Source organism: Paraburkholderia sp. BCC1885 (genome assembly GCF_900996235.1).
In the GTDB taxonomy this organism is placed as follows: Bacteria; Pseudomonadota; Gammaproteobacteria; order Burkholderiales; family Burkholderiaceae; genus Paraburkholderia.
On sequence record NZ_CAAJGM010000230.1, the window covers coordinates 113855 to 227146 of the forward strand.

Consider the following 113292-nt stretch of genomic DNA (forward strand, 5'->3'; position numbering starts at 1 on the left):
GCCGGACGAAGCCGGTAAGGTTGGCGCGGAGGCGGATGAGTTCGTCATGAGCGCAGCTTGTGGCGAATGTAATAAAGATTGACCGAGGCAGCGGCCAGATAACCTGCCGCCAGTCCGACCAGCGCGCCGTAGGCGCCGAGGCGTGGAATCGCCAGCAGATTGACGGCGAAGGCAATGGCGAGCGCCAGCAGCCATTTCGACAGCAACACGAACTTCGCCTGGTATTTCAGCACGACCAGATTGCCGATTGCCTCGATGCCGGCCGGCACGGAAAGCCACACCGCCCAGCGGAAAATTTCGATGGCCCCTTCGTAGGCCGGTCCGAACACACGGCGGATGATGAGCCCCGCCAGCAGATCGAGCACCACCGCGCCGCCGATCATGACCGCCGCGGTCATGGCCGTCAGACGCCACATGTTACGGCGCAGTTGCGCGGCTTCCTGTACGCGGTAAACAAAGGCGGGCGCGATGGTTTGCGCAAGCATCAGTGCGAGCGTGATCCAGTTCTCGTTGAGTTGCTGCGCGGCCGAGTAGCGGCCGAGATCGGCAAACGAAATGGCCCGCTCCAGCATCAGCCGGTCGAGTTTCAGAAACAGGTACATGCAGATCAGGCCGAGCCAGAACACCGTGCCGGCGGTCGCGAAGTGCCTGAAAAGCGAGCGGTCCAGATGCCAGCCGAGCTTGCCGCCATGGCGCCGGATGTAATAGCCAAGCAGCACGGCGCCGATCGCGGCCGACTCGAGCGCCCACAGCCAGCCGAAGCGCGCGGGCGTGCTCGCGGCCCGCACCAGCAGATAGACCAGCGCGGCCTTTACGACCGCGGTGCTCATGCTGGTGAGCAACTGCGGCTTGCTGTAGGTCATGCTTTGCAGCCACGAATTGATCACGCCCACGAACGGTTCGCGAAACAGCATGGTGACGGCGAGCCCGGCGAGCATGGCGCCGACCAGCGGATCGGTGAGCCCGGCGGCAATGCCGACCCATGTGAGCAGCAAGGCGCCGGCCGACACCGACACGCGCAAGGCGAAGGCGCTGCCAAGCACCGTGCCGAGCTGTTCAGCGGGCCGGTGGACGATGGTAGGCACGAGAATCTCGGCGCCGCATACCCAGGTAATGGGAGAGAGCACCAGCAGCAGGGTATTGGCGTACTGCCATTTGCCGAAGATGTCCGGGCCGAAATAGCGTGCCAGCATGCCGCTAATGACGATCGCCACGGCGATCTGCGTGAGCCGTTCGAGCCCGAGCCAGACGATGTTCGCAAATGCGCGCGTGACGTCGGGATTGGCGAAACGGTCGGAAAAGCGCTTGAGCGTCAGCATCCAGCGCCTGCCCGCTTGGCCCGATTCGGCGCGGCTGTCGGTGCGCTTGCCCACCTGGCCGTCTGGAGCGGCAACTTTACGGATGGAGGGCGTCTAAGCATTAGAATAGTCGTCAGTAAGGCGTGTCTGAAAAGCGCAATTATAAGTTGGAACCGGAGTGCTTCCGGCAAGGGCGCAGAGCGATGACCACCCATGACGCGGAATACCCCCAGAAGGTGCCGCTCAACTTTTCCAATGCACGCAAGTGAGCCAACCATGATCTCCAAATCAATTTTCAAGGCGTATGACATTCGTGGCGTCATCGGCAAGACACTGGACGCTGATACCGCCCGTCTGATCGGCCGGGCGTTCGGCAGTGAAGTGCGTGCACAAGGCGGCGATGCCGTCGTGGTGGCCCGTGACGGCCGCCTGTCGGGTCCTGAGCTGATCGCGGCCTTGTCCGATGGCCTGCGCTCGGCGGGCGTCGACGTGGTCAACGTCGGCATGGTGCCGACGCCGGTGGGCTACTTCGCCGCGAGCGTGCCGCTGCAACTGGCCAGCGGCGAGCGTCGCGTCGACTCGTGCATCGTCGTGACGGGCAGCCACAATCCGCCGGACTACAACGGCTTCAAGATGGTGCTGCGCGGCGCCGCCATCTACGGTGAGCAGATCCTCGCGCTGCATCAGCGCATCGTCGACGACAACTTCGCGAGCGGCAGCGGCAGCTATACCGACTACGACATCTCCGAGGCCTACCTCGAGCGCATCGTCAGCGACATCAAGCTCGCGCGGCCGCTGAAGATCGTCGTGGATACCGGCAATGGCGTGGCCGGCGGCCTCGTGCCGAAGCTGTTCAAAAAGCTCGGTTGCGAACTGGTCGAACTGTTCACCGAGATCGACGGTAACTTCCCCAATCACCATCCGGACCCGGCCCACCCGGAAAACCTCCAGGACGTCATCAAGGCGCTGAAGGAAACCGACGCCGAAATCGGCTTCGCGTTCGACGGCGACGGCGACCGCCTGGGTGTGGTCACCAAGGACGGCCAGATCATCTATCCGGACCGGCAACTGATGCTGTTTGCCGAAGAAGTGCTGTCGCGCAACAAGGGCGCGCAGATCATCTACGACGTGAAGTGCACGCGCAATCTGGCGAAGTGGGTGAAGGACAAGGGCGGCGAGCCGCTGATGTGGAAGACCGGCCACTCGCTGGTGAAGGCCAAGCTGCGCGAAACCGGTGCGCCGCTGGCGGGCGAAATGAGCGGCCACGTGTTTTTCAAGGACCGCTGGTACGGCTTCGACGACGGCCTGTACACAGGCGCGCGTCTGCTGGAAATCCTCGCCCGCGTGGCCGATCCGAGCGCGCTGCTCAATTCGCTGCCTAACTCGCATTCCACGCCCGAACTGCAACTGAAGCTCGAAGAAGGCGAGAACTTCGAACTGATCGGCCGTCTGCAGAAGAGCGCGCAGTTCACCGGCGCGGATGACGTCGTGAAGATCGACGGTTTGCGCGTCGAGTACCCGGACGGCTTTGGTCTGGCGCGTTCGTCGAACACGACGCCGGTAGTCGTCATGCGTTTCGAAGCGGATAACGACGCCGCGCTCTCGCGCATTCAGGAAGACTTCCGCCGCGTAATTCTGGCCGAGAAGCCGGACGCGAAACTGCCGTTCTGAGGCGTGTCTTTGTGAGCGGGCGTGCTGCACGGTAGGTCCGCTTCGCAAGCCAGACTGATTGATTGCTTGATGGAAAAAACGCCGGCGCGATGCCGGCGTTTTTTATGGCGACGCCCCCGCGCAAACCGCATCTCGGCACGCAAACAAATAATTACAAAATGCTTTCCGTAACAATTCGAAACGATTTACCCGTCGCGCATCATTTCCTTACGATTGAAATGTTTTGAAACATATGGAATGATAGTAATTCTCATTAACAATTAAAGCCAGCCCACCGTTTCCATCCCGTCTAGTGGAGGAGCGGCCAGCCAGCCGCCGCCGTCCTGTCATGCAGATCGATGCCGCCGTCGTATGCGATTTCTGGCCAGGACCTTCCACCGACGAGATTCCTATGTTTAATAAAACGCCGCTGGCAACAGCGCTGGCGCTAGCTTTGTCCGTTCCCTTTGCTGCGCCGGCTCTCGCGCAGACCGCTTCTTCCACCCCTGCGCAAGCCGCTCCCGCGAGTGGGGCGTCCGGCGCGGCTGCCAGCGGGACCATCAGCGCGGCTCCGGCCGCTTCGGCCGCACCGGCTGGCGCGGCGGCGGGTAACGGCACGCTGCCGACCATCGCCGTGTCGGGCCAGGCCGAGCAGCAGGACTTCCAGGCAGAGCGTTCGACAGTCGGCGCGAAAACGCCCACGGCCTTGCGCGATATCCCGCAGACGGTCACGGTCATCAACCAGGCCGTGCTGCAGTCGCAAGGCGCGACGTCGTTTCAGGACGCGCTGCGCAACGCGCCGGGCGTGACCATCGGCGCGGCCGAAGGCGGCCAGATCGGCAATAACGTCAATTTGCGCGGCTTCACGGCGCAGAACGACATCTATCTCGACGGCTTTCGCGACCGCAACCAGTATTACCGCGACACCTTCGACCTCGAAGAAATCGAAGTGCTCTACGGACCGTCGTCGATGCTGTTCGGGCGCGGCTCGACGGGCGGCGTGATCAACCAGGTCAGCAAGAAGGCCAACCTGCAGGAGTCGGGCGACGTCTCGGCGACCGTTGGCACCAATGACCGCTATCGCACCACCGTCGACCTGAATCATCCGCTTACGGATACATCGGCGATCCGCATCAACGCATTCGGCCAGAGTCTCGGCTCGACGCGCGACGTCGAGAAGAGCAAAGACTACGGCGTCGCGCCCGAAGTGCGTTTCGGCATCGGCACGCCGACCGAAATTACGCTCTCGGCGCTGATCCAGCACAACGACGACATGCCGGACTACGGCGTGCAGGCATTGAACGGCCATCCGTCGCCGGTGCCGAAGAACACCTTTTACGGCCTGACCACGGACCGCACCATCCAGGACGTGCAGACCTTCAACGCGGGCATCAAGCACAAGTTCTCGGACGACCTCACGCTGCGCAACCAGACGCAAATCTCGCATTCGATGACCGACGCGCGCGAAACCGCGCCGCAATCGGTGCTGACGGGACCGCTCGCGACGAGCCCCGCGCTCACGAACGGCAACTACACGACGCTGCCGCCGTCCGACCTGTTCATCAAGCTGCAAAGCCATGACCGGGTGATCCAGAATCACTCGATCTACAACGACACCACGCTCGAATACAAATTCAACACCGGCTTTATCAAGCACGACCTGATCGCCGGTGTCGAAGTGGGCCACGACAGCTATACGAACCAGGCCTACACGCGCAACAACCTGCCGATCGTGTCGATGATCAACCCGGCGTATCTGTCGAACCCGCCGGGCGTCACGACCACGACCGGCAACTACGCGGATTCCGGATCGAACGAAATTGCCGGCTACTTCAACGACACGGCCTCGCTCGGCGAGCACTGGAAGCTGATTGGCGGCCTGCGCTGGGATCGCTTCCAGGCGCAGATCCACAACACGATCAGTGCGCCGTCGTATGCGAGCCAGACCAACTTCTTCACCAGCGTGCGCGCCGGCGTGATCTACCAGCCGACCGACTGGCAGTCGTATTACTTCTCCTACGGCACCTCGTTCGACCCATCGCTCGAAGCACTCACGGTGACCAACCTGACGCAGAATCTGGCGCCGGAATCCACCCGCTCGTATGAAGTGGGCGGCAAGTGGGATCTGCTTGGCGGCAACATTTCGGTGACCTCTGCGTTCTTCCGCGAGGAAATGTCCAACGCGCGTACCCAGGTCTCGCCCACCGAGTACGAACTCGACGGCGACATCCGCGTCGACGGTTTCCAGGCGGGCGTGACCGGTCACATCACCGACAAGTGGCAAGTCTACGGCGGCTACACCTACATGGACGCCACCATCGTGCAGGCGGCCGACGGCACCCAGGGCAACGTGCCGGCCAACACGCCGCGCAACACGCTGACATTCTGGACCACCTACGCGCTGACCCCGCACTGGGAAATCGGCGGCGGCCCGAGCTACATGTCGGCGCGCTACGCCTCGAACACGAACTACGTGGAAGTGGGCGGCTACACCCGCTGGGACGCGACGGCGGCCTATCACGCGAAGAAATACGACGTGCGTCTGAATCTGCTGAACCTGACCAACAAGACGTACTACGATGCGCTGATTCCGTCCGACGGCGGCCGTTCGGTGCCGGGCATCGGCCGCACGCTGCTGGCCACGGTCGACTACCGGTTCTGATGAGCTGGCGCGAGTTGCCGGGGTCGTCGTGTTGAGGCAAGCTGCCCGTACAATGCGGCGACCCCGCGAAAGGATTGACTGATGCTGCTGCAGATTCCAGATGTGCTCAACGAAGAGCAGGTGCGCTTCGTGCGCGAGCGGCTCGATACGGCGGGCGACGCGTGGGTCGACGGCCGGGCCACGGCCGGCTATCAGGGCGCGCCCGTCAAACGCAACCAGCAGATCGAGCAGTTCTCGCCGCTCGCGCGCGAGCTGGGCGACGTGATTCTCGCCGAGCTCGAACGCCATCCGCTCTTTATCAGCGCAGTGCTGCCCAATCAGGTGTATCCGCCGCTCTTCAACCGTTACGAGGGCGGCATGCAGTTCGGCAGCCACGTCGATGGCGCGGTGCGTTTGTTGCCGAACGGCGCCAAGGTCCGCACGGACGTTTCGATGACGCTGTTTCTTTCCGCGCCGGATGAATACGACGGCGGCGAACTGATCATCGAAGACACCTACGGCGTGCAGCAGGTGAAGCTGGCGGCGGGCGACATGATCGTCTATCCGGCGACCAGCCTGCATCAGGTGGCGCCGGTCACGCGTGGCGTGCGCCTCGCGAGCTTCTTCTGGGCGCAGAGCCTCGTGCGCAGCGACACACAACGCGCGCTGCTGTTCGATATGGACACGGCCATTCAGCGCCTGAACTCCACCCAGGCCGACGACGCGGCACGCCGCAGTCTGGTGGGGTGCTATCACAACCTGTTGCGGCTCTGGAGCGAAACCTGAGTGGCGATACCGGCGGCCGGCTGCGGGCGCTGCCGGTATTGACCTGAATGCAATGCCTGATGCAGCGGTGCGGCGGCGCGGCGCGGTATACCCTGAGCGCGCCGCGTTTTTTCATGGTTTTTGCACGCGACGCGCTAAAATTGCCGTCCTTTCAACGCATCTTATCGCCGGATTGCCGGCGTTCCCCACTTGAGCGTGCAAAAGATACTGATCGTGAGGGTGTCGTCGCTGGGCGATGTCGTTCACAACATGCCGGTGATCGCGGACATTCGCCGCCGGCATCCCGATGCGCAGATCGACTGGCTCGTCGAAGAGAGCTTCGTCGGCCTGGTGCAGCTTGTGAGCGGCGTGCGGCGGGCCATTCCGGTATCGCTGCGGCGCTGGCGCAAGCGGCTTTTCTCGTTTGAGAACTGGCACGAGATCGGCGCGTTCCGCCGCGCGCTCGCCGCCGAGAAATACGATCTGGTGATCGACTGCCAGGGGCTCATCAAGACCGCGTGGGTCGCGAGCATGGCGCGCGGGCCGGTGGTGGGCCTCGCCAACCGTACCGACGGCGCCGGCTTCGAATGGCCGGTACGCTTCTTCTACGACAAGCGCGTGCCGATCGAGGCGCGCACCCACGTCGTCGAGCGCACGCGCCAACTGGTTGCGGCCGCGCTCGACGACCCCACGCCCCAACCTACCGACGACATCGATTTCGGCCTCGACACCGGGCGCGCCGCGCTGGCCTTGTCCGAGGCGGATCTGAACCTGCCGGTGCCTTACGTGGTGTTCGTCCACGCCACGTCGCGGGCCGACAAGCAATGGCCCGACGCCGCGTGGATCGAGCTGGGCCAGGCGCTGGTGCTCAAGGGCGCGTCGATCGTGCTGCCGTGGGGCAGCGAGGCCGAGCGCGTCACCAGCGAGCGGCTGGCGCGAGAGTTCGGCGCCGCGGCCATCGTGCCGCCGCGCCTGTCGCTGCCGGCGGTGGTGGGGCTGATCGAGGGCGCGGCCGCCACGGTCGGGGTTGATACAGGTCTAGTTCACATTGCAGCTGCGCTGAAGCGGCCTACGGTCGAGTTGTACAATTTCGCGACCGCGTGGCGTACCGGCGGCTACTGGTCGCCGAATGTCGTCAATCTCGGCACCGCCGGCCAGCCGCCGACGCTGCAACAGGTGAAGGCCGCGCTGACCGCTTTCGGCTTGTTGTAGCGGTCCGCCGCGGGCGCATTGCCCGGCGCCGCGCACGGCGCGCACTCCGGCAGCTGCCGCCGTGCGGCCAGAACCGGATGCTGCGGGACAGCAACCGCCTGCGGCCTCCAGAACTACGCTCCATCCGCTTTTCAAGGGCGACCATGAACGAAACCCAGATCATCGAAGTTGCAAGCGCTGACTGGCACGGACACAACCTGTCCGTGCCGCGCGAAACGCTGCTGGCCGGCGTCGAACGCGGCAAGGTGCTGTATTTCCCGAATCTGCGCTTTGCGATCGAAGGTGGCGAGCAGGCGCTGCTCGACCCGGCGCTGGCCGATCCGAACCGCAAGAACATCAGTCTCGAACCGAACGGCGGCGCGCTGCATGGCGTGGCGGGCGACGCGGTGACGCAATCGGCGGTACGCGCCCTGATTGCGCGTTATCAGGCCAATGCCCGCACGCTGGTAGACGGCCTATTCCCGGAGTACGACGGCAAGCTGCGCGTCGCGCCTACGAGCCTGCGGCTGCATCAGGTGGAGACGCGCCAGACCTCGTGGCGCAAGGACGATAGCCGCCTGCACGTCGACGCCTTTCCGTCGCGCCCGAACTACGGCGAGCGCATTCTGCGCGTCTTCACCAATATCAACCCGAACGGCGCGCCGCGCGTGTGGCGCGTGGGCGAACCGTTCGAAGACATGGCGAGGCGCTTCCTGCCGCAGATCAAGCCGCCGATGCCGGGCTCCGCGTGGCTGATGAATCTGCTGCACGTGACCAAATCGCCGCGTAGCGAATACGACCATCTGATGCTGAATCTGCACGACGGCATGAAGGCCGATCTCGAGTATCAGAAGGCGAGCCCGCAGGAAACCATGCCGTTTCCGCCGGGTTGTGTGTGGGTGTGCTTCTCGGATCAGACCTCGCACGCCGTGATGTCCGGCCAGTTCATGATGGAGCAGACCTTCTTCTTGCCGGTCAAGGCGATGGTGCAGCCCGAGTGCGCGCCGCTCGGCATCCTCGAACGCCTCAAGGGCAGGGCGCTGGTTTGAGCGCCGCCGGCCTGGCGCGCGGCTGCGTCCGTTGGCATTTCATCAATTTTGTGCGGGACGTAAGCGCGGAGCGCGGATGCTAAGGGCAATCTATAACGCGCTCTGGTGGATCGTCGCGCCGCTTGCGGTGCTGCGGCTCCTGATCCGGTCGCGCAAGGAGCGCGGTTACCGCGAGCATATCGGCGAGCGCTTTGGCCGCACGCGGGGTCGGCTGCCTGAGGACGATGCGCCGTTGATCTGGGTGCACGCGGTCTCAGTGGGCGAGACGCGCGCCGCACAGCCGCTCATCGAAGCGCTGATGAAAGCGCGGCCCGACGCGCGCATTTTGCTCACGCATATGACACCGAGCGGGCGCGCCACCAGCGAGCAACTGTTCGGCGACCGCGTGATGCGCAGCTATGTGCCGTATGACATGCCGCATGCGGTACGACGTTTTCTGCGCGCATGGCGCCCGTCGCTTGGACTCGTGATGGAAACCGAGGTGTGGCCGACGCTGATCGACGAGTGCCGTCGCGCCGACGTGCCGCTCGTGCTCACCAATGCGCGGATGTCGGCGCGCTCGTTCAGGCGGGCCGCAAGGTTCGGCAAGGGCACGCGCGAAGTGTTCGGCGGCTTTTCGCGGGTGCTGGCGCAAAGTCCATCGGATGCGGAGCGGTTGACCGCGCTCGGCGCGCGCAACGTGGCGGTGCTCGGCAACCTGAAGTTCGATATGAGCACGCCGCCCGAACTGGCGGCGCGCGGCCATGCGTGGCGTGCGGCGATCGGCTCGCGGCCGGTCTGGGTGGCGGCAAGCACGCGCGAAGGTGAAGAGGAACTGGTGCTGCGGGCGTTCGCGGCGCTGGGCGTCGAAGATGCCTTGCTGATTCTGGTGCCGCGTCATCCGCAGCGCTTTAACGAAGTGGCGTCGCTGGTGGAGAAGTCGGGGCTGCGCTACGAGCGTCGTTCGACGTGGGCGCCGGGCGCGGCAGGAGCGGCTGCTGCGGCCGGTGCGGCCGGTGCTGCGCGGCCGTTGCCGGCGAATGTGACCGTGCTGCTCGGCGATTCGATGGGCGAACTGGGCGCTTACTACGCGGCTGCGGATCTGGCGTTTATCGGTGGCAGTCTGTTGCCGCTCGGTGGCCAGAATCTGATCGAGGCGTGCGCGGTGGGTGTGCCGGTGTTGATCGGGCCGCATGTATTCAATTTCACCCAGGCGACGGCGGATGCGGTCGCGGCCGGCGCTGCGGTGCAGGTGCAGGATCCGGCGGATCTGGCGCGTGTGCTGCGTGAACTGTTCAACGACAAGGCGCGGCGCACGGCGATGAGCGGCGCGGCGTCGGCGTTCGCGGCGCGCCATCGCGGAGCGACGGCACGGACCGTGGATGTGTTGATGGCGTTGTTGCCGGAGTGATGCTGGAGGGTGGTTGGTCGGCCCGACCGCTTTACGTGGCAATAAATCGTATATTCTGCGAATAATGGGTATTGACGCTTACCCTGGGCGGATGCCCGATGTTTTCTTGATGATCCTCTTATGACGCTCTTCACCGACCTTGGCTTCCAGTGGGACCGCGCGGCGATTCCAAAAGCTATGCCGACTCACTCGATCAAACGGGTTTGTTTTCGCTTCCATCGGATGCTGCCGGAGTTCGTGTGGGATGCAAGCGTGCTCGAAGGCAATCCGTTTACGTTTCCCGAGGTAAAGACGCTTCTGGATGGCGTGACCGTCGGCGGCCGAAAGATATCGGATCAGGAGCAGATTCTGAACCTCGCGGACAGTTCGAAGTATCTGCTTTCGCTCGTTCAACAAGAGAGATTCGCGCTAGACAAGGTGACGTTCTGCAATCTCCACCGCATCGTCGCGCGCAACGAGGCGCTTGAATGGGGCGTGTTTCGTGGCGAGGGTGAAGAAACACATTACACGCCGGACGCGGCATTGGGGGAGAAAGGGCGTTACACGCCTTTGTCTACGGTTGCCGGTGCCCCCGAATTGAATCGGGTTTTTGCCGCGGGGACGCGTGCACTTGCCGGGCAGGTCGACAATGCGTTCGAGCGAGGCTGCGCTTTTTTTCTTTTCGGCGCGCTGCAGCAGTTCTTTTTCGACGGCAACAAGCGCACGTCCCGCTTTATGATGAACGGCGTCCTGATGTCGAACGGTATCGATGCCATCAGCGTTCCGGCGCAGCGGGCCGGAGACTTCAACGAAAAGATGGTGCACTTCTATACGTCGAAGGACGCGACCGAGATGATGGCATTCCTTGTGGAGTGCCATCCCGGGGCCCAATAACGCGCACCGCTTCCGATGCGAGCGTGCACATCAAACCTTCAGCAACCCCTTCTTCTCGATAAACGCAATCACCTCATCGAGGCCGTCGAGCGCCTTCAGATTGCACATCACAAACGGCCGCTCGCCGCGCATCTTCTTCGCGTCGGAGGCCATCACGTCGAGATTCGCACCGACCATCGGTGCGAGATCCGTCTTGTTGATCACGAGGATGTCCGACTTTGTGATCCCCGGGCCGCCTTTGCGCGGAATCTTTTCGCCACCGGCTACATCGATCACGTAGATCGTCAGGTCCGACAGTTCCGGGCTGAAGGTCGCCGCCAGGTTGTCGCCGCCCGATTCGATGAAGACGATGTCCGCATCCGGGAAACGCGTCAGCATGCGGTCGACCGCTTCCAGATTGATCGAGGCGTCCTCGCGGATCGCGGTGTGCGGGCAGCCACCCGTTTCCACGCCCATGATCCGTTCGGCTGGCAGCGCGCCTGCCACCGTCAGCAGACGCTGGTCTTCCTTCGTGTAGATATCGTTGGTGATGGCGACGAGGTCGTAGCGGTCGCGCATCGCCTTGCAGAGCATTTCGAGCAGTGTGGTCTTGCCGGAGCCGACCGGTCCGCCGACACCCACCCGTAGCGGCGGCAATTTCTTGGTGCGATGAGCGGTGTGGTGCTGAGGTGCGTTCATGATGGTTCGGTTCTATGAGCGGAAGAGCCGCGAATACTGCGACTCGTGGCGCGCCGACAGGATGCCCAGTTGCGGCGCGAAGGTGTTGATGTCGTCGGGCGCGGTGGCCAGCGCGCGCTGGACGGCGGCGTCGATGGGCGCGCGCAGTGCGACGATGATACGTTGTCCTGCGAGTTGTCCGAGTGGGACAGCTTTGAGTGCCGCCGCCGCCTGGTTTTCGACCCAGCTAAAAGCGTAGGCGGCGAGCGCGGCGTCGATGGCGACATCGTGGGCGAATGCGGCGAAGGCGAATGCGGTGGGTTGCGCCAGCGGCGTCATGGTTGCGAGCGTCGCGCGGCGTTGCGCATCGCCCCATTCGAGCGACACGCATAACTGCCGCAGCGACCATCCCATCTGCTCGGTTTCGCGGCGCAGTTCGGACGATTCGCGGCTTGCGAGGAATTCGCTATTGGCGAGCGCGAGGCCGGCCGTCTCGTGAGCGTGCCAGCGTCCGATCTGATGGGCGAGGAACGGCAGTTCGCCGAGCGCGAGGACATCGGTGAGGCCGCTGGCGATCCAGGCGCGGGCGCTGTCGGCGTCGGTGATCAACTGGGCTTCGATGGCGGCTTCCAGCCCCTGCGAATAGCTGAACGCGCCGATCGGCAGTGCCGGCGACGCGAGGTGCAGCAAGGCCGTGAGCTCACCGATGCGCATGTTTGGAGTGGTCATGCGCATGGTCGTGGCCGCAGGAGGCGTCGCAGTCGCTGTGGTCGTGAGCATGCTCGTGTCCGTGGTCATGGGCGTGGCCATGACCTGCATGTCCGTGATCATGACTGTGGCCGTGATCGTGGGAATGCTCATGCCCATGATGCTCGCCATAAACCTGCTGCGCTAACGCATAGTCTTCGGCGAACGTCTCGTCATGGCCATGCTTATGGCCGCCGCCATAAGCCCCGGTTTCCGGCTGAAACGGCAATGTCACCTGCTCGACCATCGCGCCGATGCGCTTGAGCATGTCGGCCAGCACCGGATCATATTCGAGCTTCAGATAATCCGCAGCGACTTCGACCGGTGTGTGCCGGTTGCCCAGGTGATACGCCGCACGCGTCAGCGTCAGGCGATCGTGTGCAGTGACCATCAACACCCCCTCGGGCGCCGCGACCACCCGCACCAGCGCGCCGTCTTGCGCCACCAGCACGTCGCCGTCGCGCAGCACCGTGCCGCGCGGCAATACCAGCGCCACCTCCTCGCCGTTATCCAGCGTCGCTGCCAGACGGCTCTTGCGGCGCGCGTCGAAATCGAGCGTGAGCGTCGGCGCGCGCTTCACCAGCACCGCAGCGAGCTTGATCTTCGGATCGATCAGTTTGTCGATAGTGCGCATGATCAGAACAGGAAGTAGCGTTGCGCCATCGGCAGCACGGTGGCGGGTTCGCAGGTCAGCAATTGCCCATCCGCGACTACCTGATACGTTTCAGGATCGACGCTGATCGCCGGACGCCACGCGTTGTGAATCATGTCGGCCTTGCTGATGTTGCGGCAGTTCTTCACCGGCACGATTCGCTTGCTCAAACCGTAGCGCTCGGCAATGCCCGCGTCGGCGCTCATCTGCGACACGAACGTCAGCGAGGTGCGCGCCAAAGCACCGCCACGCGTGGCGAACATCTCGCGATAGTGGACCGGTTGCGGCGTCGGAATGGACGCGTTCGGGTCGCCCATCTGCGCCAGCGCGATCATGCCGCCCTTGAGAATCAGCGACGGCTTGATGCCGAAAAACGCCGGCTCCCAGAACACCAGGTCGGCCCACTTGCCCGGTTCGATCGAGCCCACCTCGTGCGAAATACCATGCGTGATGGCCGGATTGATCGTGTACTTGGCGACGTAGCGTTTGGCGCGGAAGTTGTCGGCGCGCGCGTTGTCTTCCGGCAGCGCGCCGCGTTGCACCTTCATCTTGTGCGCGGTCTGCCAGGTGCGGATGATCACTTCGCCCACGCGTCCCATGGCCTGAGAGTCCGAGGACAGCATCGACAGCGCGCCGAGGTCGTGCAGGATGTCTTCGGCGGCGATGGTTTCGCGGCGAATCCGCGACTCGGCAAACGCGATGTCTTCCGCAATCGACGGGTCCAGGTGGTGGCACACCATCAGCATGTCGAGATGTTCCTCAAGCGTGTTGACGGTGTATGGCCGGGTCGGATTGGTGGACGACGGCAGCACGTTCGCCTCGCCGCAGACCTTGATGATGTCGGGAGCGTGGCCGCCGCCCGCGCCTTCGGTGTGATACGTGTGGATCGTGCGGCCCTTGAAGGCAGCCACGGTGGCTTCGACAAAACCCGCTTCGTTCAGCGTGTCCGTGTGGATCGCGACCTGGGTGTCGGTGGCATCGGCGACGGAAAGACAGTTGTCGATGGCAGCGGGTGTCGTGCCCCAGTCTTCGTGCAGCTTCAGGCCAATTGCGCCGGCGGCGATCTGCTCCGTCGCGGGATCGGGCAGGCTCACATTGCCCTTGCCAAGAAAGCCGAGATTCATCGGATAACCGTCGGCGGCCTGCAGCATCCGTTCGAGGTGCCACGGTCCGGGCGTGCAGGTGGTGGCATTGGTGCCGGTCGCCGGCCCCGTGCCGCCGCCGAGCATCGTTGTGACGCCGCTCGCGAGCGCTTCGTCGATCTGCTGCGGGCTGATGAAGTGGATGTGCGTGTCGATGCCGCCCGCCGTCACGATCAACCCTTCGCCAGCGATGACTTCGGTGGCCGCGCCAATCGCAATCGTCACGCCCGGTTGAATGTCGGGATTGCCGGCTTTGCCGATCGCCGCGATGCGGCCGTCCTTGATGCCGATGTCGGCCTTGACGATACCCCAGTGATCGAGAATCACCGCGTTGGTGATCACCGTATCCACGACGTCGGCGTGCACGCGCTGCGACTGACCCATGCCGTCGCGAATCACCTTGCCGCCGCCGAATTTCACTTCTTCGCCGTAGGTCGTGAAGTCGCGTTCGATTTCGATCAGCAACTCGGTGTCGGCGAGTCGCACGCGATCGCCGGTCGTGGGGCCGAACATTTCCGCGTATGCGCGGCGGCCAATGCGTAAGCTCATGGTGTGAAATCCGGAAAGTGGCAGGACGGGGATTCGCAAGCTGCGACGACGTGGCTCACGCCCAGGCGTCAGAGCGGCCCCATGACCTTGCCGTTAAAGCCGTAGATGACGCGGTTGCCCGCCAGTGCGACCAGTTCGACGGTGCGTTCCTGACCGGGCTCGAAACGCACGGCCGTGCCCGCCGCAATGTTCAGACGGAAGCCGCGCGCCGTTTCGCGATCGAACGACAGCGCCGGATTCACTTCATAAAAATGGTAGTGCGAACCAATTTGCACCGGACGGTCGCCGGTATTCGACACGATGACCGTGACCGTCGCGCGGCCCGCATTGAGTTCGTGCTCGCCGTCGTCGGTGAGAATTTCGCCGGGAATCATCAGGGGCTCCGGGGCGGGGTCAAGGAATCGGATGGTGGACGGTCACGAGTTTCGTGCCGTCGGGGAAGGTGGCTTCCACCTGAATGTCGGGAATCATTTCCGGCACGCCTTCCATCACGTCGTCGCGCGTGAGCAGCGTGGTGCCGTAGTGCATCACTTCGGCGACGGTCCTGCCGTCGCGCGCCGCTTCCATCAACGCCGCCGAAATGAACGCGACCGCTTCAGGGTAATTGAGTTTCAGGCCGCGCGCGCGGCGGCGCTCGGCCAGCAACGCAGCGGTGAAGATCAGCAGCTTGTCCTTCTCGCGGGGTGTCAGCTTCATCGGATGTAGGGTTGGGTTGCGCCCGTCCCAGGCGGGACAGGCGACGCAGGCCGTCGGAGGTGCGCCTCGTCGAGCCGCTCACGGCGTATGCGGCGAAGCGCGACCAGCTTACCGTCAGATCAGCTTGCAAAGATACGCATAAAAAATAACGATGTGCTTACAGGGTGGCGGGCAAGGGCGCGCCAAACCACTTCTTTGACATCGTGTTGAGCGTGCCATCGGATTTCGCCTGGGCGATGGCGGCGTTGACCTTGGCGAGCAACCGGCCTTCATTCTTGTTCATGCCGACGAAGCAGGGCGAGTCCTTGATAACGAACTTGGGCTCAGGACGACGCGGCGGATTTTTGGCGATGATCGCGGCGGCGACGATGTTGCCTGCGGCGATCAACTGCACCTGGCCCGACAGAAAGGCGGCGATGGTGGCGTTATTGTCTTCGAAGCGTTTGATGGTGGCGTTCGGCGCCATCTGCGTGAGAGCGATTTCTTCGAGCGCGCCGCGCGTCGCGCCGACCGTCTTGCCGGTGAGATCCGCGGGGCCGCTGACCTTGATGTCGGCGGGACCGAATACGCCTTGATAGTAGGGGGCGTAGGCGTTGGAGAAGTCGATGACCTTCTCGCGGTCGGGCGTTTTGCCGAGCGACGAGATCACCAGGTCGACCTTGCCGGTCTGCAGATAGGGGATGCGGTTTGCGCTGTTGACGGGCACGAGCTGCAGCTTGACGTTCATCGACTTGGCGAGCACGGCGGCGGCGTCGATGTCATAGCCTTGCGGTTGCATATCCGGGCCGACCGAGCCGAACGGCGGGTAGTCTTCCGGCACGGCGACTTTCAGGACGCCGGCTTTGGTGATGTTGTCCAGCGCGTCAGCGTGAGCTTGCGACGCGGGCAATGCGAGGATCGGTGTCAGGAGCAGGGCGGCTAACCAGGCGCGGCGCGCGGGGCGGAGAAGCTGTTGTTTCATTTTTCGGGTTTTATGGCGGTGGAGGGTTGCCCCGTGGGGCTGCAGCGATGTGCCCGGTAGGAGCAAGGTGTGTGCCATGACGGTGCGGGGCGGTGGTTTGAGGTGTTTGGGGTGGGGGTTGCACCGGTTTGGGGATTTTGCGTGCGCTGGAATGGTGCTGGTTTTTGGTTTTTTTTTGCCTGTGCGGCGCTTTGGTGGTTGTTCTGGCTGGTTTGGCCTTTCCTTGCTGTGTTAGTGGTCTATTAGTGATGCCCCTGTGCGGGGCGGCACCTACTTTCTTTGCCGCCGCAAAGAAAGTAGGCAAAGAAAGCGGGCTCACACCGCTAGCTTGTAGGTGTCCGCCACTTGTGTGAACACGGAGTGGTCCGAGACGAGAGCGTCTCTCGCACCACTCACCGTAGTGACACAGGACTCATTCATCCCGCCAGCGCACTGCGTGCGCGGCGGATGGGTCAGCTTATAGAGGGGTGTGTGATGGGAGTAGGTGGACGTGAAAATATTCGGATGCCTAATCAATACGCGACGCGCGCAGCCCACCAAAGAAGTTATGCCCAACGGCGGGGCGCGCAGCGCGACGCTGGAACGGATGAGCCCTGTGTCATTAGGAGGTGGTGATGCGAGAGAACATCTCGTCTTGGGCCGTTCCCGGTTGCAGACCGGGATGGCTCACTACGGGCTGGCGGTTGCAGCCCGCTTTCTTTGCTTACTTTCTTTGCGGCGGCAAAGAAAGTAAGTGCCGCCCCGCACAGGGGCATCACTAATAGACCACTAACACAGCAAGGAAAGGCCAAACCAGCAAAAACAACCACCAAAGCGCCGCAAGGCACAGCAAGAACCACCCCCCTCAGGTATTCCAAATCCTCAACGGCACCGCCTCCACCCCATGCACAACTGGCCGCAACAGCAGCCAGCAATCAGTCAGCGCGCGCTGCAACGCCTCCATCGAGCGCCCAACCGCGCGAATCAGCATCACGCCTGGCGTGACGCACGATGCCGCGGCTCGCAAGGTGTCATCGAAAGGCAGTCCGGCGGTGATCTTTTCAGCGAGCGCGTCGTCGCAGGCTGGACCCACGGCCCATAGCGTGCCGTAAGCGGGAAATCCGGCGAGACCTTGGGCCGCATCGCGTAGCGGATCGACTGCAGTGAGATTGGCGCGTTCGAGCCAAAGCAATTGGCCGTCCGCGCCGACGATACGCGAACTCGCGCGCAGCGATCCCGCGGACCAGCGTTCGCCCGCTGCCTGGCGGCCGAGTTGGGTGGCGTCCCAGCCGAGCGCCGTTGCGCCTTCGGCGAGCGTCAGCGTGAACTCGAGTGTGGCGTTGGCGTAATCGAACACGATGTTGTTCTGCGGCAGCCAGTCGAGTCGCGCGTGTGCGCCGACCCGCACGTCGATCTGTTGCCGCGCCGCGCGATCATTCGACTTGTACCATTTGGTGGCGCCCGGTGTGGTGAGCACCGCATGGGTGCCGGCTTCGAGAGAGACGTCGATACGCAACTGATCGCCGCCCGCGATGCCGCCAGGCGGGTGCACGATCACCGCATGGCAGATGGCATGGCCTTCGGGATAGAGGGGGCGCTGCACGCGTAGCGGCCCGTCGTGCAGACGATGCGCAAGCGTCGTGCGATCCGCGTGCTTCGCGAAGCCGAGTTCGAGCCGGGCGTGCCACTCGCCGTGCGCGGCGCAATGCGCTGAGGCGAGCGTGGCGTGATTTTCATGAAGCGACATGCAGGTAGGCGTAGTAGAGCACGTAGTAGGGCAATGCGTGACGGCAGTCTAAAGGGCGTTCGAGGGCCGGCGTTCATGATGACCTCGGCGTGATACGCAGCGTCGAGCGCGCCCACGGAATGCGGCGAGGATATCACGCGTTCATGCCGGCGTTATCACACGGCAATCAGGGCGCGCACGCCATCGTTATCCATGTTGACGCCGTCACCGCCGGCGACGATTTCCCCGCGGCTCATGACCCAGTAGCGATCGGCGATGGCTTTGGCGAAGTCGTAGTATTGCTCGACGAGGAGCACGGTGAGGCCCATTTCTTCGACGAGTTGTCGCAGCGTGCGGCCGATGTCCTGAATGATGGAGGGCTGAATGCCCTCGGTGGGTTCATCGAGAATGAGCAATTGCGGCTCGCTCATGAGGGCGCGCCCGATGGCGAGTTGCTGCTGCTGTCCGCCGGACAGATCGCCGCCGCGACGGCTGCGCATATCCTTTAGGACTGGAAAGAGTTCGTAAATGCGGTCGGGGATTCTGGATGGCGATTTTTTGCTGGCGGCGCCGACCATGAGGTTTTCTTCGACTGTCAGGCGCGGGAAGATGTCGCGGCCCTGGGGGACGTAAGCGAGGCCGTTTGCTACCCGGGCATACGTAGGGAGCCTGGTGAGCGGTGTGCCACGCCAGGAGATTGCGCCGCTTTTGGTGGGGACGACGCCCATCAGGCAACGCAGGAGGGTGGTTTTGCCTACGCCATTGCGGCCCAGCAGGACGGTTAGTTTGCCGTCCGGCACTGTTAATTTCACGTCTCGGAGGATGTGGCTGCCGCCGTAGTACTGGTTCAGGTGGTCTACTTCTAGCATTGCTCGTGTCCTGTTTTTGGTGCTGGTTTTTTTGCCTGCGGCGCTTTGGTGGTTGGTGTTGCTGTTTTGGCCTTTCCTTGCCTTGCTATAGGTTTGCTAGCGATGCCCCTGTGCGGGGCGGCACCTACTTTCTTTGCCGCCGCAAAGAAAGTAGGCAAAGAAAGCGGGCTGCAACCGCCAGCCCTTAGTGAGCCATCCCGGTCTGCAACCGGGAACGGCCCAAAACGAGACGTTCTCTCGCATCACCACCTCCTAATGACACAGGGCTCATCCGTTCCAGCGTCGCGCTGCGCGCCCCGCCGGGCGGCATAACTTCTTTTTGTATAGGTCATTGCCTGTAAATGATTAGGCATCCGAATGTATTCGGTACTTCGCAAACTTCGAGAATTTCAAGCACTCCACGCGCTTACCCCCCAAGCAAACCCATCCGCCGCGCACGCAGTGCGCTGGCGGGATGAATGAGTCCTGTGTCACTACGGTGAGTGGTGCGAGAGACGCTCTCGTCTCGGACCACTTCGTATTCACACGAGAGGTGGACACCTACAAGCTGGCGGTTTGAAGCCCGCTTTCTTTGCTTACTTTCTTTGCGGCGGCAAAGAAAGTAAGTGCCGCCCCGCACAGGGGCAACACTAATAGACCAGTAACAAAGCAAGGAAAGGCCAAAACAGCAAAAAGCAACCACCAAACAAGCGCCGCAGGCAAAAACCCCCACCCATCACCTCCCCAGATAAGACTCAATAACCGTCTCATCCCTCTTAACCTCGTCAAGCGTGCCATGAGCCAGAACCCGCCCCTCAGCCATCACGGTGACCTTCCCTGCGTCACCCGACAGCGCGGCCACAAACTCCATATCATGCTCAACAACCATCATCGAACAGGTGCCACGCAGATGATTAAGAAGCTCGGCCAACTGCATGGTTTCATCGTCGGTCATGCCGGCCGCTGGCTCGTCGAGCAAAAGAAGCGCCGGCTGCTGCATCAGCAACATTCCAATCTCGAGCCGCTGCTTTTGCCCGTGTGACAACTCTCCAGCCAGACGCCGCGCCTCGCTCTCGAGTCGGATCAACGAGAGCGTCTCTTCGATCCGTGCTTGCGCCTCGCGATCGAGCCGCGCCCGCAGCGACGGCCACCAGCCTTTGTCCGCCTTCATGGCCAGTTCGAGGTTTTCCCACACCGGATGCTGTTCGAATACCGTCGGTTTCTGGAATTTGCGGCCAATCCCCGCACGCGCAATCGACGGTTCGTTCATGCGTGTGAGGTCGATCGTCTGGCCAAGGAACACCTTGCCGGAATCCGGCTCCGTCTTGCCGGTGATCACGTCCATCATCGTCGTCTTGCCAGCGCCGTTGGGTCCGATGATGCAGCGCAGTTCGCCCACGTCGATCGATAACGTCAACTTGTTCAACGCGCGGAATCCGTCGAAGCTGACCGTCACATCTTCCAGATACAGAATCGTGCCGTGCGAGACGTCGATCTCGCCCGGCGTCACTACACGCCCGAAATCCGCTACGCCGCTCAGCGAGTGTTCCGCCGGGTCTTCCGGTAAAGCCAGGTCAGGCACCATCGGGTTCTCGTTCATGAGCGGTTCCTCTTGCGCCAGACCATCTCGATCAGCCCCATGATGCCCTGCGGCAGCAGCAGCGGCACCAGCACGAAGATCAAGCCGAGGAAGAACAGCCAGTATTCAGGGAAATTCGCCGTGAAGAAACTCTTCGCGCCGTTCACCGCAAACGCGCCGATGATCGGGCCAATCAGCGTGCCGCGTCCGCCTACGGCCACCCAGATCGCCATTTCGATCGAATTGCCCGGTGACATCTCGCCCGGATTGATGATGCCCACCTGCGGCACGTAAAGCGCTCCGGCAATGCCGCACAGAATCGCCGACACGGTCCAGATAAACAGCTTGTAGCCAAGCGGGCTGTAGCCAAGGAACATCAGTCGCGTTTCGCCGTCGCGTACCGCGGTGACGACGCGGCCGAGCTTCGAGGTCACAATGGCCCTCGCTCCGAGAAATGCCAGCACCAGTACCGCGAACGTGATCAGAAAAAGCGCCGTGCGCGTGCCCGGATGTGTGATCGGAAAGCCGCCTATCCGCTTGAAATCCGTAAAGCCGTTGTTGCCGCCAAAGCCGGTTTCGTTGCGGTAGAACAGCAGCATCGCGGCGAACGTCATGGCCTGCGTGATGATCGACAGATATACGCCTTTCACACGCGAGCGGAACGTAAAGAAGCCGAACACCCACGCAATCACGGCCGGCACCAGAACCACCAGCAGCAGCGCGTACCACAGATGCTGCGTGCCTTGCCAATACCACGGCAACGCGTGCCAGTTGAGGAACACCATGAAGTCGGGTAGGTCGCTCTGATAGACGCCTTCGTGACCAATCGAACGCATCAGGTACATGCCGATCGCGTAGCCGCCCAGTGCGAAGAACAGCGCGTGTCCTAAACTTAGGATGCCGCAATAACCCCACACGAGATCCAGAGCAAGCGCGCCGATCGCGTAGCACATGAACTTGCCCATCAACGTCATCATGTACGCGGACAGGTGGAATGCGCTGGTCTCCGGCAGCACCAGCGCGGAGAGCGGCACGCCGAGGCCAATTGCGATGATCAGCGCAATCAGTGCGATCCACGCCGGCCGCGACAGCAGCGCGGGACGCGGCGGCAGGCCCAGCGCGAAGCCGGACTGCGCGGCGCGCCCGCTGCCGGGCGGCGTGCTGGAGCCGGAGCTGGTGACCGAAGCAGAAGTGGCGGATGTCATCTCATGCCTCCGCGCTGCGGCCCTTCAGGGCGAACATGCCTTGCGGCCGCTTCTGGATGAACAGCACGATCAGCACGAGCACCGCGATTTTCGCGAGCACCGCGCCCCAGAACGGTTCGATCGCCTTGCTGATCAGCCCGAGTCCGAAGCCGCCGATCACCGTTCCCGCCAGTTGACCGACGCCGCCCAGCACCACGGCCATGAACGAATCGATGATGTAGCTCTGTCCCAGGTCCGGCCCCACGTTGCCGATCTGCGACAGCGCGCAGCCGCCGAGCCCCGCGATGCCCGCGCCAAACGCAAAGGCGTATGAATCGACGCGTGCGGTCCGCACGCCGACGCAGGCAGCCATGCGGCGGTTTTGCGTCACGGCGCGCACGAACAGGCCAAGGCGCGTTTTTGTCAGCACGGCCCAGGCGATGCCGACCACGATCAATGAAAACGCGAGGATCGCGAGGCGGTTGTACGGCAGGATCAGGCTCGGCAGCACCGTGACGCCGCCGCTCATCCACGCCGGATTGCTGACCTGTACGTTCTGCGCGCCGAAGATCATCCGCGTCGCCTGAATCAGGATCAGGCTGACGCCGAAGGTGGTCAGCAGCGTTTCGAGCGGCCGTCCGTACAGATGCTTCAAAACGAGCCGCTCCAGCACCATGCCCACCAGCGCGGCCGCCACGAACGAGGCCGGCACCGCGAGCAGCGGATACCAGTCGAACGCACCGGGCGCGTAGCGCTGAAACAGGTTCTGCACCACGTAGGTTGCGTATGCGCCGATCATCAGGAATTCACCGTGCGCCATATTGATGACGCCGATCAGCCCGTATGTGATCGCGAGTCCCAAAGCGGCGAGCAATAAGACGCTGCCGAGCGACAGGCCCGCGAACAGCGTGCCCGCAATCGCGCTGCGGCGCTGGATGGCGTCGAGTTCGTCGATGCCCGCCTGCGCTGCGGCACGCACGCGATCGTCGCTTTCAGCGAAAGTGCCGTCCGGCTTCTTCGCGACCAGCGGCCGCAGCAGTTCGTTCATGTCGAGGTCGTGGCGCGCGGCGACGAGTTGCACCGCCTGCAGGCGCGTCGCCGGGTCGCTGTTGTGCAGCGCCGTCATGGCCCAGAGCGTGTCGAGTTTCTTCTTCAACTCAGGATCGGTTTCCTTCGCGCGCTGCGCGTCGATCAGCGGTTTCATCGAAGGATCGGGGTTTTGCAGCAGGGCGTTGATGGCCGTGCGGCGGGTTTCCAGATCGGCTGAGTCGAGTTGCGAGCCCGAGAGTGCGCCCGACACTTTCGAGCGCAGCAGATTGTTCAGCGTGACCGGTTGCGCGTCGGGCGCGCTGACGGTCTTGCCGGTGATGACGTCCTTCGTGGTGTCGCCTTGCTGGATCAGCACTTCGCCGGAGTCGGTGGCGAGTGCATTGTCTTCGGACAAGGCCTTGAGGAGTGCCTGGGATGGCGCGTCGTGAGTGGCGATCAGTTTGTCGATGGTCGCGGATTTCGCGTCGAAGTCGTCGCCGGCGAGCGGGGCGACATCAGCCGGAGTCAGCGCGAACGCCGCGAGCGGCGCGATGGCGATGAGCGCGATACCGAAGGCACCGATACCGCGCCGTGCGAGCCTCAGAATGGAAAACGTCATGATGCCCTTTGCAGATGAACCGGCTGGGCGGTGCGGCATCGAAACCGGCTGGGATGCCGCACCGCGCAGCCGCTAGAGAGGCGGGTGCGTGGTCCAGTTGGCCGGCGCTATCTGAGGCCGGCGCAACTGGATATAAGCGGGGCGCGCGACACGCCCCGCGTGACTTCAGGCAACCCGCGAACGGCGCAGGAACGCCGGAATCGAACTGACCACATCCGGCTTGCCCTGATTGCCGGCAATGTACGGGCTCCACGGTTGCGCGCGAATCGCCGTCTTGGTGCGCCACACCACGTTGAACTGGCCGTCGGCACGCACTTCGCCGATCATCACCGGCTTGTGCAGATGGTGATTGCCGTCCATCGTCAGCACGAAACCCGACGGTGCATTGAAGGTCTGGCCGATCATCGCCACGCGCACCTTGTCCACATCCGTGCTCTTGGCTTTTTCGACCGCCTGCTTCCACATATGGATGCCCACGAAGGTGGCTTCCATCGGATCGTTGGTCACGCGCTTGTCGCCACCGGGCAGGTTGTTGTCCTTCACCCACTTGGCGAACATGGCCTTGAACTTGGTGTTCTCCGGGTTACGCAGCGACATGAAGTAATTCCACGCGGCGAGGTTGCCCACCAGCGGCTTGGTGTCGATGCCGCGCAGTTCTTCTTCGCCCACCGAGAACGCCACCACCGGCACGTCGGTCGCTTTGAGGCCCTGGTTGCCCAGTTCCTTGTAGAACGGCACGTTCGAGTCGCCGTTGACGGTCGAGATCACCGCAGTCTTGCCGCCCTGCGAGAAGGTCTTGATATTGGCGACGATGGTCTGATAATCGCTGTGGCCGAACGGTGTGTAGACCTCCTGAATATCCGCGTCCTGGACGCCCTTCGACTGCAGGAAGGCGCGCAGGATCTTGTTGGTCGTGCGCGGGTACACATAGTCGGTGCCGAGCAGGAAGAAGCGTTTGGCGCCGCCACCTTCCGCGCTCATCAGGTATTCGGTTGCGGGAATGGCTTGCTGGTTCGGCGCGGCGCCCGTGTAGAACACGTTGCGCGACATTTCTTCGCCTTCGTACTGCACCGGATAGAACAGCAGGCCGTTCAGTTCCTCGAACACCGGCAGTACCGACTTGCGGGAAACCGAGGTCCAGCAGCCGAATACCACGGCACACTTGTCCTGGGTGATGAGCTGGCGGGCTTTTTCGGCGAACAGCGGCCAATTCGAAGCCGGGTCCACGACCACCGCCTCGATCTGCCTGCCGTTGACGCCGCCGCTCTTGTTGATTTCCGCAATGGTCATCAACGCGGTGTCTTTTAGTGAGGTCTCCGAAATGGCCATCGTGCCGGACAGCGAATGCAGGATGCCGACCTTGATCGGGCCGCTATCCGCTTGCGCATTGGCAAACGGACTTTGACCGGCGAGCGCCAGTGCGCCAGACATGGACCCGAGCTTCAACAGACTGCGACGTTTCATTTGCTACCCCTTGCCATTAGATGATGAGTGTTTTATGGGCGTCGATTCCAGCCATTCACGGCTGTCCTGCATGGCTTGCCGGTCCACTACTGCAAGGCACATGCCAAGCGGTAAATCTGACGGCAATGAGGTGTCATCCGCGCTGCGATGCGGGCGTGCTGTCCTGGGTCACTCTGTGGCGATATGCGCGATGGGCGCGAAAGTGGTGCATTTAAGCCCGCGGCGCTTCGTTGCGGTGCGCGTCGCGCTGCAACGAAGCGCCCTTGGCCGCCAGGGAGCGGCCAAGGTGCATCCGCGCCGCGCCGTTGTGCATGGGCGTGCGGGCGCTTATCGGGAAGCGGCTGGCGTGCGGGGAGGGGACGAAGGCGCTATGACCGATGCCCGGCCATCAGGGCATCGGAGACGTGGGCGTGTGCAGGAAGGGGAGTACAGCGAGACGGTTCGATACGCCGAGGGCATACCGATACCCCATCAGTAGGTCGGGACAGCCGGATCGACCTGGCGCGACCACGCGTCGATTCCGCCTTGCAGGTTGAACACGTTCTTATGTCCGCGCGATTCGAGGAACATCGCTACCTGGGCGCTGCGGGCGCCGTGATGGCATACGCAGACGATCTGCGCGTCGTCGTCGAGTTCCTCGCTGCGCGCTGGGATCTCGCGCATCGGAATCAGTACGGCGCCGGCCAGCGATGCCGTCTGGATTTCCCACGGCTCGCGCACGTCGAGCAGCACGGGCGCGGGACGCGATTGATCGGCGAGCCATTCGGCCAAAGCGGGAGCGGTCAGGTTTTGCATCGGCGAAGAGGTCCTTAGAACTTGAAGCGCGGCGGCTGGACGGCGTTGGTCAGCGGCTCGACATACGTTTCGAACACATCGGCGATGCGATATTGCTTCTCGTCGATCCGCGTGATGATCTGCGCTTTCATGACCGGCGCGGTGCCGACGAACGCCGCCAGACGGCCGCCGATCTTCAGATGCTCGAGGATCTCCTGCGGCAGAACCGGCAGGCCGCCCGACACGCAGATGACGTCGTAAGGCGCCGCCGCGGGCCAGCCGCGCGCCGCGTCGCCGGTCACGACTTCCACATTCAGCACGTTATTGTTGGTCAGATTGGTCCTGGCCAGTTCGGCCAGTTCCGGTTCGATATCCACCGTCAGCACGTGCTGCGCACGATGCGCGAGGAGCGCCGCCATATAACCCGAGCCCGCGCCGATTTCCAGCACGGTTTCGTGCTTCTTCACCGCCAGTTCCTGCAGCACGCGCGCTTCGACGCGCGGCGCCAGCATGTGCTGGCCGGCCGGCAGCGGCACTTCGAAGTCGACGAAAGCCAGTTCGCGGTAGACCGTTGGGACGAAATTTTCACGCTTGACGATCGACAGCAGATTCAGCACGTCCTGGTCGAGCACTTCCCAGGGACGGATCTGCTGTTCGATCATGTTGAAACGCGCTTGTTCGATATTCATGGTGGATTCGGCGGTTCGGATTAGGTGCGACTCGTGGGGGTTCGGGACAACTGTGGAATTGTACCAAACTGGGGGCGAAACCCGTCTCCAGAAGGGCAGACAGGCGCCCGCCTGATACTAACCTGGTGCCAACCCGGCCCGTGTTAATCCCTACGAGACCGAGCTTGCGATTCGCCGTCTCATCGCTCAAAAATGTAATCGATTACATTTCTGCGACAAAAACCGTGTCCCGACTGCCGCGCGCTGAGACCGATGCACCCCGAACGGGCCCGCCACCGTCGGAGGGCATTTCCATTGCGGGCGTCGCCGAGCAGGCCGGGGTGTCGGTCGCGACCGTTTCGCGGGTGCTGAACGGCCATTCCAACGTCCGCCCGGCCACGCGCGACAAGGTGCTGGCCGCCGTGGACGCGAGCGGCTACCGCGTCAACGAACTGGCGCGCAACCTGCGCACCGCCGAAAGCCGGCTGCTCCTGACCATGGTGCCGGACGTCGGCAACCCGTTTTACGCGGAGCTGGTGCGGGGCATCGACAGCGTCGCGCGTCAGCACGGCTATTTCATGCTGCTGTGCGACACCGGCGCCGACCCGGGCCGCGAGCGTAGCTACTTCGACCTGCTGCGGCGGCGTCGCGCGGACGGCGCCATCTGCCTCGACCCGGCCACCGTGCAGCAGGCGCTCGCCGAGGAAGCCGGCGCGCTGCCGTGGGTGGCGTGCTGCGAGTTCGATCCGCGGGTCGGCGTGCCGTATGTCGGCATCGACAACTACCGGGCTGCCGGCGACGCCGTGCGCCACCTGCTGACGCGGGGGCATCGACGCATCGGCCTGATCAACTCGGACGTCGCCTACCTTTATGCGCGGCAGCGCCAGCAGGGCTACCTCGACGCCTTGAGCGAGGCCGGCATCACGCCCGACGAGCGCTGGCGCATGAACCTGAACAGCCTCGACTATGAAGCAGGCGCGTCGGCCGCCGCATTGTTGATGTCCCAGCGCGACGCCCCGAGCGCGATCTTCGCGGTCTCGGACACCTTGGCGATCGGTGTGATCCACGGCCTGCGCAGCCTCGGCAAGCGCGTGCCGGACGACGTCGCCGTGGTCGGCTTCGACGATATCTCGCTTGCCGCGCAGATCGATCCGCCGCTCACGACCATCGCCCAGCCGATGCGCGAACTCGGCGAAACCGCCGCGCGCCTCTTGCTGAAGCGGCTGGCCAATCCGCTGGCGAGCGTGCCCGGCGTGCTGCTGCCGCACCGCCTCGTGATTCGCGGGAGTGCATGAGCCATGAGCCTCGCCGTTCGTTTCGACGACATCCGCAAAGACTTCGGCCCGGTGCGCGTGCTGCATGGCGTGAGCTTCGAACTGACGCCTGGGCGCATCTACGGGCTGCTCGGCGAGAACGGCGCGGGCAAATCCACGCTGATGAAAATTCTGTCCGGCTACGAAGCGGCCACCGCCGGCACGCTGCTGATCGACGGCGCGGCGCAGCAGTTCGCCAGTTCGCGCGAGGCGGAGGCGGCCGGCATCGTGCTGATCCACCAGGAATTCAACCTGGCGGAGCATCTGACCATCGCGCAGAACATGTACCTGGGACACGAAAAGCGCCGCGGCTGGCTGCTCGACGACACGGCGATGCGTGCCGAGGCCGCCCGCTATCTCGCGCAAGTGGGCCTGAAGAAGCCGCCGGAGACCCAGGTGCGCGAGCTGATCGTCGCCGAAAAGCAGATGGTGGAGATTGCCAAGGCGCTGTCGCGCAACGCGCGCCTGCTGATCATGGACGAGCCCACCGCCACGCTCACGCCGTCCGAAACCGAGCGCCTGTTTGCGCTGATGACGAAGCTGAAGGCCGACGGCGTCACCATCATCTACATCTCGCACAAGCTCGATGAAGTGGAGCACATCACCGACGAGGTGATCGTGATGCGCGACGGCCGCTTCGTGGCGCGCGGCGCCACCGCGGATCTTGCGCGTCAGCAGATGGCCAACCTGATGGTCGGGCGCGACGTCTCCGACATGTTTCCGGACAAGGTGACGGTGGCCGCCGGCGCCGCCATTGCCCTGAAGGTCGACAGCCTCGCCGTGCCGGATTGGGTCGAAGACCTGAGCTTCGAGGTGCGCGCGGGCGAAGTGCTCGGTTTCGCGGGGCTGGTGGGCGCGGGCCGCACGGAGGCCTTCGAAGCGATCCTCGGCCTGCGTCGTCGCACGGCCGGGCGCATCGAAATCGGCGGCCGCGCGGTGCAGATCAAACGGCCGCGCGACGCCATGCGCCACGGCCTCACCTATCTCAGCGAGGACCGCAAAGGCAAGGCGCTGCACGTCGATCTCAACCTGCAGGACAACCTCACGCTGATGACGCTCGAACACTACGCGCATCCCTTGCTCGATCTGAAAGCGGGACGCGCGGCGCTCAAGGAGGCGGTGGCCGACTTCGGCATCCGCACCGGCGACCTGTCGAGCCGCGCGCGCATGCTGTCCGGCGGCAACCAGCAGAAGCTCGCGCTCGCCAAGTTCCTGCAACCGGAGCCGAACGTGATCGTGCTCGACGAGCCCACGCGCGGTGTCGATGTCGGTTCGAAACGCGACATCTATTTTCTGATTCACCGGCTTGCTGCCCAGGGACGGGCGGTGATCGTCATTTCATCCGAACTGATCGAGCTGATCGGTCTGTGCCATCGCGTCGCCGTGATGCGCGCGGGCCGCCTGCAGGCCACGCTCGACCTCGACCACCTGACCGAAGAGGAGTTGATCGCTCATGCGACCGGCACCCACTGAAGCGGCGCAATCCGGCCGTGCCATGCGTCTCGCGCATCATCTGTACGGGCTGGGGCCGCTCGTCGGCCTCGTGGTGCTGTGCGTTGTCGGCACCTTGCTCAATCACGATTTCGCCACCGTCGACAACCTGATGAACGTGCTCACGCGCACCTCGTTCATTGGCATCATCGCGGTGGGCGAGACCTTCGTGATCATTTCCGGCGGCATCGATCTGTCGGTCGGCTCGATGGCCGCGTTGATCGCCGGCAGCATGATCTGGCTGATGAACGGTTTGTCGGCGGGCGTCGGCGGACATAGCTTCGCGCCGCTCGCGATCATCGCCATCGGCATCGTGCTGGCGTTCGTGCTCGGCGGCCTGTTCGGCTGGGCGCACGGCCTGTTGATCACCAAAGGGCGGATCGAGCCGTTCATCGTCACGCTGGGCACGCTCGGCATCTTTCGCGCGGTGCTGACGTGGCTCGCCGACGGCGGCGCGCTCACGCTCAACAACTCGCTGACCGATCTTTATAGCCCTGTCTATTACGCGAGCCTGCTCGGCGTGCCGGTGCCGATCTGGGTGTTTCTCGTGGTGGCCGCGGGCGGCACGCTGATCCTGAATCGCACCGCGTTCGGCCGGCACGTGCAGGCGATCGGCTCGAACGAACAGGTGGCGCGTTATGCCGCGATCCGCGTCGATACGGTCAAGATCATTACTTACGTACTCCTTGGTATTTGCGTCGGCGTCGCCACGGTGCTGTACGTGCCGCGGCTTGGTTCGGCCACGCCGACCACCGGCATCCTGTGGGAGCTGGAGGCGATCGCGGCGGTGGTGGTCGGCGGCACTGCGCTCAAGGGCGGCGAGGGGCGTGTGATCGGCACGGTGATCGGCGCGATCCTGCTGTCGGTAATCGCGAACATTCTGAATCTCACCAGCATCATCAGCGTGTATCTGAACGCGGCGGTGCAAGGTGCGGTGATTATCGTCGTGGCGTTTTTGCAGCGCGGGCGGCGGTAAGGCGTGGTGGCAGGGGCATGGCAGAGGTATGGCAACGCGGCAGGCAATCCAAGAAACCGGGGCGTGCGAGAACGCCTCATATATCGGAGACAAAACCATGAAGCAGGTCATTCGAGCGATCAGCGCCGGCGTGCTGGCGTTGGGGATACTGGGGGCCGCGGGCGCAGCGCGGGCCGACGACAAGGTCATTCTGGGCGTGGCGATACCGACGGCCGACCACGGCTTCACCGGCGGCATCGACTGGTGGGCGAACAAGGCCAAGGAGGACATGGAGAAGGCGCATCCCGATCTGAAGGTGATCCTCAAAACCTCGGCGAGCGCGCCGGAACAGGCCAACCAGTTGCAGGACATGGTGACCGTCAACAAGATCACTGCACTGGTGATCTTCCCGCATGAATCGGCTTCGCTGACCCAGCCGGTGGCGCAGGTGAAGAAGAAGGGCATCTACGTGACGGTGGTGGATCGCGGTCTGACCGACACCAGCGCGCAGGATGCCTACGTGGCCGGCGACAACACGGCCTTCGGCAGGCTCGCCGGCGAATACTTCTGCAAATCGCTGAACGGCAAGGGCGATATCGTCGCGCTGCGCGGCATCCCGACCACGCTCGATAACGAACGCTATAGCGCCTTCACCGAAGCGCTGAAGGCATGCCCCGGCGTGAAGGTGCTCGATGCCAAATACGCCAACTGGAATCGCGACGACGCCTTCAAGGTGATGCAGGACTATCTGACGCGCTTCAAGCACATCGACGGCGTCTGGTCCGCGGATGACGACATGTCGGTGGGCGTGCTCAAGGCCATCGACCAGGCGAAGCGCACCGACATCAAGGAAGTGCTGGGCGGCGCCGGGTCGAAGGAGATGATCAAGCGCGTGCTGGACGGCGACAAGATCATCAACGCCGACGTCACGTATTCGCCGAAGTTCATCTACGACGCCATCAAGCTGACCGCCGAAGCTCGCCTGAAGGGCCAGACGCTGCCGCCGAAGACGATCATTCCGTCGGTGCTGGTCACCAAAGACAACGCGAAGGACTACTACTTTCCCGATTCACCGTTCTGACGCGCCGGCCGCGTGTCACGGCGGCGCGCGGCCCAACCTCCAAACGAGGAGCGACACCATGAAGACCATCAAGGGACCGGCAATCTATCTGGCCCAGTTCCTGGGCGACAAGGCACCCTTCGACTCGCTGGAAAACCTCGCCGGCTGGGCGGCCAGTCTTGGCTACGAGGGCATCCAGGTGCCGGTCGATGCGCGCCTGATCGACCTCGAACAGGCCGCGTCGAGCCAGACCTATTGCGACGAACTGCTCGGGGTGGCGGCGGACGCCGGCGTGCAGATCACCGAACTGGCGACCCATCTGCAAGGTCAACTGGTGGCCGTGCATCCCGCTTACGACCCGCTATTCGACGGTTTTGCCGCGCCGCACGTGCGCGGCAATCCGCAGGCGCGCACCGAATGGGCGATCCAGCAGGTGAAGCTGGCGGCGCAGGCGTCGCGGCGGCTCGGGCTCGATACGCATGTGTCGTTTTCCGGCGCGCTCGCATGGCCGTATATGTACCCGTGGCCGCAGCGGCCTGCCGGGCTGGTCGACGCCGCTTTCGACGAACTGGCGCGCCGCTGGACGCCGATTCTCGAAGCCTTCGACGACGTCGGCGTCGACGTGGCGTATGAACTGCATCCGGGCGAAGACCTGCACGACGGCGTCACGTTCGAGCGCTTTCTGGAGCGCCTGAACGGCACCCGCGCACAGCGCCGCGCCAATATCCTGTTCGATCCGAGCCACTATGTGTTGCAGCAACTCGATTACCTCGCGTTCATCGATATCTATCACGAGCGCATCAAGGTCTTCCATGTGAAGGACGCTGAGTTTCGTCCGTCGGGCAAGGCGGGGGTCTACGGCAGCTATAGCGACTGGGTGGAGCGGCCGGGGCGTTTTCGCTCGCTGGGCGATGGCCAGATCGATTTCGGCGCGATCTTCTCGAAGATGGCGCAATACGATTACCCCGGCTGGGCCGTGCTCGAGTGGGAATGCGCGCTGAAGCATCCGGAAGACGGCGCGCGCGAGGGCGCGGACTTCATCCGCCGGCACATCATTCGGGTTGCTGAACATTCTTTCGACGACTTCGCCGGCAGCGGCATCGATACGGCGCAACTGAAGCGCGTGCTGGGCATCTGAGCGGCGCGGGCCGCGGCGTCTCATCAAAGGAGCATTTCCCATGACACGAAAGTTACGGCTGGGCATGGTCGGCGGCGGGCAGGGCGCGTTTATCGGCGCGGTGCATCGGATTGCCGCGCGCCTCGACGACCGTTTCGAACTGGTGGCGGGCGCGCTGTCGTCCGATCCGCAACGCGCTCAGGCGAGCGCGGCCGAAGCCGGCATTGCCCGCAGTTACGCGGACTGGCGCGCCATGGCGCAGGCCGAGGCCGCGCGGCAGGGCGACGGTATCGACGCGGTGGCGATCGTCACGCCGAACCATCTGCATGCGCCGGTGGCGACGGCGTTTCTCGAAGCCGGCATTCACGTGATCTGCGACAAGCCGCTGGCGGTTTCGCTCGCCGAAGGGCAGGCGCTCGCCAAACTGGCGCGCGAGAAGAAGAAGCTGTTCGCGCTGACCCACACCTACTCCGGCTATCCGATGGTGCGTCATGCGCGTGAACTGGTGGAGGCGGGCGAGATTGGCGAGATGCGCGTCGTGCAGGTCGAATACGCCCAGGACTGGCTGTCCGAACCGCTCGAGCAATCCGGCGCCAACAAACAGGCCGGCTGGCGCACCGATCCACAGCAGGCAGGCCCCGCCGGATGCCTCGGCGATATCGGCACGCATGCCTATCATCTGGCGTCGTTCGTCACGGGGCTGAAGCCGAGCGCGCTCGCGGCCGAACTGCACACCTTCGTGCCGGGGCGCCGCGTCGACGATCACGTGCAGGCCATGCTGCGCTACGCGAACGGCGCGCGCGGCATGCTGTGGGCGAGCCAGGTGGCAAGCGGGGAAGAAAACGGCCTGCGGCTGCGCGTTTATGGCACCAAAGCGGGCCTCGCCTTCGATCAGGAAAATCCCAACGAACTGTGGTTCACGCCGCTCGGCGGCGCGGCGCAGCGGCTGACGCGCGGCCGCGTGCAAAGCGCCGTCGCGGCGCATGCGACGCGCGTGCCGCCGGGGCATCCCGAGGGCTATCTGGAGGCCTTCGCGCAGCTCTACCAGGACGCCGCGCTGCAGATCGAAGCGCTGGACGCAGGCAAGGAGCCGCCGCCGGAAAGCCGGCTGCTGACAACGGTCGACGACGGCGTCGCCGGCTTGCATTTCATCGAAGCGGTGCTGGCGAGCAGTGCGGCCGATGGGCGGATCCAGGAAGTGCGCGGCGCATGACAGTTTCGTCGACGCGGTAAGATGCGGCGGTGCCCCTTTTCAAGGACTCACGCATGTCGACTTCTTTCGCGCCAGGCCCGGCCCATGTCGTTCGCAAACAGACCGTGTTGCTGCTCGGCGGCACCGGATTGGTCGGAACGGCATGTTTGCGGCTGCTGGCCCGCGACGACCGGGTCGGCGAGGTGCGGCTGCTGGTGCGGCGGGCGTCGGCCGCGACGCTGGCGGGTCTGGATGCGACCAACCGGGTGGTCGAGCATGTGATCGACTACGACTGGCCCGACGCGGAGTCGGACATCTTCAAGGTCGATTCGGTGATCTGCGCGCTGGGCACCACCATCCGCACGGCGGGCTCGCAAAACGCCTTTCGCAAAGTGGACTACGAGTATCCGCTGCGGATTGCCGGCATCGCGCGCCGCCACGGCGCGTCGCACTTTGCGATTGTCAGCGCGATCGGCGCCGATTCGCAGGCGCGCACGTTCTATAGCCGCGTGAAGGGCGATGTCGAAGAGGGGCTCAAAAAGCTCGATTATCCGGTGCTGACCATCGTGCGGCCGTCGTTCCTGATGGGGGAGCGCGAGGAGAGTCGTCCGCTGGAGAGCATCGCGCGGCGTGTGGGGATGTATCTGCCGCCGAAGTGGCGGTCGATTTCAGTCGAACGCGTGGCCCGGGCGCTGGTGACCGAGGTGCTCAGCGACGATACGCGCGGCGTGAACATCATCGAAAATGACGCGCTGCACCGCGCGCCGCCGCTGTGCCGGTAGCCGCGAGGGGCGACTCGCGCGCGGCACGTGGGTGCGCGGTCCTTAGCTCTTGCTGTTCCTGATCTGCTCTTCGAACGCCAGGTCGAGCTTGCTCGCCTTGCGCGGCTTCGGCGGCCCGAAGCCATCGACGAATTTGACGAAATCGTCGAGTGTCAGCGGATCGGAAACTTTCTTATCGGTTCCGCTCGATTTGTCGACCAGATAAAACAGGCCGCCGGACAGGCTGATCGCCGCGAACTGCGGGTTGCCGCTGCGGGCTTTCAGCCGTTCGACGGCGTGGATGGCTCGGGTAGTGCGCATGATGGGAGACGGCTGGCGGGGAGAAAGACGACTACTGTAACAACATCCGCCGGGTTCGCGCCTGATTGCGGCGCGGCCCCGGCCCGGGTGTTGGCGGCTCGGTTACTGGCTGAGATACGTAAACTTCCCGTCCTTGATAATACCCATCACGCTGGCCCGCTGATCCAGCCCAACGTGATCCTTCGCGCTGGTGTTGACTACGCCGTTCGGCACCACCAGCTCATGCGCGTGCTCCAGTTCATCGCGCAGCGCGACACGGAAGGCCGGCGTGCCCGGTTGCGCGGTTTTCAGCGCGCGCGCCACGGCATCCTGCAGGCGCGGATACACGCCGGCCGCATCGCCGGCAAACTGCGTGACCGAACCCGGACCGTACTTCGCTTCATACGCATTGACGAAAGCCAGCGCCGCCTTCTTCGCGGGATGATCGGCCGGCAGCGTGCGCGCCACCACCACCGGCTGGGTCGGAAACAGCGTGCCTTCGACATCCTTGCCGCCCAGCTTGATGAATTCCGGCGTCGCAATGCCGTGCGTCTGATAGATCGGGCCCTTGAAGCCGCGTTCGATCAGCGTCCGCTGCGGCAGCACCGTCGGCGTTCCGGCGCCGGCAATCAGGATCGCGTCGGGGTGCGCGGCCATCAGCTTCAGCACCTGACCCGTCACGCTCGCGTCCGTGCGATTGAAGCGCTCGGTGGCGACCAGCTGGATATGGCGCAGCGCCGCGAACTTCGAAAACTCGTTGAGCCAGCTTTCGCCGTAGCCGTCCGCGAAGCCGATGAAGCCCACTGTCTTCACATTGTGGTTCGACATGTAGCGCGTCATCACATCGGCCATCGCGCTGTCGGTCTGGGCCATCTTGAAGGCCCACACGCGCTTGCCTTCCTGCGGTTCGACGACACTTGCCGAGCCGACCAGCGTGATCATCGGCGTCTGGCTTTCCGCCGCCGGGTCCAGCGCGGCCATCGCGGCCGGCGTGATATTGGGCCCGACGATCACGTCGACGTGGTCTTCATTGATCAGCTTGTGGATGTTGCGCACCGCGGCGCCCGGGTCGGAGCCGTCGTCGAGAATGATGTACTCGGCTTTCTGGCCGGCAATCGTGTCCGGCCACATTAGCATGGCGTTCTTGCTGGTAATGCCGATCACGGCCGCCGGGCCGGTGCTCGACAGATCGACGCCGACTTTCAGGTCGGCATGTGCGGCCGTGGCGGCGAACAGGGCGCCGAGCACGGCGAGGCCGCGCAGGGTCTTGTAATACGACGTCATTCGAAGGTCTCCGTGGCGCAACGCGGCAAGAACAGCGGAAAAGGGAAGAAGGAACGGCGAATCCGGCTCAAAGCTCGTAGCTCTCGTGCTCGCCCTTGAGCGCCTGCTCGATCAGCTTGCGGTTCATGCTCGGCGACAGCAGTTCGACGAGCGTATACACATAGCTGCGCAGGTAGGCGCCGTGCTTGAGCGCCACGCGCGTGACGTTGCTGCCGAATAGATGCCCGACCGGCATGGCCCGCAGATGACGGTCGCGCTCGGCGTTGAAGGCGATATCGGCCATGATGCCGACGCCCAGCCCCAGTTCGACGTAGGTTTTGATCACGTCGGCGTCGATTGCCTCCAGCACGATGTCCGGCACGAGCCCGCGCAGGCGGAACGCCTCGTTGATCTTGGTGCGGCCGGCGAACGCGTTGTCGTAAGTAATCAGCGGATATTGGGTCAGATCGTCCAGCGACAGCAGCTTGCGGTCGAGCAGCGGGTGGTCCGGCTGCATTACCGCGACGTGGTGCCACTGAAAGCACGGCAGCGAGACCAGCTCCTTATAGTTGGAGATGGCCTCGGTGGCGATGGCCAGATCCGCCTGGTCGTGGATCACCATCTCCGCCACCTGCGTGGGGTTGCCTTGCAGGATCGAAAGGTGAACTTTTGGAAAGCGCTTCTTGAATTCGGCGATGGCGGCCGGAAGTGAGTAGCGTGCCTGTGTGTGAGTGGCGGCAATCACGAGGTTGCCTTGGTCCTGCGCCGCGTAATCCTTACCGACCCGCTTCAGACTCTCAACCTCCTGTAGGATCTTTTCGACAGAAGCGAGGATAATGCGGCCCGGTTCGGTCAACGAGCGCACGCGTTTGCCGTGCCGGGTGAAGATTTCGACGCCTAGCTCGTCTTCGAGCTCGATGATCGCCTTCGAGACGCCAGGCTGGCTTGTATACAGTGCCTTGGCGGCTTCGGTGAGGTTGAAGTTCTGCCGCACGGCCTCGCGCACGAAGCGGAACTGGTGCAGGTTCATATATAACCTCTGCGCATATCAAAAGAATTTTTTAGTCGTTTGAAGTATATGGGGAGTTTATTACTATTTCCCCATCTTTTTCAATATGGATATCTGTTTTTGTCATTAGCACCTGAGCGGCGGGTCTAAAGGTTCCGCTCAGCCTTGGTGGCAAAGGCAGAGGTCTCGGCGCGGCGCAACCGGAGCGCGGCGTGTAACGCAAAATTGGGGTCCCCGAATGTACCAATACGATCAGTACGACCAGACCATCGTCGATGAACGGGTCGCGCAATATGCCGATCAGGTTCGCCGCCGCTTGTCGGGCGAATTGAGCGAAGAGGAGTTCCGTCCGCTGCGTCTGCAGAACGGTCTGTACATGCAGCGTCACGCGTACATGCACCGCATCGCGATTCCCTATGGCAATCTGCGCAGCGATCAGATGCGCGTGCTGGCCACCATCGCGCGCGAACACGACCGCGGCTACGGCCATTTTTCGACGCGCACGAATATCCAGTACAACTGGATCAAGCTCGAAGAAACGCCGGAAATCCTCCGCAAGCTGGCGGCCGTGCAGATGCATGGCATCCAGACCTCGGGCAACTGCATCCGCAACATCACGGCCGACCAGTTCGCCGGTGTGGCGCCTGACGAGGTCGTGGATCCGCGTCCGTGGGCTGAAATCCTGCGTCAATGGTCGACGTTCCACCCGGAATTTGCGTGGCTGCCGCGCAAGTTCAAGATCGCCGTCTCCGGCTCGCAGGAAGACCGCGCCGCCGTGCAAATTCACGATCTGGGCGTGTATCTGAAGAAAAATGAGCAGGGCGAACTGGTGGTCGACATTCTGGCCGGCGGCGGCATGGGCCGCACGCCGATTATCGGCGCGATCATCCGCCGCGATCTGCCGTGGCAGCATCTGCTGACTTACGTCGAAGCTGTCCTGCGGGTGTACAACCGCTACGGCCGCCGCGACAACCTCTACAAGGCGCGCATCAAGATTCTGGTGAAGGCACTGAGCCCGGAGAAGTTCTCGGCTCAGGTGGAAGAGGAGTGGCAGCATCTGAAGGATGGCCCGTCCACGCTGACGCAGGCCGAAGTGGACCGCGTCTCGCAGTATTTCGCGCCGCCGCAGTACGAAAAGCTGCCGGACACCGACGCCTCGTTCGAAAAGCATCTGCTGGAAAACCGCGGCTTCGCCCGCTGGGTGGAGCGCAATGTGCGTCCGCACAAGGTGACCGGTTATGCATCGGTGACGCTGTCGCTGAAGCCGACCACCATCGCCCCCGGCGACGCCACCGATGCACAGATGGAAGCCGTGGCCGACTGGGCCGATCAGTATTCGCTCGGCGAGATTCGCGTGTCGCACGAGCAGAACCTGATTCTCGCCAACGTGAAGAAGCGTGACCTGTTCGAGCTGTGGGAAAAGGCCAAGACGCAAGGATTCGCGACGCCGAACATCGGCTTGCTGACCGACATCATCGCCTGCCCCGGCGGCGATTTCTGCTCGTTGGCCAACGCGAAGTCGATTCCGATTGCGCTGGCTATTCAGGAGCGCTTCAACGATCTCGACTACGTATACGACCTTGGCGACGTGTCGCTGAACATTTCGGGCTGTATCAATGCCTGCGGTCACCATCACATCGGCAACATCGGCATTCTGGGCGTCGATAAGGACGGCTCGGAGTGGTATCAGGTGACGCTCGGCGGCGAGCAGGGCACGGGCGCCACCGGCGCGCATGTTGGCCGCGTGATAGGTCCGTCGTTCGCGGCCGAAGAGATGCCGGATGTGATGTCGAAGGTGATCGACACATTCGTGGAGCATCGCATTGAAGGCGAGCGCTTCATCGAAACGTACAACCGCATCGGCATCACCCCGTTCAAGGAACGCGTGTACGCCTCGCGTCAACCGGCTCACGCGTAACCGCGACAAAGGATACTGAACAGATGGCTTCTATCATCAAGAACCGCACGATCGTCAACGATGACTGGACGGTGGTGCGCGCCGCGGAAGACGGCGCCTTGCCCGCCGTGGACGCGTTGCCGGCCGGCAAGATCATCGTGCCGCTGGTTTTGTGGCAGACCGAGCGTGACGCGCTGACGGCTTCGCGCAGTGCCGCCGAGATTGCGGTATGGCTCGCGGCGGACAGCGAACCGGCCGATATCGTGGCCGATTTCGACAAGATTGCGCTGATCGGCGTGGATTTCCCGGTGTTCCGTGACGGCCGCGGCTACAGCATTGGACGCCTGCTGCGCGAGCGCTATGGCTACAAGGGCGAGCTTCGCGCGATCGGCGACGTGCTGCGCGATCAACTGACGTTCATGTTCCGCTGTGGTTTCGACGCCTACGCGGTGCGCGCGGATAAAGACCTGCACGACGCGCTGAAAGCGTTCGACGAATTCACCGTGCAGTATCAGGGCGCGGTGGACAACCCGTCGCCGCTGTTCCGCCGTCGTGAAGCGGCGAGCGCTGCTCTTGCGCAAAAGGTATCGGCATGAGTGCCGCTGCTTCCGTGACGCCCGAACTCACGGCGAAGATCGAGCGGCTGAACATGCTGCTCGATTCGATCGCGGCGCGTCACGAGAATGTGAAGCTCGCCAGCAGCCTCGCTGCGGAAGATATGCTGCTCACGCACGCCATTTTGTCGCGCGGCGTGAAGATCGGCATTTTCTCGCTGAACACCGGCCGTCTGCATGCCGAAACGCTCGGCATGCTCGATCGCGTGAAAGAGCGCTACGGGTACGAGATCGAACAGTTTCACCCGCAGGCTGCGGCGGTAGACGAATACGTCGCCTCGCATGGTCTGAATGCATTTTACGAAAGCGTCGATCTGCGCAAGCGTTGCTGCGAGATCCGCAAGGTCGAGCCGCTGAACCGCGCGTTGTCGGATGTGAGCGCGTGGGTCACGGGTCAACGCCGCGAGCAATCGGTGACGCGTGCCGAACTGCACGAGGAAGAGCACGACGCCGCGCGCAATATCGCCAAGTTCAATCCGCTCACGGACTGGACCGAAGCCGATGTGTGGGCGTACCTGACGGCGTTCGACGTGCCGGTCAATCCGCTGCATGCGCGCGGTTATCCGAGCATCGGCTGCGAACCGTGTACGCGGGCCATCCGCCCCGGCGAGGACAGCCGGGCAGGACGCTGGTGGTGGGAGTCGCGCGATACGAAGGAATGCGGCCTGCACATCACGACGATCCCGATTGCGGTCGTCAGCGAAAACGCCTCGGCCTGAACGCCGGCATGGCTCTCGATAGAATCTTTGCGTGACGCGGGCAGCCGCCTGCGACACGAACTCACGAAGGACCCGAACATGAGCACCACGCTCGATTCCACTGTCAATGCACCGCTCACCCACCCGGCGAACCGGATGGATCACCTCGACTGGCTCGAAGCTGAATCGATTCACATTCTGCGCGAACTGGTCGCCGAATGCAGCAAGCCCGCGCTGCTGTTCTCGGGCGGCAAGGACTCGGTGGTAGTGCTGCATCTGGCCTTGAAGGCGTTCGGTCTCGGCGCGAATCGCAAGACCGTGCTGCCGTTTCCGCTGGTGCACATCGATACGGGCCACAACTATCAGGAAGTGATCGACTTCCGCGATCGCCGCGCTACGGAGATCGGCGCGGAGCTGGTGGTGGGTCACGTGGAAGATTCGATCAGGCGCGGCACTGTGCGTCTGCGCCGCGAGACGGATTCGCGCAATGCCGCGCAGGCCGTGACGCTGCTCGAAACCATCGAACAGTACGGCTATACCGCGCTGATCGGCGGCGCGCGCCGCGACGAAGAAAAGGCCCGCGCCAAAGAGCGGATTTTCTCGTTCCGCGACGAATTCGGCCAATGGGATCCGAAGGCGCAGCGCCCGGAACTGTGGAGCCTGTACAACGCGCGTCTGCACAACGGCGAACACCTGCGCGTGTTCCCGATCTCGAACTGGACCGAACTGGACGTGTGGCAATACATCGCCCGCGAACAGCTCGAACTGCCGTCGATCTACTACGCGCATCAACGCGAGATCGTGCGCCGCAATGGCCTGCTGGTGCCGGTGACGCCGCTCACGCCGATGCGTGACGGCGAGACGAGCGAAATGGCCCAGGTGCGCTTCCGCACGGTGGGCGATATCAGCTGCACCTGCCCGGTGGAAAGCGATGCCGACGACCTGGAAAAGATCATCGCCGAAACGGCCGTCACCGAAATCACCGAACGCGGCGCCACGCGGATGGACGATCAGGTCTCCGAGGCCGCGATGGAACAGCGCAAGAAGCAAGGTTATTTCTAAGCACACGACCGTAGGAACATCATGAGCATTCAACAACCGCAAGACCTCGGCGTGCTGCGCTTCATCACCGCGGGTAGCGTCGACGACGGCAAGAGCACGTTGATCGGGCGTCTCCTGTACGACAGCAAGGCTGTGCTGAGCGATCAGCTTTCCGCGCTGTCACGCGCCAAGAACAAGCGCACCGTGGGCGACGAAATCGACCTCTCGCTGCTGACGGACGGCCTCGAAGCCGAACGCGAGCAGGGCATTACGATCGACGTCGCGTACCGCTACTTCGCCACGGCCAGGCGTAAGTTCATCATCGCCGACACGCCGGGTCACGAGCAGTACACGCGCAACATGGTGACGGGCGCCTCGACCGCGCACGCTGCGATCATCCTGGTGGACGCCACCCGCGTCACTTTCGTGGATGGCGTGGCGCAACTGTTGCCGCAAACCAAGCGCCATAGCGCGATCGTCAAGCTGCTCGGTTTGCAGCACGCCATCGTGGCGATCAACAAGATGGACCTGGTGGACTACAGCGAAACGCGCTTCAACGAGATTCGCGATGCGTATGTGGAACTCGCGCGTCAGCTGGGCCTGAACGACGTGCGCTTCGTGCCGGTGTCGGCGTTGAAGGGCGACAACATCGTGACGGCGAGCGAACGCATGCCGTGGTACGCGGGCGAACCGCTGCTGGACCTGCTCGAAGCACTGCCGGTGTCGATCCCGACGGGTCAGGCGCTGCGCTTCCCGGTGCAATGGGTGGCGCGCCAGGACGGCAGCCAGGCGGACGATTTCCGCGGCTACATGGGCCGTATCGAAGCGGGCGAAGTGAAGGTGGGCGACACGATCGTGGTGCTGCCGGCGAACCGCGAAGCGACGGTGGCGGAAATCATCGCACCGGTGCCGGGCGGCACGGCGCATGTGGAACGCGCCTTTGCAGGCCAGACGGTGACGCTTCGTCTCGCGCAAGACGTGGACGTTTCGCGCGGCGATACGTTCGTGCTGCGCGAAGCAGCGCCGGAACCGGCGAAGAAGCTGGAGGCCGACCTCTGCTGGTTCGACGACACGCCGCTGTCGACGCAACGCAAGTATCTATTGAAGCAGACCACCAACACCGTGTTCGCGCGAATTGGCGCAATCAGACAGGTGCTGGACGTGCACACGCTGTCGCACGCAACGGACCGTCTCGATCTGACGATGAACGACATTGGCCGGGTGGCGCTGACGCTGCAAAAGCCGCTGGTGTGTGACGTGTACGATTCGCACCAGGGGACGGGCGCATTCGTGCTGATCGACGAGGCGACCCACCACACGGTGGCGGCCGGGATGATCCGGGCGTTCTCGGCATAAGAGCTTAGAGGACACGTGGTTCAGTAACGGCTTCGCGAAGCGGTTTGCGCGCTTGCGGCGACGGGTTTTGCACGAACCGGATGAATGGGGTAGAGGCAAATGGGTAAGGTGTATCTGATCGGCGCAGGGCCTGGGGCCGCGGATCTCATCACGGTCCGGGGCGCGCGGCTGCTTGGCATGGCGGATGTAGTGCTGCACGACGCGCTGGTCGAACCGGCGATGCTCGGCTATGCGCCTTCGCATGCGCGCAGAATTGCGGTCGGCAAGCGGTGCGGGCAGCTATCGACGGCGCAGCAGTTCATCAACAAGCAGATCGTGGATGCGGCGCAGGAGCACGAAGTGGTGGTGCGCCTGAAGGGCGGCGATCCGATGCTGTTCGGCCGCGCCGACGAAGAGATGCGGGCACTCGAGGCGGCCGGCATCGAGTATGAAGTCGTGCCGGGGATTACGGCCGCGTTGGCGAGTGCGGCTTCGCTGAAGCGGTCACTGACGCTGCGCGGGGTATCGCGTAGCGTTGCGCTGGCGACGCATAGCCGGGCCGCCGATACGCAGGCTATCCGCGAGCAGGTGAATGCGGATTCGCTGGTGTTTTATATGGGCCGGGATAGTGGACCTGAGATTGCTCGGCAACTTATCGATGCAGGGCGCGATGGGGCGACGCCGGTGGCCATCGTCGAAGCCTGTAGCACGGCTCGTGAACGGATGCTCACACTTACTTTGTCTGAGCTTGCCGCTGGGGCGGCGCAGGAGTGGCTTGATGCGGCGCAGCCTAGTCTTCTTATGATTGGGGATGCCTTTGCGGATCGTAGTGGTGAGGGGCGGGTTTCTTGTTTGGATGGGGGGTTGAGGGTGGCGTGAGGGGGTTTTTTTGTCTTCGCGACGCTTTGGTGGTTGGTCTGGTTTTTTGGCCTTTCCTTGCTGTGTTAGTGGTCTATTAGCGTTGCCCCTGTGCGGGGCGGCACTTACTTTCTTTGCCGCCGCAAAGAAAGTAAGCAAAGAAAGCGGGCTGCAACCGCCAGCCCGTAGTGAGCCATCCCGGTCTGCAACCGGGAACGGCCCAAGACGAGATGTTCTCTCGCATCACCAACTCCTAATGACACAGGGCTCATCCGTTCCGGCGTCGCGCTGCGCGCCCCGCCGTTGGGCATAACTTCTTCGGTGGGCTGCGCGCGTCGCGTATTGATTAGGCCTCCGAATATTTTCAGGTCCACCTACTCCCTCATCACACGCCCCGTTATAAGCTGACCTATCCGCCGCGCACGAAGTGCGCTGGCGGGATGAATGAGCGCCTTGTCACGAACGGGGTAAATGCGATGGATGGTCTCGTCTCGGACCACTCCGGCGTCAAGCAAGTGGTGGACACCTACAGGCTAGCGGTTGCAGCCCGCTTTCTTTGCTTACTTTCTTTGCGGCGGCAAAGAAAGTAAGTGCCGCCCCGCACAGGGGCATGGCCAATAGACCACTAACAAAGCAAGGAAAGGCCAAAACATCCAGACCAACCACCAACCCGCCGCAGGCAAAAAAACCGCTAAACCTACACCTGCCGAAGGCAATAAACAACCACAGCATCCAGCACCCCGTCATCCTCCCCGACAGCGGTAGCGCATCGAATCGAAACCCCAGGATGCGCATCGCGACAAACATCGAGTACCGCGGGTAAATCCCGCCGCACATGCCCGCCCTGTCCAAAAAAAACAGGCACGACAGTAACAGCGGAACACCCAAGCGCAACCTGCTCGGCCACAGCAGTGGGCAAATCCGGCGTCATCAACTCAAGAAAAGCCAGCGAAACGGGGCCAGCGGCGCCATGCGACACACGCAGCTTTTCGGCCAGACGCTGAAAAGGCTCAGCCCAGCGGGAATCCCGCGCGCCGTGTCCAAAAAGCACAATTCCATGCAACGCCATGGCAGCCCCTAATGTCGGTCCACCCACTTCAACCCAACCAGCCCAAGCACGAGATACACCAACCCAGGCGTCGCCGCCGTCAAAGGCGCGGGCCAGGTATTCAGCATCCCCACGTGCGAGAACAAGGTATTGAACAGCTGGAAGCTCATGCCCAGCATGATCCCGCCGAACACCTTCACGCCCACCACACCTGCCCGCGTATGCAGATACGCAAACGGCAACGACAGCACCAGCATCACCAGCACCGCGAACGGATACAGCAGCTTGCGCCACAGCGCAATTTCATATCGTTGCGTGTCCTGATGATTCTGCTGCAAATGCTGGATGTAGCGGAACAGGTTGAACATCGACATATTGTCCGGCGACACCAGCAGCACCGAGAGAATCTGTGGCGTCAGTTCCGAGCGCAATGAGTATTCCGGCACCGTGGTCTGGCTCGCGCGGTACACCGGATTGAGCGCGTCCTGCGGCGTGCCGGCCGGCGGCGGGACGTCGATCAGTTGGGTATCCGTCACGTCCTTCAGCAGCCAGTGGCCCGGCGGCTGGAACGTGCCGCTCTGGGCAATCCGCACGTTCGACAGACGGAATTTCGAATCGAATTCGTAAATGCGCACGTTCGTGATGGTCGCATCCGGCTGCAGCTTGCCGACGTTGACGAAACGCGTCACCTGTTCGCCATCCGCGCGCGCCGTCAGCGTGTCCTTTACCCATACGCCCGACTCGAAGTTGGTCGACACCGCCGACCCCAATGCCTCGAGCCGCACCCGTTCCGACAGCTGGTCCGTGTACGGTCCCACCACCTCGCCGATGATGTAAGTGAGGATCACGAGCGGGATGCCGATCTTCAGCAGCGAGCGCAGCGCCTGATTCGTCGCCAGACCCGATACGCGGAAAATCGTGTATTCCGAGTTCGCCGCCATCTGCGCGAACACGTAGATGGCGCTGATCAGCGCCGCCACCGGAATGATTTCGTAGAAGCGCGACGGCGTTTGCAGCGCCACGCGCAGCACCGCATATTGAAACTTGTAGTTGCCGTGGCCCACCGAGTTCAGTTCGTTGATCAGGTCGAAGAAGAAGAACAGACCCGAGAACGCGAACAGGACGAAGAGAAACGTGAGGTAGACCTGGCTTGCGAAGTACTTTTCATAGATCCGCATCGGTCAGGCTCCCTGCGACGAGCGTTGGAACATCGTCCTGCTAAACAAGGGACGATTGCGCACGCGCAGCCAGAAAATGATCGCCACGATCCCCGCCACGATGATGTGCAGCCCGAGCAGCCCCACCGGGAAAGACATCTTGCCCTGTTCGACCCACGACTGCACCACGTTCAGCAGGTTCGAATACGTCAGATAAACCAGCACGGCCATCACGAGGTTGAGCGTGCGGCCGCGCCGCGGATTCTGGTGGGCAAGCGGAATGGCGAGCAGCATCAGGTTAATGGCAATCAGCGGCAAGCCCGCGCGCCACGCGAACTCGGCCAGGTTGTCCTTGGTGGGGTTACGGAGCAGTTCCGGCGTCGGCGTGCCGGTGGTGGTCGGGGTGTTGACCACCGGCTGGCTCTGGATTTTCACGCCGTATTTTTCGAATTCCATGATGCGGAAGTCCGGCTTGCCGGGCTCGCCGTCGTAACGGCGGCCGTTTTCGAGCACGACGAAGCGGTCGCCGTTCTTGTGCGTCTCGGTGTGGCCGGTTTTCGACACCACCACGTTGACCTTGCCGTTTTCGGTGCTGGTCACGAAGACGTTCTCGACGCGCGCCTGGTCGGGCGACATCTTCTCGATGAAGAACACGCGGTGGCTCACCGCCGATTCGCGGAACTGGCCAGGCGCGAGCAGCGACACCTCGTCGCGCTGCTGGAAGCGCGCGCGGATCAGCTTGCTCTGCTGGTTCGACCACGGCCAGCCGACGAACACGAAGAACATGATGAGGATGATGATGGGCGTCGCAAACACGCCGATCGGCCGGATGAAGCGCGTCAAACTGACGCCCGAGGCCAGCCAGACCACCATTTCGGAGTCTTTGTACCAGCGTGTCAGGACGAACAGAATGGAGACGAACAGGGTCGCGACCAGCATGATGGCCAGGTAGCCGATCACGGTCAGGCCGATCAGGACCAGCACGTCGCGCGGATCGATTTCTCCGGAGGCGGCGAAGCCGACGATCCGGATCATCATCGTGGTCAGCACGAGCGTGAGAAGAACCATGAACACGGCACCAGCCGTGTACGCGAGTTCGCGCTGGAGGGAGCGTTCAAAGATCATTGTTGATGATGAGAGTGCGTGCCTTCAGGTACGTCCGGGTTGATCCCGTCAGACCCGTGCAGCCGCCGCGGGAAAAATAGCGGATAATTGCGGCTTTCATCCTAAGCCCAGATTTTATCCGAGGACAAGCGCGATGGACTTTAGCATAAAAGCCTGTGATTGGAGCAAAGGCTCTTCGAACGGGTTCCTGACTGGGAAGTCCGATTGCATCGTGATCGGCATTTTCGAGTCACAAACGCTGTCGGGCGCCGCATTGGAGATCGATGCGGCCACCAAGGGTCTCCTGACCCGCATCATCAAAGCCGGTGACATGGACGGCAAGAGCGGTACCTCCCTGTTCCTGCACGAAGTGTCCGGCATCGGCGCTTCACGCGTTCTGCTGGTGGGCCTCGGCAAGCAGGACGCTTTCAGCCAGAAAGCCTACGGCGACGCCGTGCGGGCCGCTTGGCGCGCCATTCTGGCCACCAGGATCGTTCAGGTGACCTTCACGCTGGCGCAGTTGCCGGTGCTCGAACGCACCGCCGACTGGGGCGTACGCACCGCCATCCTCGCGCTGCGCGAACTGTCGTACAAGTTCACGCAGATGAAGAGCAAGCCGGACACCACGCCCCGCGCGCTCAAGCGCGTCGTCTTCAGCGTGGACAGCGGCGACGAAAAAGCGGCCAAGCTCGCCGCCAAGCAGGGTGCGGCGCTCGCCAACGGCATGGACCTGACGCGCGACCTCGGCAACCTGCCGGGCAATGTCTGCACGCCGACGTACCTCGCCAACACCGCCAAGAAGCTCGCCAAAGACTGGAAGCTGAAGGTCGAAGTGCTGGGCCAGAAGCAGCTCGAAGCGCTGCGCATGGGCTCGTTTCTGTCGGTGACGCGCGGCTCGGTCGAACCGCCCCAGTTCATCGTGCTGCAGTATCAGGGCGCCGCTGCCAAGGCCGCGCCGGTGGTGCTGGTCGGCAAGGGCATCACCTTCGATACCGGCGGCATCTCGCTGAAGCCGGGCGAGGGCATGGACGAAATGAAGTACGACATGCTCGGCGCCGGTTCGGTGCTCGGCACGTTGCGCGCCGTCGCCGAAATGGCGCTGAAGATCAACCTCGTGGTGATCGTGCCGACCTGCGAAAACATGCCGTCCGGCACCGCCACCAAGCCGGGCGACATCGTCACCAGCATGAAGGGCCTGACGATCGAAGTGCTGAACACCGACGCGGAAGGGCGCCTGATCCTGTGCGACGCGCTCACCTACGCCGAGCGTTTCAAGCCGGCTGCCGTGATCGATGTGGCCACGCTGACGGGCGCCTGCGTGATCGCGCTGGGTCACCATAACAGCGGCTTGTTCTCGAAGGACGACGCGCTGGCGGGCGAACTGCTGGACGCTTCGCGCGAGGCGTCGGACCCGGCCTGGCGCATGCCGCTCGACGAGGAATATCACGATCTGCTGAAGTCGAATTTCGCGGATCTCGCCAACATCGGCGGGCGTCCGGGCGGCAGCATCACGGCGGCGTGCTTCCTGTCGCGCTTCACCGAAGCGTACCCGTGGGCCCACCTCGACATCGCCGGCACGGCGTGGAAGAGCGGCGCCGCGAAGGGCGCAACGGGTCGTCCGGTGCCGCTGCTGGCGCAGTTCCTGATCGATCGGGCCGCGGACGGTCGCGCTGCACAATGATCGGGCGCAGTACCGACGCACTGCTTGAGGCGCGCAGGCGAAGCCGATGACGAGAATCGATTTTCACTCGAACGTCGGTGATTCGCTGCTGTATGCGTGCCGCCTCGTGCGCAAGGCGTATCTGGCCGGCCAGCCGACTATCGTGCTGGCCGAGCCTGCGCGTCTGCGCGCCTTCGACGAGCAACTGTGGACTTTCGCGCCGCTCGAGTTCGTGCCGCACTGCATGGCGGACAATGCGCTCGCCGCGCAGACTCCCATCGTGCTGGCGGCCAGTCTCGAACGTGTACCGCACTATCAGGTGCTGCTGAACCTCGGTGCCGAGGTGCCGGGGCAGTTCGCGCGTTTCGAACGGTTGCTGGAAGTGGTCGGTAACGCACAGGACGAGCTGGCCGCGGGGCGTGAACGCTATCGCTTCTACCGCGATCGCGGCTATGCTCTAAATAACTACAAGCAGGGCGGTTGACGGCAGCGCGCTGCCGCGTCCGGTTCGGCCCGGCGCTGCCACCGGCAGCCGGCTGCGCTGGCCGGCAGTGCGCCGCTTCCTGATCGCCTGATTCATCGACGGAGTCTATTCGTGCCCGATTCGTCCGATACTACGTTCGATACCTCCATCCCGGTTCTGAACGACATCCTCGTGCCCGGCAAGCCCGAGCACGCCCGGCCTTTGCACGGCGAGGCTGTTGCGCAGGCGCCGTCCGGGGCCAGCGGGTTCGACGCTTCCGCCGAGTCCGCCGCCTATGCCGACTATGCCGCGGAACCGGCTGACGGCGTGACCGTGCATGCCGTGACGGCGGCCCAGGTGCACGCCTTTGACCTGCCCGAGCCGCCGGCGCCATTCGAACTGGCCTCGGCGCCGGAGCCGTTCGAATACACCGATTTGCCCGAACCGGCCGAGCCCACGCAGCCTTTCGAACCCAACCCGGCGTTCCATTTCTCCCGCGCGACGGCTCCGGCCGCGCCGGTTCACAACCTCGATGCCGACCTGCTGGCCGACCGTCTGCGCGGGCGTTTTGCGAGTTATCTGACGGGCGAAGGGCGCGAGGTGATCGAAGCGCGTTGCCGTGATGCACTGCAAGATCACACCATGTGGCTCGTCAACCAGATCACGCGGGAAGTTGCACTGGCGCTCGAAACGGAGATGACCGGCTGGGTGCGCGAAGCGGTCAACGAAGAATTGGCGCGGCGTTCGAGCGAGCATTGACGGCGCCCGAGCGCGCACGGCGTGGCGCTTATTTCAGCGTCAGAATCCAGCCGGCGAGGATGGCGGCCTGATCGGGCGTGAGCTGGGTGTTGGCGGGCATCGTCACCTGGCCCCAGACGCCCGTGCTGCCGTCGATGATCTTATGCGCGAGATAGCTTTCCGCGTCCGGACGCGCGGCATATTTCGCGGCGACGTCGTGCAGCGCGGGTCCCATGAACGGGCGAGTCACCGAATGACAGCTCATGCAGTTCTGCTGCTGCGCGAGCGCAAGGCCGGGAGCCGGCTCGGCCCGCGCTGCGGCGCCGATGGCGAGCGTGCCCGCCAGCGCAATGGCTGCATACGACATTGTTTTCATTCTGGTCTCCGTCGGTGCAGGTGACCGACTTGTGTCAGGCATTATAAAAGGAAAGGGGCGCACGGTTTTTCGTGCGCCCCTTTGGCTTTTCGGGCGGGCTATGGGACCGCGGATGTTCCCGGTCTAGCCTGTCACCGCGCCCTTGTTGGCCGGCAGCGCCAGCGCCGAATATTTCGCCAGCACGCCGCGCGTGTAGCGCGGCTTCGGTTGCTGCCATGCCGCGCGGCGGCGTGCCAGTTCGGCGTCGTCGATATTCAGTTGCAGGAGCAACCGGTGGGCGTCGATGGTGATCGAATCGCCTTCCTGCACCAAGGCGATCGTGCCGCCCACGAAGGCTTCCGGCGCGACGTGGCCCACCACCATGCCCCACGTGCCGCCAGAGAACCGGCCGTCGGTGATGAGGCCGACGCTTTCGCCGAGTCCCTTGCCGATGATCGCCGAGGTTGGCGCGAGCATCTCCGGCATGCCGGGGCCGCCCTTCGGTCCGAGATAGCGCAACACGATCACGTCGCCGGCCTGGATCTTGCCAGCGAGAATCGCTTCCAGCGCGCTTTGTTCGTCGTCGAACACGCGCGCCGGTCCGGTGATGACCGGGTTCTTCAGGCCGGTGATCTTGGCCACCGCGCCGTCCTCCGCGAGGTTGCCCTTCAGGATCGCGAGGTGGCCTTCCTTGTACAGCGCCTTCTCGATTGGGAAAATCACCTGCTGGTCGGCGCGCGGCCTCGCCGGCACATCCTTCAGTTCTTCGGCGAGCGTCTTGCCGGTGATGGTGATGCAATCGCCATGCAGCAAGCCGGCGTCGAGCAGGATCTTCATGACCTGCGGGATGCCGCCGGCCTTGTGTAGATCCGTCGCCACGTATTGGCCCGACGGTTTCAGGTTGCAGAGCACCGGCACCTTCTGTCGCATGCGTTCGAAGTCGTCGATGCTCCATTCCACCTCCGCCGCGTGGGCGATGGCGAGATAGTGCAGCACGGCGTTGGTCGAGCCGCCCGTGGCCATGATCACGGCCACGGCGTTTTCAATCGACTTCTTCGTGATGATGTCGCGCGGCTTCAGGTCCTGCTTGACCGCTTCGACCAGCACGCGTGCGGACTCGGCAGCCGAATCCACTTTCTCCTGATCCGGATTGGCCATGGTCGACGAATACAGTAGCGACATCCCGAGCGCCTCGAACGATGAGCTCATCGTGTTGGCCGTATACATGCCGCCGCACGAACCCGTCGACGGGCAGGCGTTCTGTTCGACCCCTTCGAAGTCTTCCTGCGACATCCGTCCCGCGGTGAATTCGCCCACTGCCTCGAACGACGACACGATGGTCAGGTCGACGCCTTTCCAGCTACCCGGACGGATGGTGCCGCCGTACACGTAGATGCCGGGCACGTTGATGCGCGCGAGGCCGATCATGCCGCCCGGCATGTTCTTGTCGCAGCCGCCGATCACCACCACGCCATCCATCCACTGACCTTGCACGCAGGTCTCGATGCAGTCGGCGATCACTTCGCGCGACACCAGCGAATACTTCATTCCCTCGGTGCCCATCGACATGCCGTCGGAGATGGTCGGCGTGCCGAAGATCTGCGGATTGGCGTCGGCGCCTTTGACGGCGGCCACGGCGGCATCGGCGAGACGTTGCAGGCCGGCGTTGCAGGGCGTGATCGTCGAGTGGCCGTTGGCAATGCCGATCATCGGCTTGTCGAAGTCGTCCTTCTGGTAGCCGAGGGCATAAAACATCGAGCGGTTCGGCGAGCGCGCCACGCCTTGCGTGATGTTTTTCGAGCGGCGGTTGTAGGGCATACGGGCTCCGGTGTTGTTCTGATTGTTGCGCCGGCCTTTCGGATCGCCATGGATCGGATCGGCGCGGCAGGTGGCGAGCTCAACCTGTGCGGCGCGGTTCAGCTCCGTTCTGTTCAGTTTAGGTGGTTTGGATGGCGGCGCAGTCCGCGCGACGGCAGTTTTTCCAGGCGCGCGTGCACTGTATTATTGTGGCCTCATTAGGTCGAAAAACATATCAATCATGTTGCCCGTCACGCCGGATCTGCGTCAGTTGCGCTATTTCATTGCCGTTGCCGAAGAAAAACACTTCGGCCGCGCGGCTGTGCGCCTTTCCATGACGCAGCCGCCGCTCTCGCAGGCCATCCGCGCGCTGGAAGAGACGCTGGGCGTGGAGTTGTTCGCGCGCACCAAGCGCTCGGTCGAGCTGACCCAGGTGGGCGCCGATCTGCTGCCCGAGGCGCGCCGCCTGCTCGCCAGCGCGGAGGCGCTGCGCCCACTCGCGCAAAGTCTCGCGCGCGGCGAGGCGGGGGTGCTGTCGCTGGCGTTCGTGTCCACCGCGGACTACGGCCTGCTGCCGTCGCTGCTGCGTGATTTCGGCATGAGCCATCCGCGGGTGCGGCTGCAGTTGACCGAAGCCACCAGCGACGTCCAGATCGACGAGCTGGTGGCCGGCCGCATCGACGCCGGACTCGTGATCGCGCCGCTGCCGCCGCGGCATGCCGCGCAGTTGTCGTGGCTGCCGATCGCGCGTGAGCCGCTGGTGATTGCGATGTCCTCGGAGACGGCCGCGCGCCTCGAAGGGCGCGGCGCTGACGGTGGCGCCGCGACCATCGCGGAATGGCTCGACGCGCCGATCAGCCTGCGCGATGTCGCCGATGCGCCGCTCGTGATCTTTCCGCGGCGTCTCGCGCCAGGCTTTTATGACATCATTATGGATTGCTACGGCGTGGCCGGCCTCACGCCGCGCATCGGCCAGGAGGCGATCCAGATGCAGACCATCGTGAGCCTGGTGTCGGCGGGCATGGGTGTCGCACTGGTGCCGCAGTCGCTGCGTAACCTGCGCCGCACCGGTGTCGTGTACCGGCCGCTGCGCGAATCGGTGCCGGCCATCGAGACCGGGCTGGTGTGGCGCACCGCGCAGGTGAGTCCGGTGCTGGCCGGGTTTATCGACATCGTGCAGGCGCATGCGGCGAGCGTCGAAGCGCAGGCCGGTCTGCCGCGATGAGGCGCGCGATGCGCGGAGTGAAAGCTGCCCGGCTTACACTGCGCGTTTTGCGTTTTTCGCGGGCGTTTTGCCGGCCTGTTTGCACGTTACTGCCGGCCCGTGGCGAACGCATTGCCGGATGAGCCGTCCAACGCCAGCCCGCCGCATATTATCGAATCCGCTTTTGAACCTGAACTACCCATAACAATACGATGCACATTCATCCCAATTTCGACCCGATCGCGCTCCATCTGGGGCCGCTCGCCGTCCGCTGGTACGGCCTGATGTACCTGGTGGCGTTCATCCTGGCGATCGTCGTCGGCCGGCTGCGTTTGCGTCTGCCATACGTCGCGGCGCAAGGCTGGACCGCCAAAGACATCGACGACATGCTGTTTTACGGTGTGCTCGGCACGATTTTCGGCGGACGTCTCGGCTATGTGCTGTTCTACAAGGCCGATTACTACTTCGCCCATCCGCTCGATATCTTCAAGGTATGGGAAGGCGGCATGTCGTTTCACGGCGGCTTTCTCGGCGTCACGCTGGCGATGGTGCTGTTTGCCTACCAGCGTAAGCGTTCGTGGCTGCAGGTCACCGATTTCGTCGCGCCGATGGTGCCGAGCGGGCTCGCCGCGGGACGCCTTGGCAACTTCATCAACGGCGAGTTGTGGGGCCGCGTCACGGATCCGAATGCGCCCTGGGCGATGATGTTTCCGGGCGCTTCGAACGACGACGCCATCTGGCTGACGAAGCATCCGGAACTGGCCGCGAAGTGGCATCTGAACGATATCTTCGCGCAATACCACATGCTGCCGCGCCATCCGTCGGAACTGTATGAGATCGCGCTTGAAGGCATTACGCTGTTCTTCGTGCTGTGGTTCTTCTCGCGCAAGCCGCGGCCAATGGGGGCGATCTCCGCGGTGTTTCTGATCGGCTATGGTCTCGCGCGCTTCACGGTGGAATTCGCGCGCGAGCCGGATGACTTCCTGGGTTTGCTGGCGATGGGGCTGTCGATGGGACAGTGGCTGTCGATGCCGATGATCCTTGCCGGCATCATCATGCTGGTATGGGCTTATCGGCGCCGTGGGCGCGAAGCGGCCGGCGCGGTTGGCGCGAATTGAAGTAGAAGCAGGGCGTGCCGCTGGTGCGGCACGCATTGAATAAAAACGCTGCGGAAAGCACGGCTTTCCGTGGCGTTTTACTTCATCTGCACCGACCCCGACACATTCACCGTCACCGTCGACGTTCCCGCTTCCAGCGGCAGCGGCGCGGCCATCTTCGCGTCGGCGCCCATCGCCCGCGCGCTCATCATCATCACCGGGCGTGGCATGACGCCGTTGTGCCCGACGGTGACTTCACGGATCGAATAGCTGGTGTAGCCGAATGCCTGCGCGCCGGCGCTCGCCTGCTGACGGAACGAGGCGATCGCTTCGCCGGTGAGTTTCTGTTCCGCCGCGCGCTGTGCTTCGGGCGACAGCGAGAACTGCACGTTGCCGACCTGCATGTTCGACGCCATCTGCCCGGCCAGTTTGGTCGCCGCTGCGAAATCATGCGATTCGAGGACCACTTCCGTGCGGCCGCGCCATGCGGAGATGCGCCCGTCGCGATCCGTCGAAGGGGCGATCGAGAACGAGCCGGTGCGCGCGCTGACGCCGCTTACACCCTTGGCCTGACGCAGCGCGGCATCGGCGCGCTGGTTGAGCGTGCCGGTGAGCGTGGACGGGTCGCTCGCTTCCTGCTCGTAGAAGAGGGTGATCTCGACGACATCCTGCGGGACCTCGGCACTGGACTGCGCGTTCAGCGACAGCACGCCGGACGGTTCGGCTTGCGTGACACCCTGCGCGTGCGCAACGGCCGATGCGAAGGCGAGCGGAGCGGCGAGGGCCATGGCCAGGGCGACGGCACGTGCGGTTTTTTGCGTCATTATTAGACTCCTTGCTTGAGCGGGTGATGCGCGATAACGGTGTGCAGGCGCGGCATCGGCACGGTCCGTTCTAGCCGATGGCACGACGCTTGCGACCGGATTAGTCGTCGCCGCGCCGCCTTGGTTCCCCAACTTGACAATTAGCTTGCGGTGACGCGCATGCGCGGCGTGTGATGTGGGTTCGCGTGCAGTTGCGCTTGGGAATCGGCCCGCGCGGGGCCGCGCGAAGCTGATCCAGCCTGCACAAGTCTATGTATGCCTGGACGAGCCTAAACGGGCCTAAACGAGCCGCCTGGTGATGAAGCGCCACTCGGCTTCGGTCACCGGCGTGATCGACAGCCGGCTGCCTTTGGCGAGCACTCGCATGTCCGCGAGTTCCGCGTGCTCACGCAGCGCGGCAAGCGGAATCAAGGGGATTTTCTTCCTGAACACGACGTCGACCAGGACCCAGCGCGGCGTCTCGCGCGTCGATTTCGGATCGTAGTACGGGCTCTTCGCGTCGAATTGCGTGGGATCGGGGTAGGGCGTCGACACCACCTCGGCGAGTCCGGCGATGCCCGGCTCGGGACAACTCGAATGATAGAAGAGCACGCCGTCGCCGATCTGCATGGCGTCGCGCATGAAATTGCGCGCCTGATAATTGCGCACGCCGGTCCACGGCAGAATGTGTTTGGGGGCGTTGGCGAGGTGATCGATGCTCGCTTCGTCCGGTTCGGACTTCATTAGCCAGTAGCGCATGAATCGAATTGAACGCTGAAAAGAAGGGGAAAACGCCGCAAATCGAGGCCTAAAAGCGTGGCTCGCAAAAATGAAGCCACAAAAATGCCGGCCCAAAGAAAAACGGCACCGGACCCATGTCCGATGCCGTTTGATAAGGTCCCCGCCTTAGCCGCTAGGCCGGCATCCTGAACCGGGAGTTCAGAATTGGTCGCAGTTAGCAGCACTTCGGGTACATCAGACAGAGTGACGCGCACACCCGTGCTGCAAATTTCCACAACCGTGCACATGGCATTGGTTCAAGGAATATATGACCTTGGCGAACCAGGCAGGGAAGCTAAACTGATTGAACTCAAGTGCGGGCTGATGCCTGATCATGCACTTCGCTTGAATTCCACACTTGAATCAGAATTTGGCCGTACAGCTACTTTAAACCTTTTTACTGCATGCTGTACTGTTGAATCACAGTACCAAGCTGTTCGTTCATCTGGTGCATTGTACGCCGGATTTCCTCGGCGGGAAATGCTTCTCCGTGACGGACGCTGGCTTGCAGCTTGAGCAATTCCGATGCAAGCGAAAGCGCAGCCATGACCGCGATGCGATCGACGCCACGCACGTTGCTGTTGGCGCGGATCTTCGACATCTCGGCGTCGACGCGAGCCACCGCTTCCAGCAGCGCAGCTTCGGTTTCCGGCGAGCAGGCGAGACGATACGGCTGGCCGAGAATCGATACTTCGATCTGCTTGGTGGTCATGCGTTTTCTCCGTGGCGGGTGACGGCGCTGCCGGCTTCTTCTTCGTGCGGCACGTCATGCTCCGAATCGTGCGCGGGCGCGAGCAGGTCGAGCTGGCTGTCCGGTTCGCTATGAGCGCGTGCACGGGGCAATTTTTCGAGGATCGCATTCAGGCGCACCTGGGCGTCGTCGATCTTCGCCGACAATGCATCGCGCTCCGCTTGCAGCGCGTCGCGTTCGTCGCGCATCTGCGCGAGTTCAGCGCGTGTTGCATCGGCTTCGGCGCGCACCTGGGCGAGCTGAGCTTCGAGCGCTTGACGCGCTTCGTTATGGCGCTGGCTGATCGAAATCAGCCTGCCGATATTCTGTGAAAGTGTTTCGAGTTCGGTGAGCATGTGCTGCGTCCTCTAAAGACATGGCATTTTAGCGCGGAATGTCGCAGGTTCCGACAATTGTCTCGTTTCGAGACGTAACAGCATCGCTTTGTGCAGACTTCGCTGGCGCAATGAGCCGGTATGTCGCGGCGATTTGACATTTGAGCGTCCGCGAGCGCATCGAAGCCGCACGTCTTGCGCTTTCTTGACGGGCTATTGCGGCGCTCATAAACTTGCGGCACTTTGATGACCCCGCGCTATTTTTCCTACTATTATCGTGTGCCGTTAAACGAACGATGGGGAACGGCGTCCGCCGCGGCGAACCGCCCCGATCACAAAGATGGCGGCGGATTCGCCCGCTCATCCAGACCGGCCGCGACCGCACGATTCAAATGAGTACAGGCGCGCTCAAGCACGTTCAAACGCAAACCCGCGAGTGTGCCATTGCAAGCCAGGCGTGGGAAGGCCGTGTGACGCGGTCACAAAAATCCAGCAAGATCTCTCGAACAATGACTATGAGCTGGCCCACCTTTATGCCGGGATCGAATCGCGTCACGCCCCGTTTTTCACCCAAGCCATTGCACGTTGATGCCGTGTTGCAGGCGCTGAGGCTGCGCGGATGAACCGTATGTCCGTGCGTCGGATGCCGCTCATGCACGCGCGTCGCGCAGCGGCGATCTGGTGCGTGCTCGCTGCGCTGGCGCTTGCCGTGCTGATCGCTTCGCTCGCGCTCGGCAGCGTGCCGCTCACGCCTGCACGCGTTTTTGCGGCGCTTTTACCGCAGCCGGCGCACGGCGTCGCCTCGGCGGACCTCGCGGGCGAGATCGTGCGATCGCTGCGTCTGCCGCGCGCGTTGGCCGGTTTCGCGTGCGGTGCGTTGCTCGCCGTGGCCGGTGCGCTGCTGCAGGTGTTGCTGCGCAACCCGCTCGCCGAGCCATACGTGCTGGGGGTGTCGGGCGGCGCAGCCAGTTTCGCGCTGTTTGCGATGATGGCCGGTTGCGCGTGGTGGCTCGTCGATGCCGGCGCATTCGCCGGGGCGTTCGCGTCGATCCTGCTGGTGCTGGGTCTCGCGCGCCGCGAGTTGTGGCGCGGCGAACCGCAGGACACCTCGCCGCGCCTGCTGCTCACGGGCGCGGTGATCGCCGCCGGGTGGGGCGCGCTCATCACCTTGCTGTTGACGCTCGCACCGGACGACCGGTTGCGCGGCATGCTGTTCTGGCTGACCGGTGACCTGAATGGCGGCGGCGTGCCCTGGCTCGCGCTGGTTGCGCTGGCGATCGTGCTAAGCGCGATTCTGCCGGCGGCGCCGCAACTCAACGTGCTGTTGCGCGGCGATGCGGCGGCTCAGGCGCTGGGTGTTTCGGTGGTGCGTCTGCGGTTGCGTGTCTACCTGGTGGCGTCGCTTGCCGCCGCCGCGGCGGTGACCACGGGCGGCGCCATCGGTTTCGTGGGATTGGTCGTGCCGCATACGTTGCGGCTCGCGTTCGGCAACGATCAGCGCATGCTGTTGCCGGCGGCCGCGCTCGGCGGCGGTGTGGCGGTGATGGGCGCGGACCTCATCGCGCGCACGGCGATTGCGCCGGCTGAGTTACCGGTGGGCGTGATCACGGCGCTGATCGGCGTGCCGGTGTTTCTATGGATGCTGCTGCGCAGGCCGCGATGACGACCCCCATCTCCTCTCCATCCACTCATGCCACGCTGAGCGTGCAGCAGATCACGCTGCGCGCCGGTGAACGCACGCTGCTCGAACGCTTCACGCACACGTTCTATCCCGGCGAAGTCTGGTGCATCGCCGGACCGAACGGCGCCGGCAAGACCACGCTGATTTCCGCGCTCGCGGGTTTGCTGGCGCCCGCAGCGGGCCAAGTCGAACTCGACGGCGTGCGCGTCGCCGACTGGCCGCCGGTTTCACTCGCGCGACGCCGCGCCTTGATGCCGCAAAGCGCGCACGATGCATTTAGCGCCAGCGTGCTCGACATCGTCATGCTGAACCGCTTTCCGCATCTGGCAGGCTGGGGCTGGGAAGGCGAAGCCGATCGCGCCGCCGCCCATGCCGCGCTCGATCTGCTCGGCCTCGCGAGTTTCGCGTCGCGCGACGTGCTGTCGCTTTCGGGCGGCGAGCGTCAGCGTGTCGCGCTGGCCGGCGTGTTGTGCCAGGATGCGTCGTTGCTGCTGCTCGATGAACCGCTTTCGCATCTGGACCTGCATCATCAGATCGACTGCCTCGAGGCCTTGAGTGGCTGGGCGCGTGAGCCAAAGCGTACCGTGGTGTTTTCGTGCCACGACCTGAACCTGGCGCGCCGTTTTGCCACCCATGCGCTGCTGCTCGACGGCACGGGCGCAGCCTACGCGGGCGCGGTGCGTGACGTGCTGACGCCGGAACTCGCGAGCCGCGCCTTCGGCTATCCGCTGATCCTGCTGCGAGACGGCGAGCACGAAGCGCTGGTTCCGGCGCCTCGCGGACTGGCTGGCGCGGCGTCCTGAACCACCAACCCGAACTGATTTTTACCCGAATCCTATGACTTCGTCCCTTGCCTTACCCGTCGTCGAACCGCTCGATCAGACGTTGCGCGGCACGCTGCAACACCTCATCGATACGAAGACCAAGCCGCCCGGCAGCCTCGGACGGCTCGAAGCGCTGGCGCAGCAGATGGGCCTGATCCAGCGCACCACGCATCCCACCGTGCAGCGTCCGGCGATGATCGTGTTCGCGGGCGACCATGGCATCGCGCAGGAAGGCGTGAGTCCTTATCCGCAGGCCGTGACTGTGCAGATGGTGGCGAACTTCCTCGCGGGCGGCGCGGCGATCAACGCGTTGAGCCGCGCGGCCGGCGTCACGCTCGAAGTGGTCAATGCGGGGATTGCGACGCCGTTGCCGAACCCCGAGGGGTTGATCGACATTCCGGTTGCCGCAGGCACGCGCAATTTTGCGCATGAGCCCGCGATGACGCACGACCAGGCGCTCGCCGCCATGCGCGCGGGCGCCGAACGCGTGCGTCATCACGCGGCGCTCGGGACCAACGTGATCGGTTTCGGCGAGATGGGGATTGCGAACACATCGGCTGCGGCGTGTCTGATGAGCCGCCTGTGCGGCGTGCCGATCGACGAATGCGTCGGCCGTGGCACCGGACTCGACGACGCCGGGCTCGCGATCAAGCGCAATGTGCTGGCTGCGGCGCTTGCCCGTCATCCTTCCGCTACCGATGCGCAGAAGGGCGCAGCCGCATTGGATGCGCTCGCAACCTTCGGCGGTTTCGAAATCGCCATGATGGCCGGTGCGTATCTCGCCGCCGCCGAAGCGCGTATGACGATTCTGGTGGATGGCTTCATCGCGACCTCGGCGCTGCTCGTCGCCGACGCAATCGCGCCCCACGTGCGTGAGTATTGCGTGTTTGCGCATGCCTCGAACGAAGCAGGGCATCGGCGCATGCTCGATCACTTCGGTGCAGTTCCGCTGCTCTCGCTCGACATGCGGCTCGGCGAAGGCACCGGCGCCGCGCTCGCCGTGCCGCTGCTGCGCGCCGCGGTGGCGTTTCTCAACGAGATGGCGAGCTTCGAATCGGCGGGCGTCGCCGATCGCGATGCATAACTGCCGCACGGGCATGGCGCGCTGATGAATCCGCTCACCGAACTGCGCTATTTCTTCACGGCGCTCGGCTATTTCACGCGGGTGCCCGTGCCGCGCTGGGTCGGCTATGAACCGCACTATCTGAACGCGGCGGCGCGTTATTTTCCGCTCGTCGGCGTGCTGGTGGGCGCTCTGGCCGCGCTCGTCTACCTCGGCGCGTTACGGGCGTTTCCGCCGGGCGTGGCGGTGCTGTTGTCGATGGCCGCGACCTTGCTGGTGACGGGCGCCTTCCACGAAGACGGTCTGGCCGACTGCTGCGATGCGTTCGGTGGCGCCTATACGCGCGAGGATGTGTTGCGGATCATGCAAGACTCGCGCATTGGTGCCTTTGGCGCCATTGCTCTGGTGATTGCGCTGGCGCTGAAGTGGCAGACGCTCGCGGCATTGCCGCCGTATCGGGCCGCAGGTCTGATGATTGCGGCGCACGCGGCGAGCCGCACCGGCGCAATCAGTTATCTGGCGACGCTCGATTATGTGCGCGCCGAAGGCAAGGCGAAGCCGGTTGCGCAACGGCTGAGAGGCGCGTCGTTGCTGTGGACGGCGCTCTTCGGCTTGCCGGCACTGTTCTGGCCGGATTGGCGCTTCGGCTGCGCGGCATTGATCATGTTAGGAGTGCTGCGCTTTGTGCTGGGCCGCTATTTCGTCAGACGCATCGGCGGTTATACGGGAGACTGCCTGGGCTTCGCGCAGCAGATTTTCGAACTGGCTATCTATCTGATGGGGCTTGCATGGATCTCGTCCTGATCCGCCACCCGGCCGTCGCGGTCGAGCAAGGCGTGTGCTACGGCGATACGGACGTCGCGCTGGCCGACGATCCTGCTGCCTCCGCGGCGGCGCTGGCCATGCGCCTCGCTACCTTGCAGGTTCCCGCGCCGCGCGTGCTGTTGTCGAGTCCGTCGATGCGCTGCGCGACGGTGGCATCGACCATGGCGGGCGACTTCGGCTGCGCGCTGAGCGTCGACGAACGTCTGAAGGAAATGAATTTCGGCGCGTGGGAGCAACAGCGCTGGGAGGCGATCGATCGCCGCCTGCTGGACGAATGGGCCGCCGATTTCGAGCATGCCCGTGCGCATGGCGGCGAGAGCGTCGCGCAGTTCGTCGCGCGCGTGCAGTCGTGGCTCGATGCGTTTGGGTTGACGCGCGAATGCTCGCCCGCCTATGTCGTGACGCATGCCGGCGTGATTCGCGTGATTGCGTCGCTGGTGCTGGGGGTGCCGGTGGCGCGTTCGACGCAGTGGTCGCTCGATATGTCCGGTGTGGTCTGGCTACGACGCGACGACGAGCGGCAGGCGTGGTCGCTCGTGCGATGGAATGCCTGAGCGAGGCGGTCTTCTATCGGGCTAAGGCTCACGCCAAAGGTATTGCGCGGCGCGTCGATCTCACGGTTCGACGGATGGCCGACGCGAGCGCGCCACGTCGAGATCCTCACACAACTGCCTGGCACCTTGCGCGATGCGCGGCGCCGGACGGTCGATCAGATCGCCGTCGATGGCGAACAGGTTGTTGCGCGCCGCGGCCTTGAGACCCGGCCACGCGCGCCATTTATCGAGCTGCGGCAGCGGCTTGTCGGGCCTGGTTGCGCCGGCGGATGCGGTCACGATCGCTTCCGGGTTGGCCGCCAGCACGGCTTCGGTGGAGACGGCCGGCACCAGCAGCGCGAGATTCGCAAACACATTGCGTCCGCCGCATAGCGTGATCACGTCGCTGATCATGTGCGTGCCGTTGAGTGTCATCAGCGGCTGATCCCACACCTGATAAAACACGCTCACAGGCGGCCGGTTCGCATAACGCGTGCGCAGCTGGGCGATATCCTGACGGTAAGCGCCGGCGGCCGCATTTGCTTCGTTCGGTGTGCCAAGCAAAGTCCCGAGCCGGGTCAAGGTGGTCGCCACGTCGTCGAGTTGATGCGGTTCGCTGAAGAAAAGCGGAATATGCAGTTCGCGCAGACGTTCGAGTTGTGCCTGCGCATTGCCATGCCGCCAGACCACGATCAGATCCGGCTTGAGCGCGACGATCCGCTCGAGGTCGAGCGCCTTGTTGTCGCCAACGCGCGGCACCTGCTGCGCCTCGGGCGGGTAATCGCTGTAGGAGACGGCGCCGACCAGTTTCGAACCGCCGCCGGCCGCATAGATCAACTCGGTGACGTGCGGCGCGAGGCTGATCACGCGTTGCGCCGGCGCGGGGAGCGAAACGGTCGCGCCGGTGTCGTCGGTTGCGGTGACGGCGGCATAGGCGGATGACGACGCGGCGTACAAGGCAATCAGCATGGCGCCCGATACCGAGACGAGGCGGGGCAGCAATCGGATCATGGGGTGAAGGTCAGGTTTTGATTGAGACGTTACTGGGCCGTTATCGCGTTGCGGATGATTCGCTTGCTCGTACAGCTTCGAGCGCAGAAACGCTTTCGCTCAAGGCCTGCTCGAAACGCAGCCATTCCGGCTCGGCGCCAGGCAGACCGAAGCGCACGCTTCGCCCACTTGCGGGTACAGCAAACAGACGCGTCCAGACGCCGCGCAATGCGAGTTCGTGATGCAGCGAAGCGGCACGCTCATCGTCGGTCCACGCGAAGAGTGGCGTGCTGCGTGGCGTAAAACCCCGCGCGCGCAACAAACCGGTCAACCGCGTGCTGGCCGCGATCAGTTGCGCGCGCATCTCGCCCTGCCAGGCGGAATCTTCGAATGCGGCGCTGACCGCATGGCGCGCCGGCCCGCTGACAGTCCACGCGCCGAGGACGTCGCGCAACCGGTCGAGCAGCAGCGGATCGCCGAGCACGAAACCGGCGCGCACGCCGGCGAGGCCGAAGAACTTGCCGGGCGAGCGCAGCACGACAAGGCCAGGCCGTCCAGCGACGAGCGCGGCAAGCGACTCCGAGGGCATGGCATCGGCGAACGCCTCGTCGACCAGCAGCGTGCCGCCGCGCGCCGTCAGTTGCGCGTGCCACTGCAGCAGTTTGGCGGCGCTTACATGATCGGCCGTCGGGTTATTTGGATTGACGATCACGGCATGCGTGACCTCTCCGGGCAGCGCGTCGCAGGCGCTGTCGAGCGGCACGATCCGGTGACCCGCCCGCGCGAACGCCGGCGCGTACTCGGCATAGGTCAGCGGAGCGACCGCGACCGTCGCGCGCGGCATGAGTTGAGGCAGGGCGCGGATCGCCGCCTGGCTGCCGGCCACGGGCAGCACGTGCCGTGCATCGGGTGCGCCGTAATAACGTGCGGCGCGAGCGGCGAAATCGTCGCCTTCGTCGGGCAGGCGGCGCCACGCATCGGCGGGTACCGGCGGCACCGGATAACCATGCGGATTGATGCCGGTGGAGAGATCGAGCCACTGTGCGTAGCCAATCCCATAGCGCCGCGCGGCTTCATGCAGATTGCCGCCGTGGACGATCGGCTCAGCCATGAAAAGGCACGCGCAACAGGGCCAGCACGATCAGCACGGCAAGCCACAGCGTCACCGCGCGCTCCACCAACCGCAGCGCCGCGACGATGTGTCCGGCGCTGGCCGGTTGTCCCGCGCCCAGCGTCGGACGCTGTTCGATGGCGCCGTGATACCGCGCGGCGCCGCCGAGCAACACATTGAGACTGCCGGCGCCGGCGGCCATCACCGGCCCCGCATTGGGACTATCCCAGCGCGGCGCCTGCTCGCGCCAGCAGCGCCAGGCCGTGCGCGTATCGCCCAGCAGCGCATAGCTGGCGGCGGTCAGGCGTGCGGGCAACCAGTTGAGGCCGTCGTCGATGCGGGCGGCCGCCCAGCCGAAGCGCAGATAGCGCGGCGTGCGGTAGCCCCACATTGCGTCGAGCGTGTTGGCGAGGCGAAACGCCAGTGCGCCCGGACCACCCGCCAGCGCGAACCAGAAGAGTGCGCCGAAGATTGCGTCGTTGCCGTTTTCGAGCGCGGATTCGACGGCAGCGCGCGAGAGCGCCGCTTCGTCGGCACCGGTGGTATCGCGCGAGACGATGCGCGCCGTCAGCGTGCGGGCTTCAGCGATGTCGTGTCGAGCGAGCGCGCGGGCGATGGGCGCGATGTGATCCTCGAGGCTGCGGGCGCCGAGCGCGAACCACAGCAGCAGGACATGCAGCGCGCAAGCCAGCGCAAGCGGCAGCACCGCGACGAGCCACGTGGCGACCAGCACCGGCGGCAACACCGCGAGCGCCCATGCGAGGATGCCGAAGAGCCGTCCGCGCTGCCCGGTGTTCATGCCGGCTTCGATCAACCCGGCGAGCTTGCCGAAGCCCACTAGCGGATGCGCCCTGCGCGGCTCGCCGAGCCAGCGGTCCACGGCGACACCGGCGGTCGCCAGCGCGGCGATCAGGGGCAGCGACAGCATGATTAGCGCACCGCCGTCTTGAGTGCGAGCGGCACACCGGCCACCATCATCGTCACTTGGGTACTCAAGGCCGCGACACGCTGATTGAGACGGCCGAGTTCGTCGACATAAAGACGCGTGGCCACGCCCATCGGCACCACGCCAAGCCCGATCTCATTGCTGACCACGATGACCTTGCCGCTCGCCGCGCCGAGGGCGGCCTCGAAGGCCGCGAACTGCGCGAGGTAATCGTCGCGGGGAGCGGCGCCGTCGGGGGGGCATAGCAGGTTGGCGAGCCACAGCGTCAGACAGTCGATCAGAATGCAGTGCCCTGGCGCGTCCGCTGCGGCGACGGCCGCGGCGAGGTCCACCGAGGCTTCGACGAGTTGCCAATGCGCCGGCCGCCGCGCGCGATGATGGGCGATGCGCGCGGCAAATTCCGCGTCGTCGGCGCGGCAGGCGGTGGCGATGTAGGTGACGGGCCGCGCGCTGTCGCTCGCGAGCTGTTCGGCATGCAGGCTCTTGCCCGAACGGGCGCCGCCGAGAACGAAGGTGAGGTCGCGAGCAATCATGGCGTGATTGTACCGGTGCGCCTTAACCCAATGGGATAATGCCCGCTTTCGATAACCAGCCGGGCCGCCTGTTTCGTGACGACGCCAAAGACTTCGAATCCGCCCGACGCGGCGCGCATCCCGCGTGGCACGCTGATGATCCAGGGGACCACTTCCGATGCCGGCAAGAGCACGCTCGTCGCGGGTCTGTGCCGTCTCGCGCGGCGAGCCGGCGTGCGGGTCGCGCCGTTCAAGCCGCAGAACATGGCGCTCAACAGCGCGGTGACGGTCGATGGCGGCGAGATCGGCCGCGCCCAGGCGTTGCAGGCCGTAGCAGCGGGCATCGCCGCGCACACCGATCTGAACCCCGTGCTGCTCAAGCCCACCAGCGACCGCGGCGCGCAGGTGATCATCCACGGCAAGGCGCGCATGAATCTCGACGCGCGCGCCTATCACGACTACAAGCCGGTGGCCTTCGAGGCCGTGCTGGAATCGTATGCGCGTTTGCAGGCCGGCTACGAGACGATCTTTGTCGAAGGGGCGGGCAGTCCTGCGGAAATCAATCTGCGTGATCGCGATATCGCCAACATGGGCTTTGCGGAGAAGGTCGATTGTCCGGTCGTGCTGGTGGCGGATATCGATCGCGGCGGGGTGTTCGCCCATCTGACCGGGACGCTCGCGTGCCTCTCGGAGACGGAACAGGCGCGCGTGAGCGGCTTCATCATCAACCGGTTTCGCGGCGACATCAGCCTGCTCAAGCCAGGGCTCGACTGGCTCGAAGCACGGACCGGCAAGCCGGTGCTCGGCGTGGTGCCGTATCTGCACGGCCTCACGCTGGATGCGGAGGACATGCTGCCGCCCGAACTGCGCGCGGCCCAGGCGGCGGGAGCCGAAGCGCGCACGACCCTGCGCGTGGTGGTGCCGGTGCTGCCGCATATCAGCAATCACACCGATTTCGATGCCCTGCGCGCGCATCCGCAGGTCGATTTTCATTACGTGCGCAGCGGGACGCCGCCGCCCGCTGCCGATCTGATCATCCTGCCCGGCTCGAAGAACGTGCAGGGCGATCTGGCGTTTTTGCGCGCGCAGGGTTGGGACCGGGTGCTGCAACGGCATCTGCGCTACGGCGGCAAGGTCATCGGAATTTGCGGCGGCATGCAGATGCTCGGGCGCGAGGTGGCCGATCCGCATGGCGTCGAAGGGACGCCGGGACGCGTCGCGGGTCTCGGCTGGCTCGATTTCACGACTACCCTGACACGCGAGAAGACGCTAAAGAACGTGACGGGCCGACTCACGCTGGCGGGCGATGCCAGGGTGGCCGGCTACGAGATTCATATGGGCGAGACCGAAGGCCCGGCGCTGGCTTGGCCGGCCTTGCGGCTGAACCTGCCGGAAGGCGGCGAGCGCACGGACGGCGCGTGTTCGGTGGACGGCCAGATTCTCGCCACCTACGTGCATAGCCTGTTCGATACGCCGGCCGCATGCGCCGCGCTGCTGCAATGGGCGGGTCTGGACGCCGCCGAAGCGATCGACTATCCCGCGCTGCGCGAGGCCTCGCTCGAACGGCTGGCCGATACGCTAGCCGAGCACCTCGATCTGGCGCGCCTGTTCGGGGCGATCCGGTAAAGCCTGCGCTCCTGGCGGCTACAAGCGCCGCGCCGTTTTTGCGTCGATTAACTCCTGTGGGGAAATAATCTAAGCCTGCGCGACGGTTTTTCCTCTTCTATGGTTCGAATACAGTCCGGTCTATCGACGACGCGCGTGCGTTGTCTTCCTCAACCGACAAGGACTAACGATGAACTCGAACCGTTCGGCCGATTTCGCGGCCACTCTCCTGCGTGTCGCACTGGGCATCCTGTATCTGGCGCACAGCCTGCAGAAGATTTTTGTTTTCACGCTGCCGGGTACGGCGCATTTCTTCGAATCGCTCGGTCTGCCCGGCTGGCTCGGTTATGTGACGGCTTTCGTCGAACTGGCCGGCGCAATCGCGCTGCTGCTGGGCGTGCAGGTCCGCTGGTTCGCGCTGGTGCTGCTGCCGTTCATGCTGGGCGCGATGTCGGCGCATCTGCATAACGGCTGGGGCTTCGCCTCGCCCAACGGCGGCTGGGAATATCCGGCATTCTGGGCCGTGACGCTGGTGGTGCAGTCGCTGCTGGGCGGCGGTGTGGGCGCGCTGGGCGGGGTGAAGGCGGCGCGGGTGGCGGCGGCTTGAGCCTATGAGGTTCGTGCGGTCCTCACGCTAACACCATCTGCGTACATCTGAACAACGCAATGGTCTTGCCATTCGGATCGACCACCGTCGCATCCCACACCTGGGTGGTGCGGCCCAGATGCACGCCTTTGGCGAGCGCGCGGATCGTGCCTTCGACACAGGTGCCGAGAAAATTGCTCTTTAGCTCGATGGTGGTGAAACTGCGCGCCGTCTCCGGCAGATGAGCGAGACAGGCGTAGCCGCGCGCGGTATCCGCGAGACCAATCACGGTCGCCGCGTGCAAAAAGCCGTTCGGCGCCAGCAACTCCTTGCGCACGGCCAGTTCGGCGATGAGCGACCCCTCTTCCAGCGCGATCACCCGCACCCCCAGCAGGTCCGGCAGGGTGCCGCGCTGACGTTCGCTCAGCGTCTCGATCGTGCAGTTCGGGCGCAGTTTGCTCATGGTATTTCGCTCCTTTCTGTAAGAATGGCGCCTTGAGTTGCGTTTCGGGGCTTTCAACCCGGCTGAATTTGTCGATATTATCAACGGCTGGACCGGCGGGGTCGACGCAATATCAGACTAGACGCGGCAAACCGGCTGGCGGCGCCAGTCATCTTCCCGGGAGTATTCATGACGGTAATCGTGGTGGCCAATCCGAAGGGCGGCGTGGGCAAGAGCACGCTGTCGACCAATCTGGCCGGCTATTTCGCGGCCGCCGGCGAGTGGGTCGCGCTGGCGGATCTGGACAAGCAGCAGTCGGCCCACGCCTGGCTCGAATTGCGGCCTGCCACGCTGCCGGCCATCGAAGTCTGGGAAGTGGACCCCGAAACGCCCGTGAAGCCGCCCAAGGGGCTGGAACATGCCATTATCGATACCCCGGCGGGCCTGCACGGCAACCGCCTCGGCGTCGCGCTGGATCTGGCGGACAAGGTGATCGTGCCGCTCCAGCCGTCGCTGTTCGATATTCTGGCCACCCAGGAATTTCTCGAACGCCTCGCCAAGGAGAAGGCGGTGCGCAAAGGCACCATCGAAATCGGCGTGGTGGGCATGCGGGTGGATGCCCGCACGCGCTCGGCCGAGCAGTTGCATCGCTTCGTCGAGGGTTTGAAGTTGCCGGTGCTGGGTTTCCTGCGCGATACGCAGAACTACGTGCAACTGGCCGCGCACGGACTGACGCTGTGGGATGTGGCGAAAAGCCGGGTAGAAAAAGATCTCGAGCAGTGGCAGCCGATCGTCGAATGGCTGGAGCGCAAGCCTGCCAAAGCCTGAAAGAAGCGGGCGCTGCGGGGGCGGCCGGGCTAGGCGCCAAGGCCGCGGCGCCTGCGACCTTTGCCGCCAGGCAGGCCCGGCGGTTGCCTGAGCGGCCCGGCCGGCGGCTAAAACCGCCGCCTTAAGTCCAGCTCTGCGTCGGCACGTGATCGCGGCTGCCCTTGATCCTGTTGCGATCGTCGACGAACACCAGATCCGGCTTCCAGCCCGCCTTCAGCTCTGCCTCGTCCACCGTCGCGAATGCCGCGATGATCACCAGGTCGCCCAGTTGCGCGCGCCGCGCCGCCGAACCGTTCAGCGAGATCATGCCGCTGCCGCGTTCACCCTTGATGGCGTAGGTCGAGAACCGCTCGCCATTGTTAATGTTCCAGATGTCGATGCGTTCGTTTTCGACGATATTCGCGGCTTCCAGCAAATCCTCGTCGATCGCGCACGAGCCTTCGTAGTGCAGCTCGCAATGCGTGACGGCAACGCGATGGATCTTCGATTTCAGCATGTGACGTTGCATTGACCGTTCCCTTTGGGTCCTTTCAGGTGGTGGGTTGCGCGCAAAAATGCGCCTCAGATTTCGAGGTTGTCGATGAGCCGTGTGGCGCCCAGCTTGGCCGCGGCGAGCACGACGAGCGGTGTGCCGGCATCCTGCGCCGTGGGCGGCAACAGGTCGACGCGCCGGCGCACCGCGATGTAGTCCGGTTGCCAGCCACGGGCGGCGAGCGCGGTCATGGCGTCGCGCTCGATGGCGGCGAAGTCGCGGTTGCCGGCCAGCACGGCGTCGCGCACGCGGTTCAGCTCGGCGGCGAGGCGCGGCGCTTCGGCTCGCTCGGCGGCCTGCAGGTAGCGGTTGCGCGAGCTGAGCGCGAGGCCGTCGGTGTCGCGCACGGTTTCGGCGGCGACGATTTCTGTCGGCAGCGCGAACTGGTGGCACATCTGGCGCACGATCATCAACTGTTGATAGTCCTTCTTGCCGAACACGGCGACGCGCGGCTGCACGCACGACATCAGCTTCATCACGACGGTACACACGCCCTGGAAGAAGCCCGGGCGGAATTCGCCTTCGAGGATGTCGCCCAGATCGTGCGGCGGATGCACGCGGTACTGCTGCGGTTCCGGGTAGAGATCGCGCTCGGTCGGCGCAAACAGCACGTAGACGTTCTCTTTCTGCAGCTTTTCGATGTCGGCTTCGAGCGTGCGCGGATATTTGTCGAAATCCTCGTTCGGCCCGAATTGCAGCCGGTTGACGAAGATGCTCGCCACCACCGGGTCGCCATGCTGGCGCGCGAGGCGCATCAACGAAAGATGGCCCTCGTGCAGGTTGCCCATCGTCGGGACGAACGCAGTGCGGTTCTGGCCGCGCAACTGGTCGCGCAATTCGTGGATCGAGCTGATGACTTTCATGGTCGGACGGTGTTTTCCTCGCGCGGTGCGGGGCCTGGCAGGCACGGAAATGGTGCATCCGTGGACGCATTAGCGTCATTTTGCCTGCTCAGGCTCCCATTCCGGTGATGACGGGTTCGGAGCGCGGGATTGTAGTGGATTTGGCCGGCCGGCGCACCGAAACGAGGCGTACCTCTAGCGAAGCTGGCTGAGCGGGCCGCCCGGCACGCCTCTGCGGCTGCCGTGCCGGCGCCGTTTCGGGACCCGCCTGAACGCGTAGTCAAGCCGGCAGATAAGCCAGTCGCACGTAGATCGGCGCGAACGGTTCGGCCTGGGTGATTTCGATCAGCGATTCGCGCGACAACTCCAGCATGGCGATGAAGTTCACCACCACCACCGGCACGCCGCGCGTCGTGTCGAACAGTTCGGAAAATTCCATGAAGCGGGCGTTTTGCAGACGCCGCAGGATCACGCTCATGTGCTCGCGCACCGACAATTCCTCGCGCGAAATGCGGTGATGCTGCACGAGCTTGGCGCGCTTGATCACGTCGGCCCAGGCGGCGCGCAGATCTTCGCTGTTCACGTCCGGGAAACGCGGCGTGATGCTTTGCTCGATATAGACGTCGGCGCGCAGGAAGTCGCGGCCGAGTTGCGGCAAGTGATCGATCCGCTGGGCCGCGAGTTTCATCTGCTCGTATTCGAGCAGGCGCCGCACGAGCTCGGCGCGCGGGTCCTCGGCTTCCTCGCCGGTGTCCGCCTTCTTGACCGGCAGCAGCATGCGCGACTTGATCTCGATCAGCATCGCCGCCATCAGCAGGTATTCGGAGGCGAGTTCGAGGTTGGTCTGCCGCAACTGTTCGACGTAACCCAGATATTGCGTGGTGACGTCCGCCATCGGGATGTCGAGCACGTTGAAGTTCTGCTTGCGGATCAGGTACAGCAACAGATCCAGCGGGCCTTCGAAGGTTTCGAGGAAGACTTCGAGCGCGTCCGGCGGAATGTACAGGTCCGTCGGCAGCTTGAAGAGCGGCTCGCCGTAGAGGCGCGCGAACGCGATACCGTCGACGGTATCCGGCGTCGAGTCGGTCGCGGGCGCGGCGAGCGCAGCGTCGGGCTGCGCCTTTGCGGCGCGGGCCTCGTCGGCGGCACTCACGTCTAGAAGTTCTGGTAGTACTGGTAGGCGGTCTGTTGCACGCGCGAGGCTTGCTGCTCGGCGCGCTCTTCGAGGTCGATCGGCTGCTTGTCCCACAGCAGCGAACGGCCGCGGCGCTGTTCCGCCTCAAGGGTGGGCTTTTGTTCTTTCAGCTGGTTCAGGAACTGCGTGATGTCCGATTGATACATGGCTCAACGTCCGTATAGGGAATTGGCGGCAGCCGTGGCGACCGTCGCTCGTGTCAATCGCAATTTTACCGCAAGCGCCGCTCGCGGTCGAAAACTCGCGGAACATCAGTCTCATGGCGCCGTCCAAGGCGGGCGCGTGGCGTCGAAGGGGGCGCGGCGACAGACGTGGAGAACGGCATGCCCGGGGCGTTGCCGCAATTCCGGCAAGGCTTGCGCCGCCAATTTCGAGATGATCGCGAGGCGGCCTTGATGTGGTCAAATAGCGAGCTTCAGGCCGCAGCGGTGGCCGGCAAGTGGAATCATTCATCAACTACGGCCGCGGAGGTCCTGTTTGGCGGGTTGTGCGATCGAACCGTCGCGTATGCGCAAGGACCAACCGGATGAGCGGCAGGGGCAGCTCGCGCGCCGCGCGCCGGGCGCGTCGCGCTTCTTGCGCGGCTGGCTGCTGTTCGGCGTCATCTGGCTGGCGTTGGCCGGGGTTCAGGCACGCGCGGCCTACAAGGTGGATATTCAGGCCTCGCCGCGCGCCGTGCGCAAGTTGCTGGAGGAGCATCTGGATATCGCGCGCTTCGCCAAACGCGACGACGTCAGCGACGACCAGTTCAGCTTCCTCGTCACCGCCACCCCGCAGCAGGTGCGTGACCTGACCGCTACCGCGGGTTATTTCTCGCCGGTGGTCCGCACGGATGTGCGCACAGCCGGCGGCAAGAAGCAGGTGACGGTGAGCGTCGATCCCGGTCCGCAAACCACGATTTCTTCCATTTCGCTGTCGTTCAAGGGGCCGGTGCTTACCGAGGACCCGGCGCAGGCCAATGCCACGCGCTTCGCCTTTTCGTTGCACGAAGGCGACCCGTTCTCGCAGGGCGGCTGGGACGACGCCAAAAACGCGGCGCTGCGGGCCTTGCAGGCGCGTCGCTACGTGGCGGCGAAGATCACCCAGTCGCAGGCGCGCATCGATCCGCGCACCCACGAGGCCAAGCTGTCGGTCACCTTCGACAGCGGTCCGACCTTCACGATGGGCAAGCTCGAAGTAACCGGCTCGGAGCGCTATCCCGCGCGGATCGTCGACAACGTGAATCCGATTTCCGTCGGCGCCATTTACGACGTGCAGCGTGTCGCCGAATTGCAGCGCCAGTTGCAGAACACGCCGTATTACGCGAGCGTCGCCATCGACGTCGGCAACGACCCGGCCAAGCCGCTCGAAACGCCGGTGCGGGTTAAGGTCAGCGAGTATCCGTATAACAGCATCCGCGGCGGGGTGGGTTACGCCACCGATACCGGCCCGCAGGTGCAGGGCAATTACTCGTATCTGAACACCTTCGGCAAGGCGTATCCGTTCACGGTGAGCGGGCGCATCGACCAGATCGAGCAGTTCGGCCAGATCCAGCTTTCCATGCCGCCGGGCGCGCGGGCGTGGACCAATAGCGTACTGGCGTCGTACAGCACCACGAACGTGTCCGATACGCGTATCTACAGCATTCGTGCCGGCGTGCAAACCACCCGCACCTCGCAGTATCTCGACTACGGCTATTCGCTGCTCTATTACGACGACCGGCTCGACCAGAACGCGGTGGGGCCGGAGACCGCCCACGCGCTGGTGCCGGCCTGGAGCTGGACGCGCCGCAATACCGACGACCCGTTGTTCCCGCGCTCGGGCAACCTGATTCACCTCGAAGCAGGCTTTGCCGTCAAGGGCGCGGCGGCCGATCAGACCTTCGGGCGCCTCTACGCGCGCGGCCAGCAGTACTTCCCGATCGGCAAGACCGATCTGGTGCTGTTCCGCGCGGAATTCGGCGGCGTGTTCACCGGCGGCAGCTCGACCGGCATTCCGGCCTCGTTGCTGTTTCGCGCGGGCGGCTCGAATTCGGTGCGCGGCTATAGCTACGAGGGCATCGGCAACAGTGTCGACGGCTCGGTGCTGCCCACCAAATATCTGATCACGGCGTCGAGCGAGTATCAGCACTGGTTCACGCACGATTGGGGCGGCGCGGTGTTCTTCGACATCGGCACGGCCACCGACACCTGGCACGAGAAAGTGTTTTACCCCGGCGTGGGGTTCGGCGCGCGCTGGCGCAGTCCGGTGGGGCCGGTGAATGTCGACCTCGCGTATGGCATTCGTAACAAGGACATCCGGCCTTACCTGACGCTAGGCATCGCCTTCTGATTTTCTAACCGTAGCAGTATCGACTGTGGTTTTCTGCCTCCTGATTCGCATGGCTCGAGTATGACGACGGATTCTTCCGCCACCCCTTCTTCACAGACGCCCGACGACGCGACGCCGGGCGGTTCTGTGCCGCCGCCCGCGCCGCGTAAGCGCCGGTTGTGGAAGGCGCTCGCCTGGGCGATGGGCGTGCCGGTGCTGCTCGTGGCGCTGCTGGCCGGGGTGCTGTACGGCGCGGTGGCGACCGAGCGCGGCACGGGCTACGCGTGGCAGGCCGCAGTCAAGCTGCTCGGCGGGCGCCTGAGCGGCACGCTGGAAGGCGGCGCGCTGGCGACCGGTTTGCGGCTCGAGCAGGTGGAGTGGCGCAGTCTCGATGGCAGCGGCACGGACATCAAGGTGGACAAGATCGACGGCCGCTGGGCCGTGAACAGCCGGCCATGGCGCTTTGCGATCGACTACCTGCACGTCGGCACCGTCGACGCGCGGATCGGCTCGTCGTCTTCTTCCAGCAGTGCGCCGCTCAGCCTGCCGAAAGAGCTGCGTCTGCCCATGCAGATCGAAATACGCGACGTGCGGGTGGATAGGCTGCGCCTGCATCAGGGCGCGTCGACGGCGGAGTATTCGCACTTCGCGTTTCATGGACGCAGCGACGGGCGCCATCACGAAGCCGTCATCGATCAGCTCGACACGCCGTTTGGCGCAGTGACGGCGCGGGCGAAACTGGATGGCGTGCGGCCGTTTCCGCTTTCCGGCGATCTCGGCTACGCGGGCAAGGTCAACGAGGAGCCGGTGCAGGTCGGCGGCCGGGTCAGCGGCACACTGGAAACGCTGACGGCCGAACTGGACGCGAGCGGCATGAAGCTCGCCGGCCACGCCCACGTCGAGGCGACGCCGTTTGCGGACGTGCCGTTGCAGCGCGCGACCTTGACGTTCGATCACATCAATCCGCAGGCGTTTGCGCCGGGCGCGCCGCTGGCGGATCTGGCGGTGCGGGCGCAGTTGCAGCCGGTGACGGGAGCGCCTGGCGCCAACGGCTTCGTGGTCGCGGGTCAGGTGTCGATTGTCAACGCGAAACCCGGCGCCATCGACCAGCATCTGCTGCCGCTCATCGACGCGCACACCGACGTGCGGCTCGACGCGCACGCCCAGAGCCTCTCCAACCTGAACGTGCGGCTCGTCCGGCACGCCACGCTCACCGGCGCGGGCGCGTTGACCGGCAAACGCGGCCAGTTCGATCTGCATGTAGCCGGTCTGGATCTGAACGCGCTGCAGGCCACCGTGCGTCCGACCCAGCTCGCCGGCCCGATCGGGATTCGCCTGAACGACGACGTGCAGAGCATCACGCTCGACCTCGCCGACCCCAAGGCCGCGCTGCGCGCCCAGGGCAAGATCACCTTCGACCCGGCGCGTATGAGCTTTAGCGACGTGCGGATCACCTCGGGGCGCGGCCGAATCGACCTTTCGGGGGCCATCAAGCACGACGCCAGTTCCACCTACAACCTGAAAGCGCAACTGACCGATTTCGACCCGCTCGGGCTGACTTCGCAGATGCCGTCGCGCTCGTCCGTCACCGCTGTGCCGCCGGGCGATGGCAAAGGCCGCAGCGATTCCGCCGCCAAGGCCATATCGGCAAAACGGTCAGCGCCTGCCTCCGCCGCCAGGCCGTCGTCGCCGCAAGCGCCGCATTCGCCAGCACCGTCGCCCACGATCCAGGCGCGCGTCAACGGCACGATCACCGCCGCCGGCGTGCTTGGCCCCACCTTCACCACCAAGGCGCAGATCAAACTCGTCGAAAGCGTCTACGACAATCTGCCCATGACCGGCGGCGGCACGATCCAGCTTGCCGGCTCACGGATTCTGCCGAGCCGGCTGTCGCTTTCGGTGGCGGGCAATCAGATCGACCTGCAAGGCAGTTTCGGCGCGCCGGGCGACCGGCTGCGCTTCCGTGCGGACGCGCCGCAAATCGAGCGCCTCGGCTTCGGTCTGGCCGGCCAGCTTGCGGCCGACGGCGACGTGACCGGCTCGTTCGCGCATCCGAATGTCGTGCTGAACTACAAGGCCGACAGCGTCGTGTTCGGCGCCAACCGGCTCGGCCACGCGGAGGGCCACGCCGAGTTGCGCGACGGCGCCAATGGCGCGCTGGTCTTCACCACCGACGCGCGCGACCTGAGCACCAGCGGCGTCGAGCTGTCCAGCTTGAGCGCGCGCCTGAACGGCACTCGCGCGCGCCATACGCTGCAGGCCCAGGCGGTCGGCAAGCTGTATCAGCGGCCGCTCGATCTGGCCTTGGCCGCCAACGGCCGTCTCTCCGACACGCCCGCCGGCACGCGCTGGGACGGCACGCTTACGCAATTGCAGAATCGCGGCACGCCCGCGCTCAACCTCGAGTCGCCGCTCACCATCAGCGCCGCGCCCGGTCATGTGACGCTCGGCGCTACGCGGCTGACGCTGGAAGGCGCGGTGCTCGACCTGAAGTCGTTCGCGCTGGATCAGGGGCGCATCCAGTCGGCCGGCTCGTTGACGGGCGTCTCGGTGGCGCGGTTGATGGCGATCGAGCAGGAGTTCACCGGCGAGCCGCCGCCGCTGAAAACCGATCTGGTGTTCGACGGCGACTGGGACTTTTCGGTGGGCAACACGGCGAGCGGCCATATCCAGTTGAAGCGCCGTGGCGGCGACGTGACGGTGGAAATCGGTAATGGCCTGGCGTCGATGGGCATTACCGACCTGTCGGCGCGTGCCGACTTCAGCGCCGGCAATCGTCTGAACGCGACCGTGCATGCGCAGGCGAGCCGGATCGGCGTGATCGATGCCGACGCCCATACCACGCTCGCCATGAACAATGGCGTGCTGGCCGTCAACGACGAGGCGCCGCTCACCGGCAATATCAACGCCAACGTGCCGTCGCTGAAGACTACCGGCGGCCTGTTCGGCCCGAGCTATATGCTCGACGGCCATCTCGCGCTGAAACTGGCGCTCGGCGGCACGGTGGTGAAGCCGAACCTGTCGGGATCGCTGGTGGGCGATGGTCTGTCCGCCACCATGGTGGATCTGGGCGTGCAACTGAAAGACGGCGTGATCCGGATTGCGCTGTCGCAGAATCTGGTCGACTTCCAGCAGGTCGAATTCCACGGCGCGAGCGGCACGCTGCGCGCCACCGGCCGGGTGCGTCTCGATGGTTCCGAGCCCGATCTGACCGCCAGCATCGTCGCCGACAAGCTGGAACTGTTCGCGGCGCCGGACCGCAATCTGTCGCTGACGGGCAGTGCGACCGTGGCTAACGGCGGCCATCTGGGGGCTATGGACATCAACGGCAAATTCACCGTCGATCGCGCGCTCTTCGACATGCCTGAGCAGTCCGCGCCGAGGCTCGGCGATGACGTCGTGATCGTGCGGCCCGACGGCACGGTGCCGGGCGAAGCGAAGCCGGGCGTGATCGTCAGCGAAAAGCCGGCCAGCCGCTTCGCGCCGCACGCGACCGTCGAGATTAATCTGGGCAACAATTTCCGCTTCCGCGGACAGGGCGCGGACCTCGGTCTGACAGGCAAGATCACCGCGCTGAGTGCGCCCGACACGCCGCTGCGCGCGGTCGGCGACGTGCGCGTGACGCAAGGCTCGACCTATACCGCGTTCGGCCGCAAGCTCAACATCGAAAACGGCTTCTTCACCTTCAACGGTCCGGTGGCCAATCCTGGCATCAACATCCTCGCGATGCGGCGCAACCAGCAGGTCGAGGCGGGCGTGCAGGTCACCGGCACGGTGGATGCGCCGGTCGCCAAGCTGATCTCGGAACCGTCCGTGCCGGATAACGAAAAGCTCTCGTGGCTGCTGTTCGGCCACGGCACCGATCAGGGCAACAACCTCGGTCAGCAAAGCGCGATGACCACCGCGCTGGCGCTGCTCGGCAACACCCAGGGCAAGCGGATCGCGCAGACCTTCGGACTCGACGAGTTTTCGATCGGCACGAGCGATGTGGGACTGACCGATCCGCAGGTGGTGATGGTGTCGAAGGCCATCAATCAGTGGCTGGTGCTCGGTTATGAGCAGGGCCTGCAGTCGGCGAGCAACGCCGTGAAGGCCACCGTCAATCTGACGCGCTACTGGTCGGTGGTGGCCTACGGCGGCACCTTCCAGGGCGCGACGCTTTTCTATACGCGGCGTTTTGACCGGTGGCCGTGGTTTGGCAAGTCGAAGGAGTAGGGCGGCGGATTTTTGCGGCGTCTCGCGCGCTTATTTCACCCGCTCACTTCACCCGCATCCCAGGCTTCGCGCCGCTATGCGGTTCGAGGATGTAGAGACCCGGTTCCGCTTTCTCGTCAGTCGCGGACGCTGCCAGCACCATGCCTTCGGACAGGCCGAACTTCATCTTGCGCGGCGCGAGATTCGCCACCATCACCGTCAGCTTGCCGATCAGTTGCTCCGGCTGATACGCCGACTTGATGCCGGAGAAGACGTTGCGGGTTTTTTCCTCGCCGACGTCGAGCGTCAGTTGCAACAGCTTGTCCGAGCCTTCCACCGCGCGGCAGTCGACGATTTTCGCAATCCGCAGGTCGATCTTCGCAAAGTCGTCGATCGAAATGACGCCGGAGCCGTCGTCTTCAGCGCCGGCCTTGCTGGCTGCCGTAGCGTCGGCTTTTGCCGCCTTGCCGGTTTTGGACCTGGTCTCGGCGGGCGCGGCGGCATCGGTTGCCTGCAGCGATTCGCGATTGGCGGCCAGCAGCGCTTCGATCTGCTTCGGATCGACCCGCGTCATCAGATGCTTGTACGCGTTGATCGGACGCGCCGAACTGAGCGGCGCCGTGGCGTCGGACCACTTGAGCGGTTCGATGGCGAGGAAGCCTTCGACGGATTCCGCGAGCTTCGGCAGCACCGGCTTCAACGCGAGCGACAACAGACGGAACGCCTCGACGCTGACGCTGCAGGTTTCATGCAGCGCAACCGAGTTGGCCGGATCTTTCGCCTGATCCCACGGCTTGGCGGTGTCGACGTAGGCATTCACCGTATCGGCCAGCTCCATGGTCTGACGCAGGGCGCGGCTGTATTCGCGCGCTTCGTAGTGCGCCGCGATCTGCGGAATCGCCTCGCGCAGCGTGCCGAGCAGCGGATGCTGCATGGCACTGTCCTGAATGCGGCCGTCGAAACGCTTGATCAGGAAGCCCGCCGCGCGGCTCGCGATGTTCACGTACTTGCCGACCAGATCGCTGTTCACGCGCGCCTGGAAGTCGTCGAGGTTCAGGTCGAGGTCTTCCATCGTGCTGTTGAGCTTGGCCGCGAAGTAGTAGCGCAGCCATTCCGGGTTCAGGCCGGTGTCGATCACGCTTTGCGCGGTGATGAACGTGCCGCGCGACTTCGACATCTTCGCGCCGTCCACCGTCAGGAAGCCGTGCGCGAACACATTAGTGGGCGTGCGGTAGCCGGAGAATTCGAGCATGGCCGGCCAGAACAACGTGTGGAAGTACAGGATGTCCTTGCCGATGAAGTGATACTGCTCGGCGGTCGACCCCTTGCGGACCCACGCGTCGAAATCGATGCCGCGCTTGTCGGCGAGGTTCTTGAAGCTCGCGTAATAACCGACCGGCGCATCCAGCCACACATAGAAGTATTTGCCCGGCGCGCCCGGAATCTCGAAGCCGAAGTACGGCGCGTCGCGCGAGATGTCCCAGTCGGCGAGTTTGGCTTCGCCGGCGTCGCCGAGCCATTCGCGCATCTTGTTGGTGGCTTCGGGCTGCGCCAGACCGCCGACCCAGCCGCGCAGGAAATTCTCACAGCGCGGGTCGGACAGTCGGAAGAAATAGTGCGTCGAAGTCTTATGGATTGGCGTGGCGCCCGACACCACCGAGTAGGGATTGATCAGCTCGGTCGGTTGATAGGTCGAGCCGCAGACTTCGCAGTTGTCGCCGTACTGATCTTTCGCGTGGCACTTCGGGCATTCGCCCTTGATGAAGCGGTCCGGCAGGAACATTTCCTTGACCGGGTCGTAAGCCTGTTCGATGTCGCGTGCGTCGATCAGGCCCGCTTCCTTGAGCGCGAGGTAAACGTTTTCGCTGAGAACGCGGTTCTCTTCGGAGTCGGTCGAGTAGTAATTGTCGAAGGAAATGCCGAAGCTGTCGAAATCGCGCTTGTGCTCCTGCCAGACGCGCTCGATCAGTTGCTTCGGTGTAATGCCTTCCTTTTCCGCGCGCAGCATGATCGGCGTGCCGTGCGTATCGTCGGCGCCGACGTAATAGACCTCGTGCCCGTGCATTCGCAGCGACCGGACCCAAACGTCCGTCTGGATATATTCGACCAGGTGGCCAATATGGATTTGCCCATTCGCATACGGAAGGGCCGACGTGACGAAGATCTGGCGACGGCCGGACGGCGCGCCTGCGGAAAGACCGGGTGCGGGTGCTGACATAGGGTGTGTGAGGGCTTGCGGAGAGACGAAACTTCGATTCTAGCAGGGCGGCCACGGCACGCAGCCTGGCCGTGTCTGGCGGGCGCCGGTGAAGCGGGCCCCAGCGGGCGATGGCGCGCTGAACCGGCACCAAAAAAAACCGGGGCTATGGGCCCCGGAGCAACAACGACAAGAGGAGAATGGTGCCGCGGCGGCATAGCCAGCCACGTACCGTAAAGACAGACAGCGGATTTTCCGGAGAGTTCGAAATTTTTTCGACTCGCTGACGGAAAACGTCGGGAAGACCTCCGGAAGTCTTCGGCTGCCCGGCAAGCGCCCATTCGGGCGGCTTTTACCGGCCGGGTTCATCCGCCCCGGCCGTTTTATGTGGTCCGCCGGACGGCGCGGACCTCTTCCCCATCTTGCCTGCTGTTGCCTGGCGTGCTTACTGAGCGTGCTGGGCGGTTGCGCGCAGATAGATTTCCACGCGGCGGTTCGCGGCGCGGCCGGCCTCGGTGCTGTTGTCGGCCACCGGGTTGTTCTGGCCCATGCCTTGTGCAGACAGGCGCTGCGGATTGATGCCGCGCTGGCCCAGGTAGCCGGTCACGCTTTGCGCGCGGTTCACCGACAACGTCTGGTTGTAGTCCGCCGAACCCGTGCTGTCCGTATAACCGACCACTTGCGCGATGATTTCCGGATTCTGCGTCAGCGTCTGCGACAACTGGTCGAGCACCGGTGCGAACGACGGCTTGATCGCGTAGCTATTCGTGTCGAACGTGACCGAGCTCGGGATGTTCAGCTTGAGCGAGCCGTCCGGCTGCTCGGTAATCTGCGTGCCCGTACCCTTGGTGGCGCCCGACAGCTTGTTGTGGATGTTTTGCCAGTTGTAGCCGGTGATGCCGCCCACCGCCGCACCGACCCCGGCGCCGATGGCCGCGCCCTTGCCACCGCCGAAGATCGCGCCGAGCGCGGCGCCCGTACCGGCGCCCACGCCGGTGCCGACCGCCGTGTTGGTGCCCTGCTGGGTGGCGCAGCCTGCGAGCAGCGAGCCGGCCACGGCGAATACGGCGAAGCGAGTCATGACTTTTGCGTTCATTTTTAAGTCCTCTTGATTATTAAAGCGGCTTGACCTTTAACGAAGCCGCGTGGATACCGCACAGCAACCGCGCGATGCCCAATGCAAACACTGTGCATGGTCGACACAGCGAAGAAGGGTCTTCCGGCAACGCCCGGCCTCAACCACTACAATGATGACTGAAGTAAGCGGCGCTGCGACCCGGCGGCCTGTTGCTGCCGAAGGTTGCCCGGCAAGGCCGGTTTTCGCAATGCCGCATAACAATTTCTTTCAATTTCCAGTCGGTGGCCGAAAACTTCGATTCGGCCGCGCCGCAAGTGTTCCCCACGGAGTCTCAATGAGCATTGATCGGGCATTGGTCGACGCAGCCCTCGCGAGCGTCGCTGACCCCAACACGGGCCGGCCGTTCGCGGCGGCCAAGAACCTCAAGAACACCACCGTCGATGGTGCCACGGTTAGCGTCGAAGTGGTACTCGGCTATCCGGCTAAACGCCAGTTTGAAGCGATTCGCACGCTGGTCGCGAACGCGCTGCTGGCGGTACCCGGAGTAAGCGAGGCGCGCGTGCAGGTTTCGCAGCAGATTGCGGCGCATACGGTGCAACGCGGCGTCAAACTATTGCCGAACGTGAAAAACATCGTCGCGGTGGCGTCGGGCAAGGGCGGGGTCGGCAAGAGCACGACCGCCGTGAACCTGGCGCTGGCGCTGGCGAGCGAGGGCGCGTCGGTGGGCATTCTGGACGCCGATATCTACGGCCCCTCGCTGCCCATGATGCTTGGCATTGAGGGCCGTCCGGAATCGCAGGACGGCCAGTCGATGAATCCGATGCGCGGCCACGGCTTGCAGGCCAACTCGATCGGCTTTCTGATCGAGCAGGACAATCCAATGGTCTGGCGCGGTCCGATGGCCACCTCCGCGCTCGAACAGCTGCTGCGGCAGACGAACTGGGAAGATCTCGACTACCTGGTCGTCGACATGCCGCCGGGCACCGGCGACATCCAGTTGACGCTCTCGCAGCGCGTGCCGGTGACGGGCGCGGTGATCGTGACGACGCCGCAAGATATCGCCCTGCTCGACGCCAAGAAGGGCCTCAAGATGTTCGAGAAGGTCGGCATTCCGATCCTCGGCATCGTCGAGAACATGGGCATGCATATCTGCTCGAATTGCGGCCACGAAGAGCCTATTTTCGGCGCTGGCGGCGGCGACAAGATGGCGCAGGAATACGGCGTCGAAGTGCTCGGCAGCCTGCCGCTCGACATCGCCATCCGCGAGCAGGCCGACTCTGGGCGGCCGACCGTGGTGGCCGATCCCGAGGGGCGGATCGCCGGCATTTACCGCGAGATCGCGCGCAAGGTGGCGATCCATATTGCCGAGCGCGCGCGCGACATGACGTCGAAGTTTCCGCACATCGTCCTGCAGAACACCTGAGAGTCCTGTAGGAACGCGGGCGGAGGCGTCAGCGAGGCCTCTGCTCGCGGTATCATGTCGACTTCATCAGGTTCGGCTCGGCGACCGCAGGGGCGGCCGGCGGTCGACAAGAGGATCGCATGGGAAAACGAATCGACGGGCAGGCGGTGCATGCGTTCATCGTCCTGGCTGCCAGCAGTCTGCTGCTATGCGGCTGCACTACCTTTCTGAGACCACAGGAAAAGCGCGCTGAGGCCCAACTGGTGCCCGCCGTGGGAAGCCAGACGCGCGGTCTGGTGACTTTCATCGAGCGCTCGGATGGCGTACAGGTGACTTACAACCTTTCGGGCCTGCCGCCCGACAGCGACCACGCTCTGCAGGTGCACGAGCGCGGCGATTGCAATTCGGTGGACGGTTCGAGCCTGGGCGCGGTATTCGCCCCAGCGGCCGAGCGTCTGAAGATGGGCGCGCGGGTCGAAGGCGATCTCGGCAATATCCACGCGGATTCGAACGGCGTGGCGAGCGGCTTTATCGTCGCGCCTGACGTGTCGCTCGACGGCATCCGCTCGGTGCTGCAGCGCGCGGTCGTCGTGCATCGCGACGCCTCCGATCCCTACGCCTGGCCGCAACACGGCGCGGGCGCGCCGCTCGCCTGCGGCGTGATCCGGCAATAGCGCGCCAGCGGCACCTTTGCTGTGTCGTGGCTTGGCGCGCGGGGCGGTTTGCCGCGCTTCGCCACGGTTGCAGCAGCCGCGCGCCGATCGCGTAAAATAAGCGCCTTTCGTCCGGCAGCACGTGGCTCCATAGGGCGCCAGCCGGACTTCACCCCGAATTCATTCCGCATTTACCCGTCAGCAGCGTTCAACTATGACCATCAAATCCGACAAGTGGATCCGGCGCATGGCCGCGTCGCACAACATGATCGAGCCGTTCGCGCCCGACCAGGTGCGCGTTTCCGAGGACGGCCGGAAGATCGTCAGCTATGGCACGTCGAGCTACGGCTACGACATTCGCTGCGCGGACGAATTCAAGATCTTCACGAATATCAATTCGACCATCGTCGATCCCAAGAACTTCGACGAGAAGTCGTTTGTCGATTTCAAGGGCGATGTCTGCATCATCCCGCCGAACTCGTTCGCGCTGGCCCGCACGGTCGAATATTTCCGCATTCCGCGCAGCGTTCTGACCGTGTGTCTGGGCAAATCCACTTATGCGCGTTGCGGGATCATCGTCAACGTGACGCCGTTCGAACCGGAATGGGAAGGTCATGTGACGCTGGAATTCTCAAATACGACACCTTTGCCTGCGAAAATCTACGCGAACGAAGGCGTCGCCCAGGTGCTGTTTTTCGAAAGCGACGAAATTTGTGAGACGTCGTACGCGGATCGCGGCGGCAAATATCAAGGTCAGCACGGCGTGACGTTGCCCAAAACGTGACGCCCGCAGCGTACTGACCCACCCGGAAATACAGGTGACCGCTGCTCTTTATCCAAGACAGCGGTCGTTCCTTTTGGAGAATCGCCCATGAAGTTTCGTTTTCCCGTCGTCATCATTGACGAAGATTTCCGCTCCGAGAACATCTCGGGTTCCGGCATCCGGGCGCTCGCCGAAGCAATCGAGAAAGAAGGCGCGGAAGTGCTCGGGCTGACGAGCTATGGCGATCTGACCTCGTTCGCGCAACAGTCGAGCCGGGCGTCGTGCTTCATTTTGTCGATCGACGACGACGAACTGCTGCCGTATTCCGACAACGTGGTGGTCGAAGGCGACGCGCCCGAACTGGCCGCGGCGATCGTCGCACTGCGCGCGTTCGTGACGGAAGTGCGCCGCCGCAATGCCGATATTCCGATCTTCCTGTACGGCGAAACGCGCACCTCGCGCCATCTGCCCAACGACATCCTGCGTGAGCTGCACGGCTTCATTCACATGTTCGAGGACACGCCGGAATTCGTCGCGCGCCATATCATCCGCGAGACCAAGGTGTACCTGGATTCGCTCGCGCCGCCGTTCTTCAAGGAACTGGTGCAGTACGCGGACGAAGGCTCGTATTCGTGGCACTGCCCGGGACACTCGGGCGGCGTGGCGTTCCTGAAGAGCCCGCTCGGCCAGATGTTCCACCAGTTCTTCGGCGAAAACATGCTGCGCGCGGACGTATGTAATGCCGTCGACGAACTCGGCCAGCTACTCGATCACACCGGCCCGGTGGCCGCCTCCGAGCGCAATGCCGCGCGCATTTTCAGCGCCGACCACGTGTTCTTCGTGACCAACGGTACGTCGACCTCGAACAAGATCGTCTGGCACGGCACGGTGGCGCCGGGCGACATCGTGCTGGTGGACCGCAACTGCCACAAGTCGATTCTGCACGCCATCACCATGACCGGCGCGATTCCGGTGTTCCTCACGCCGACGCGCAACAACTTCGGCATCATCGGCCCGATTCCGCGCAGCGAGTTCGAGCCGGAGAACATCAAGAAGAAGATTCTCGCGAATCCGTTCGCGCGCGAAGCGCTGGCGAAGAATCCGGACATGAAGCCGCGCATTCTGACCATCACGCAGAGCACCTATGACGGCGTGATCTACAACGTCGAGATGATCAAGGAAATGCTCGGCGACTGGCTCGATACGCTGCACTTCGACGAAGCGTGGTTGCCGCATGCCGAGTTCCACGAGTTCTACCAGGACATGCACGCCATCGGCGCGGGTCGTCCGCGCATCGGCGCGCTGGTGTTCGCGACGCACTCGACGCACAAGCTGCTGGCCGGCATTTCGCAGGCGTCGCAGATCGTCGTGCAGGATTCGAAGAACAGCCGCTTCGACAAGCATCGTTTCAACGAAGCGTATCTGATGCATACGTCCACGAGCCCGCAATACGCGATCATCGCCTCGTGCGACGTGGCCGCGGCCATGATGGAAGCGCCGGGCGGCACCGCGCTGGTGGAAGAGTCGATCGCCGAGGCACTCGATTTCCGTCGCGCCATGCGCAAGGTCGACGACGAATACGTCGACGACTGGTTCTTCAAGGTGTGGGGTCCGGAGGAATTCGCGGAAGAGGGCATCGGCTCGCGCGAAGACTGGATGCTGCGCCCGAACGACGCGTGGCACGGCTTCGGCCCGCTCGCCGAAGGCTTCAACATGCTCGACCCGATCAAGGCGACCATCGTTACGCCGGGTCTGGACATGGACGGCGGTTTCGGCGAGTCGGGCATCCCGGCGGCGATCGTCACGAAGTACCTGGCGGAGCACGGCATCATCGTCGAGAAGACCGGCCTGTATTCGTTCTTCATCATGTTCACGATCGGCATTACCAAGGGCCGCTGGAACTCGATGGTGACCGAGCTGCAGCAGTTCAAGGACGACTACGACAACAACCAGCCGCTGTGGCGCGTGCTGCCGGAATTCGTCGCGCATCACCCGATGTACGAGCGCGTCGGTCTGCGCGATCTGTGCGAGCAGATTCACAGCGTCTACCGTGCCAACGACATCGCGCGTCTGACCACCGAGATGTACCTGTCGAGCATGGAGCCGGCCATGAAGCCGTCCGACGCGTTCGCCAAGCTCGCGCACCGCGAGATCGACCGGGTGCCGATCGACGAACTCGAAGGCCGCGTCACGTCGATTCTGCTCACGCCGTATCCGCCGGGCATTCCGCTGCTGATTCCGGGCGAGCGATTCAACAAGACCATCGTCAATTACCTGCGTTTTGCGCGCGAATTCAACGAGCGCTTCCCGGGTTTCCACACGGATATCCACGGGCTGGTGGGTGAGATGATCAACGGCCGCATCGAGTATTTCGTCGATTGCGTGCGCGCCTGACAATGGCACGGTTGCAACGGATCGGCGGCGTCTGGCTGGTGGCTGCGGCGACGGTGTTGACAATCGCGTCGACGCTGACAACGCGCGTGCACGCTGAAGTAGCCGCGGCCGATCCGATCGACGCGGCGATGCGCGCGTGCCTCGCGCGCAGCGACATGTCATCGACGGCGGGGCAGTTGCAGTGCATGGACACGGCGCGGCTCGGCTGGCAGTCGGCGCTGGACACGGCGTGGCAGCAGTTGCTCTCGAAGGTGCCGCCGGCGCGGCGCAAGCCGTGGCAGGACGCCCAGACGCGCTGGCAAGCCTCGCGCGATGCGCAGGCGCCTTTGCTCGACGCCGTCTTCGCGACGCGCCAGGGCACGATGTATCAACTGGCCGAAGCCGATATGCAACTGCAGCCGGTGCGCGACCGCGCGCTGGCGCTGCGCAGCGCGGCGGCCGGGGCTGCGACCGGCGCGCCCGCGCCGGTTCGCCCGCGTGCCTGCAGCGCAGATGCGCTATGCGAACACGCGACGTTCGACATGAACCGCTACTACCACCGCTTGCAGACGAAGATGCCGGCGCGCAGCCGTGCGACGCTGGTGCGGGCGCAGCGGGCGTGGAGCGCGTATCTGGAGGCGGCAAGCGCGGTGACCGACGAGCGCGGCCGGGTCGACATCATCGGGGCGCGGGTTGCGACGCTCAAGCGGCTGTCGGAGACGATCGCCAGCGAGTGAGGCGGGCAGCTTCTTGCGAGGCGGCTCGGCGAGCCGCGTGTGCGCGCCGAGCATGCCACGCAGTCGTCCAGGGCTGCTCGCAAGGCCGCTGTCGGACCATCAGGTGACCAGGAACTGTCCTTCTTCGGGACCGGGGATGGCGAGGCCGGGCTCACCGGCCAGATCGCGCATGGCATCCTCGATATAGACGGACATCATGGTGAGAGCGAGGTCGTTCTCCTCGGTGCCGAAGGGATCTTCGAGCTGGGAGGCGATCGTTTCGTGGGCCATGAAGGCATACGCGACGAAGAGGGAGAACACGGGCGTGAAGATGCCGATGTTCGTCACGAGCCCGAACGGCAACGCCGCGCAGAAGAAGTAGACGGTGCGGTGAATCATCACCGAGTAGGCAAATGGCAGCGGCGTAGAACCGATACGCTCGCATCCGCCGATGACATCCGACAGTGAATTCAGATTGCGATCGAAGGCTAGTACGGCCATCGGATCGAGCGCGCCCGCGCGCGCCTGACGCTGCACCCATTCGCCGAGCACCAGAATGAGCGTAGTGGGACGATAGCGCGAAGCCATGACGCGCTCGAACAGCGGCACGGGCAGACGCGTGGCGAGGTCGTCGCGCGGATCGGTTTTGCGCAGTTGATGACGCAGCGCGTGGGGAAGCGCGCCGAGTGCGTGGATGAATTCGTCGCGCTGCTCCTTGCCGAGCGATTCGCGCGGCAGGGTGAGCGCCTGACGGGTCATGGAGCGCGCGTCGTTGAGAAGTTGTCCCCAGAGTTTGCGGGCTTCCCACCAGCGGTCGTAGCTGGCGTTATTGCGAAATCCGAGGAAGACGGCGAGGGCGATGCCCATCAGCGAGAAGGGGACCGTGCTGAGATTGACGGTGATCTTGAGCAGGTGGTCGTGAACGGCCACGGCGACGATGGAAATACAGAAGATCAGGAACAGGCGCGGCAGAAGCCGCGGAAGGACCGAGCCGCGCCAGGCCAGCAGCATGCGGAACCAGTGGAGGTGGGGGCGGATGATCATTCGTTTGCTTTATTGGGGTTTTTTTGACCTTCGGTCGGGGTTGTATTATCGCTCTTTGGTTGTGGGATGCATGTGGCGGTTTGTCTGGTTCTTTTTTTTTGGCCTTTCCTTGCTGTGTTAGTGGTCTATTAGTGTTGCCCCTGTGCGGGGCGGCACTTACTTTCTTTGCCGCCGCAAAGAAAGTAAGCAAAGAAAGCGGGCTGCAACCGCCAGCCCGTAGTGAGCCATCCCGGTCTGCAACCGGGAACGGCCCAAGACGAGACGTTCTCTCGCGCCACCAAATCCTAATGACACAGGGCTCATCCGTTCCGGCGTTGCGCTTCGCGCTCCGCCGTTGGGCATAACATTGGAGGAGTGCTACGCGCACCAGATATTACTTAGGCATCCGAACATTTTGGCCCGTATTTATGCCGGTCCCGCACGCCCCACAACACAGGCAAACCCATCCGCCGCGCACGCAGTGCGCTGGCGGGATGAATGAGTCCTGTGTCACTACGGTGAGTGGTGCGAGAGACGCTCTCGTCTCGGACCACTCCGGGATCAGGCAAGTGGTGGACACCTACAAGCTAGCGGTTGCAGCCCGCTTTCTTTGCCTACTTTCTTTGCGGCGGCAAAGAAAGTAGGTGCCGCCCCGCACAGGGGCATCACTAATAGACCACTAACACAGCAAGGAAAGGCCAAAAAGCAAGCCCAACCACCACCCCGCCGCAGGCAAAAAGCGCCCCCCACCCTGACTACGTCAAAGAGCCAGCCGCGCAGCGGCCACAGCCTCCCGAACCTGCTCAGGCGCCGTCCCCCCAGCATGATTCCGACTAGCCACCGACCCTTCAAGGGTCAAATATTCAAACACATCCTCTCCAATCAGATGAGCCACATTAGGCAATTCGGCCCGCATCTCATCGAGCGAAAGATCCGCCAGATCGCACTGACGATCGACGCAAATCCGCACGGCATGGGCAACTGCCTCATGCGCATCCCGGAACGGCAAACCGCGCTTGACCAGATAGTCAGCCAGGTCGGTAGCCGTGGAAAAACCCTGCAATGCCGCCGCCCGCATCGCCTGCGGCTTGACCATGATTCCCGCCACCATCTCGGCGAAAATCCGCAATGTGTCCGCCACCGTATCCACGGTGTCGAACAGCGGTTCCTTGTCTTCCTGGTTGTCCTTGTTGTATGCGAGCGGCTGGCCCTTCATCAACGTCAGCAGCGCCATCAGGTGGCCGTTCACGCGGCCCGTCTTGCCGCGTGCCAGTTCCGGCACGTCCGGATTTTTCTTCTGCGGCATGATCGACGAGCCGGTGCAGAAACGGTCCGCCAGATCGATGAAGCCGACGCGCGGGCTCATCCACAGCACCAGTTCTTCGGAGAAGCGCGACACGTGGGTCATGACGAGCGCGGACGCCGCCGTGAATTCGATCGCGAAGTCGCGGTCCGAAACCGCATCGAGTGAATTCGCGCAAATGCCGTCGAAGCCCAGTGTCTTCGCCACCGCGTGACGGTCGATCGGGTAGCTCGTGCCGGCCAGGGCCGCCGCGCCCAGCGGCAGACGGTTCACGCGGGTGCGGCAGTCGCGCATGCGCTCGGCGTCGCGGGTGAACATTTCCACGTAGGCGAGCAGGTGGTGGCCGAATGTCACCGGCTGGGCCACCTGCAGATGCGTGAAGCCCGGCATGATGGTTTCAGCGTTCTGTTCCGCGAGGTCGATCAGCGCCGTGCGCAGGTCCTTCAGCAGGCCGATGATGCGGTCGATTTCGCCGCGCAGCCACAGGCGGATGTCGGTCGCCACCTGGTCGTTGCGCGAGCGGCCCGTGTGCAGGCGCTTGCCCGCGTCGCCGATGAGCGCCGTCAGGCGTGCTTCGATGTTCAGGTGCACGTCTTCCAGGTCGAGTTGCCATTCGAACTCGCCACGCTCGATTTCGCCCTTGATCTGCGCCATGCCGCGCTGGATGGCCGCGACGTCGTCAGCGCCGATGATCTTCTGCGCGCCCAGCATCGCGGCGTGCGCGAGCGAGCCCTCGATATCGACCAGCGCGAGGCGCTTGTCGAAGAAAACCGACGACGTGTAGCGTTTGACGAGCTCCGACATCGGCTCCGAGAAGCGAGCCGACCAGGCTTCGCCTTTTTTGTGCAGTTGGGACGTCATGGTGTTGGGGCAGTGAAGAACGTGCGGTGGAAAAGCTCTCGGCGAGAGACGCGGCGCCGAAACGAACGAGACAGCGATTTTAACATCCGGCGGCGCGGCTACTCCCGCACCAGCACCACCAGCTTGAGATCTTCGCGATGCGCCGGTTTGAAGGTGATCTGGTCGTAGACCACCCGCCCGTCGCGCGGATGGTTGAATTCGCGCCGGCCGCCCTCGCGCTCGCCCACGTCCTGTGAGGCCCAGAAGCGTGCGAAGGCGTCGCTGGTGCCGGTCAGCGTGTCGATCAGGGCGCGCGTGGGGGCGTCCGTCAGATGACGGATGGAGTCGGCGCGAAACTCGGCGGCGAGACGCCGCGCGCGCGTCTCCCAATCGACGATCAGTTCGCGCGCCGCCGGCGCCGTGAAGGTGAAACGCAGCAGATTGCGGTCGTGCGCGCCGTCGAGCCAGCCCACGAACAGGTCGGCGGCGCGGTCGTTCCACGCCAGCGCGTTCCATTGCCGGTCCAGCACATAGGCCGGCGCGTTCACGAGCTGCACGGTCTCGAGCAAGGTTGCGGGGGCGTCGGCGGCGGCCGGGTCGGGCTCGGCCGGGTCGCGCTGCGCGGCCAGTTCGAACAGATAGGCCCGCTCGGCGCGCGACAGTTGCAGCGCCACGGCGATTCGCGCCAGTGCGTCGGCCGAGGCCGAAACCGGCCGTCCCTGTTCGATCCACGTGTACCAGGTCGGGCTGACGCCGCACAACTGCGCCACTTCCTCGCGCCGCAGACCCGGCGTGCGCCGGCGCGGGCCGGGCGGCAGACCGACCGCCTGCGGCGATAGCCGCTCGCGGTGGGCGCGGATGAAATCGCCCAATGCGTGCGCGGGCGTGGCATCGAGCGGGGGCGGGGCGGAATCGGCGGGGGACGGCGCGGTCATCGTGTCGGTAAAGGGGGTGTTGGCGATACCAGAATAATTGTCCGCTTTGTACTGGTACAAGGCGGACTCTATTGTAGCGGCAGCGGCGGGGATCGCGTGTTTGCGGATGCATGCGGGTGTCGAGGCCCGCAAGCCTATGCGCGCCCAAAGCCAGCAACGGCCGCGACAATCCGTCCGAACGGCGCGCGTCGGGCGGCCCAGGCGTCCGTACAAAACAAAGCGCTCCGTATTGCGATGCAGTACGGAGCGCTTTGGGTTTTCTGTTAAAACGGCCGCGCGGGCCAATCCGCGCCGAGCCGCCTCAAGCCGCCTGACGGGCCTCAGCCGGTATTGCGCAGACCCGCCGCAATCCCGTTGATGGTCAGGTGAATGCCGCGATTCAATCGCACGTTGGTATCCCCCGCGCGGTGGCGCTTGAGCAGTTCCACCTGCAGGTGATTGAGCGGATCGAGGTACGGGAAGCGGTTCTTGATCGAGCGCGCCAGCAGCGGGTTATCCGCGAGCCGTTCGGACTTGCCGGTGATCTCGGACAACACCTTCGAGGTGCGTTCCCACTCCCCGACAATGCGCTCGAACACATGCTTGCGCAGCTTCTTGTCGGTGACGAGCGCGGCGTAGCGCGATGCGACCGCGAGGTCGGTCTTCGCCAGCACCATATCCATGTTCGACAGCAGATTGGCGAAGAACGGCCAGGTCTTGTGCATCTTCTTCAGCAGCGAGAGGCGGCGCGCCCGTTCGGCGTCGGACGGCGCGCTGTCCAGATGCGCGCCCACGGCGCTGCCGAAGCCGTACCAGCCGGTCAGCAGCAGACGGCACTGACCCCACGAGAAGCCCCACGGAATCGCGCGCAGATCCTCGATCCTGCGTTGCTTCGGATCCTGCAGCTTGCGCGAGGCCGGCCGGCTGCCGATGTTCAGCTCGGCGATCTCCGAGATCGGTGTGGATTCGAAGAAATATTCCTTGAATCCCGGCGTCTCATAGACCAGCGCGCGATACGACGCCATTGCGGCGTCCGACAACTGCTGCATGGTCTCCTCGAAGGCCGGCAATTGCGCGGGCGTGTTGCCGTGCGGCAGCAGCGAGGCTTCGAGCGTGGCGGCGACCACGGTTTCGAGATTGCGCCGGCCGATTTCCGGATTGCCGAACTTGCTGGCAATCACCTCGCCCTGCTCGGTGAGGCGAATCTGGCCGTCCACGGTACCCGGCGGTTGCGACAGAATGGCCTGATAGGTCGGGCCGCCGCCACGTCCGACTGTGCCGCCGCGGCCATGGAACAGCCGCAGCGTCACGCCGCGTTCGTTGAAGAGCGACACCAGCGCGAGTTCGGCCCGGTACAGCTCCCAGTTCGAGGTGAGGAAGCCGCCGTCCTTGTTGCTGTCCGAGTAGCCGAGCATGACTTCCTGCTCGCCGCCCTGATGTTCGATCAACGAATCGACACCCGGCAGCGCGATCAGGTCGCGCATGATGTGCGGCGCGTTTTGCAGGTCGGGGATCGTCTCGAATAGCGGAATCACCATCAGCCCGGCTTTGGCCGGCTGGTGGGCGTCGCCGAGCAGACCGTCCAGCAGGCCGGTTTCCTTTTGCAGCAGCATCACTTCCACCAGATCGCTGACGGTTTCCGTATGCGAAATGATGTAGTTGCGCACGGCACGCGCGCCGAATTTCTCGCGCGTCACGCGCGCGGCTTCGAGCACGCCCAGCTCGCTTCTCACGAGATCCGAGTAGTCCAGATAGGGCGAACGCAGCAGACGCGGCTGCGCGAGTTCGCTTAGCAGCACCTTGAGCTTGTCCGCCTCGGAGAGCGCGGCGTAATCGTCTTCGACACCGGCGCGCTTGAGCAATTCGGCGATCACCGCCTCGTGGATGTCCGAGCTTTGCCGCAAGTCGATGCTGGCGAGGTGGAAGCCGAACACTTCGGCGGCGCGCGCGAGCGGCGACAGACGCGGGCTCGCCAGCGACGCGCCGTGATGCTCGGCGAGCGAATCGATCAGCACATGCAGGTCGCGCGCGAAGGCGTCGGCGTCTTCATAGGGCTGGGCGCGCACCGGCGCCGCGCCGCGGCCGGCGCTACGCAGCGGCACCGCGCCTTCGCCGAGCCGCACGCGCGCGCTGGCGGCGAGCCGCGTATAAATGCCGATCAGCGCGCGCCGGTACGGCTCGTCGACGCGATGCGGCGACTGGTCCGGCGAGGCGGCGGCCAGTTCTTTGACGGCGTCGCTTGCGCCCGTCAGCAGGTTCGACACCGAGAGCTCGGCGCCGAGCTTGTGCACCTGTTCCAGATAATGTTCGAAGATCACCGCGGCCTGGCGCGTGATGGCTTCTTCCAGCGTCGCGGCCGTCACGTTCGGATTGCCGTCGCGGTCGCCGCCGATCCAGCTGCCCATCTGGAAGAACGCCGGCAGACGCGCGTCGAGACCGTGCTCGGCGAGCGCGGCTTCGATATCCGCGTACAGCGCGGGAATTTCTTCGAGGAAGGTGGCGCGGTAGTACGACAGCGCGTTCTCGATTTCATCGGCCACCGTCAGACGCGCGTCGCGCAGCATGCGGGTTTGCCACAGCGAGGTGACGCGCGCGCGCAGCATGGCTTCGTTGTGCGCGCGTTCGCGCTCGGTCAGCGGCTGGTCGCGCTCGGCCAGCAGGCGGGCGATGTCGTGCTGCGCATCCAGAATGCTCTTGCGTTGCACTTCGGTGGGGTGCGCGGTGAGCACCGGGACGATCAGCGCGTCGTTGAAGAACTGCTGCAGCACCGGCGTGGCGGCGGCGTTGGCTTCCATCAGCCGTTCGAGCGCATAGGCGATCGTGCCGGACTGCGCGGCCGAACCCGCCAGCGCGTGAATCCGGTGACGGCGGTTGCGATGCCGGTCTTCGGCGATGTTCGCCAGATGCGAAAAATAGCTGAACGCCCGCACGACGCTCACGGTCTGCTCGGGGCTCAGCGAGCGCAGTTTCTTGTCGAGGGTTTGCGAGGCGCTGCTGTCGTCTTCGCGGCGAAACCGCACGGCGGTCTGACGGATCGTCTCGACCACGTCGAAGACGGCGTCGCCTTCCTGCTCGCGCACGACGTCGCCGAGCAGGCGTCCCAGATAGCGGATGTCCTGGAAGAGCGGCTGGTCTTTGTCTTCGCGGGTGCGGTTGCCGGACTTCGGCGCTGGCGCGCCGGCCTCTTTCGATACCGCGTGCAGGTCTGCCGCCGTTGCTGCGCCATTACCATTGCTGGCGACGGCTTGCGCCTTCGCGGCCTTGCCCGGTTTCACGGCGCTGGAGGCCTTGTCTGCCGCTTTGTGGTTAGCCTTGTGGCCCGCTTTGCGTGCTTTGCCCGGCTTGCTCACCTTGGCGGCCTGGGCGGCCTGCTTCGGCCGCGCCGTGCCGCTGGTCCTGGTGGCGCCGCCTTTGGACGATGCGCTGGACGTGGCCGGTGCGGTAGGGGTGACTACGGGCACGCCCGCAGAACCGTTGAGCGATGCAGTGTTGCGGCGGGCTGGGCGCGCCGATCCGGAAGACGTCACGATGGGTTTCCTCAGGGAAGCCAGGGTCTATAGAGAGATGGACTGCTGCGGCGTACCCGGAACGGGCCTGTCTCCTCCAACAGCGGTACGCCGGCATAGCCATCTGGCCGATAAAGCAAGGCCGGAGCGCGTGCTAACATTGTTTGTTCTTACCTCCCGTCATCCACTGGCTTTGCAATGAATTCCGAGACGCTTTCGGCGCCACCGCCATCCACCCTGGTCATCGCTTCGCGGGAAAGCCGCCTGGCGATGTGGCAGGCCGAGCATGTACGGTGTGCGCTGCACAAATTATATCCATCTTGTGACGTAAAAATCCTCGGGATGACGACACGTGGCGATCAAATTCTCGATCGCACGTTATCGAAGGTCGGCGGCAAGGGCCTGTTCGTCAAGGAACTGGAAAACGCGCTGGCCGAGGGCCGTGCCGATCTGGCCGTGCATTCGCTCAAAGACGTGCCCATGGAACTGCCGCCGGGCTTCACGCTCTCCACCATCATGGAGCGCGAAGACCCACGCGACGCGTTCGTTTCGGGCACCTACGAATCACTCGCCGCGTTGCCGGCGGGCAGCGTGGTAGGCACCTCCAGTCTGCGCCGCGAGGCGTTGCTGCGGGCGCGCTATCCGCAACTCGTGGTGCAGCCGTTGCGCGGCAATCTGGATACGCGGCTTGCCAAGCTCGACCGCGGCGATTACGCCGGCATCATTCTGGCCGCGGCCGGTCTCAAGCGCCTCGGTCTCGGCGAGCGGATCCGCGCGTATCTCGATCCGCACGACAGCTTGCCGGCCGCCGGGCAGGGCGCGCTCGGCATCGAGATTCGCGCGGGGCGTCCCGAGCTCGAAGCCTGGCTTGCGCCGCTGCATCACGCGCACACGGCGGCGGCCGTCGAAGCCGAGCGGATGGTGTCGCGCGCGCTGGGCGGCAGTTGCGAAGTGCCGCTCGCGGCCTTCGCCACGTGGCACGACGGCGCGCTGCATCTGCGCGGCATCGTGGCGACGCCCGACGGCGAGCGCATCCTGAGCGCGCAGGCGTCGGCGCCCGCGCCGACGGTCGAGCAGGCCGTACAACTCGGCCGCGAGGTGGCGCAGGCGCTGGAAAGCCAGGGCGCCCTTGATATCGTTCGCGCGCTCAGCACGGCGAGCGGTCCGGCGACTGGCGCGTGATGACGGCACCGGGAGGCGTCAACTCATCCCCGCAGCCGCACGGCCAGGCGCCGTCGTACACCGTCGTGATCACGCGGCCTGCGGGGCAGTCCGCGCCGCTCGCGGCGCAACTGGCGGCGGCCGGCATCGCCACGCTCGAATTTCCGCTCATCGAGATTGCACCCGCCGAAGACGTGGCGCCGCTGCATGCCGCATTGGGCGCGCTCGAACGCTATGCGCTGGTGGTGTTCGTTTCGCCCAATGCCGTCGATTACGCGTTTGCCCAGTTCGGCGCAATCTGGCCGCATGCGCTGCCGGTCGGCGTGGTCGGGCCGGGCAGCGTCGCGGCGCTGGCGCGTCACGGCGTCGAAGCACCGGCGTACCAGGTGATCAGCCCAGCGGCGGCCGCGGACGAGGAAGCCGCGCGCTTCGATTCCGAGGCGCTCTTCGCCGCCATCGACGCCTCGCTTGGCGCAACTTCGCTCGCAGGCCAGCGCGTGCTGATCGTGCGTGGCGACGGCGGCCGCGAGTGGCTGGCCGAGCGTCTGCGCGAAGCGGGCGTCGAGGTGGACACGGTGGCCGCGTACCGGCGTCTCGTGCCGGAACCGTCCATCGCCGCATGGACGCGCGTGCACGAGTTGCTGGCGGGCGAGCCGCACGCATGGCTCGTCACCAGTTCCGAGGGCGTGCGCAATCTCGACGAACTGGCGCGCGAGCATCTGAACGGCATCGAAATCGCCCAATTGAAGCGCGCCACGCTGGTCACGCCCCACCCCCGTATCGCGCAGACCGCGCAGGGACTGGGTTTTGATAGCATTACGGTGTCCGGTGCGGGCGATGAACGCATTGCCCATACCCTGCTTGCTGCCGTACCTCCCGTTGTTCAACCGGTACCGACCAACCCGGCTCACTCACGCATGACTGAAACGAATCCCTCCACGAACGCCTCACCCCAGCCGGCTGCGACCACCGCGTTGCCGCCCAATCCCCCCTTCACGCCCTACGAAGCGCAACAGCCGCGCCGCAGCGCGAGCGGACCGCTGCTGTGGTTGGTCGTGGTGATCGTTATCTGCGCGGCCGTGGCCGGCGGCATTGCGCTCAATCGCAAGCTCATCCGCCTCGATCAGCAGTTGACGCAGCGTCAGCAGGCCAACGACGCGCAGACCGCCGCCCTGAGCGTGAAAACCGATCAGGCCGTGGCGACGGTGCATCAGATCGACTCGCAGATGTCGCAGCTCGAGGGCAAGCTGACCGACGCGCAGCAGGCCGAGCAGGCGCTGCAGCAACAATACGCGGACCTCGCGCGCAACCGCGACGACTGGACTCTCGCCGAAGTGGGGCAGATGCTGTCGAGCGCGAGCCAGCAACTGCAACTTACCGGTAACACGCAGCTCGCGCTGTTCGCGCTGCAAAGCGCCGACACGCGGCTGGCGGCGTCGGACGGCGCCCAGGTGCTGGCGGTGCGCAAGGCGATCGCGCAGGACATCGACAAGCTGAAGGCGGCGCCCACCACCGATCTGACGGGCCTCGCCATCAAGCTCGACAACGCGATCGACCAGGTCGACACGCTGCCGCTCAACGGCGAAGCGCTGATCGCCCACACCGTGCCGCACGCCACGGCGCCGGCCGACTCCGCGAAGCTCGCGGCGGCCACCGGCGAGCCGCGCTGGAAGGTCTGGTGGCAGCAGTTTTACACCGGCATCGGCCAGCAACTGACGAGCCTCGTGCAGGTGCGCCGCATCGACAATGCCGACGCCATGTTGATCACGCCCGACGAAGGCTACTTCCTGCGCGAAAACCTCAAGCTGCGGCTGCTGTCGGCGCGTCTCGCGCTGCTCTCGCGCAACCAGACCACGCTGAAATCCGACGTGCACGCGGCCGACGCGGCGCTCGCACGTTATTTCGACAACGCGTCGAAGCGCACGCAAACCGTGCGCGGCCTGGTGAAGGACGTGGACGACGGCTCGGCGGCGGTTGAAGTGCCGAACCTGAATACGAGCCTGCAGGCCGTCAATCAATACCGGAGCCGGGGTTAATCATGGCTATCCGGGGACTTTTCTGGCTGGCGCTGCTGTTTGTCATCGCGGTGGCGCTGGCGACCGTCGGGCGTTTCGATACGGGCCAGGTGCTGCTCGTCTATCCGCCGTACCGGGTGGACGTGTCGCTGAACCTGTTCGTGGTCGCGCTGGTGGTGCTGTTCATTCTGGTGTATGCGCTGCTGCGCATCGTGCGCAACATCTGGCGCATGCCGCAGCGCGTGGCCGCGTACCGCGCCCGCTCGCGTGTCGCGAAGGCGCACGCGGCCTTGCGCGATGCGATCGGCAATCTGTATGCCGGACGTTTCTCGCGGGCTGAGAAAGCAGCGCGCGACGCGCTCGCCAACGGCGACAACAAGGGCGCGGCGGGACTCGTCGCGGCAACGGCGGCGCATCGCATGCATGAATACGCGCGGCGCGACGAATGGCTCGCGCAGATCGACGAGGCCGACTGGCAGGACGCCCGCCTGATGGCCACCGCCGACATGCGCGCGGACGGCCGCGACGCGGACGGCGCGCTCGCCGCGCTGACCGAGATGCAGTCGCAAGGCGGACGCCGCATCCACGCGCAGCAGATCATGTTGCGCGCGCAGCAGCAGTTGAAGAACTGGAGCGAGGTGCTCAAGCTCGTCAAGACGCTGGAAAAGCGCGAGGCGATTCACCCGGCGGTGGCGGTGCGTCTGCGCCAGCTCGCGGCGGAAAATCTGTTGCGCGAGCGTCGCCACAATGCGGATGCGCTGCTGGAACTGTGGCACTCGCTGTCGCCCACCGAGCGCCATTCGCCGCGCCTCGCCGATCTCGCGGCTGAGTTGCTGGTGACGCTCAACCGGCCGCAGGACGCACGCAAGATCGTCGAAGAAGCACTGGCGCAGAATTGGGACGCGCGTCTGCTGCGCCGCTATCCCGATACGACGGGCGGCGACGCCTTGCCGTTGATCCAGAAGGCCGAAGCCTGGCAGAAGGAGCGCCCGGAAGACGCCGACCTGATGTTCACGCTGGGCCGCCTGTGCCTGCATCAGCAGTTGTGGGGCAAGGCGCAGTCGTTCCTCGAAACGGCCCTGAAGCTGGCCGACAACGAGACGCTGAAGATCCGCTCGCATCGCGCGCTGGCGCGCCTGCACGAGCAACTCGGCGACAGCGAGAAAGCGGGCCAGCATTACCGGGAAAGCGCGCTGGCAATGAACATCGTGTGAGCGATGGGCGGGCGCCGCTTACACGCAGCGCCCGCCATCCACTTCCAGACACACACCGGTGACGAAATTCGCTTCGTCCGACGCCAGATAGAGGCAGGCATTGGCAATATCCTGCGGGGTCGAAAAACGGCCGAGCGGGATACCTGCCAGAAAGCGCTGGCGGTTCTCGGGCGTATCTTCGACGCCCATGAATTCGCCTAGCAGCGCGGTTTCGCCAATCACCGGGTTCACGCAGTTCACGCGAATGCGATCCGGGCCCAGCTCGGCGGCGAGCGCCTTGCTGGCGATGATCACCGCGCCTTTGCTGCCGTTGTACCAGACAAGTCCGGGCCGGGGCCGCACACCCGCAGTCGACGCAATGTTGACGAACACGCCGCCGCCTTGCTGGCGGAAATACGGCACGAACGCCTGCACGCTCCAGTAGATGCTTTTCACGTTGACCGCGTAGACGCGGTCGAACTCGGCTTCGCTCACTTCGAGCACAGGCTTGTTGCGATGCGTGGTGCCAGCGTTGTTGACGACCACCTGCACACTGCCGAAGTCCTCGAGCGCGGCTTCGCGCAGACGCTCCCAGTCGGCGCGCAACGTGACGTCGCCGGGAACTGCAATCGCCTTGCCGCCCGCCAGCGCAATCTCGCTGGCGACGCGTTCGGCCGCCGCGCCGTTCAGATCGTTGATGACCACGTTGGCGCCTTCGCGCGCGTAAGTCCTCGCAATGCCTCCGCCGAAACCCGAGCCGCCACCTGTGACGATGGCCGTTTTACCTGTCAAGCGCATGATGTCTCCGTGTCTGTTTGCATGATGTTCGCGCGGCTGTTGCCGCTGGTCGCAGAGGGTTTTTGCAACGAACGGCCGGCGCGACGCCGCCTCGCTGCCTAGCCGTGCCGGATTGCAACCGTCTTCAGCACCGTAAAGCCGTATAGCGCTTCAAAGCCTTTTTCCCGGCCGTGGCCGGAATGCTTGACGCCACCGAACGGCAACTCGACCCCGCCGCCCGCGCCATAGTTGTTGATGAACACCTGGCCCGAGCGCACGCGTCGCGCGAGCCGCAATTGCCGGGCGCCGTCGCGCGTCCAGATGCCGGCGACGAGGCCGTAAGGCGTGCCGTTGGCCAGCGTCACCGCTTCGTCTTCGCCGGCAAAAGACATGGCGGCGAGCACCGGGCCGAACACTTCCTCGTTAGCCAGACGATGACCCGGCGGCACGTCGCGCAGCAGCGTGGGCGCCTGGTAGAAACCGGTCTGCGGCGCCTCGTGGATGACTTCGCCGTGCGCCGCCATGGCGATGCCGTCGTGCTGCGCATCGGAGAGAAAGTCCCACACGCGTTGCTGCTGCCTGGCGCTGATGAGCGCCCCGCAGTCGAGATCGGCATGCGACGGCCCGACCCGCAGCGCGCTGAACGCGGCGCCGAGGCGGTCGAGCAGCGGTTCGTAGACGGCGCGTTCGATCAGCACGCGGCTGCCCGCCGAGCAGGTCTGCCCGGCGTTCTGCACGATGGCCGAGACGAGCACCGGCACGGCGGCGTCGAGATCGGCGTCGGCGAAGACGATTTGCGGTGACTTGCCGCCCAGTTCGAGTGTGACGGGCACGTGATTCTCGGCGGCCATCTGTGCGACCATCTTGCCGGTCTGCGGCGAACCGGTGAACGAGATATGGTCGATGCCCGCGTGACGCGCGAGCGCCGCACCCGCCTCGTGACCGTAGCCGGTGACGATGTTCAGCGTGCCGGCCGGCAAGCCGGCTTCGGCGGCCAGTTCGGCAACCCGCAGCACCGACAGGCAGGCGTCTTCCGCCGGCTTGACGACGCATGCATTGCCCGTCGCCAGCGCCGCACCGACGCTGCGGCCGAAAATCTGCATCGGATAGTTCCACGGCACGATATGGCCGGTCACGCCATGCGGTTCGCGCACCGTGAAGACGGTGTAGCCCGTCTGATAGGGCAGGGTTTCGCCGTGCAGCTTGTCGGCGGCGCCCGCGTAGAACTCGAAATAGCGGGCCAGTGCCGCGGCGTCGGCGCGCGCCTGGCGTAACGGCTTGCCGGTGTCGCGCGCTTCGAGTTGCGCCAGTTCTTCGTGGCGGGCCGCGACCAGCATGGAGAGGCGGTACAGGATGCGGCCGCGGTCGGCGGCGCTGGCGGCGCCCCATGAACCCTCGAAGGCCCGGCGGGCCGCCTCTACCGCGGCGTCGATGTCCGGCGCGGTGCCGCGGGCTAGCTGCGCGAAGGGCTGCCCGTCGGACGGATCGAGCACCGGAATCGTCTCGCCCCCGGCCGCAGCGACCCATTCGCCGCCGATGAAGTGTTTTGCTTCCTGCATGCATGCTCCTGGCTGAAAAGGCCCTGAAAGCCGCGCTGCGAGCCGCACTGCGCCGCGTTCGCAACGATTATCGCGCCGATCGTCACGGCGGCGCCATCGGCCGATTGGCTATAATGGCGTATCCCGCACTGATGGCTCGTGGTGCCACGCCTGATCCAGATTAGGCGCTGCATCGCGCGCCGTGTTCCGAATTTCATCCTGTTCAGAGAGCGCTCATGAGCTTCAACCACGTCCCCGCAGGCAAAGACCTTCCGCAAGATTTCAACGTCATCATCGAAATCCCGGCGCAAAGCGATCCGGTCAAGTACGAAGCAGACAAGGATCTGGGCCTGCTCGTCGTCGACCGTTTCATCGGCACCGGCATGCGCTATCCGGCTAACTACGGCTTCATTCCGCAGACGCTGTCGGGCGACGGCGACCCGGTCGACGTGCTGGTCATCACGCCGTTCCCGCTGCTGGCCGGCTCGGTCGTGCGCGCGCGCGCGCTCGGCATGCTGCAGATGACGGACGAATCGGGCGTCGACGCCAAGCTGGTGGCCGTGCCGCATGACAAGATCTGCCCGATGACGGCGAACCTGAAGTCGATCGACGACGTGCCGTCGTATCTGAAAGACCAGATCAAGCACTTCTTCGAGCAATACAAGGCGCTCGAAAAGGGCAAGTGGGTGAAGGTCGAAGGCTGGGCGGACGTCGAAGCCGCGCACAAGGAAATCACCGAAGGCGTGGCGAACTACAAGAAGTAAGCTCGCCGCCGCTGCAAGACGGCGCTTCAAGAGGTAAAAAACCGCGCAGGCCCGTAAGGGCGGCGCGGTTTTTTCATTGGGGCTCGTCATAAAGCGCACGAGTGAAACGCAATGAGCGAAAACGCTTCGCTACGCGCGATCCGATTCCTCGGCTTCAATCTCAACGTCGGCCAGCGGCACCACTGACGCCACCGGCACCACCGGTACCACCGACTCGAGCGTGCGCGCGCCCGCTGCCAGCGCCCGCTTCTCCGGCGCGGTCAGGCGCTTGACGAAATATTCCGCCCGCGAGGCACTCGAACGATCCGCCAGTTCGAACGACGCCAGCACGTGCAACGGCTTGCGCGAGCGCGTATAGCGTGCGCCCGTGCCGCTGAGGTGCTTCTCAAAGCGCGCCTGCACGTCCACGGCAATGCCGGTGTACACGCTGCCGTCGGCGCATTCGATCAGATAGAGAAACCACGGCATGGTTAGCTTTTGAACGGATTGTGGTCGCGCAATTCGTCGACATACGCGTGGATGCTGTTGGTCTCGCTATCGAGAAAACGCGCCACCGCGTCGGCAAAGGCCGGATGGGCGAGCCAGTGCGTCGAGCGCGTGACGGTCGGCAAAAAGCCGCGCGCCATCTTGTGTTCGCCTTGCGCGCCGCCTTCGAACACCGCCAGCTTTTCCTCGATGCAGAATTCCAGCGGCTGATAGTAGGCGGTCTCGAAGTGCAGGCACGGCACGTGTTCAATCGCGCCCCAGTAGCGGCCGTACAGTGTGCCACCGGTTTTTTCGTCGCGCTGATATACGACCAGCGAACTCGCAATCGGCTTGCCCTCGTATTCCGCCATCACGAGCAACAGATTTTCCGGCATGGTCGCGCCGATCGTGCGGAAAAACTCGAGATTCAGATACGGACTCGAAAAATGCTCCCGGTACGTCTGCTTGTAACATTTGACGAAGAAACGCCACTCGGCGTCGCTGATGTCTTCGCCACGCACCCGGCGCATCGTCACGCCCGCCTCGCGTACCTTGCGGCGCTCGGCGCGGATGTTCTTGCGCTTCTTCTGTTCGAGGGTCGAGAGGAACTCGTCGAAGTCGCGATAGCCGTTGTTCAGCCAATGAAACTGCACGCCTTCGCGCTGCATCATGCCAAGTTCGGTGAGCGCCTCGGCTTCGTCGGCGGTCGGAAACAGCACATGCAGCGACGACACGTCCGCCTGTTCGGCAAACGCCACCAGCGTGGCGGCGAGCTGGCGCAGCGCGTGCGGATTCGCGGCCATCAGCCGGTTGCCCTGCACCGGCGTGAACGGCACGGCGCAGAGCAGCTTCGGATAGTAGGCAAGGCCGTTGCGCTTGTAGGCGTCGGCCCAGGCCCAGTCGAATACATACTCGCCGTAAGAGTGCCCTTTCAGATACACGGGCGCGGCCGCCACCAGACGGTCGGTGCGCGGATCCGTCAGCGTGACGAATTGCGGCGCCCAGCCGGTATCGGCCACCGCGGACTGGCTGGCATGCAGCGCGCTCAGGAACTCATGCCGCAGAAATGGCGTGGGCTGTGCCTGCTGGGCGAGGAGGGCGTTCCACTCGGCGGCGTCCACCTCGGAGGGCGAGGCCAGAATGCCCGTGCGATAATCAATCCGTTGCTGGTTCAATCTGTTTGACTGTTCCTGATCTGAACGGGGCCTCGCATTTCGCGGAGCTTCGTTCGTTTGTCCGTGTGTGTGTCCGTTGCGTCGAGCCGTCCGGCCGCCGTAACCGGCAAGCCGCGCGGCTTGCCCCCGATCCTGCCATGAAGACCCGAATCGCTCTTGCTCAACTCAATGTCACTGTCGGCGATTTCGCCGGCAACGTCGCGAAGATCGTCGCCGCGGCCCGCGCCGCGCACAACGATGGTGCGAAGCTGCTCGTCGCGCCGGAACTCGCGCTCTCCGGCTACCCGCCCGAAGACCTGCTGCTGCGTCCCGCCTTCTACGCCGCCAGTGCCGCGGCGTTGGCCGATCTCGCTGCCCAACTGAAGCCGTTCGCCGGCTTGCACGTGGTGGTCGGCCATCCGCATCGCGACGCCGCGCACGGCCATGGTAAAGCAAACGGGCCGATCGAGCGCGGCGTGCCGCCAGTGGATACGTTCAACGCGGCCTCGCTGATCGTCGACGGCAAGGTGGTCGGCACGTACCTGAAGCAGGAACTGCCCAATAGCGAAGTGTTCGACGAGAAGCGTTACTTCGCCGCAGACCCGCGTCCGCTCGTGTTCGAACTCGACGGCGTGAAATACGGCGTGGTGATCTGCGAGGACGTCTGGCACGCGCCGGCGGCGCAGCAGGCCAAGGCGGCCGGCGCCCAGGTGCTGCTGATCCCGAATGGCTCGCCGTATCACCTCAACAAGGAAGCGGTGCGGGTGGACATCCTGCGCGCGCGGATTCGTGAAACCGGCTTGGCCATGGTCTACGTGAACATGCTCGGCGCCCAGGACGAGCTGGTGTTCGACGGCGGTTCGTTCGTGCTGGACGGCAACGGCGAGATGGTCGCGAAGATGGCGCAGTTCGAGGAAGGCAACGCGATCGTCGAATTCGACGGTGCGCGTCCGCTGCGCACCACGGTTGCTTCCGAGCTGTCGCTGGAAGCGCAGGTCTATGCCGCGCTGGTGATGGGCGTGCGCGATTACATCAACAAGAATGGTTTTCCGGGCGCGCTGATCGGCCTGTCGGGCGGCGTGGATTCGGCGCTGGTGCTGGCCGTGGCTTGCGACGCGCTCGGCGCCGAACGTGTGCGCGCGGTGATGATGCCGTCGCGCTACACGGCAGACATCTCCACGACGGATGCCGCCGAGATGGCGCGCCGGGTCGGCGTGCGTTACGACGAAATTGCGATTGCGCCGATGTTCGAGGCCTTCCGCAGTTCGCTCGCCGACGAATTCGCCGGCCGCGCGGAAGACGCCACCGAGGAAAACATCCAGGCGCGGATTCGCGGCACGCTGCTGATGGCGCTGTCGAACAAGTTCGGTTCGATCGTGCTGACCACCGGCAACAAGAGCGAAATGGCAGTGGGCTATTGCACGCTGTACGGCGACATGGCCGGCGGCTTCGCCGTCATCAAGGACATCGCCAAGACCCTGGTGTACCGCTTGTGCCACTACCGCAACGCGGCGGCCACGTTTGCGAAGCAGGATGTCATTCCGGAGCGGATTCTCACGCGCGCGCCGTCGGCCGAACTGCGCGAGAACCAGACCGACCAGGACAGCCTGCCGCCGTATGAGGTGCTCGACGCCATCATGCGCATGTATATGGAAGAGGATCGTTCGCTGGCCGAGATCATCGCCGCGGGCTATGCGGTGGACGACGTGAAGCGCGTCACGCGCCTCATCAAGATCAACGAGTACAAACGCCGCCAGGCGCCGATCGGCATTCGCGTGACGCATCGTGCCTTTGGCCGCGACTGGCGTTATCCGATCACGTCGCGCTATACCGAACCGGTGGAATGACGCAGGCCGTTCGGCGCAGCGTAGAATCCAGGCTATCGATTCCCTTTCGATTTTCCCGAACAACGATCCGATCAAGAGACGAGGTACGCCATGAAGCGCATCACTGCAGTCATCAAACCCTTCAAGCTCGATGAAGTCCGCGAAGCGCTCGCGGAGGTTGGCCTGACCGGCCTGACGGTCACCGAAGTCAAAGGCTTCGGCCGTCAAAAGGGACACACGGAGCTGTATCGCGGCGCCGAATATGTGGTCGACTTCCTGCCGAAAGTGAAAATCGAGGTAGTGGTGGCGGACGATCAGTGCGACCAGGTGATCGACGCGATCATCGGCGCGGCGCGCACCGGCAAGATTGGCGACGGCAAGATCTTCGTTACCGACGTCGAGCGGGTGATCCGCATTCGCACCGGCGAGGAAAACGAAGCCGCCGTTTGAGGTTCAGGCTTTAAGGCCTACGGGCTATCTCATCCATCTGGCGCCAGCCCCAGACAATCACACGCAGCGGACGCCGAACCGCTCGCCGCAATAAAAAACGGTGCGGTGCCCTTACGGACATCGCACCGATACGCGCCTCTCGCAGCAGCGTGAAAAAGTTTCTAAAGCTGTTCTAACTACATCGTTCGATTAGAACGAGTGTTGAATACCTGCATAAACGCCGGTCTGCTGATGACCGTGAATCGGGTTTTCGTTGTAAGCCACCGAGCTGCCCGTGCCGCTGTCGCCGCCGTTGCCGGCCGAGTTGGCGTCGAGACCGAAGTTCGCCGTCTTGCTGTTACGCACTTGAGCGATCTGGATGTCGAGCAGCGTGCGCTTGGACAGGTTGTACGAACCACCCACCGTGTAGATGTTCGCGTTGCCCGCGCCATTGTTGGCGTTGACGTGGTACACGGCTGCGATCAGTGCTGCTGCCGGCGTTGCTTGCCACGTGATGCCGCCCCATTCCTGGTCCGTCGTCGTCGGCGTGCCGATAGGTACACCGGTTTCGCCCGACGTGCGCGCGCCCTGGTACACAGCCTGAATCTTGAACTGACCCAGGAACACGTTCACGCCAGCAAAGTATTCGCGACCGTAGTTGAACGGACCGTTCGGAGCGCCGGCAGTCGGATCGCCGAGGCTACCGTTGATGTTGTTGCGGATTTCGTCATACAGGCCGCGAACCTGGAACAGCGAGTTCGTGTACGTCAACTGCAGGCCATCTTCACGACCTTGCGCCGAACCGTTGCCGCCGTTGAACGACGTCGAGTTCGAGAAGGCGTATTGGCCGTACAGGTCAAAGCCATACAGCTTCGGCGACTGGTACGAAATGTTGTTGCTCGATTGCGGCCAGTTGCGGCCACGCACCAGCGACGCCGACGACCAGTTCGATTGACCGAACGGGTCGAAGTCCCATGTGCCGTTGGAGATGAACAGTTCGCGGCCGAGGAGCAGGGTACCGAACTGGTCGTTTGCGACACCGACAGTTGCCCAGCGATTCCAGATGGAGCCGGCGGAGCCGAGTGCGCCGGAAGCCGTGCTGAACGCGCCTTCCAACTGGAACAGCACCTTGTTGCCGCCACCGATGTCCTCGACGCCCTTCATACCCCACAAGCTCGTGCCCCAGTCGCCGCTTTCAACGCGGACGCGCGAGGTGGAACCCGTGTAGTTAGCATTCGGAAGGCCGCTGATGTATTCGACACCCGCATCCAGACGACCGTACAGCGTCACGCTGCTCTGAGCGTGCGCAACGACACCGGCCGACATCAATGCCGCGGCGAGCAATGCTTTCTTCATCTTCTCCTCCATACCCTGTCAAAAGAAAAACCCAGTACTGCGAATGGTGTCCGGTCGCCAGAGGCGCCGAACAGAAATCCGTACCAGGGAGACGGTTTGGGTCGATCGGGGCGTGTTGTCATGACGCTGCAGCCTGAGGCTATCTGTACGTCATTCCGATCCCTCGTCGACCGGTATCTCCTCTGCGTTTTGAAGTGAAACTACTTTTAATCAACTTTGTTTTGGTACTTTGGTTACTAATTTATCAAAAATACCCCTGGGTGGGAGAAGAAATTGTTTCGCGGTCGTGCAGATGTCTCCAAATTGCAATAGCGATGTGTTGCAGCACTCATAACGGCATCCCAAAAACAGCGTCAAACCCTTGTCTGACAAGGGAATCACGGTTCGTGTAGGGTAGCCTTAAGGATTGCCACTATTGACGCTGCAAAACGGTGGGAGTAGGGCAAAAAACGGGGTCTTGGCGCGGTATTTGGGACAATTGGGGGTCCAAAATACGCAAATTGGAATGAAAAAGGCGCTCGTTGTAAGCGCCTTGTAAAACTACATTCACTACATCTGACAGCGCATGACGGCGTCGGACTACATTTGACTACATCTGTTGTCCTGAACGTTGTCGAGATCTCACTTGAGGCTGCCCGAGAGGAATTGCTTGAGCCGCTCGCTCTTCGGGTTCCTGAATACTTCGTCCGGATGTCCCTCTTCCTCCACGCGGCCCTGATGCAGGAACATCACATGGTTCGAAACGTTGCGCGCAAAGGCCATCTCGTGGGTGACGACGATCATCGTGCGGCCCTCTTCGGCGAGCGTCTGCATGACCTTCAGCACTTCGCCCACCAGTTCCGGGTCGAGCGCGGAGGTAGGCTCGTCGAATAGCATGACGTCGGGATGCATCGCCAGCGCGCGCGCAATCGCCACGCGCTGCTGCTGGCCGCCCGACAGATGCGACGGATACTGCTTTTCCAGCCGCGGCGCGAGGCCCACCTTCTCCAGGTATTGACGGGCGCGCTCCTCGGCTTCCCGGCGCGGCAGGCCCAGCACGTGAACCGGCGCTTCGATGATGTTCTCCAGTACCGTCATGTGCGCCCACAGGTTGAAGTGCTGGAACACCATCGCGAGACGGGTGCGCACGCGCTGCAACTGTTTGGGATCGGAGACCTTCAGCGCGCCGGTCTTGTCTTTTAGCGTGCGGACCTCTTCGCCGTCGACGAAGATGCGTCCCGAGTTAGGTTGTTCGAGAAAGTTAATGCAGCGCAGCATCGTGCTCTTGCCCGAACCGGATGAGCCGATCACGCTGATGACGTCGCCGGCGTTCGCGCGCAGCGAGACGCCCTTGAGCACTTCGTTGTCGCCGTATTGTTTATGAAGCTCGTCGACGAAGAGCTTTTGCTTCCTGGTGTTCATGAGTCGAAGTCCTTGACGGCTTATTTGCCTTGCGGCCGCAAATAGGCGAGCCAGCGGCGCTCGGCGCGGCGGAACAGCCACACGAGCGTGAAAGAGATAGCCAGGTAGAGCAGGGCGGCGAGGCCGAACGCGTTGAACGACTGATAGGTCGCCGAGTTGACGTCGCGGGCGATCTTCAGGATGTCCGGCACGGTGGCGGTGAAGGCCACTGTGGTGGCGTGCAGCATCAGGATCACTTCGTTGCTGTAGTAAGGCAGCGCGCGGCGCAGCGCCGACGGCAGAATCACGCGCCGGTACAGCGTGAACGGCGACATGCCGTAAGCCCGCGCGGCTTCGATCTCGCCATAGGGCGTGGCCTTGATGGCGCCGGCGAAGATCTCGGTGGTGTAGGCGCAGGTGTTCAGCGTGAAGGCGAGCAGCGTGCAATGCATGCCGTCGCGGAAGAACGCGTTGGTCAGTTCGTGATTGCGGACCACTTCGAGACTGTAGAGGCCCGTGTAGCAGAGCAGCAGTTGCACGTAGAGCGGCGTGCCGCGAAAGATGTATGTATACAGCCACACGAGGCCCGCGAGCCATTTCTTCTTCGACACCCGCGCGACCGCCAGAGGAATCGACAGACAGAAGCCCAGGCCGATCGACACCACCAGCAGCCACAACGTGATCACGACGCCGGTTAGGCGGTAACCGTCGCTATACAGATAGTTGCGCCAGTATTCCTGAACGATCTCGATCATAGGTCCGCCTTTCGCACGCCGGTCGAGTAGCGCTTTTCGAGATACATCAGCACGAAGTTCGAAACCGTGGTGATGACGAGGTAGATGGCCCCCGCCAGCAGGGTAAAGAAGAAGAAACGCAAGGTGCCCTTGCCGGCATCCTGCGAGGCCTTGACGACGTCGGCGAGGCCGATGATCGAGACCAGCGCCGTGGCCTTCACCATCACCTGCCAGTTGTTGCCGATGCCCGGCAAGGCAAAGCGCATCATCTGCGGAAACATGATGCGCGCGAATACCTGCCAGCCGGTCATACCGTAGGCCGAGCCCGCTTCGAGCTGGCCGCGCGGCACGGCGAGAAAGGCGCCGCGGAACGTCTCGGTGAAATACGCGCCGTAGATGAAGCCGAGCACCGCGACGCCGGCCACGAACGGGTCGATGTCGATCTGGTCCCAGCCGAGCAGGTCGGTGACGTCGTTCAGGCCGATCTGCAGGCTGTAGAACAGCAGCAGCATCAGCACGAGGTCGGGCACGCCGCGCACGAGGGTCGTATAAAGCGTGCCGATGCCGAGGGAGACACGGTTTTTTGACAGTTTGGCCGCCGCGCCGAGCAAGCCCAGCACGAACGCGAACACCAGCGACAGCACCGCCAGCTTGACGGTCTGCCAGGTGCCGTTGAGAAGCAACGGGCCGTAGCCTTGAAGGAACATATAAGGTCCTTGACGATGCGTGAGGTGCGCACCGCGAAAGACGCGGCCCGACTGCACCGCTGAGCAAATCATGACCGTCCTGCCGTTGCCGGCTGGACAGCGCGCTTTCCGACTGTGTTTCCGACTGTATTACCCGGCTCGCGGCAGGCCCATGCGGGTCGGCCCGAGTAACGGATGCTGCGAAGCAGCGGGGGCGCGAGGCGCCGGCCGGTCAGAACGGTATCGGAACCGTGGTTCTGGCCTGGGCCGGCCGTCGCTATTCTAGGCGTCCAAAATTGTCGTGCCGGATCGTTTCCGCGGCCGCACCGGGCTGTCGCCGGGGTCCTGGGGTTGTCCCGCAGGTGACGCCGCGGGCGCCGGCCGTTGGTATCCAACATCGCTCGCCGCGGACAGCACGCCTGAGTCCGCCCGAAAAGCGCAGCATTTTACCCGAACGGGCGCACCATGCCAGTCCGGCAACCAGGCCGCCCGGCTGCCGCGCCGATTGCCCGCATGGGTGAAACGATCCTGTGCGCCGGAGCGGGTTGTGTGGGACGCCGTGCGCCCATACATTCTGGGCATCGCAATGCACCTTACTGGAGAACCTTATGATCGAGATCCGCCGCTCTGAAGAACGAGGTCACGCCAACCACGGCTGGCTCGATTCGTATCACAGCTTTTCGTTTGCCGATTACTACGACGTGAACCACATGCACTTCGGCCCGTTGCGTGTGATCAACGAAGACCGCATCGCGGGCGGCCAGGGCTTCGGCACGCACGGACATCGCGACATGGAGATCGTGACTTACGTGCTCGACGGCGCGCTCGCGCACCGCGACAGCATGGGTAACGGCTCGACCATCCGTCACGGCGACGTGCAGCGCATGAGCGCCGGTACGGGCGTGAGGCACAGCGAATTCAACGCCTCGGAGAGCGAGCCGGTGCATCTGCTGCAGATCTGGGTGTTGCCCAGGCGTGCGGGCGATCAGCCCGGCTACGAAGAAAAACGCTTCGACGCGGCCGACAAGCGTGGCCGTCTGCGTATCGTGGCGTCACCGGATGGCCGCGACGGCTCGGTGACGATCCATGCGGACGCATCGATTTACGCGGCGCTGATCGACGGCGCCGAGCAGGCGGCGCTGCCGTTGCAGGCGGGCCGGCGCGCGTATGTGCACGTCGCGCGCGGTGCGCTCACGGTCAACGGCGAAGCATTGGCGGCGGGCGACGCGGCGATGATCGTCGATGCCGGTTCGGTGACGCTCGAACAGGGGCGCGACGCCGAAGTGCTGGTGTTCGATCTCGGCGCGCTGGATGCCTGAGCGGAGTTCGAACCCGCGCTTGAGCATCCGGGTGGGCGCGTGGCGGCGTAGACGTGTGAGCTGAGCGCACCCGGCGAGCCGCCTCGCCCCGATACGCAAAACAAAAACGCCACGGAACAAAACTTCCGTGGCGTTTCCATCTGCACGGCTGGCGCGGCGCCGAAGCACCGGGCCAGCCGTCCATAAGCAGCGCTAACTTACTGATTCTCTGCCGGGGCCGAGGCTGCGCCCTTATGATGTTGCCAACGGTCGCGCATCTTTTCGTGACGCGCTTCCATCATGGCCCAGTGTTTCTTGAGGGCGGTGCTGACGAGGGTCTTTTGCTGGTCGTTCAGGCCGTTGTAGAACGTGAGCCATGCTGCCGAGGTTTGCTCGCGCAGTTGATGGTTCTGCTCTTCAGCCTTCTGATGCATGTCGTGCAGCGCGTTCAGATCGAGGATAGGTTGCTGCTGCAGCGCCTTCATCTGATCGTGCATCTGCTTGTGGGAGGCGTGCATTGCTTCACGATTCTGTTTCATCGTGTCGAGTGCGGCCTGCCACTGCTTTTCCTGATCCGGGCTCAGGTTGAGCTGGCTGTGCAGCCTGGCCATTTCTTCCTTGAACTGGCCATGATGCTGGTGCCAGCCGCCGGGAGCACCGGGGCCGCCCTGGCCGTCGGATTGAGCGGCGTAGGCGCCGAGACTGATAGCGAGCGAGGCTGCGGCGACGGCAACGAAGCGTGACATTTTTGTGGACATGAGTGGCTCCTTGTAATGGAATAGCCGACGATGCAAACACGGCGACACAGGACGGGATGCATTCGGTAAGACACAGCGTAAAGACCCGCGAGCCGCGCTGTGTTACCTGAGCACGTGTCGCTATTACGCGACATTACGGGCGCCTTTCGCCGTAACACCCGGTAACCCTTTGAGGGGTGTCCGGCCCAGAAACCCTATCTCCTGGGCGTTAAACTTCATCTCATGGCTACTCAAATACTTGTCGTCGACGACGACCTCGAACTCCGCGACCTGCTGCGCGACTATCTGGCGCGCCAGGGCATTGAAGTGTCGGTGCTGCACGACGCCGGCTCGCTCGAGCGGCGGCTGGAGCGCGAGCGCCCGGACCTGATCGTGCTCGACCTGATGATGCCGGGCGTCGACGGCCTGACGGCGTTGCGCAAGCTGCGCGCGGCGGGCGACGATATCCCCGTGATCATGCTGACGGCGCGCGCCGACGACGTGGACCGCATCGTCGGTCTCGAACTGGGCGCGGACGACTACCTCGGCAAGCCGTTCAATCCGCGCGAATTGCTGGCGCGCGTGCAGGCCGTGCTGCGCCGCCGCCGCACGCTGCCGTCGGCGGCCGCACCGGAGCAGCGCGAGCCGTTCACGTTCGGCCGCTTCACGCTGGATTTCCAGTCGCGCACGCTGAATCTCGAAGACAAGCCGCTGACCTTGTCCGGAAGTGAATTCGCGCTCCTGAAGATTTTTGTGAATCACCCCATGCGCACGCTGACCCGCGAGCGCCTGCTTGAATTGCTCCATGGTCCCGAATACGACGGCACCGACCGCGGCATCGACGTGCAGGTCTGGCGTCTGCGCCGCATCCTTGAAACCGACCCGTCCACTCCGCGCTTCATCCAGACCGTTCGCGGCCGCGGCTACGTGTTCGTGCCGGATGGCGAACAGCATGCGCCGGCCCATTGATTCACTGTTCGGGCGACTGGCGTTGCTGGTCGTCGCGGTACTCATGCTCTCGCATTTCGCAGGGTATGCATTGTTTCGTCTCGAACGCAGCCAGTTTCAAAGCCGCTATGCGGTAGAAGAAGCCACCTTCCTTGTCGACGCCGTGCGTCAGCACGTCCTGCACACGCCGGATCAGCCCTTGCCTTCGCGCGTGCGGCTCGTCGACCCGGCGAGCAAAGACGTGCCGGCGGCGCAGGATAATTCGAACACGCCGCTCGGCCACTTTCTGGACGACGTGCGCGACCGGATGCCCGCAGGCACCCTCGTGCGGCTCGGCGAAGCCGGCAAGCTGCCGACACTTTGGGTGCGCCAGCCGAACGACGCGAACTGGATCGTCGTGCCGGTTCAGCCCCTGCGCCCGCCGCGCTCGGTTGACCGCATGGTGCTGTGGCTTACCATCATCTTTACGTTTGCCGTCATGGCGGCGCTGTTCGCCGCGTGGCAGTTGCAGCAGCCGTTGCGCTCGCTGGCCAACGCGGTGGCCCGCTTCGGCCGGGGTCAGCCGGTGCCGCCGGTGCCGGAGCGCGGGCCGCGCGAATTGCGTCAGTTGACGCACGGCTTCAATCAGATGGTGCAGGAAGTGGCGCGCACGGAAAACGATCGTGCGGTGATGCTCGCGGGGGTTGCGCACGATCTGAAGACGCCGCTTGCGCGGCTGCGCCTGCGCGCCGAGATGATGGACGAGGCCAAGGTGCGCGA

101 protein-coding genes and 1 other RNA gene (1 of these 102 running past the window's edge) are annotated in these 113292 nt (G+C 64.2%); 49 read left to right on the forward strand and 53 right to left on the reverse strand.

Going from position 1 to position 113292, the window contains the following annotated elements:
• Positions 1-44 precede the first annotated feature (44 nt).
• A complete protein-coding gene (locus FQ755_RS28365; RefSeq protein WP_144159181.1) occupies positions 45-1319 on the reverse strand; it encodes an oligosaccharide flippase family protein in 1275 nt (424 codons plus the stop codon).
• Between the two features lie 255 nt (positions 1320-1574).
• Here FQ755_RS28365 and FQ755_RS28370 point away from each other — a divergent pair, with 255 nt between their 5' ends.
• The 7 genes from FQ755_RS28370 to FQ755_RS28400 all read left to right on the forward strand — a co-directional run bounded on the left by FQ755_RS28370 (position 1575) and on the right by FQ755_RS28400 (position 10857).
• Entirely contained in the window at positions 1575-2969 is a 1395-nt protein-coding gene (locus FQ755_RS28370) for a phosphomannomutase/phosphoglucomutase (RefSeq protein ID WP_144158641.1), read from the forward strand.
• 391 nt (positions 2970-3360) lie between these two features.
• Positions 3361-5610 carry a TonB-dependent receptor gene (locus tag FQ755_RS28375; protein WP_144158644.1) on the forward strand — a complete coding sequence of 750 codons (2250 nt, stop codon included), beginning with the start codon at positions 3361-3363 and terminating at the stop codon, positions 5608-5610.
• Between the two features lie 81 nt (positions 5611-5691).
• Positions 5692-6375: a Fe2+-dependent dioxygenase gene (locus tag FQ755_RS28380; RefSeq protein ID WP_144158647.1), complete on the forward strand. Its 684-nt coding sequence runs from the start codon at positions 5692-5694 to the stop codon at positions 6373-6375.
• Positions 6376-6564: 189 nt separating this feature from the next.
• The gene (gene waaC, locus FQ755_RS28385) at positions 6565-7566 is read left to right on the forward strand and encodes a lipopolysaccharide heptosyltransferase I (RefSeq protein ID WP_144158650.1); all 1002 of its coding nucleotides are present in this window, start codon (positions 6565-6567) and stop codon (positions 7564-7566) included.
• Positions 7567-7709: 143 nt separating this feature from the next.
• Positions 7710-8594, forward strand: a complete 885-nt coding sequence (locus FQ755_RS28390; protein ID WP_144158653.1) for a Kdo hydroxylase family protein — start codon at positions 7710-7712, stop codon at positions 8592-8594.
• A 76-nt stretch (positions 8595-8670) separates the two neighbouring features.
• Positions 8671-9984 carry a lipid IV(A) 3-deoxy-D-manno-octulosonic acid transferase gene (gene waaA / locus FQ755_RS28395; RefSeq protein ID WP_144158656.1) on the forward strand — a complete coding sequence of 438 codons (1314 nt, stop codon included), beginning with the start codon at positions 8671-8673 and terminating at the stop codon, positions 9982-9984.
• A 120-nt stretch (positions 9985-10104) separates the two neighbouring features.
• On the forward strand, positions 10105-10857 hold the full coding sequence (locus FQ755_RS28400; protein ID WP_144158659.1) for a Fic family protein: 753 nt from the start codon (positions 10105-10107) through the stop codon (positions 10855-10857).
• Between the two features lie 30 nt (positions 10858-10887).
• Here the strand turns inward: FQ755_RS28400 and ureG are convergent, their stop codons facing one another.
• The 15 genes from ureG to FQ755_RS28475 all read right to left on the reverse strand — a co-directional run bounded on the left by ureG (position 10888) and on the right by FQ755_RS28475 (position 26152).
• Complete coding sequence (ureG, locus tag FQ755_RS28405; protein ID WP_144158662.1) at positions 10888-11535, reverse strand: urease accessory protein UreG; 648 nt, start codon at positions 11533-11535, stop codon at positions 10888-10890.
• Positions 11536-11547: 12 nt separating this feature from the next.
• Positions 11548-12228, reverse strand: a complete 681-nt coding sequence (locus FQ755_RS28410) for an urease accessory protein UreF (protein ID WP_144159187.1) — start codon at positions 12226-12228, stop codon at positions 11548-11550.
• The gene (gene ureE / locus FQ755_RS28415; protein WP_144158665.1) at positions 12215-12895 is read right to left on the reverse strand and encodes an urease accessory protein UreE; all 681 of its coding nucleotides are present in this window, start codon (positions 12893-12895) and stop codon (positions 12215-12217) included. Before ureE ends, FQ755_RS28410 begins: the two co-directional genes overlap by 14 nt.
• A gap of 2 nt (positions 12896-12897) precedes the next feature.
• Positions 12898-14604, reverse strand: coding sequence for an urease subunit alpha (gene ureC, locus FQ755_RS28420; protein WP_144158668.1), 1707 nt, complete (start codon positions 14602-14604; stop codon positions 12898-12900).
• 68 nt (positions 14605-14672) lie between these two features.
• Complete coding sequence (locus tag FQ755_RS28425) at positions 14673-14978, reverse strand: urease subunit beta (RefSeq protein WP_144158671.1); 306 nt, start codon at positions 14976-14978, stop codon at positions 14673-14675.
• A 19-nt stretch (positions 14979-14997) separates the two neighbouring features.
• Positions 14998-15300 carry an urease subunit gamma gene (gene ureA / locus FQ755_RS28430; protein ID WP_126877789.1) on the reverse strand — a complete coding sequence of 101 codons (303 nt, stop codon included), beginning with the start codon at positions 15298-15300 and terminating at the stop codon, positions 14998-15000.
• Positions 15301-15457: 157 nt separating this feature from the next.
• On the reverse strand, positions 15458-16261 hold the full coding sequence (locus tag FQ755_RS28435; RefSeq protein ID WP_144158674.1) for a transporter substrate-binding domain-containing protein: 804 nt from the start codon (positions 16259-16261) through the stop codon (positions 15458-15460).
• An 844-nt stretch (positions 16262-17105) separates the two neighbouring features.
• The gene (locus FQ755_RS28440) at positions 17106-17987 is read right to left on the reverse strand and encodes an urease accessory protein UreD (RefSeq protein ID WP_144158677.1); all 882 of its coding nucleotides are present in this window, start codon (positions 17985-17987) and stop codon (positions 17106-17108) included.
• Positions 17988-18142: 155 nt separating this feature from the next.
• Positions 18143-18835 carry an urea ABC transporter ATP-binding subunit UrtE gene (gene urtE, locus FQ755_RS28445; protein WP_144158680.1) on the reverse strand — a complete coding sequence of 231 codons (693 nt, stop codon included), beginning with the start codon at positions 18833-18835 and terminating at the stop codon, positions 18143-18145.
• A gap of 715 nt (positions 18836-19550) precedes the next feature.
• Positions 19551-20414, reverse strand: a complete 864-nt coding sequence (gene urtD / locus FQ755_RS28450) for an urea ABC transporter ATP-binding protein UrtD (RefSeq protein ID WP_144158683.1) — start codon at positions 20412-20414, stop codon at positions 19551-19553.
• On the reverse strand, positions 20411-21598 hold the full coding sequence (gene urtC / locus FQ755_RS28455; RefSeq protein ID WP_144158686.1) for an urea ABC transporter permease subunit UrtC: 1188 nt from the start codon (positions 21596-21598) through the stop codon (positions 20411-20413). Before urtC ends, urtD begins: the two co-directional genes overlap by 4 nt.
• Before the next feature lies 1 nt (position 21599).
• Positions 21600-23225 (reverse strand): urea ABC transporter permease subunit UrtB, encoded by a 1626-nt coding sequence (gene urtB / locus FQ755_RS28460; protein ID WP_144158689.1) that lies wholly within the window; start codon positions 23223-23225, stop codon positions 21600-21602.
• 165 nt (positions 23226-23390) lie between these two features.
• The gene (urtA, locus tag FQ755_RS28465; protein ID WP_144158693.1) at positions 23391-24689 is read right to left on the reverse strand and encodes an urea ABC transporter substrate-binding protein; all 1299 of its coding nucleotides are present in this window, start codon (positions 24687-24689) and stop codon (positions 23391-23393) included.
• A 471-nt stretch (positions 24690-25160) separates the two neighbouring features.
• Positions 25161-25484, reverse strand: a complete 324-nt coding sequence (locus FQ755_RS28470; protein ID WP_144158696.1) for a rhodanese-like domain-containing protein — start codon at positions 25482-25484, stop codon at positions 25161-25163.
• Between the two features lie 14 nt (positions 25485-25498).
• Positions 25499-26152: a protein-L-isoaspartate O-methyltransferase family protein gene (locus FQ755_RS28475; protein WP_144158699.1), complete on the reverse strand. Its 654-nt coding sequence runs from the start codon at positions 26150-26152 to the stop codon at positions 25499-25501.
• Between the two features lie 224 nt (positions 26153-26376).
• On the opposite strand from FQ755_RS28475, the gene FQ755_RS28480 reads away from it, so the two are divergent.
• From FQ755_RS28480 to FQ755_RS28510, 7 genes are all read left to right on the forward strand, one after another.
• Entirely contained in the window at positions 26377-27426 is a 1050-nt protein-coding gene (locus FQ755_RS28480; protein WP_409937772.1) for a LacI family DNA-binding transcriptional regulator, read from the forward strand.
• 3 nt (positions 27427-27429) lie between these two features.
• A complete protein-coding gene (locus FQ755_RS28485) occupies positions 27430-28917 on the forward strand; it encodes a sugar ABC transporter ATP-binding protein (protein WP_144158702.1) in 1488 nt (495 codons plus the stop codon).
• Positions 28898-29911, forward strand: coding sequence for an ABC transporter permease (locus FQ755_RS28490; RefSeq protein ID WP_144158705.1), 1014 nt, complete (start codon positions 28898-28900; stop codon positions 29909-29911). The genes FQ755_RS28485 and FQ755_RS28490 overlap by 20 nt, the downstream gene beginning before the upstream one ends.
• A 97-nt stretch (positions 29912-30008) precedes the next feature.
• Entirely contained in the window at positions 30009-30971 is a 963-nt protein-coding gene (locus FQ755_RS28495; protein WP_144158708.1) for a substrate-binding domain-containing protein, read from the forward strand.
• Positions 30972-31029: 58 nt separating this feature from the next.
• Positions 31030-32088 carry a sugar phosphate isomerase/epimerase family protein gene (locus FQ755_RS28500; protein WP_144158713.1) on the forward strand — a complete coding sequence of 353 codons (1059 nt, stop codon included), beginning with the start codon at positions 31030-31032 and terminating at the stop codon, positions 32086-32088.
• A gap of 40 nt (positions 32089-32128) precedes the next feature.
• Positions 32129-33280, forward strand: coding sequence for a Gfo/Idh/MocA family protein (locus tag FQ755_RS28505; RefSeq protein WP_260858898.1), 1152 nt, complete (start codon positions 32129-32131; stop codon positions 33278-33280).
• Between the two features lie 53 nt (positions 33281-33333).
• The gene (locus FQ755_RS28510) at positions 33334-34041 is read left to right on the forward strand and encodes an NAD(P)H-binding protein (RefSeq protein WP_144158718.1); all 708 of its coding nucleotides are present in this window, start codon (positions 33334-33336) and stop codon (positions 34039-34041) included.
• A gap of 42 nt (positions 34042-34083) precedes the next feature.
• Here the strand turns inward: FQ755_RS28510 and FQ755_RS28515 are convergent, their stop codons facing one another.
• From FQ755_RS28515 to FQ755_RS28525, 3 genes are all read right to left on the reverse strand, one after another.
• Positions 34084-34341: a hypothetical protein gene (locus FQ755_RS28515; protein ID WP_144158721.1), complete on the reverse strand. Its 258-nt coding sequence runs from the start codon at positions 34339-34341 to the stop codon at positions 34084-34086.
• A gap of 102 nt (positions 34342-34443) precedes the next feature.
• A complete protein-coding gene (locus FQ755_RS28520; RefSeq protein WP_144158724.1) occupies positions 34444-35604 on the reverse strand; it encodes an ABC transporter substrate-binding protein in 1161 nt (386 codons plus the stop codon).
• A 67-nt stretch (positions 35605-35671) separates the two neighbouring features.
• Complete coding sequence (locus tag FQ755_RS28525) at positions 35672-36613, reverse strand: CysB family HTH-type transcriptional regulator (RefSeq protein ID WP_144158727.1); 942 nt, start codon at positions 36611-36613, stop codon at positions 35672-35674.
• Positions 36614-36830: 217 nt separating this feature from the next.
• On the opposite strand from FQ755_RS28525, the gene FQ755_RS28530 reads away from it, so the two are divergent.
• The 6 genes from FQ755_RS28530 to cobA all read left to right on the forward strand — a co-directional run bounded on the left by FQ755_RS28530 (position 36831) and on the right by cobA (position 43056).
• Positions 36831-38510: a nitrite/sulfite reductase gene (locus tag FQ755_RS28530; protein ID WP_144158730.1), complete on the forward strand. Its 1680-nt coding sequence runs from the start codon at positions 36831-36833 to the stop codon at positions 38508-38510.
• 23 nt (positions 38511-38533) lie between these two features.
• A complete protein-coding gene (locus tag FQ755_RS28535; protein ID WP_144158733.1) occupies positions 38534-39085 on the forward strand; it encodes a DUF934 domain-containing protein in 552 nt (183 codons plus the stop codon).
• Positions 39082-39822, forward strand: coding sequence for a phosphoadenylyl-sulfate reductase (locus FQ755_RS28540; RefSeq protein WP_144158736.1), 741 nt, complete (start codon positions 39082-39084; stop codon positions 39820-39822). Before FQ755_RS28535 ends, FQ755_RS28540 begins: the two co-directional genes overlap by 4 nt.
• Positions 39823-39900: 78 nt before the next feature.
• Positions 39901-40863, forward strand: a complete 963-nt coding sequence (gene cysD / locus FQ755_RS28545) for a sulfate adenylyltransferase subunit CysD (protein ID WP_144158739.1) — start codon at positions 39901-39903, stop codon at positions 40861-40863.
• An 18-nt stretch (positions 40864-40881) separates the two neighbouring features.
• Positions 40882-42198, forward strand: coding sequence for a sulfate adenylyltransferase subunit 1 (locus FQ755_RS28550; RefSeq protein ID WP_186308690.1), 1317 nt, complete (start codon positions 40882-40884; stop codon positions 42196-42198).
• A 99-nt stretch (positions 42199-42297) separates the two neighbouring features.
• A complete protein-coding gene (gene cobA / locus FQ755_RS28555) occupies positions 42298-43056 on the forward strand; it encodes a uroporphyrinogen-III C-methyltransferase (protein WP_144158745.1) in 759 nt (252 codons plus the stop codon).
• 676 nt (positions 43057-43732) lie between these two features.
• Here cobA and FQ755_RS28560 read toward each other — a convergent pair.
• From FQ755_RS28560 to lptF, 3 genes are read right to left on the reverse strand one after another with little or no spacing between them, the layout of a single operon-like run.
• Complete coding sequence (locus FQ755_RS28560) at positions 43733-44104, reverse strand: sirohydrochlorin chelatase (RefSeq protein ID WP_144158748.1); 372 nt, start codon at positions 44102-44104, stop codon at positions 43733-43735.
• 8 nt (positions 44105-44112) lie between these two features.
• Positions 44113-45261 carry an LPS export ABC transporter permease LptG gene (gene lptG / locus FQ755_RS28565; protein WP_144158751.1) on the reverse strand — a complete coding sequence of 383 codons (1149 nt, stop codon included), beginning with the start codon at positions 45259-45261 and terminating at the stop codon, positions 44113-44115.
• A 3-nt stretch (positions 45262-45264) separates the two neighbouring features.
• Positions 45265-46365 carry an LPS export ABC transporter permease LptF gene (lptF, locus tag FQ755_RS28570; RefSeq protein WP_144158754.1) on the reverse strand — a complete coding sequence of 367 codons (1101 nt, stop codon included), beginning with the start codon at positions 46363-46365 and terminating at the stop codon, positions 45265-45267.
• A gap of 133 nt (positions 46366-46498) precedes the next feature.
• Here lptF and FQ755_RS28575 point away from each other — a divergent pair, with 133 nt between their 5' ends.
• From FQ755_RS28575 to FQ755_RS28585, 3 genes are all read left to right on the forward strand, one after another.
• On the forward strand, positions 46499-48025 hold the full coding sequence (locus tag FQ755_RS28575; RefSeq protein ID WP_144158757.1) for a leucyl aminopeptidase: 1527 nt from the start codon (positions 46499-46501) through the stop codon (positions 48023-48025).
• 46 nt (positions 48026-48071) lie between these two features.
• The gene (locus FQ755_RS28580) at positions 48072-48488 is read left to right on the forward strand and encodes a DNA polymerase III subunit chi (RefSeq protein ID WP_144158760.1); all 417 of its coding nucleotides are present in this window, start codon (positions 48072-48074) and stop codon (positions 48486-48488) included.
• 111 nt (positions 48489-48599) lie between these two features.
• The gene (locus tag FQ755_RS28585) at positions 48600-49226 is read left to right on the forward strand and encodes a DUF2486 family protein (RefSeq protein ID WP_144158763.1); all 627 of its coding nucleotides are present in this window, start codon (positions 48600-48602) and stop codon (positions 49224-49226) included.
• A gap of 28 nt (positions 49227-49254) precedes the next feature.
• On the opposite strand, the gene FQ755_RS28590 is transcribed toward FQ755_RS28585, so the two are convergent.
• Together FQ755_RS28590 and ilvD are read right to left on the reverse strand one after the other, a co-directional pair.
• Positions 49255-49581 (reverse strand): c-type cytochrome, encoded by a 327-nt coding sequence (locus FQ755_RS28590; RefSeq protein ID WP_144158766.1) that lies wholly within the window; start codon positions 49579-49581, stop codon positions 49255-49257.
• A gap of 123 nt (positions 49582-49704) precedes the next feature.
• Positions 49705-51378 carry a dihydroxy-acid dehydratase gene (gene ilvD, locus FQ755_RS28595; protein ID WP_144158769.1) on the reverse strand — a complete coding sequence of 558 codons (1674 nt, stop codon included), beginning with the start codon at positions 51376-51378 and terminating at the stop codon, positions 49705-49707.
• Positions 51379-51598: 220 nt separating this feature from the next.
• Here ilvD and FQ755_RS28600 point away from each other — a divergent pair, with 220 nt between their 5' ends.
• Positions 51599-52582: a LysR family transcriptional regulator gene (locus FQ755_RS28600; protein WP_144158772.1), complete on the forward strand. Its 984-nt coding sequence runs from the start codon at positions 51599-51601 to the stop codon at positions 52580-52582.
• 191 nt (positions 52583-52773) lie between these two features.
• Positions 52774-53679 (forward strand): prolipoprotein diacylglyceryl transferase, encoded by a 906-nt coding sequence (lgt, locus tag FQ755_RS28605; protein WP_144158775.1) that lies wholly within the window; start codon positions 52774-52776, stop codon positions 53677-53679.
• 77 nt (positions 53680-53756) lie between these two features.
• Here the strand turns inward: lgt and FQ755_RS28610 are convergent, their stop codons facing one another.
• From FQ755_RS28610 to FQ755_RS28630, 5 genes are all read right to left on the reverse strand, one after another.
• Positions 53757-54482, reverse strand: a complete 726-nt coding sequence (locus tag FQ755_RS28610; RefSeq protein ID WP_144158778.1) for an SIMPL domain-containing protein — start codon at positions 54480-54482, stop codon at positions 53757-53759.
• Between the two features lie 279 nt (positions 54483-54761).
• On the reverse strand, positions 54762-55220 hold the full coding sequence (locus tag FQ755_RS28615; protein WP_144158781.1) for an EVE domain-containing protein: 459 nt from the start codon (positions 55218-55220) through the stop codon (positions 54762-54764).
• A gap of 135 nt (positions 55221-55355) precedes the next feature.
• Positions 55356-55537: non-coding RNA, 6S RNA (gene ssrS / locus FQ755_RS28620), on the reverse strand.
• Between the two features lie 101 nt (positions 55538-55638).
• Positions 55639-55953: a cell division protein ZapA gene (locus tag FQ755_RS28625; protein WP_144158784.1), complete on the reverse strand. Its 315-nt coding sequence runs from the start codon at positions 55951-55953 to the stop codon at positions 55639-55641.
• Positions 55950-56327, reverse strand: coding sequence for an ATPase (locus tag FQ755_RS28630; protein ID WP_144158787.1), 378 nt, complete (start codon positions 56325-56327; stop codon positions 55950-55952). The genes FQ755_RS28625 and FQ755_RS28630 overlap by 4 nt, the downstream gene beginning before the upstream one ends.
• 598 nt (positions 56328-56925) lie before the next feature.
• Here FQ755_RS28630 and FQ755_RS28635 point away from each other — a divergent pair.
• Genes FQ755_RS28635 through cobC form a run of 5 tightly spaced genes read left to right on the forward strand, consistent with a single transcriptional unit; the run spans position 56926 to position 61253 of the window.
• Positions 56926-57969, forward strand: coding sequence for a FecCD family ABC transporter permease (locus tag FQ755_RS28635; RefSeq protein ID WP_409937778.1), 1044 nt, complete (start codon positions 56926-56928; stop codon positions 57967-57969).
• Positions 57966-58790, forward strand: coding sequence for an ABC transporter ATP-binding protein (locus FQ755_RS28640; RefSeq protein WP_144158793.1), 825 nt, complete (start codon positions 57966-57968; stop codon positions 58788-58790). The genes FQ755_RS28635 and FQ755_RS28640 overlap by 4 nt, the downstream gene beginning before the upstream one ends.
• A 34-nt stretch (positions 58791-58824) precedes the next feature.
• On the forward strand, positions 58825-59895 hold the full coding sequence (gene cobT / locus FQ755_RS28645; RefSeq protein WP_144158796.1) for a nicotinate-nucleotide--dimethylbenzimidazole phosphoribosyltransferase: 1071 nt from the start codon (positions 58825-58827) through the stop codon (positions 59893-59895).
• 24 nt (positions 59896-59919) lie between these two features.
• Positions 59920-60678 (forward strand): adenosylcobinamide-GDP ribazoletransferase, encoded by a 759-nt coding sequence (locus FQ755_RS28650; RefSeq protein WP_144158799.1) that lies wholly within the window; start codon positions 59920-59922, stop codon positions 60676-60678.
• Complete coding sequence (gene cobC, locus FQ755_RS28655) at positions 60663-61253, forward strand: alpha-ribazole phosphatase (protein ID WP_144158802.1); 591 nt, start codon at positions 60663-60665, stop codon at positions 61251-61253. Before FQ755_RS28650 ends, cobC begins: the two co-directional genes overlap by 16 nt.
• Before the next feature lie 60 nt (positions 61254-61313).
• Here the strand turns inward: cobC and FQ755_RS28660 are convergent, their stop codons facing one another.
• From FQ755_RS28660 to cobU, 4 genes are all read right to left on the reverse strand, one after another.
• A complete protein-coding gene (locus FQ755_RS28660) occupies positions 61314-62201 on the reverse strand; it encodes a cobalamin-binding protein (RefSeq protein WP_144159196.1) in 888 nt (295 codons plus the stop codon).
• Between the two features lie 82 nt (positions 62202-62283).
• Positions 62284-63333: a threonine-phosphate decarboxylase CobD gene (cobD, locus tag FQ755_RS28665; RefSeq protein WP_144158805.1), complete on the reverse strand. Its 1050-nt coding sequence runs from the start codon at positions 63331-63333 to the stop codon at positions 62284-62286.
• Positions 63326-64261 carry an adenosylcobinamide-phosphate synthase CbiB gene (gene cbiB, locus FQ755_RS28670; protein ID WP_144158808.1) on the reverse strand — a complete coding sequence of 312 codons (936 nt, stop codon included), beginning with the start codon at positions 64259-64261 and terminating at the stop codon, positions 63326-63328. Before cbiB ends, cobD begins: the two co-directional genes overlap by 8 nt.
• Before the next feature lie 2 nt (positions 64262-64263).
• Positions 64264-64812 carry a bifunctional adenosylcobinamide kinase/adenosylcobinamide-phosphate guanylyltransferase gene (cobU, locus tag FQ755_RS28675; RefSeq protein ID WP_144158811.1) on the reverse strand — a complete coding sequence of 183 codons (549 nt, stop codon included), beginning with the start codon at positions 64810-64812 and terminating at the stop codon, positions 64264-64266.
• A 135-nt stretch (positions 64813-64947) separates the two neighbouring features.
• Between cobU and FQ755_RS28680 the strand changes: the two genes are divergently transcribed.
• Together FQ755_RS28680 and FQ755_RS28685 are read left to right on the forward strand one after the other, a co-directional pair.
• Entirely contained in the window at positions 64948-66417 is a 1470-nt protein-coding gene (locus tag FQ755_RS28680; RefSeq protein ID WP_144159199.1) for a cobyric acid synthase, read from the forward strand.
• Between the two features lie 169 nt (positions 66418-66586).
• Positions 66587-67003, forward strand: a complete 417-nt coding sequence (locus FQ755_RS28685) for a DoxX family protein (protein WP_144158814.1) — start codon at positions 66587-66589, stop codon at positions 67001-67003.
• A gap of 22 nt (positions 67004-67025) precedes the next feature.
• On the opposite strand, the gene FQ755_RS28690 is transcribed toward FQ755_RS28685, so the two are convergent.
• Entirely contained in the window at positions 67026-67445 is a 420-nt protein-coding gene (locus tag FQ755_RS28690) for a PaaI family thioesterase (RefSeq protein ID WP_144158817.1), read from the reverse strand.
• Between the two features lie 168 nt (positions 67446-67613).
• Here FQ755_RS28690 and FQ755_RS28695 point away from each other — a divergent pair, with 168 nt between their 5' ends.
• A complete protein-coding gene (locus FQ755_RS28695; RefSeq protein WP_144158820.1) occupies positions 67614-68252 on the forward strand; it encodes a ParA family protein in 639 nt (212 codons plus the stop codon).
• 121 nt (positions 68253-68373) lie between these two features.
• Here the strand turns inward: FQ755_RS28695 and panD are convergent, their stop codons facing one another.
• The 4 genes from panD to FQ755_RS28715 form a co-directional block, all read right to left on the reverse strand.
• Positions 68374-68760, reverse strand: a complete 387-nt coding sequence (gene panD, locus FQ755_RS28700) for an aspartate 1-decarboxylase (RefSeq protein ID WP_144158822.1) — start codon at positions 68758-68760, stop codon at positions 68374-68376.
• 53 nt (positions 68761-68813) lie between these two features.
• Entirely contained in the window at positions 68814-69647 is an 834-nt protein-coding gene (panC, locus tag FQ755_RS28705; protein ID WP_144158825.1) for a pantoate--beta-alanine ligase, read from the reverse strand.
• Between the two features lie 259 nt (positions 69648-69906).
• On the reverse strand, positions 69907-70779 hold the full coding sequence (locus FQ755_RS28710; protein WP_144158828.1) for a segregation and condensation protein A: 873 nt from the start codon (positions 70777-70779) through the stop codon (positions 69907-69909).
• A gap of 2 nt (positions 70780-70781) precedes the next feature.
• Positions 70782-70967: a DUF3460 family protein gene (locus FQ755_RS28715; RefSeq protein WP_074265491.1), complete on the reverse strand. Its 186-nt coding sequence runs from the start codon at positions 70965-70967 to the stop codon at positions 70782-70784.
• Between the two features lie 361 nt (positions 70968-71328).
• On the opposite strand from FQ755_RS28715, the gene FQ755_RS28720 reads away from it, so the two are divergent.
• On the forward strand, positions 71329-73131 hold the full coding sequence (locus FQ755_RS28720; protein ID WP_144158831.1) for an autotransporter assembly complex protein TamA: 1803 nt from the start codon (positions 71329-71331) through the stop codon (positions 73129-73131).
• A 60-nt stretch (positions 73132-73191) separates the two neighbouring features.
• Positions 73192-77325, forward strand: a complete 4134-nt coding sequence (locus tag FQ755_RS28725; protein ID WP_144158834.1) for a translocation/assembly module TamB domain-containing protein — start codon at positions 73192-73194, stop codon at positions 77323-77325.
• Positions 77326-77368: 43 nt separating this feature from the next.
• Here the strand turns inward: FQ755_RS28725 and metG are convergent, their stop codons facing one another.
• Positions 77369-79522: a methionine--tRNA ligase gene (gene metG, locus FQ755_RS28730; protein WP_144158837.1), complete on the reverse strand. Its 2154-nt coding sequence runs from the start codon at positions 79520-79522 to the stop codon at positions 77369-77371.
• 424 nt (positions 79523-79946) lie between these two features.
• Complete coding sequence (locus FQ755_RS28735) at positions 79947-80597, reverse strand: OmpA family protein (RefSeq protein WP_144158840.1); 651 nt, start codon at positions 80595-80597, stop codon at positions 79947-79949.
• Positions 80598-80913: 316 nt separating this feature from the next.
• Here FQ755_RS28735 and apbC point away from each other — a divergent pair, with 316 nt between their 5' ends.
• From apbC to FQ755_RS28760, 5 genes are all read left to right on the forward strand, one after another.
• Positions 80914-82002 (forward strand): iron-sulfur cluster carrier protein ApbC, encoded by a 1089-nt coding sequence (gene apbC / locus FQ755_RS28740; RefSeq protein WP_144158844.1) that lies wholly within the window; start codon positions 80914-80916, stop codon positions 82000-82002.
• Positions 82003-82121: 119 nt separating this feature from the next.
• Positions 82122-82655: a superoxide dismutase family protein gene (locus FQ755_RS28745; RefSeq protein ID WP_144158847.1), complete on the forward strand. Its 534-nt coding sequence runs from the start codon at positions 82122-82124 to the stop codon at positions 82653-82655.
• A 193-nt stretch (positions 82656-82848) separates the two neighbouring features.
• Entirely contained in the window at positions 82849-83418 is a 570-nt protein-coding gene (gene dcd / locus FQ755_RS28750; RefSeq protein ID WP_012432068.1) for a dCTP deaminase, read from the forward strand.
• An 87-nt stretch (positions 83419-83505) separates the two neighbouring features.
• The gene (locus tag FQ755_RS28755) at positions 83506-85791 is read left to right on the forward strand and encodes an arginine/lysine/ornithine decarboxylase (protein WP_144158849.1); all 2286 of its coding nucleotides are present in this window, start codon (positions 83506-83508) and stop codon (positions 85789-85791) included.
• 2 nt (positions 85792-85793) lie between these two features.
• Positions 85794-86507 carry a lysozyme inhibitor LprI family protein gene (locus FQ755_RS28760; RefSeq protein ID WP_144158852.1) on the forward strand — a complete coding sequence of 238 codons (714 nt, stop codon included), beginning with the start codon at positions 85794-85796 and terminating at the stop codon, positions 86505-86507.
• Between the two features lie 99 nt (positions 86508-86606).
• Here FQ755_RS28760 and FQ755_RS28765 read toward each other — a convergent pair whose 3' ends face one another.
• From FQ755_RS28765 to ppc, 4 genes are all read right to left on the reverse strand, one after another.
• Positions 86607-87530: a bestrophin family protein gene (locus FQ755_RS28765; RefSeq protein ID WP_144158855.1), complete on the reverse strand. Its 924-nt coding sequence runs from the start codon at positions 87528-87530 to the stop codon at positions 86607-86609.
• 739 nt (positions 87531-88269) lie between these two features.
• Positions 88270-89673, reverse strand: coding sequence for an argininosuccinate lyase (argH, locus tag FQ755_RS28770; protein WP_144158858.1), 1404 nt, complete (start codon positions 89671-89673; stop codon positions 88270-88272).
• Positions 89674-89771: 98 nt separating this feature from the next.
• Positions 89772-90587: a helix-turn-helix transcriptional regulator gene (locus FQ755_RS28775; RefSeq protein WP_144159202.1), complete on the reverse strand. Its 816-nt coding sequence runs from the start codon at positions 90585-90587 to the stop codon at positions 89772-89774.
• A 320-nt stretch (positions 90588-90907) separates the two neighbouring features.
• Positions 90908-94093: a phosphoenolpyruvate carboxylase gene (gene ppc / locus FQ755_RS28780; protein WP_144158861.1), complete on the reverse strand. Its 3186-nt coding sequence runs from the start codon at positions 94091-94093 to the stop codon at positions 90908-90910.
• A 177-nt stretch (positions 94094-94270) separates the two neighbouring features.
• Here ppc and hemC point away from each other — a divergent pair, with 177 nt between their 5' ends.
• Genes hemC through FQ755_RS28795 form a run of 3 tightly spaced genes read left to right on the forward strand, consistent with a single transcriptional unit; the run spans position 94271 to position 98462 of the window.
• Entirely contained in the window at positions 94271-95254 is a 984-nt protein-coding gene (gene hemC / locus FQ755_RS28785; RefSeq protein ID WP_144158864.1) for a hydroxymethylbilane synthase, read from the forward strand.
• Positions 95254-97269 (forward strand): fused uroporphyrinogen-III synthase HemD/membrane protein HemX, encoded by a 2016-nt coding sequence (hemDX, locus tag FQ755_RS28790; RefSeq protein WP_144158867.1) that lies wholly within the window; start codon positions 95254-95256, stop codon positions 97267-97269. Before hemC ends, hemDX begins: the two co-directional genes overlap by 1 nt.
• A gap of 2 nt (positions 97270-97271) precedes the next feature.
• A complete protein-coding gene (locus FQ755_RS28795) occupies positions 97272-98462 on the forward strand; it encodes a heme biosynthesis protein HemY (protein WP_144158870.1) in 1191 nt (396 codons plus the stop codon).
• Between the two features lie 18 nt (positions 98463-98480).
• On the opposite strand, the gene FQ755_RS28800 is transcribed toward FQ755_RS28795, so the two are convergent.
• Entirely contained in the window at positions 98481-99239 is a 759-nt protein-coding gene (locus FQ755_RS28800; protein ID WP_144158873.1) for an SDR family oxidoreductase, read from the reverse strand.
• Between the two features lie 98 nt (positions 99240-99337).
• A complete protein-coding gene (locus FQ755_RS28805; protein WP_144158876.1) occupies positions 99338-100777 on the reverse strand; it encodes an aldehyde dehydrogenase family protein in 1440 nt (479 codons plus the stop codon).
• Between the two features lie 215 nt (positions 100778-100992).
• On the opposite strand from FQ755_RS28805, the gene ppa reads away from it, so the two are divergent.
• Positions 100993-101520 carry an inorganic diphosphatase gene (gene ppa / locus FQ755_RS28810; RefSeq protein ID WP_144158881.1) on the forward strand — a complete coding sequence of 176 codons (528 nt, stop codon included), beginning with the start codon at positions 100993-100995 and terminating at the stop codon, positions 101518-101520.
• A gap of 129 nt (positions 101521-101649) precedes the next feature.
• Here the strand turns inward: ppa and FQ755_RS28815 are convergent, their stop codons facing one another.
• Positions 101650-101988, reverse strand: coding sequence for a GIY-YIG nuclease family protein (locus FQ755_RS28815; RefSeq protein ID WP_144158884.1), 339 nt, complete (start codon positions 101986-101988; stop codon positions 101650-101652).
• Positions 101989-101990: 2 nt separating this feature from the next.
• Positions 101991-103160, reverse strand: coding sequence for a GNAT family N-acetyltransferase (locus tag FQ755_RS28820; RefSeq protein ID WP_144158887.1), 1170 nt, complete (start codon positions 103158-103160; stop codon positions 101991-101993).
• Between the two features lie 137 nt (positions 103161-103297).
• Between FQ755_RS28820 and FQ755_RS28825 the strand changes: the two genes are divergently transcribed.
• Together FQ755_RS28825 and glnK are read left to right on the forward strand one after the other, a co-directional pair.
• Positions 103298-104986: an NAD+ synthase gene (locus FQ755_RS28825; protein WP_144158890.1), complete on the forward strand. Its 1689-nt coding sequence runs from the start codon at positions 103298-103300 to the stop codon at positions 104984-104986.
• A 90-nt stretch (positions 104987-105076) separates the two neighbouring features.
• Positions 105077-105415, forward strand: a complete 339-nt coding sequence (gene glnK, locus FQ755_RS28830; RefSeq protein WP_144158893.1) for a P-II family nitrogen regulator — start codon at positions 105077-105079, stop codon at positions 105413-105415.
• A gap of 189 nt (positions 105416-105604) precedes the next feature.
• Here glnK and FQ755_RS28835 read toward each other — a convergent pair whose 3' ends face one another.
• From FQ755_RS28835 to FQ755_RS28850, 4 genes are all read right to left on the reverse strand, one after another.
• Complete coding sequence (locus FQ755_RS28835) at positions 105605-106750, reverse strand: porin (RefSeq protein ID WP_144158896.1); 1146 nt, start codon at positions 106748-106750, stop codon at positions 105605-105607.
• A 621-nt stretch (positions 106751-107371) separates the two neighbouring features.
• Positions 107372-108151, reverse strand: coding sequence for an ABC transporter ATP-binding protein (locus FQ755_RS28840; RefSeq protein WP_144158899.1), 780 nt, complete (start codon positions 108149-108151; stop codon positions 107372-107374).
• A 20-nt stretch (positions 108152-108171) separates the two neighbouring features.
• Complete coding sequence (locus FQ755_RS28845) at positions 108172-108885, reverse strand: ABC transporter permease (protein ID WP_144158902.1); 714 nt, start codon at positions 108883-108885, stop codon at positions 108172-108174.
• Positions 108882-109571, reverse strand: coding sequence for an ABC transporter permease (locus FQ755_RS28850; protein ID WP_144158905.1), 690 nt, complete (start codon positions 109569-109571; stop codon positions 108882-108884). The genes FQ755_RS28845 and FQ755_RS28850 overlap by 4 nt, the downstream gene beginning before the upstream one ends.
• 587 nt (positions 109572-110158) lie before the next feature.
• Between FQ755_RS28850 and FQ755_RS28855 the strand changes: the two genes are divergently transcribed.
• Positions 110159-110869 (forward strand): pirin family protein, encoded by a 711-nt coding sequence (locus FQ755_RS28855; protein WP_144158908.1) that lies wholly within the window; start codon positions 110159-110161, stop codon positions 110867-110869.
• 197 nt (positions 110870-111066) lie between these two features.
• On the opposite strand, the gene FQ755_RS28860 is transcribed toward FQ755_RS28855, so the two are convergent.
• Positions 111067-111606 carry a periplasmic heavy metal sensor gene (locus tag FQ755_RS28860; protein ID WP_144158911.1) on the reverse strand — a complete coding sequence of 180 codons (540 nt, stop codon included), beginning with the start codon at positions 111604-111606 and terminating at the stop codon, positions 111067-111069.
• Positions 111607-111828: 222 nt separating this feature from the next.
• Between FQ755_RS28860 and FQ755_RS28865 the strand changes: the two genes are divergently transcribed.
• On the forward strand, positions 111829-112554 hold the full coding sequence (locus FQ755_RS28865; protein ID WP_074265463.1) for a response regulator: 726 nt from the start codon (positions 111829-111831) through the stop codon (positions 112552-112554).
• A protein-coding gene (locus FQ755_RS28870; RefSeq protein ID WP_144158914.1) for an ATP-binding protein crosses the window boundary here: on the forward strand, positions 112538-113292 show its 5' portion. It continues 562 nt past the right edge of the window; the window shows 755 of its 1317 coding nt (coding positions 1-755); it begins with the start codon at positions 112538-112540; its stop codon lies off the right edge, out of view. The genes FQ755_RS28865 and FQ755_RS28870 overlap by 17 nt, the downstream gene beginning before the upstream one ends.

What these genes read in the sequence shown, in the direction of transcription:
- FQ755_RS28850 (WP_144158905.1), bottom strand. Translation starts at nt 109,571, where the DNA reads ATGTTCCTTCAAGGCTACGGCCCGTTGCTTCTCAACGGCACCTGGCAG.
- panD (WP_144158822.1), bottom strand. Translation starts at nt 68,760, where the DNA reads ATGCAACGTCACATGCTGAAATCGAAGATCCATCGCGTTGCCGTCACG.
- FQ755_RS28365 (WP_144159181.1), bottom strand. Translation starts at nt 1,319, where the DNA reads ATGCTGACGCTCAAGCGCTTTTCCGACCGTTTCGCCAATCCCGACGTC.
- dcd (WP_012432068.1), top strand. Translation starts at nt 82,849, where the DNA reads ATGACCATCAAATCCGACAAGTGGATCCGGCGCATGGCCGCGTCGCAC.
- FQ755_RS28600 (WP_144158772.1), top strand. Translation starts at nt 51,599, where the DNA reads ATGTTGCCCGTCACGCCGGATCTGCGTCAGTTGCGCTATTTCATTGCC.
- FQ755_RS28580 (WP_144158760.1), top strand. Translation starts at nt 48,072, where the DNA reads ATGACGAGAATCGATTTTCACTCGAACGTCGGTGATTCGCTGCTGTAT.
- FQ755_RS28690 (WP_144158817.1), bottom strand. Translation starts at nt 67,445, where the DNA reads ATGAGCAAACTGCGCCCGAACTGCACGATCGAGACGCTGAGCGAACGT.
- cobU (WP_144158811.1), bottom strand. Translation starts at nt 64,812, where the DNA reads ATGATTGCTCGCGACCTCACCTTCGTTCTCGGCGGCGCCCGTTCGGGC.
- metG (WP_144158837.1), bottom strand. Translation starts at nt 79,522, where the DNA reads ATGTCAGCACCCGCACCCGGTCTTTCCGCAGGCGCGCCGTCCGGCCGT.
- FQ755_RS28650 (WP_144158799.1), top strand. Translation starts at nt 59,920, where the DNA reads ATGAATCCGCTCACCGAACTGCGCTATTTCTTCACGGCGCTCGGCTAT.
- cbiB (WP_144158808.1), bottom strand. Translation starts at nt 64,261, where the DNA reads ATGCTGTCGCTGCCCCTGATCGCCGCGCTGGCGACCGCCGGTGTCGCC.
- FQ755_RS28755 (WP_144158849.1), top strand. Translation starts at nt 83,506, where the DNA reads ATGAAGTTTCGTTTTCCCGTCGTCATCATTGACGAAGATTTCCGCTCC.
- urtD (WP_144158683.1), bottom strand. Translation starts at nt 20,414, where the DNA reads ATGAACGAGAACCCGATGGTGCCTGACCTGGCTTTACCGGAAGACCCG.
- FQ755_RS28640 (WP_144158793.1), top strand. Translation starts at nt 57,966, where the DNA reads ATGACGACCCCCATCTCCTCTCCATCCACTCATGCCACGCTGAGCGTG.
- FQ755_RS28400 (WP_144158659.1), top strand. Translation starts at nt 10,105, where the DNA reads ATGACGCTCTTCACCGACCTTGGCTTCCAGTGGGACCGCGCGGCGATT.
- FQ755_RS28615 (WP_144158781.1), bottom strand. Translation starts at nt 55,220, where the DNA reads ATGCGCTACTGGCTAATGAAGTCCGAACCGGACGAAGCGAGCATCGAT.
- FQ755_RS28720 (WP_144158831.1), top strand. Translation starts at nt 71,329, where the DNA reads ATGCGCAAGGACCAACCGGATGAGCGGCAGGGGCAGCTCGCGCGCCGC.
- FQ755_RS28765 (WP_144158855.1), bottom strand. Translation starts at nt 87,530, where the DNA reads ATGATCATCCGCCCCCACCTCCACTGGTTCCGCATGCTGCTGGCCTGG.
- ureC (WP_144158668.1), bottom strand. Translation starts at nt 14,604, where the DNA reads ATGAGCTTACGCATTGGCCGCCGCGCATACGCGGAAATGTTCGGCCCC.
- ilvD (WP_144158769.1), bottom strand. Translation starts at nt 51,378, where the DNA reads ATGCCCTACAACCGCCGCTCGAAAAACATCACGCAAGGCGTGGCGCGC.
- FQ755_RS28845 (WP_144158902.1), bottom strand. Translation starts at nt 108,885, where the DNA reads ATGATCGAGATCGTTCAGGAATACTGGCGCAACTATCTGTATAGCGAC.
- FQ755_RS28370 (WP_144158641.1), top strand. Translation starts at nt 1,575, where the DNA reads ATGATCTCCAAATCAATTTTCAAGGCGTATGACATTCGTGGCGTCATC.
- FQ755_RS28610 (WP_144158778.1), bottom strand. Translation starts at nt 54,482, where the DNA reads ATGACGCAAAAAACCGCACGTGCCGTCGCCCTGGCCATGGCCCTCGCC.
- FQ755_RS28660 (WP_144159196.1), bottom strand. Translation starts at nt 62,201, where the DNA reads ATGCTGATTGCCTTGTACGCCGCGTCGTCATCCGCCTATGCCGCCGTC.
- FQ755_RS28520 (WP_144158724.1), bottom strand. Translation starts at nt 35,604, where the DNA reads ATGACGTCGTATTACAAGACCCTGCGCGGCCTCGCCGTGCTCGGCGCC.
- FQ755_RS28490 (WP_144158705.1), top strand. Translation starts at nt 28,898, where the DNA reads ATGCGACCGGCACCCACTGAAGCGGCGCAATCCGGCCGTGCCATGCGT.
- FQ755_RS28535 (WP_144158733.1), top strand. Translation starts at nt 38,534, where the DNA reads ATGGCTTCTATCATCAAGAACCGCACGATCGTCAACGATGACTGGACG.
- apbC (WP_144158844.1), top strand. Translation starts at nt 80,914, where the DNA reads ATGAGCATTGATCGGGCATTGGTCGACGCAGCCCTCGCGAGCGTCGCT.
- ureE (WP_144158665.1), bottom strand. Translation starts at nt 12,895, where the DNA reads ATGCGCACTATCGACAAACTGATCGATCCGAAGATCAAGCTCGCTGCG.
- FQ755_RS28775 (WP_144159202.1), bottom strand. Translation starts at nt 90,587, where the DNA reads ATGACCGCGCCGTCCCCCGCCGATTCCGCCCCGCCCCCGCTCGATGCC.
- FQ755_RS28685 (WP_144158814.1), top strand. Translation starts at nt 66,587, where the DNA reads ATGAACTCGAACCGTTCGGCCGATTTCGCGGCCACTCTCCTGCGTGTC.
- FQ755_RS28500 (WP_144158713.1), top strand. Translation starts at nt 31,030, where the DNA reads ATGAAGACCATCAAGGGACCGGCAATCTATCTGGCCCAGTTCCTGGGC.
- FQ755_RS28715 (WP_074265491.1), bottom strand. Translation starts at nt 70,967, where the DNA reads ATGTATCAATCGGACATCACGCAGTTCCTGAACCAGCTGAAAGAACAA.
- FQ755_RS28470 (WP_144158696.1), bottom strand. Translation starts at nt 25,484, where the DNA reads ATGCAAAACCTGACCGCTCCCGCTTTGGCCGAATGGCTCGCCGATCAA.
- lgt (WP_144158775.1), top strand. Translation starts at nt 52,774, where the DNA reads ATGCACATTCATCCCAATTTCGACCCGATCGCGCTCCATCTGGGGCCG.
- FQ755_RS28635 (WP_409937778.1), top strand. Translation starts at nt 56,926, where the DNA reads ATGAACCGTATGTCCGTGCGTCGGATGCCGCTCATGCACGCGCGTCGC.
- lptF (WP_144158754.1), bottom strand. Translation starts at nt 46,365, where the DNA reads ATGATCTTTGAACGCTCCCTCCAGCGCGAACTCGCGTACACGGCTGGT.
- FQ755_RS28835 (WP_144158896.1), bottom strand. Translation starts at nt 106,750, where the DNA reads ATGAAGAAAGCATTGCTCGCCGCGGCATTGATGTCGGCCGGTGTCGTT.
- FQ755_RS28540 (WP_144158736.1), top strand. Translation starts at nt 39,082, where the DNA reads ATGAGTGCCGCTGCTTCCGTGACGCCCGAACTCACGGCGAAGATCGAG.
- FQ755_RS28630 (WP_144158787.1), bottom strand. Translation starts at nt 56,327, where the DNA reads ATGCTCACCGAACTCGAAACACTTTCACAGAATATCGGCAGGCTGATT.
- FQ755_RS28760 (WP_144158852.1), top strand. Translation starts at nt 85,794, where the DNA reads ATGGCACGGTTGCAACGGATCGGCGGCGTCTGGCTGGTGGCTGCGGCG.
- FQ755_RS28425 (WP_144158671.1), bottom strand. Translation starts at nt 14,978, where the DNA reads ATGATTCCCGGCGAAATTCTCACCGACGACGGCGAGCACGAACTCAAT.
- FQ755_RS28590 (WP_144158766.1), bottom strand. Translation starts at nt 49,581, where the DNA reads ATGAAAACAATGTCGTATGCAGCCATTGCGCTGGCGGGCACGCTCGCC.
- FQ755_RS28815 (WP_144158884.1), bottom strand. Translation starts at nt 101,988, where the DNA reads ATGCCGTGGTTTCTCTATCTGATCGAATGCGCCGACGGCAGCGTGTAC.
- urtC (WP_144158686.1), bottom strand. Translation starts at nt 21,598, where the DNA reads ATGACATCCGCCACTTCTGCTTCGGTCACCAGCTCCGGCTCCAGCACG.
- FQ755_RS28510 (WP_144158718.1), top strand. Translation starts at nt 33,334, where the DNA reads ATGTCGACTTCTTTCGCGCCAGGCCCGGCCCATGTCGTTCGCAAACAG.
- FQ755_RS28530 (WP_144158730.1), top strand. Translation starts at nt 36,831, where the DNA reads ATGTACCAATACGATCAGTACGACCAGACCATCGTCGATGAACGGGTC.
- FQ755_RS28840 (WP_144158899.1), bottom strand. Translation starts at nt 108,151, where the DNA reads ATGAACACCAGGAAGCAAAAGCTCTTCGTCGACGAGCTTCATAAACAA.
- cysD (WP_144158739.1), top strand. Translation starts at nt 39,901, where the DNA reads ATGAGCACCACGCTCGATTCCACTGTCAATGCACCGCTCACCCACCCG.
- FQ755_RS28825 (WP_144158890.1), top strand. Translation starts at nt 103,298, where the DNA reads ATGAAGACCCGAATCGCTCTTGCTCAACTCAATGTCACTGTCGGCGAT.
- ureG (WP_144158662.1), bottom strand. Translation starts at nt 11,535, where the DNA reads ATGAACGCACCTCAGCACCACACCGCTCATCGCACCAAGAAATTGCCG.
- hemDX (WP_144158867.1), top strand. Translation starts at nt 95,254, where the DNA reads ATGACGGCACCGGGAGGCGTCAACTCATCCCCGCAGCCGCACGGCCAG.
- FQ755_RS28375 (WP_144158644.1), top strand. Translation starts at nt 3,361, where the DNA reads ATGTTTAATAAAACGCCGCTGGCAACAGCGCTGGCGCTAGCTTTGTCC.
- FQ755_RS28435 (WP_144158674.1), bottom strand. Translation starts at nt 16,261, where the DNA reads ATGAAACAACAGCTTCTCCGCCCCGCGCGCCGCGCCTGGTTAGCCGCC.
- cobT (WP_144158796.1), top strand. Translation starts at nt 58,825, where the DNA reads ATGACTTCGTCCCTTGCCTTACCCGTCGTCGAACCGCTCGATCAGACG.
- glnK (WP_144158893.1), top strand. Translation starts at nt 105,077, where the DNA reads ATGAAGCGCATCACTGCAGTCATCAAACCCTTCAAGCTCGATGAAGTC.
- FQ755_RS28860 (WP_144158911.1), bottom strand. Translation starts at nt 111,606, where the DNA reads ATGTCCACAAAAATGTCACGCTTCGTTGCCGTCGCCGCAGCCTCGCTC.
- FQ755_RS28800 (WP_144158873.1), bottom strand. Translation starts at nt 99,239, where the DNA reads ATGCGCTTGACAGGTAAAACGGCCATCGTCACAGGTGGCGGCTCGGGT.
- FQ755_RS28735 (WP_144158840.1), bottom strand. Translation starts at nt 80,597, where the DNA reads ATGAACGCAAAAGTCATGACTCGCTTCGCCGTATTCGCCGTGGCCGGC.
- panC (WP_144158825.1), bottom strand. Translation starts at nt 69,647, where the DNA reads ATGAAAGTCATCAGCTCGATCCACGAATTGCGCGACCAGTTGCGCGGC.
- urtA (WP_144158693.1), bottom strand. Translation starts at nt 24,689, where the DNA reads ATGAAACGTCGCAGTCTGTTGAAGCTCGGGTCCATGTCTGGCGCACTG.
- FQ755_RS28725 (WP_144158834.1), top strand. Translation starts at nt 73,192, where the DNA reads ATGACGACGGATTCTTCCGCCACCCCTTCTTCACAGACGCCCGACGAC.
- FQ755_RS28865 (WP_074265463.1), top strand. Translation starts at nt 111,829, where the DNA reads ATGGCTACTCAAATACTTGTCGTCGACGACGACCTCGAACTCCGCGAC.
- cobA (WP_144158745.1), top strand. Translation starts at nt 42,298, where the DNA reads ATGGGTAAGGTGTATCTGATCGGCGCAGGGCCTGGGGCCGCGGATCTC.
- FQ755_RS28485 (WP_144158702.1), top strand. Translation starts at nt 27,430, where the DNA reads ATGAGCCTCGCCGTTCGTTTCGACGACATCCGCAAAGACTTCGGCCCG.
- FQ755_RS28475 (WP_144158699.1), bottom strand. Translation starts at nt 26,152, where the DNA reads ATGAATATCGAACAAGCGCGTTTCAACATGATCGAACAGCAGATCCGT.
- FQ755_RS28680 (WP_144159199.1), top strand. Translation starts at nt 64,948, where the DNA reads ATGATCCAGGGGACCACTTCCGATGCCGGCAAGAGCACGCTCGTCGCG.
- FQ755_RS28855 (WP_144158908.1), top strand. Translation starts at nt 110,159, where the DNA reads ATGATCGAGATCCGCCGCTCTGAAGAACGAGGTCACGCCAACCACGGC.
- FQ755_RS28745 (WP_144158847.1), top strand. Translation starts at nt 82,122, where the DNA reads ATGGGAAAACGAATCGACGGGCAGGCGGTGCATGCGTTCATCGTCCTG.
- FQ755_RS28525 (WP_144158727.1), bottom strand. Translation starts at nt 36,613, where the DNA reads ATGAACCTGCACCAGTTCCGCTTCGTGCGCGAGGCCGTGCGGCAGAAC.
- FQ755_RS28505 (WP_260858898.1), top strand. Translation starts at nt 32,129, where the DNA reads ATGACACGAAAGTTACGGCTGGGCATGGTCGGCGGCGGGCAGGGCGCG.
- FQ755_RS28625 (WP_144158784.1), bottom strand. Translation starts at nt 55,953, where the DNA reads ATGACCACCAAGCAGATCGAAGTATCGATTCTCGGCCAGCCGTATCGT.
- ppa (WP_144158881.1), top strand. Translation starts at nt 100,993, where the DNA reads ATGAGCTTCAACCACGTCCCCGCAGGCAAAGACCTTCCGCAAGATTTC.
- FQ755_RS28515 (WP_144158721.1), bottom strand. Translation starts at nt 34,341, where the DNA reads ATGCGCACTACCCGAGCCATCCACGCCGTCGAACGGCTGAAAGCCCGC.
- lptG (WP_144158751.1), bottom strand. Translation starts at nt 45,261, where the DNA reads ATGCGGATCTATGAAAAGTACTTCGCAAGCCAGGTCTACCTCACGTTT.
- FQ755_RS28495 (WP_144158708.1), top strand. Translation starts at nt 30,009, where the DNA reads ATGAAGCAGGTCATTCGAGCGATCAGCGCCGGCGTGCTGGCGTTGGGG.
- ureA (WP_126877789.1), bottom strand. Translation starts at nt 15,300, where the DNA reads ATGAAGCTGACACCCCGCGAGAAGGACAAGCTGCTGATCTTCACCGCT.
- urtB (WP_144158689.1), bottom strand. Translation starts at nt 23,225, where the DNA reads ATGACGTTTTCCATTCTGAGGCTCGCACGGCGCGGTATCGGTGCCTTC.
- urtE (WP_144158680.1), bottom strand. Translation starts at nt 18,835, where the DNA reads ATGCTAGAAGTAGACCACCTGAACCAGTACTACGGCGGCAGCCACATC.
- FQ755_RS28805 (WP_144158876.1), bottom strand. Translation starts at nt 100,777, where the DNA reads ATGCAGGAAGCAAAACACTTCATCGGCGGCGAATGGGTCGCTGCGGCC.
- cobD (WP_144158805.1), bottom strand. Translation starts at nt 63,333, where the DNA reads ATGGCTGAGCCGATCGTCCACGGCGGCAATCTGCATGAAGCCGCGCGG.
- FQ755_RS28575 (WP_144158757.1), top strand. Translation starts at nt 46,499, where the DNA reads ATGGACTTTAGCATAAAAGCCTGTGATTGGAGCAAAGGCTCTTCGAAC.
- FQ755_RS28560 (WP_144158748.1), bottom strand. Translation starts at nt 44,104, where the DNA reads ATGGCGTTGCATGGAATTGTGCTTTTTGGACACGGCGCGCGGGATTCC.
- cobC (WP_144158802.1), top strand. Translation starts at nt 60,663, where the DNA reads ATGGATCTCGTCCTGATCCGCCACCCGGCCGTCGCGGTCGAGCAAGGC.
- waaA (WP_144158656.1), top strand. Translation starts at nt 8,671, where the DNA reads ATGCTAAGGGCAATCTATAACGCGCTCTGGTGGATCGTCGCGCCGCTT.
- FQ755_RS28695 (WP_144158820.1), top strand. Translation starts at nt 67,614, where the DNA reads ATGACGGTAATCGTGGTGGCCAATCCGAAGGGCGGCGTGGGCAAGAGC.
- hemC (WP_144158864.1), top strand. Translation starts at nt 94,271, where the DNA reads ATGAATTCCGAGACGCTTTCGGCGCCACCGCCATCCACCCTGGTCATC.
- FQ755_RS28440 (WP_144158677.1), bottom strand. Translation starts at nt 17,987, where the DNA reads ATGTCGCTTCATGAAAATCACGCCACGCTCGCCTCAGCGCATTGCGCC.
- FQ755_RS28410 (WP_144159187.1), bottom strand. Translation starts at nt 12,228, where the DNA reads ATGCGCATCGGTGAGCTCACGGCCTTGCTGCACCTCGCGTCGCCGGCA.
- FQ755_RS28380 (WP_144158647.1), top strand. Translation starts at nt 5,692, where the DNA reads ATGCTGCTGCAGATTCCAGATGTGCTCAACGAAGAGCAGGTGCGCTTC.
- FQ755_RS28390 (WP_144158653.1), top strand. Translation starts at nt 7,710, where the DNA reads ATGAACGAAACCCAGATCATCGAAGTTGCAAGCGCTGACTGGCACGGA.
- argH (WP_144158858.1), bottom strand. Translation starts at nt 89,673, where the DNA reads ATGACGTCCCAACTGCACAAAAAAGGCGAAGCCTGGTCGGCTCGCTTC.
- FQ755_RS28795 (WP_144158870.1), top strand. Translation starts at nt 97,272, where the DNA reads ATGGCTATCCGGGGACTTTTCTGGCTGGCGCTGCTGTTTGTCATCGCG.